The sequence below is a fragment of the Chromohalobacter sp. HP20-39 genome (assembly GCF_033052815.1).
GTDB lineage: Bacteria > Pseudomonadota > Gammaproteobacteria > Pseudomonadales > Halomonadaceae > Chromohalobacter.
This window is the reverse complement of record NZ_JAWHTP010000001.1, coordinates 455,119-567,864: the sequence shown is the minus strand read 5'-3', so window position 1 is coordinate 567,864 and position 112,746 is coordinate 455,119. Positions and strand designations below refer to the sequence as shown.

Annotated in this window: 108 protein-coding genes and 1 tRNA gene (2 of these 109 cut by a window edge); 39 read left to right on the top strand and 70 right to left on the bottom strand. The window is 60.9% G+C overall.

What is annotated here, in order from left to right:
• The 6 genes from trkA to def all read right to left on the bottom strand — a co-directional run.
• Positions 1-328 carry the 5' end (the start) of a Trk system potassium transporter TrkA gene (gene trkA / locus RVY79_RS02645; protein ID WP_317462462.1) on the bottom strand. It extends 1,046 nt beyond the left edge of the window, so only the first 328 of its 1,374 coding nucleotides appear in the window; its start codon is at positions 326-328; its stop codon lies beyond the left edge, outside the window.
• Between the two features lie 94 nt (positions 329-422).
• Positions 423-629, bottom strand: a complete 207-nt coding sequence (locus RVY79_RS02640; RefSeq protein WP_317462460.1) for a dodecin — start codon at positions 627-629, stop codon at positions 423-425.
• A gap of 36 nt (positions 630-665) precedes the next feature.
• Positions 666-1,328: a nicotinamidase gene (locus RVY79_RS02635; RefSeq protein WP_317462459.1), complete on the bottom strand. Its 663-nt coding sequence runs from the start codon at positions 1,326-1,328 to the stop codon at positions 666-668.
• Positions 1,329-1,396: 68 nt separating this feature from the next.
• A complete protein-coding gene (gene rsmB / locus RVY79_RS02630; protein ID WP_317462458.1) occupies positions 1,397-2,713 on the bottom strand; it encodes a 16S rRNA (cytosine(967)-C(5))-methyltransferase RsmB in 1,317 nt (438 codons plus the stop codon).
• Positions 2,710-3,684: a methionyl-tRNA formyltransferase gene (fmt, locus tag RVY79_RS02625; protein WP_317462457.1), complete on the bottom strand. Its 975-nt coding sequence runs from the start codon at positions 3,682-3,684 to the stop codon at positions 2,710-2,712. The genes rsmB and fmt overlap by 4 nt, the downstream gene beginning before the upstream one ends.
• A gap of 98 nt (positions 3,685-3,782) precedes the next feature.
• On the bottom strand, positions 3,783-4,295 hold the full coding sequence (gene def, locus RVY79_RS02620) for a peptide deformylase (RefSeq protein WP_317462456.1): 513 nt from the start codon (positions 4,293-4,295) through the stop codon (positions 3,783-3,785).
• A gap of 249 nt (positions 4,296-4,544) precedes the next feature.
• Here def and RVY79_RS02615 point away from each other — a divergent pair, with 249 nt between their 5' ends.
• The 5 genes from RVY79_RS02615 (at position 4,545) to aroE (ending at position 9,061) form a co-directional block, all read left to right on the top strand.
• The gene (locus RVY79_RS02615) at positions 4,545-5,429 is read left to right on the top strand and encodes a peptidoglycan-binding protein (protein WP_317462454.1); all 885 of its coding nucleotides are present in this window, start codon (positions 4,545-4,547) and stop codon (positions 5,427-5,429) included.
• Positions 5,430-5,440: 11 nt separating this feature from the next.
• The gene (gene dprA, locus RVY79_RS02610; protein WP_317462453.1) at positions 5,441-6,580 is read left to right on the top strand and encodes a DNA-processing protein DprA; all 1,140 of its coding nucleotides are present in this window, start codon (positions 5,441-5,443) and stop codon (positions 6,578-6,580) included.
• A 94-nt stretch (positions 6,581-6,674) separates the two neighbouring features.
• Positions 6,675-7,232, top strand: coding sequence for an L-threonylcarbamoyladenylate synthase (locus RVY79_RS02605; RefSeq protein WP_317462452.1), 558 nt, complete (start codon positions 6,675-6,677; stop codon positions 7,230-7,232).
• Between the two features lie 81 nt (positions 7,233-7,313).
• Entirely contained in the window at positions 7,314-8,234 is a 921-nt protein-coding gene (gene hemF, locus RVY79_RS02600) for an oxygen-dependent coproporphyrinogen oxidase (protein WP_317462451.1), read from the top strand.
• Entirely contained in the window at positions 8,231-9,061 is an 831-nt protein-coding gene (gene aroE / locus RVY79_RS02595; protein WP_317462450.1) for a shikimate dehydrogenase, read from the top strand. Before hemF ends, aroE begins: the two co-directional genes overlap by 4 nt.
• 70 nt (positions 9,062-9,131) lie before the next feature.
• Here aroE and RVY79_RS02590 read toward each other — a convergent pair whose 3' ends face one another.
• A complete protein-coding gene (locus RVY79_RS02590; protein ID WP_317462449.1) occupies positions 9,132-9,947 on the bottom strand; it encodes a M48 family metallopeptidase in 816 nt (271 codons plus the stop codon).
• A gap of 123 nt (positions 9,948-10,070) precedes the next feature.
• On the opposite strand from RVY79_RS02590, the gene RVY79_RS02585 reads away from it, so the two are divergent.
• Together RVY79_RS02585 and RVY79_RS02580 are read left to right on the top strand one after the other, a co-directional pair.
• Positions 10,071-10,940 (top strand): ATP-binding protein, encoded by an 870-nt coding sequence (locus RVY79_RS02585; RefSeq protein WP_317462448.1) that lies wholly within the window; start codon positions 10,071-10,073, stop codon positions 10,938-10,940.
• A gap of 44 nt (positions 10,941-10,984) precedes the next feature.
• Positions 10,985-12,601, top strand: a complete 1,617-nt coding sequence (locus tag RVY79_RS02580) for a diguanylate cyclase (RefSeq protein WP_317462447.1) — start codon at positions 10,985-10,987, stop codon at positions 12,599-12,601.
• Between the two features lie 6 nt (positions 12,602-12,607).
• Here RVY79_RS02580 and der read toward each other — a convergent pair whose 3' ends face one another.
• From der to RVY79_RS02515, 13 genes are all read right to left on the bottom strand, one after another.
• The gene (der, locus tag RVY79_RS02575; RefSeq protein WP_317462446.1) at positions 12,608-14,011 is read right to left on the bottom strand and encodes a ribosome biogenesis GTPase Der; all 1,404 of its coding nucleotides are present in this window, start codon (positions 14,009-14,011) and stop codon (positions 12,608-12,610) included.
• Between the two features lie 190 nt (positions 14,012-14,201).
• Positions 14,202-15,362: an outer membrane protein assembly factor BamB gene (bamB, locus tag RVY79_RS02570; RefSeq protein WP_317462445.1), complete on the bottom strand. Its 1,161-nt coding sequence runs from the start codon at positions 15,360-15,362 to the stop codon at positions 14,202-14,204.
• Positions 15,362-16,021 carry a tetratricopeptide repeat protein gene (locus RVY79_RS02565; protein WP_317462444.1) on the bottom strand — a complete coding sequence of 220 codons (660 nt, stop codon included), beginning with the start codon at positions 16,019-16,021 and terminating at the stop codon, positions 15,362-15,364. The genes bamB and RVY79_RS02565 overlap by 1 nt, the downstream gene beginning before the upstream one ends.
• Positions 16,022-16,068: 47 nt before the next feature.
• Entirely contained in the window at positions 16,069-17,355 is a 1,287-nt protein-coding gene (gene hisS, locus RVY79_RS02560; RefSeq protein ID WP_317462443.1) for a histidine--tRNA ligase, read from the bottom strand.
• A 40-nt stretch (positions 17,356-17,395) separates the two neighbouring features.
• Positions 17,396-18,511: a flavodoxin-dependent (E)-4-hydroxy-3-methylbut-2-enyl-diphosphate synthase gene (gene ispG / locus RVY79_RS02555; protein ID WP_317462442.1), complete on the bottom strand. Its 1,116-nt coding sequence runs from the start codon at positions 18,509-18,511 to the stop codon at positions 17,396-17,398.
• A gap of 7 nt (positions 18,512-18,518) precedes the next feature.
• Positions 18,519-19,628 carry a RodZ domain-containing protein gene (locus RVY79_RS02550; RefSeq protein WP_317462441.1) on the bottom strand — a complete coding sequence of 370 codons (1,110 nt, stop codon included), beginning with the start codon at positions 19,626-19,628 and terminating at the stop codon, positions 18,519-18,521.
• 41 nt (positions 19,629-19,669) lie between these two features.
• Positions 19,670-20,410, bottom strand: a complete 741-nt coding sequence (gene pilW / locus RVY79_RS02545) for a type IV pilus biogenesis/stability protein PilW (RefSeq protein ID WP_317462439.1) — start codon at positions 20,408-20,410, stop codon at positions 19,670-19,672.
• A gap of 104 nt (positions 20,411-20,514) precedes the next feature.
• On the bottom strand, positions 20,515-21,642 hold the full coding sequence (gene rlmN, locus RVY79_RS02540) for a 23S rRNA (adenine(2503)-C(2))-methyltransferase RlmN (RefSeq protein WP_317462438.1): 1,128 nt from the start codon (positions 21,640-21,642) through the stop codon (positions 20,515-20,517).
• A gap of 60 nt (positions 21,643-21,702) precedes the next feature.
• Positions 21,703-22,128, bottom strand: coding sequence for a nucleoside-diphosphate kinase (ndk, locus tag RVY79_RS02535; protein ID WP_246940037.1), 426 nt, complete (start codon positions 22,126-22,128; stop codon positions 21,703-21,705).
• Between the two features lie 155 nt (positions 22,129-22,283).
• Positions 22,284-22,610 carry a HesB/IscA family protein gene (locus tag RVY79_RS02530; protein ID WP_246900099.1) on the bottom strand — a complete coding sequence of 109 codons (327 nt, stop codon included), beginning with the start codon at positions 22,608-22,610 and terminating at the stop codon, positions 22,284-22,286.
• 49 nt (positions 22,611-22,659) lie between these two features.
• Positions 22,660-23,808 (bottom strand): aminotransferase class V-fold PLP-dependent enzyme, encoded by a 1,149-nt coding sequence (locus RVY79_RS02525; protein ID WP_317462436.1) that lies wholly within the window; start codon positions 23,806-23,808, stop codon positions 22,660-22,662.
• A 46-nt stretch (positions 23,809-23,854) separates the two neighbouring features.
• Positions 23,855-24,340 carry a Fe-S cluster assembly transcriptional regulator IscR gene (gene iscR, locus RVY79_RS02520; protein ID WP_317462435.1) on the bottom strand — a complete coding sequence of 162 codons (486 nt, stop codon included), beginning with the start codon at positions 24,338-24,340 and terminating at the stop codon, positions 23,855-23,857.
• Positions 24,341-24,454: 114 nt separating this feature from the next.
• A complete protein-coding gene (locus RVY79_RS02515; RefSeq protein ID WP_317462434.1) occupies positions 24,455-25,231 on the bottom strand; it encodes an RNA methyltransferase in 777 nt (258 codons plus the stop codon).
• Positions 25,232-25,365: 134 nt separating this feature from the next.
• On the opposite strand from RVY79_RS02515, the gene RVY79_RS02510 reads away from it, so the two are divergent.
• Positions 25,366-26,160, top strand: coding sequence for an inositol monophosphatase family protein (locus RVY79_RS02510; protein ID WP_317462433.1), 795 nt, complete (start codon positions 25,366-25,368; stop codon positions 26,158-26,160).
• Between the two features lie 80 nt (positions 26,161-26,240).
• Here RVY79_RS02510 and RVY79_RS02505 read toward each other — a convergent pair whose 3' ends face one another.
• The 4 genes from RVY79_RS02505 to speB all read right to left on the bottom strand — a co-directional run bounded on the left by RVY79_RS02505 (position 26,241) and on the right by speB (position 31,840).
• Positions 26,241-27,689, bottom strand: a complete 1,449-nt coding sequence (locus RVY79_RS02505) for an aldehyde dehydrogenase family protein (RefSeq protein WP_317462432.1) — start codon at positions 27,687-27,689, stop codon at positions 26,241-26,243.
• A 102-nt stretch (positions 27,690-27,791) separates the two neighbouring features.
• On the bottom strand, positions 27,792-29,429 hold the full coding sequence (locus RVY79_RS02500; protein WP_317462430.1) for a 5-guanidino-2-oxopentanoate decarboxylase: 1,638 nt from the start codon (positions 29,427-29,429) through the stop codon (positions 27,792-27,794).
• 10 nt (positions 29,430-29,439) lie between these two features.
• Positions 29,440-30,831, bottom strand: coding sequence for a YjiH family protein (locus RVY79_RS02495; protein WP_317462428.1), 1,392 nt, complete (start codon positions 30,829-30,831; stop codon positions 29,440-29,442).
• A gap of 46 nt (positions 30,832-30,877) precedes the next feature.
• Positions 30,878-31,840 carry an agmatinase gene (speB, locus tag RVY79_RS02490; RefSeq protein WP_317462427.1) on the bottom strand — a complete coding sequence of 321 codons (963 nt, stop codon included), beginning with the start codon at positions 31,838-31,840 and terminating at the stop codon, positions 30,878-30,880.
• A gap of 185 nt (positions 31,841-32,025) precedes the next feature.
• On the opposite strand from speB, the gene RVY79_RS02485 reads away from it, so the two are divergent.
• Positions 32,026-33,441, top strand: a complete 1,416-nt coding sequence (locus RVY79_RS02485; protein WP_317462426.1) for a sigma-54 interaction domain-containing protein — start codon at positions 32,026-32,028, stop codon at positions 33,439-33,441.
• A gap of 86 nt (positions 33,442-33,527) precedes the next feature.
• Here RVY79_RS02485 and secF read toward each other — a convergent pair whose 3' ends face one another.
• The 5 genes from secF to queA all read right to left on the bottom strand — a co-directional run bounded on the left by secF (position 33,528) and on the right by queA (position 39,033).
• Entirely contained in the window at positions 33,528-34,436 is a 909-nt protein-coding gene (secF, locus tag RVY79_RS02480) for a protein translocase subunit SecF (RefSeq protein ID WP_317462425.1), read from the bottom strand.
• A 12-nt stretch (positions 34,437-34,448) separates the two neighbouring features.
• Positions 34,449-36,299 (bottom strand): protein translocase subunit SecD, encoded by a 1,851-nt coding sequence (secD, locus tag RVY79_RS02475; protein ID WP_317462423.1) that lies wholly within the window; start codon positions 36,297-36,299, stop codon positions 34,449-34,451.
• 100 nt (positions 36,300-36,399) lie between these two features.
• Positions 36,400-36,729, bottom strand: a complete 330-nt coding sequence (gene yajC, locus RVY79_RS02470) for a preprotein translocase subunit YajC (protein ID WP_317462422.1) — start codon at positions 36,727-36,729, stop codon at positions 36,400-36,402.
• 67 nt (positions 36,730-36,796) lie between these two features.
• A complete protein-coding gene (gene tgt / locus RVY79_RS02465; RefSeq protein ID WP_317462655.1) occupies positions 36,797-37,915 on the bottom strand; it encodes a tRNA guanosine(34) transglycosylase Tgt in 1,119 nt (372 codons plus the stop codon).
• A 47-nt stretch (positions 37,916-37,962) separates the two neighbouring features.
• Entirely contained in the window at positions 37,963-39,033 is a 1,071-nt protein-coding gene (gene queA / locus RVY79_RS02460; RefSeq protein ID WP_317462420.1) for a tRNA preQ1(34) S-adenosylmethionine ribosyltransferase-isomerase QueA, read from the bottom strand.
• Positions 39,034-39,193: 160 nt separating this feature from the next.
• Here queA and RVY79_RS02455 point away from each other — a divergent pair.
• Positions 39,194-39,280 (top strand) — tRNA-Leu (locus RVY79_RS02455).
• 186 nt (positions 39,281-39,466) lie between these two features.
• Here RVY79_RS02455 and RVY79_RS02450 read toward each other — a convergent pair.
• Positions 39,467-40,246, bottom strand: coding sequence for an EAL domain-containing protein (locus RVY79_RS02450; protein ID WP_317462419.1), 780 nt, complete (start codon positions 40,244-40,246; stop codon positions 39,467-39,469).
• 197 nt (positions 40,247-40,443) lie between these two features.
• Between RVY79_RS02450 and RVY79_RS02445 the strand changes: the two genes are divergently transcribed.
• Positions 40,444-40,818 (top strand): MliC family protein, encoded by a 375-nt coding sequence (locus RVY79_RS02445; protein ID WP_317462418.1) that lies wholly within the window; start codon positions 40,444-40,446, stop codon positions 40,816-40,818.
• A 79-nt stretch (positions 40,819-40,897) separates the two neighbouring features.
• Positions 40,898-41,506, top strand: a complete 609-nt coding sequence (locus RVY79_RS02440) for a LysE family translocator (protein ID WP_317462417.1) — start codon at positions 40,898-40,900, stop codon at positions 41,504-41,506.
• A 23-nt stretch (positions 41,507-41,529) separates the two neighbouring features.
• On the opposite strand, the gene RVY79_RS02435 is transcribed toward RVY79_RS02440, so the two are convergent.
• Positions 41,530-43,182, bottom strand: coding sequence for an acyl-CoA dehydrogenase family protein (locus RVY79_RS02435; RefSeq protein WP_317462416.1), 1,653 nt, complete (start codon positions 43,180-43,182; stop codon positions 41,530-41,532).
• An 80-nt stretch (positions 43,183-43,262) separates the two neighbouring features.
• On the bottom strand, positions 43,263-43,832 hold the full coding sequence (locus tag RVY79_RS02430; RefSeq protein ID WP_317462414.1) for a TetR/AcrR family transcriptional regulator: 570 nt from the start codon (positions 43,830-43,832) through the stop codon (positions 43,263-43,265).
• 87 nt (positions 43,833-43,919) lie between these two features.
• Here RVY79_RS02430 and RVY79_RS02425 point away from each other — a divergent pair, with 87 nt between their 5' ends.
• The 3 genes from RVY79_RS02425 (at position 43,920) to RVY79_RS02415 (ending at position 46,390) form a co-directional block, all read left to right on the top strand.
• Positions 43,920-45,152, top strand: coding sequence for an MFS transporter (locus RVY79_RS02425; RefSeq protein ID WP_317462413.1), 1,233 nt, complete (start codon positions 43,920-43,922; stop codon positions 45,150-45,152).
• Between the two features lie 123 nt (positions 45,153-45,275).
• A complete protein-coding gene (locus tag RVY79_RS02420) occupies positions 45,276-45,833 on the top strand; it encodes an NUDIX hydrolase (RefSeq protein ID WP_317462412.1) in 558 nt (185 codons plus the stop codon).
• A gap of 62 nt (positions 45,834-45,895) precedes the next feature.
• Positions 45,896-46,390: a glutathione peroxidase gene (locus RVY79_RS02415; protein ID WP_317462411.1), complete on the top strand. Its 495-nt coding sequence runs from the start codon at positions 45,896-45,898 to the stop codon at positions 46,388-46,390.
• Positions 46,391-46,402: 12 nt separating this feature from the next.
• Here RVY79_RS02415 and RVY79_RS02410 read toward each other — a convergent pair whose 3' ends face one another.
• Entirely contained in the window at positions 46,403-46,792 is a 390-nt protein-coding gene (locus RVY79_RS02410; protein WP_317462410.1) for a hypothetical protein, read from the bottom strand.
• 187 nt (positions 46,793-46,979) lie between these two features.
• Between RVY79_RS02410 and fabV the strand changes: the two genes are divergently transcribed.
• Positions 46,980-48,185, top strand: coding sequence for an enoyl-ACP reductase FabV (fabV, locus tag RVY79_RS02405; RefSeq protein ID WP_317462409.1), 1,206 nt, complete (start codon positions 46,980-46,982; stop codon positions 48,183-48,185).
• Between the two features lie 60 nt (positions 48,186-48,245).
• Positions 48,246-49,220 carry a GlxA family transcriptional regulator gene (locus RVY79_RS02400; RefSeq protein ID WP_317462408.1) on the top strand — a complete coding sequence of 325 codons (975 nt, stop codon included), beginning with the start codon at positions 48,246-48,248 and terminating at the stop codon, positions 49,218-49,220.
• A gap of 20 nt (positions 49,221-49,240) precedes the next feature.
• Here the strand turns inward: RVY79_RS02400 and RVY79_RS02395 are convergent, their stop codons facing one another.
• Complete coding sequence (locus RVY79_RS02395) at positions 49,241-50,686, bottom strand: M48 family metalloprotease (protein WP_317462407.1); 1,446 nt, start codon at positions 50,684-50,686, stop codon at positions 49,241-49,243.
• Positions 50,687-50,830: 144 nt separating this feature from the next.
• Between RVY79_RS02395 and RVY79_RS02390 the strand changes: the two genes are divergently transcribed.
• Together RVY79_RS02390 and RVY79_RS02385 are read left to right on the top strand one after the other, a co-directional pair.
• The gene (locus RVY79_RS02390; protein WP_317462406.1) at positions 50,831-51,082 is read left to right on the top strand and encodes a sulfurtransferase TusA family protein; all 252 of its coding nucleotides are present in this window, start codon (positions 50,831-50,833) and stop codon (positions 51,080-51,082) included.
• A complete protein-coding gene (locus tag RVY79_RS02385) occupies positions 51,079-52,167 on the top strand; it encodes an AI-2E family transporter (RefSeq protein WP_317462405.1) in 1,089 nt (362 codons plus the stop codon). The genes RVY79_RS02390 and RVY79_RS02385 overlap by 4 nt, the downstream gene beginning before the upstream one ends.
• Positions 52,168-52,170: 3 nt before the next feature.
• On the opposite strand, the gene RVY79_RS02380 is transcribed toward RVY79_RS02385, so the two are convergent.
• Entirely contained in the window at positions 52,171-52,647 is a 477-nt protein-coding gene (locus RVY79_RS02380) for a peroxiredoxin (protein WP_317462404.1), read from the bottom strand.
• A 259-nt stretch (positions 52,648-52,906) separates the two neighbouring features.
• Here RVY79_RS02380 and dapA point away from each other — a divergent pair, with 259 nt between their 5' ends.
• The 4 genes from dapA (at position 52,907) to purC (ending at position 56,479) form a co-directional block, all read left to right on the top strand.
• The gene (dapA, locus tag RVY79_RS02375; protein WP_317462403.1) at positions 52,907-53,791 is read left to right on the top strand and encodes a 4-hydroxy-tetrahydrodipicolinate synthase; all 885 of its coding nucleotides are present in this window, start codon (positions 52,907-52,909) and stop codon (positions 53,789-53,791) included.
• 91 nt (positions 53,792-53,882) lie between these two features.
• Positions 53,883-54,842 (top strand): hypothetical protein, encoded by a 960-nt coding sequence (locus RVY79_RS02370; protein WP_317462402.1) that lies wholly within the window; start codon positions 53,883-53,885, stop codon positions 54,840-54,842.
• Between the two features lie 13 nt (positions 54,843-54,855).
• A complete protein-coding gene (locus tag RVY79_RS02365) occupies positions 54,856-55,644 on the top strand; it encodes an MBL fold metallo-hydrolase (RefSeq protein ID WP_317462400.1) in 789 nt (262 codons plus the stop codon).
• 124 nt (positions 55,645-55,768) lie between these two features.
• Positions 55,769-56,479 carry a phosphoribosylaminoimidazolesuccinocarboxamide synthase gene (gene purC / locus RVY79_RS02360; RefSeq protein ID WP_317462399.1) on the top strand — a complete coding sequence of 237 codons (711 nt, stop codon included), beginning with the start codon at positions 55,769-55,771 and terminating at the stop codon, positions 56,477-56,479.
• 57 nt (positions 56,480-56,536) lie between these two features.
• Here purC and tsaA read toward each other — a convergent pair whose 3' ends face one another.
• The gene (gene tsaA / locus RVY79_RS02355; RefSeq protein ID WP_317462398.1) at positions 56,537-57,295 is read right to left on the bottom strand and encodes a tRNA (N6-threonylcarbamoyladenosine(37)-N6)-methyltransferase TrmO; all 759 of its coding nucleotides are present in this window, start codon (positions 57,293-57,295) and stop codon (positions 56,537-56,539) included.
• A 152-nt stretch (positions 57,296-57,447) separates the two neighbouring features.
• On the opposite strand from tsaA, the gene RVY79_RS02350 reads away from it, so the two are divergent.
• Positions 57,448-57,927, top strand: coding sequence for a GNAT family N-acetyltransferase (locus tag RVY79_RS02350; RefSeq protein WP_317462397.1), 480 nt, complete (start codon positions 57,448-57,450; stop codon positions 57,925-57,927).
• A 51-nt stretch (positions 57,928-57,978) separates the two neighbouring features.
• On the opposite strand, the gene RVY79_RS02345 is transcribed toward RVY79_RS02350, so the two are convergent.
• Together RVY79_RS02345 and RVY79_RS02340 are read right to left on the bottom strand one after the other, a co-directional pair.
• Positions 57,979-58,596, bottom strand: a complete 618-nt coding sequence (locus RVY79_RS02345) for a class I SAM-dependent methyltransferase (protein ID WP_317462396.1) — start codon at positions 58,594-58,596, stop codon at positions 57,979-57,981.
• A 122-nt stretch (positions 58,597-58,718) separates the two neighbouring features.
• Positions 58,719-59,513: an SDR family oxidoreductase gene (locus RVY79_RS02340; RefSeq protein ID WP_317462395.1), complete on the bottom strand. Its 795-nt coding sequence runs from the start codon at positions 59,511-59,513 to the stop codon at positions 58,719-58,721.
• 219 nt (positions 59,514-59,732) lie between these two features.
• On the opposite strand from RVY79_RS02340, the gene RVY79_RS02335 reads away from it, so the two are divergent.
• From RVY79_RS02335 to astB, 5 genes are read left to right on the top strand one after another with little or no spacing between them, the layout of a single operon-like run.
• The gene (locus RVY79_RS02335) at positions 59,733-60,947 is read left to right on the top strand and encodes an aspartate aminotransferase family protein (protein WP_317462394.1); all 1,215 of its coding nucleotides are present in this window, start codon (positions 59,733-59,735) and stop codon (positions 60,945-60,947) included.
• Between the two features lie 23 nt (positions 60,948-60,970).
• Complete coding sequence (locus tag RVY79_RS02330) at positions 60,971-62,035, top strand: arginine N-succinyltransferase (RefSeq protein WP_317462393.1); 1,065 nt, start codon at positions 60,971-60,973, stop codon at positions 62,033-62,035.
• Positions 62,035-63,051: an arginine N-succinyltransferase gene (astA, locus tag RVY79_RS02325; RefSeq protein WP_317462392.1), complete on the top strand. Its 1,017-nt coding sequence runs from the start codon at positions 62,035-62,037 to the stop codon at positions 63,049-63,051. The genes RVY79_RS02330 and astA overlap by 1 nt, the downstream gene beginning before the upstream one ends.
• A 59-nt stretch (positions 63,052-63,110) precedes the next feature.
• A complete protein-coding gene (gene astD, locus RVY79_RS02320) occupies positions 63,111-64,580 on the top strand; it encodes a succinylglutamate-semialdehyde dehydrogenase (RefSeq protein WP_317462391.1) in 1,470 nt (489 codons plus the stop codon).
• A gap of 11 nt (positions 64,581-64,591) precedes the next feature.
• Positions 64,592-65,935, top strand: a complete 1,344-nt coding sequence (gene astB / locus RVY79_RS02315) for an N-succinylarginine dihydrolase (protein ID WP_317462654.1) — start codon at positions 64,592-64,594, stop codon at positions 65,933-65,935.
• 118 nt (positions 65,936-66,053) lie between these two features.
• On the opposite strand, the gene RVY79_RS02310 is transcribed toward astB, so the two are convergent.
• Positions 66,054-66,860 carry a helix-turn-helix transcriptional regulator gene (locus tag RVY79_RS02310; RefSeq protein WP_317462390.1) on the bottom strand — a complete coding sequence of 269 codons (807 nt, stop codon included), beginning with the start codon at positions 66,858-66,860 and terminating at the stop codon, positions 66,054-66,056.
• 114 nt (positions 66,861-66,974) lie between these two features.
• Here RVY79_RS02310 and RVY79_RS02305 point away from each other — a divergent pair, with 114 nt between their 5' ends.
• From RVY79_RS02305 to RVY79_RS02275, 7 genes are all read left to right on the top strand, one after another.
• On the top strand, positions 66,975-68,993 hold the full coding sequence (locus tag RVY79_RS02305) for a CocE/NonD family hydrolase (RefSeq protein ID WP_317462389.1): 2,019 nt from the start codon (positions 66,975-66,977) through the stop codon (positions 68,991-68,993).
• 128 nt (positions 68,994-69,121) lie between these two features.
• Positions 69,122-70,720, top strand: coding sequence for an ABC transporter substrate-binding protein (locus RVY79_RS02300; protein WP_317462388.1), 1,599 nt, complete (start codon positions 69,122-69,124; stop codon positions 70,718-70,720).
• A gap of 8 nt (positions 70,721-70,728) precedes the next feature.
• Positions 70,729-71,667 (top strand): ABC transporter permease, encoded by a 939-nt coding sequence (locus tag RVY79_RS02295; protein ID WP_317462387.1) that lies wholly within the window; start codon positions 70,729-70,731, stop codon positions 71,665-71,667.
• An 18-nt stretch (positions 71,668-71,685) separates the two neighbouring features.
• Positions 71,686-72,567: an ABC transporter permease gene (locus RVY79_RS02290; protein WP_317462386.1), complete on the top strand. Its 882-nt coding sequence runs from the start codon at positions 71,686-71,688 to the stop codon at positions 72,565-72,567.
• Positions 72,567-73,601 (top strand): ABC transporter ATP-binding protein, encoded by a 1,035-nt coding sequence (locus RVY79_RS02285; RefSeq protein ID WP_317462385.1) that lies wholly within the window; start codon positions 72,567-72,569, stop codon positions 73,599-73,601. The genes RVY79_RS02290 and RVY79_RS02285 overlap by 1 nt, the downstream gene beginning before the upstream one ends.
• Positions 73,598-74,554: an oligopeptide/dipeptide ABC transporter ATP-binding protein gene (locus RVY79_RS02280; protein WP_317462384.1), complete on the top strand. Its 957-nt coding sequence runs from the start codon at positions 73,598-73,600 to the stop codon at positions 74,552-74,554. Before RVY79_RS02285 ends, RVY79_RS02280 begins: the two co-directional genes overlap by 4 nt.
• A 157-nt stretch (positions 74,555-74,711) precedes the next feature.
• The gene (locus tag RVY79_RS02275) at positions 74,712-75,197 is read left to right on the top strand and encodes a GNAT family N-acetyltransferase (protein WP_317462383.1); all 486 of its coding nucleotides are present in this window, start codon (positions 74,712-74,714) and stop codon (positions 75,195-75,197) included.
• Position 75,198: 1 nt separating this feature from the next.
• On the opposite strand, the gene RVY79_RS02270 is transcribed toward RVY79_RS02275, so the two are convergent.
• The 12 genes from RVY79_RS02270 to RVY79_RS02215 form a co-directional block, all read right to left on the bottom strand.
• Entirely contained in the window at positions 75,199-76,248 is a 1,050-nt protein-coding gene (locus RVY79_RS02270) for an SPFH domain-containing protein (RefSeq protein WP_317462382.1), read from the bottom strand.
• 2 nt (positions 76,249-76,250) lie between these two features.
• Complete coding sequence (locus RVY79_RS02265) at positions 76,251-76,709, bottom strand: nodulation efficiency, NfeD-like protein (protein ID WP_317462381.1); 459 nt, start codon at positions 76,707-76,709, stop codon at positions 76,251-76,253.
• 148 nt (positions 76,710-76,857) lie between these two features.
• Entirely contained in the window at positions 76,858-77,148 is a 291-nt protein-coding gene (locus RVY79_RS02260; RefSeq protein WP_317462379.1) for a nucleotidyltransferase family protein, read from the bottom strand.
• 282 nt (positions 77,149-77,430) lie between these two features.
• Entirely contained in the window at positions 77,431-79,500 is a 2,070-nt protein-coding gene (locus RVY79_RS02255) for a 3'-5' exonuclease (RefSeq protein WP_317462378.1), read from the bottom strand.
• A complete protein-coding gene (locus tag RVY79_RS02250) occupies positions 79,500-82,007 on the bottom strand; it encodes a S8 family peptidase (RefSeq protein WP_317462377.1) in 2,508 nt (835 codons plus the stop codon). The genes RVY79_RS02255 and RVY79_RS02250 overlap by 1 nt, the downstream gene beginning before the upstream one ends.
• A gap of 27 nt (positions 82,008-82,034) precedes the next feature.
• Positions 82,035-83,024, bottom strand: a complete 990-nt coding sequence (locus RVY79_RS02245) for an ATP-binding protein (protein WP_317462376.1) — start codon at positions 83,022-83,024, stop codon at positions 82,035-82,037.
• Positions 83,025-83,054: 30 nt separating this feature from the next.
• Positions 83,055-85,916 (bottom strand): site-specific DNA-methyltransferase, encoded by a 2,862-nt coding sequence (locus RVY79_RS02240; RefSeq protein WP_317462375.1) that lies wholly within the window; start codon positions 85,914-85,916, stop codon positions 83,055-83,057.
• 1 nt (position 85,917) lies between these two features.
• The gene (locus tag RVY79_RS02235; RefSeq protein ID WP_317462374.1) at positions 85,918-88,995 is read right to left on the bottom strand and encodes a BPTD_3080 family restriction endonuclease; all 3,078 of its coding nucleotides are present in this window, start codon (positions 88,993-88,995) and stop codon (positions 85,918-85,920) included.
• A gap of 164 nt (positions 88,996-89,159) precedes the next feature.
• Positions 89,160-90,359, bottom strand: a complete 1,200-nt coding sequence (locus RVY79_RS02230) for an MFS transporter (protein ID WP_317462373.1) — start codon at positions 90,357-90,359, stop codon at positions 89,160-89,162.
• 158 nt (positions 90,360-90,517) lie between these two features.
• A complete protein-coding gene (locus tag RVY79_RS02225) occupies positions 90,518-91,102 on the bottom strand; it encodes an NAD(P)H-dependent oxidoreductase (RefSeq protein WP_317462372.1) in 585 nt (194 codons plus the stop codon).
• 144 nt (positions 91,103-91,246) lie between these two features.
• Positions 91,247-92,122, bottom strand: coding sequence for a LysR family transcriptional regulator (locus RVY79_RS02220; RefSeq protein ID WP_317462371.1), 876 nt, complete (start codon positions 92,120-92,122; stop codon positions 91,247-91,249).
• 57 nt (positions 92,123-92,179) lie between these two features.
• Complete coding sequence (locus tag RVY79_RS02215; protein ID WP_317462370.1) at positions 92,180-92,527, bottom strand: putative quinol monooxygenase; 348 nt, start codon at positions 92,525-92,527, stop codon at positions 92,180-92,182.
• Between the two features lie 357 nt (positions 92,528-92,884).
• On the opposite strand from RVY79_RS02215, the gene RVY79_RS02210 reads away from it, so the two are divergent.
• Entirely contained in the window at positions 92,885-93,745 is an 861-nt protein-coding gene (locus RVY79_RS02210; RefSeq protein ID WP_317462369.1) for a hypothetical protein, read from the top strand.
• Here RVY79_RS02210 and RVY79_RS02205 read toward each other — a convergent pair.
• Genes RVY79_RS02205 through RVY79_RS02195 form a run of 3 tightly spaced genes read right to left on the bottom strand, consistent with a single transcriptional unit; the run spans position 93,742 to position 96,157 of the window.
• The gene (locus RVY79_RS02205) at positions 93,742-94,296 is read right to left on the bottom strand and encodes a DUF924 family protein (RefSeq protein ID WP_317462368.1); all 555 of its coding nucleotides are present in this window, start codon (positions 94,294-94,296) and stop codon (positions 93,742-93,744) included. The genes RVY79_RS02210 and RVY79_RS02205 overlap by 4 nt on opposite strands.
• 3 nt (positions 94,297-94,299) lie before the next feature.
• Positions 94,300-94,794: a methylated-DNA--[protein]-cysteine S-methyltransferase gene (locus RVY79_RS02200; protein ID WP_317462366.1), complete on the bottom strand. Its 495-nt coding sequence runs from the start codon at positions 94,792-94,794 to the stop codon at positions 94,300-94,302.
• 1 nt (position 94,795) lies between these two features.
• Complete coding sequence (locus tag RVY79_RS02195; protein ID WP_317462365.1) at positions 94,796-96,157, bottom strand: DNA-3-methyladenine glycosylase 2 family protein; 1,362 nt, start codon at positions 96,155-96,157, stop codon at positions 94,796-94,798.
• Positions 96,158-96,301: 144 nt separating this feature from the next.
• Here RVY79_RS02195 and RVY79_RS02190 point away from each other — a divergent pair, with 144 nt between their 5' ends.
• Positions 96,302-97,408 (top strand): AbrB family transcriptional regulator, encoded by a 1,107-nt coding sequence (locus RVY79_RS02190; RefSeq protein WP_317462364.1) that lies wholly within the window; start codon positions 96,302-96,304, stop codon positions 97,406-97,408.
• Positions 97,409-97,480: 72 nt separating this feature from the next.
• On the opposite strand, the gene RVY79_RS02185 is transcribed toward RVY79_RS02190, so the two are convergent.
• From RVY79_RS02185 to RVY79_RS02150, 8 genes are all read right to left on the bottom strand, one after another.
• Positions 97,481-98,248 carry an ABC transporter substrate-binding protein gene (locus RVY79_RS02185; RefSeq protein ID WP_317462362.1) on the bottom strand — a complete coding sequence of 256 codons (768 nt, stop codon included), beginning with the start codon at positions 98,246-98,248 and terminating at the stop codon, positions 97,481-97,483.
• Between the two features lie 235 nt (positions 98,249-98,483).
• A complete protein-coding gene (locus RVY79_RS02180) occupies positions 98,484-98,987 on the bottom strand; it encodes an N-acetyltransferase family protein (protein WP_317462361.1) in 504 nt (167 codons plus the stop codon).
• Positions 98,988-99,090: 103 nt separating this feature from the next.
• A complete protein-coding gene (locus RVY79_RS02175) occupies positions 99,091-99,711 on the bottom strand; it encodes a LysE family translocator (RefSeq protein ID WP_317462360.1) in 621 nt (206 codons plus the stop codon).
• A gap of 85 nt (positions 99,712-99,796) precedes the next feature.
• Positions 99,797-100,612, bottom strand: a complete 816-nt coding sequence (locus tag RVY79_RS02170; protein ID WP_317462359.1) for a DUF2971 domain-containing protein — start codon at positions 100,610-100,612, stop codon at positions 99,797-99,799.
• 111 nt (positions 100,613-100,723) lie between these two features.
• Positions 100,724-102,838: an ATP-binding protein gene (locus RVY79_RS02165; protein WP_317462358.1), complete on the bottom strand. Its 2,115-nt coding sequence runs from the start codon at positions 102,836-102,838 to the stop codon at positions 100,724-100,726.
• A 139-nt stretch (positions 102,839-102,977) separates the two neighbouring features.
• The gene (locus RVY79_RS02160; protein WP_317462357.1) at positions 102,978-103,781 is read right to left on the bottom strand and encodes a hypothetical protein; all 804 of its coding nucleotides are present in this window, start codon (positions 103,779-103,781) and stop codon (positions 102,978-102,980) included.
• Positions 103,778-104,167: a hypothetical protein gene (locus RVY79_RS02155; protein WP_317462356.1), complete on the bottom strand. Its 390-nt coding sequence runs from the start codon at positions 104,165-104,167 to the stop codon at positions 103,778-103,780. The genes RVY79_RS02160 and RVY79_RS02155 overlap by 4 nt, the downstream gene beginning before the upstream one ends.
• Before the next feature lie 523 nt (positions 104,168-104,690).
• Positions 104,691-105,266 (bottom strand): polymer-forming cytoskeletal protein, encoded by a 576-nt coding sequence (locus RVY79_RS02150; RefSeq protein WP_317462355.1) that lies wholly within the window; start codon positions 105,264-105,266, stop codon positions 104,691-104,693.
• A gap of 169 nt (positions 105,267-105,435) precedes the next feature.
• Between RVY79_RS02150 and RVY79_RS02145 the strand changes: the two genes are divergently transcribed.
• Positions 105,436-105,984 (top strand): polymer-forming cytoskeletal protein, encoded by a 549-nt coding sequence (locus tag RVY79_RS02145; RefSeq protein WP_317462354.1) that lies wholly within the window; start codon positions 105,436-105,438, stop codon positions 105,982-105,984.
• Positions 105,985-106,061: 77 nt separating this feature from the next.
• Here the strand turns inward: RVY79_RS02145 and RVY79_RS02140 are convergent, their stop codons facing one another.
• From RVY79_RS02140 to RVY79_RS02105, 8 genes are all read right to left on the bottom strand, one after another.
• Positions 106,062-107,180 carry a M14 family metallopeptidase gene (locus RVY79_RS02140; RefSeq protein WP_317462353.1) on the bottom strand — a complete coding sequence of 373 codons (1,119 nt, stop codon included), beginning with the start codon at positions 107,178-107,180 and terminating at the stop codon, positions 106,062-106,064.
• Between the two features lie 48 nt (positions 107,181-107,228).
• Entirely contained in the window at positions 107,229-108,026 is a 798-nt protein-coding gene (locus tag RVY79_RS02135; RefSeq protein ID WP_317462352.1) for a transporter substrate-binding domain-containing protein, read from the bottom strand.
• Positions 108,027-108,104: 78 nt separating this feature from the next.
• Positions 108,105-108,836, bottom strand: coding sequence for an ABC transporter permease (locus tag RVY79_RS02130; protein WP_317462351.1), 732 nt, complete (start codon positions 108,834-108,836; stop codon positions 108,105-108,107).
• Positions 108,824-109,540, bottom strand: a complete 717-nt coding sequence (locus RVY79_RS02125) for an ABC transporter permease (protein ID WP_317462350.1) — start codon at positions 109,538-109,540, stop codon at positions 108,824-108,826. Before RVY79_RS02125 ends, RVY79_RS02130 begins: the two co-directional genes overlap by 13 nt.
• A 21-nt stretch (positions 109,541-109,561) precedes the next feature.
• Positions 109,562-110,332, bottom strand: a complete 771-nt coding sequence (locus tag RVY79_RS02120) for an ABC transporter ATP-binding protein (RefSeq protein ID WP_317462349.1) — start codon at positions 110,330-110,332, stop codon at positions 109,562-109,564.
• 248 nt (positions 110,333-110,580) lie between these two features.
• Positions 110,581-111,582: a succinylglutamate desuccinylase gene (locus RVY79_RS02115; protein ID WP_317462348.1), complete on the bottom strand. Its 1,002-nt coding sequence runs from the start codon at positions 111,580-111,582 to the stop codon at positions 110,581-110,583.
• A gap of 2 nt (positions 111,583-111,584) precedes the next feature.
• Positions 111,585-112,406, bottom strand: a complete 822-nt coding sequence (locus tag RVY79_RS02110; RefSeq protein ID WP_317462347.1) for a DUF1338 domain-containing protein — start codon at positions 112,404-112,406, stop codon at positions 111,585-111,587.
• 233 nt (positions 112,407-112,639) lie between these two features.
• On the bottom strand, positions 112,640-112,746 hold the 3' portion of the coding sequence (locus RVY79_RS02105) for an SMP-30/gluconolactonase/LRE family protein (RefSeq protein WP_317462346.1). The gene runs 925 nt beyond the window's last position; the window shows 107 of its 1,032 coding nt (coding positions 926-1,032); its start codon lies off the right edge, out of view — the gene reads right to left on this strand; it ends in the stop codon at positions 112,640-112,642.

Here is a 112,746-nt window from a genome sequence, read left to right as displayed (position 1 = left end):
ATCCCTTGCGCGTCAGATAAGCGGTAGCGCGGACGCGGGCGATCTTGGTCGGCGTGCGAAACAGCGTATGCGCGACCTGGCAGGCGACCATATTGACTTCGTCGGAGCTGGTCACCGCGATCAGCATGTCGGCATCCTCGCCGCCCGCTTGGCGCAGCACCATGGGATAGGAAGCCGTTCCCACCACCGTGCGGATATCCAGACGGTTGTGGAGTTCGCGCAGGCGCTTGGTGTCGACATCCACCACGGTGATGTCGTTTTCTTCGCTGGCCAGGTGTTCCGCCAGCGTACCGCCGACCTGGCCGGCGCCGAGGATAATGATCTTCATGCGAGGGGAATCCGCGCTCAGTGACTGGCGCGTAGCATAAACCAGTCAGCGCCCCCAATGACAGGGGCGCGATGGCGCTCGGGCGCAAGCCCGGTCAGTCGAGGGAGAGACCCACCTTGAGGGTGACCTGCCAGTGCCCCACACGGCCGTCCTCGAGATGGCCGCGCATGTCGATGACCTCGAACCAGCGCATGCCATGCAACGTCTCGCGTGCCTTTTCCAAGGCGTTGTTCACGGCATCTTCGACGCCGTGCGGCGAGGAACCGGTCAGCTCGATGTGCTTGTAGACGTGATCGCTCATGGCGTTCTCCTTGCGCTTGAAGTGCGATGGAATGGCTCAAGCGCCGATGATCTCGACGCCGAGCCGAGTGAGACGCTGCCGCGTGGCGGCGTCAGTGTCATGGGTGACCGGGCGTGTCAGCGGCCACAGAAAGCGTGTCTTGAAGCCTGCGGCGACGGCGTCCTCGGCACTCCATAACACGCACACATCACGCGCCAGGCCGCAAAGATAGACGCTGTCGACGCCGCGTTCGCGTAGCCAGCCGGCCAACCCCGTGGTGGGGCGTTCGCCCTTGGGATCGAGATTGTTGCGAAAGGCGCTGTAGGAATCGACGCGGGGGTCGCATCCCTTGCGCACGATCAGGTCCACCGGCGCCCAGTCGAGTTCGGGATGCAGCCGAGCGCCAGGCGTGTTCTGCACACAGTGGTCGGGCCATAGGGTCTGCGGCTCACCGTACAGATCGAGGGTGTCGAAGGGTTGATAGCCGGCGTGCTCGCTGGCGAAGGAAACGTGACGGGTGGGGTGCCAGTCCTGGGTCGCCACGACGTGCGCGAAACGCCGCTCGCAAAGCAATTGGCTCAGTCCTGGCAGGATAGCATCGCCATCGGCGCAGGCCAGTGGGCCGCCGGGCATGAAGTCGCCTTGCACGTCGACGACGAGCAGGGCGCAGTGCGTGTCGATGATCTCGAGGGCATCCTGCAACACGAGGGCTCCACTCATGGGGGCGATGCCCTCAGTATCGAAGCCGTGTACGCCGCTGGCAAGTCGAGAGCGACGTAGGCCGGCGGTTACGCTGTTGTCTTGCGCAGCCGGGCGTAGAAGAAGCCGTCGTGTCCCTCGAGACGCGGCAGCAGCTGGCGCCCGGCGCCGGCGGGGCGGCCCCAGTCGACGTCGAGTTCGTCGGCGCTGGCGTCCGGGGTACGTGCCAGGAAGGCCGCGATTTGATCCTGGTTCTCCTCGGGCATCACTGAACAGGTGGCATACAGAAGCGTGCCGCCGGGGGCGAGGGTCGTCCACAGCGTGTCGAGCAGCCGGGCCTGCAGCGCGGCGAGCTCGCGGATATCGCGGGGACGACGCAGGCGCTTGATGTCCGGGTGGCGGCGAATGACACCGGTGCCTGAGCAGGGCGCGTCGAGCAGCACGGCATCGAAGGGTTGCTCATCCCACCAGTCGAGGCGGCTAGCGTCGGCGGCCAACGTGGTGGCCTCGAGCCCGAGGCGTGTCAGGGTGGCGTCGACGCGGCCGAGTCGCTCGGCGTCGCTGTCCAGGGCGGTAAGCTCGAGATCGAAGGCTTCGAGCAGGTGCGCGGTCTTGCCGCCGGGGGCGCTGCACGCATCCAGCACGCGGGCCTTGGGTGTCGTGGACAGGGCTGGCTCGAGTAGCGGTGCGGTCAGTTGGGCGGCTTCGTCCTGCACGCTCACCGCGCCCTCTTCGAAACCGGGCAGGGCGCGCACGTCGCAGGCTTCATGCAGGGTCACGCCATCCGCCGCGTATGGCGTAGGGTCGGCGGCCAGGCCGGCGTCGCGCAGGCGGGCCAGGTACGCTTCGCGATCTGCGTGGCGGCGATTGACCCGCAGCGTCATGGGGCCGGCCTGGTTGTTGGCCTCGGCCAATTCGCGCCAATCGTCGGGCCAGGCCTCGCGCCAACGCGTGAGCATCCATTCGGGATGCAGCAGCGCGATGCTGGGGTCGCGGTCGACCTGGGCCTCAAGCGTCTGGCCATCGCGCTGAAAGCGGCGCAGGCAACCATTGAGCACGCGCGTGGCCCACGCCTTGTCCAGCGCGCGAGCGGCGCCGGCGGTTTCGCCCACGGCGGCGTGCGCAGGGACACGCATGTACAAGAGCTGATAGAGGCCGAGCAGCAACAGCGCCTGGACGTCCTGGTCGCGGCGCTTGAAGGACTGACGCAGCAGGAGCTTGGACAGCGCCTCGAGGCGCGGCAGCGTGCGGCAGACACCGAAGCACAGCGCCTTGGCGAGGCCACGGTCACGCCCCTCGACGCCGGCGGATTCCAGGGTGCTATCCAAGGCGTTCAGCGAGCCCTTGCCATCGAGCACGGGGGCCAGGGCGGAGGCGCAGACGGCGCGAATGTCCGGGGTACTCATGAATTGGTCTCCTGACCCAGTAATTGTCCCGCAGCGAAGCGCTCGCCCCGAGCGTTGAGCAGGTCGCGCACCGCGAGCGGTTTGCCGCCGGGCAGTTGAGCGCGGGTGATGCGCAGCACCTGGATGCCGTCGGGGCCGCAGGCGATGCGCAGGGCGTCCGGGGCGCTCTCCAGCAGCGTGCCGGGGGCTGCGGCGGTATCGGACTCAGTGTCAGGCTCGGCCAGCCACAGGCGTAGCGGCTCGTCGGCGAGGCGCGTCCAGGCCACCGGCCAGGGGTTGAAGGCACGCACGCGGGCGGCGAGTTCGGCGGCAGGGCGCGTGAAATCGAGCTCGGCCTCGGCTTTGCTGAGCTTGGTGGCGTAGGTGACGCCCTCCGCCGGTTGAGGTGTCGCGGTCAGGCCGGTGTCTGCCAGGGCGTCGAGTGCCTCGACGATGGCCTTTCCACCCAACGCGGCAAGACGGTCGTGTAGCTCGCCGCTGGTAGTCGTCGCAGTGATGGGCGTGTCGCGTACCAGCAGCATGTCGCCGGTATCGAGACCGGCGTCCATCTGCATGATGGTCACCCCGCTTCGCGTGTCGCCTGCTTCGATGGCGCGCTGAATGGGCGCCGCGCCGCGCCAACGGGGCAACAACGAAGCATGCACGTTGAGGCACCCCAGGCGCGGGATATCGAGCACCGCTTGCGGGAGTATCAATCCATAGGCGACGACGACCAATACGTCGGCGTCGCAGTCGACGAGTGCCTGCCGGGCGGCGTCATCCTTGAGCGTGGTGGGCTGGTGGACGGGTAGCGCGTGTTCGAGCGCCAGCGCCTTGACCGGACTGGGCGTGAGCTTGCGCCCGCGTCCCGCGCCACGGTCGGGCTGGGTATGCACCGAGACCACCTCATGGCAGCTTTCGAGCAGTGCCGCGAGGCTGGCGGCGGCGAAATCGGGCGTACCGGCGAATGCGACGCGCAGGGAGTGGGACATCGGGCGGACTTCCGTAACGGCTTGCGTGTTCGTTCAATGCCACGGGCCGGCAAGTGCCGGCCCGTTTGGCGAGTGCGAGGCGAGAGGGAAACGCGGTCTCAGGCGTCCTGCATGGCCTTGTGGCGTTTCTGCATCTTTTTCATGATTCGATCGCGCTTGAGCGGCGAGAGATAGTCGACGAACAGCGTACCTTCGAGGTGATCGCATTCATGCTGGATGCAGTGGGCGAGCAGGCCGTCGGCCTCCAGCTCGTAGGGCGTACCATCGCGATCCAGCGCCTTGAGCGAGACGCGCAACGCACGCGGTACCTCGGCGTAATGGTCGGGGATCGACAGGCAGCCTTCCTGCATGGGCTCGCGTTCTTCGCCCAGCGGGGTGTATTGGGGGTTGATCAGTACGCGGGGCTGTGAGCGATCGTCGCTGACATCCATGACGATGACGCGGCGATGCACGTCGACCTGGGTCGCGGCCAGGCCGATGCCTTGGGCGTCGTACATGGTGTCGAGCATGTCGTCGACCAGCGTACGGATCTCGTCGTCGACGGTCTCGACGGGCGCTGCCTTCTTGCGCAGGCGCCCATCGGGAAATTCGAGAATGGTCAGCTTGGCCATGGCGTTAAGAAAACCGTTATGCTGTCACGTGAAATTTGTCCGCTAGTGTAATGCGCCGCTGGCGGGAACGGAACCGAAAGGACGCCGATATCCCCGAGCGCGAACGGCTAGGCGGTGCGTCGCCAGCAGTGGTGGAGCGGGGCGACGAACATGTGAAAAGTATAGCAGTGCGTCCTGACGCATGCCGAGGGCCGAAAGCATCGGTGCGGAGGCAGGTTGACGTGCGAGCGATCAGAAGAAGAGACGATCATGTGGGCAGGATATGGCGGTAGGTTAGTGGGACTCGGGTTGGTGCTGGTTGGCGTAGTCGGTGTGGTGTCTGCCGCCGAGGGGCGTGAAAAGTCGCAGGACATCGTGCACCTCTCTCCGCGTGTACGGGAAGTGCCGCCGAGCGAGGCGGCCCCCACCATCGAACGCCAGACGCTAGCGCCCTTTCTGAACGAGTATCGCCTCATTGACTCGCGGGCCAGGCTCAAGGATATGCCTTACGTCGTCGCGGGCGAAGAGGGGCATCAACTGATCGGCAGTGGCGACCGGTTTTATGTCCGTGCAGTTAAGGAGGCCGCGCGCTCGCGTAACGCGCGGCGTGTCATCTATCGCCCCGGAACGGTTTACCACGACCCCGAAAGCGACGCGCTGCTGGGCATTGAGCTACGCGCCGTAGGCGAGGCCCGCTGGGTGAGGCGTGAAGGCGACCTGGATGTCTTCGAGGTGCTCAAGGCGCGTCAGGCAATAAACCCCGGCGACCGCTTGCTGCCGTATCGCGAAGAACGCCTCTCCCTGGCGTTTTCCCTTCACGTTCCAGATCATGCCGTCGATGGCGAGATTCTAGGTGTGCCCGAAGGCGTGCACTATATCGGTCGGCATACCATCGTGGCGCTCGATGTGGGACGTACGAATGGCATCACACCGGGGACTGTGCTGGCTCTGGATGCCGCACCGGCGCAGGTGACTGACCCGGTCGAGGGTGACACTGTCTCTCTGGCGGCCCAGCCCGGCGGCCTGGCGATGGTGTTCGAGAGCTTCGAGCGGGTCAGCTACGCGTTAGTCCTGGAGGCCTCGCGGCCACTGGAGGTAGGCGATGGCGTGAGCACACCCGAGCGCAGTGTGTTGACGTCGTTGGAGCCACGTTGAGGAAGGCGCGCATGATCACAACGAGAGAGTGGTGTGCCCTGGCACATCTACCCAAACTCGGCGCACGGCGTCTGGCGGTCATTCGCCGAGAATTGGCTGCGCAAGGTTTGGCCGATGACTGGCCCGAGGCCTGGTTGACGGCAATGCCCGCTGGACCACGCGATACGCTGCGGCACTGGCTCGATCACCCCACGAAGAGTCCCTTGGAGGCATCGGTCACGGCGGCCTTGGCGTGGGAATCGAGCCAACCATCACATCATCTCTTGCATCCCGGTCATCCGGCCTGGCCTGCCTTGCTCGATGAGATCGTCGATCCACCGGCGCTGCTATGGGCCAAGGGCGATTTGGCTGCCCTCGATCTGCCGGGCTTGGCCATGGTCGGCACGCGGCGCCCGACCCGTGAAGGCAGCGATAACGCGGCTTTCTTCGCCCGCGAACTCGTGGAGGCCGGATTCGGTATCGTCAGCGGCATGGCGCTGGGTGTCGACGGCGTGGCCCAGCGCACGGCGTTGGATGCCGGCGGTCGCAGCGTGGCGGTACTCGGCTGCGGCGTGGAGGTGATCTACCCGCCCCGCCATGCCGGCCTGTATCGTCGTCTGCTCGATGAAGGCGGCCTGCTGCTCTCCGAGCATCCCGCCGAGACGCGGGCCCACGCGCGCTACTTTCCGCGCCGCAATCGCATCATCACCGGGCTATCGTTGGGTGTGCTGGTCGTCGAGGCGGCCGAGAAGAGCGGCTCGCTGGTCAGCGCGCGGCTGGCGATGGAACAGAACCGCGAGGTCTTCGCGATCCCCGGCTCGCTGCATAATGTGCAGGCGCATGGCAACCTGGGGCTGATCCGCGACGGCGCCTGCCTGGTACGCGGACGCGACGATATTCTCGAGCAGCTCGGCCATTGGCAGGCGTTGAACGCGACGCCACCCGAGGCCGACACGGCGACGCCACCAGCGCGTGCAGAGGCTCCGGCGCCCTCCGATGTGCCCCAGGATCCGTTACTGGCGCTGTTGGACACGACCCCCACGCCGCTCGACGTACTGGTCGAGCGCAGTGAGCTGGACGTCGGCGGTTGTCAGATGCGCCTGCTGGAACTGGAGCTCGCCGGCCAGGCCGCGCAGGTGAGTGGGGGGTGGGTGCGTCGCGCCACGCGCTAGGTCCAGGCCATGCGACAGCATGGCACGGCGTTCCGCCCCGCGTGCGTGATAAGATGGCCGTATCTTGTGTTGCCGTGAAGCGAAACCTCTCGTCATGTCAGAGACTTCCGATACCCTCAGTCACGCCGTGGCGGTATTGCGCCGTGGCGCCATCGTGGCTTACCCCACCGAAGCGGTGTGGGGGCTGGGCTGCGACCCCGATGACGATGCCGCTCTGGCGCGCCTGATCGAACTCAAGCAACGTGATCCGGCCAAGGGTCTGATCCTGATCGCCGGGTCGGTGTCGCAACTGGCACCCTGGCTGGAAGGGCTCGACGAGGCGCAACGCGCGCGTCTGGCAGCCAGCCAAGCGACGCCCACCACCTGGCTGGTGCCCGACAACGGGCGGGCACGTCCGTTATTGCGTGGCGAGCACGCGACCCTGGCGGTGCGCGTCAGCGATCATCCCTTGGTACAGGCGCTGTGTAGTGCCTTCGGCGGCCCGCTGGTCTCGACCTCGGCCAATCGCGCCGGCGAGCCACCCGCGATGAGCGCCGGCGACATACGCACGGCCTTTGGCGAGGCGGTGACACTCGTCGAGGGGGTGCTGGGCGGATACGTGCGGCCGAGCACGATTCGTGATCTGGCAAGCGGCGAGGTCCTGCGCGATTAAAGCGTGCCGGTGAGTCGTATGCCTGGCGTCATGGCCGAGCGTTACATGAGTCAAACCAACCGATAACCCGAGGAGCGTGACGTGGCACACCCCCATCTTGACAAGGTGAAAGAGTATCTACTCGACTTGCAGGAACGTCTCTGCGAAGGCTTGGCCGCCGAGGATGGTGAGCGCTTTCGCGAAGATAGCTGGACACGCGAGTCGGGTGGCGGTGGTCGCTCCCGGGTGATCGAGAACGGTGGCGTGTTCGAGAAGGGTGGGGTCAATTTCTCGCATGTTTTCGGCGAACGCCTGCCGGCCTCGGCCTCGGCCGCGCGGCCCGAATTGGCCGGGCGCAGTTTCCATGCCGTGGGCGTGTCCTGGGTGCTGCATCCGCATAACCCGCATGTGCCCACCGCGCATGGCAATGTGCGCTTTTTCATCGCCGAGAAAGACGATGCCGACCCCGTCTGGTGGTTCGGCGGCGGTTTCGACCTGACGCCGTTCTATCCGGTGTTCGAGGACGTGGTCCACTGGCACCGCGTGGCCCGCGATGCCTGCACGCCGTTCGGCGATGATGTCTATCCGCGCTTCAAGCAGTGGTGCGACGATTATTTCACCCTTCATCATCGCGGCGAAACGCGCGGCGTTGGCGGCTTGTTCTTCGATGACCTCAACGAATGGGACTTCGAGCACTGCTTCGCGTTCCAGCAGGCGGTGGGTGATGCCTTCCTCGACGCCTATTTGCCCATCGTGCGGCGGCGGCGTGAGACGCCTTACGGCGAGCGCGAACGCGACTTCCAGGCGTTCCGGCGCGGGCGTTACGTCGAGTTCAATCTAGTCTGGGATCGCGGCACCCTGTTCGGGCTGCAAAGCGGTGGGCGCACTGAGTCGATCCTGATGTCGATGCCGCCGTTGGCGCAGTGGCAGTACTGCTGGGAGCCCGAGCCGGGTAGCGACGAGGCGCGCCTGGGTGATGAGTTCTTGCACTCACGCGAATGGCTCGAGGAGGCTGAAGTATGAGTGATCGTTACTGTGTCTTCGGGCATCCCGTCGGGCACTCGCGCTCGCCGCGCATTCATGCGCTATTCGCCGAGCAGTGTGGGCAGGCCATGGCTTATGAGGCTATCGAGGCGCCGCGCGAGGACTTTGCCGGCGCCTGGCAAGCCTTCGTGGCCGCCGGTGGTCTTGGCGCCAATGTCACCGTGCCGTTCAAGGAAGAGGCGTATCGTATGGCGGATGTGCTCAGCCAGCGTGCCCGCCGGGCCGGGGCCGTCAATACGCTGGTACACGGCCGGGACGGGCGCACCTATGCCGATACCACCGATGGCGTAGGACTGGTGCGTGACCTCGAAGCGCACGGCGTGACGCTCGACGATGCGCGCATTCTCGTGCTCGGCGCGGGCGGGGCCGTGCGCGGCGTGCTCGATCCGTTGCTGGCGGCGAGGCCGCAGTCCTTGCATATTGCCAACCGCACCGCCGAGAAGGCGATGGGGCTGGCGGCAGACTTTCACCCGCAAAAACGTGGGCAGCAACAGGCGGGTGTGACGGGCAGCGGCTATGACACCTTGGAAGGCTCTTATGATGTGGTCATCAATGGCACCAGCGCCTCGCTGGGCGGGGATTTGCCACCCTTGCCCGACACCTTGCTCACTGATACGGGCGTGGCCTATGACATGATGTACGCCGCCGACCCGACCGTTTTCCTGCAATGGGCGGGTAAGCGCGGCGCACGCATGATCGATGGCCTGGGCATGTTGATCGAGCAGGCTGCCGAGTCTTTCTTCCTGTGGCGGCACGTGCGCCCCGATACCGCGGCGGTACGCGAGGTGTTACGCCGCGAGCTTTGATGGCTTGTCGTGCGTCGACACATACGCAGACGCCGCCTCCACAGGCGGCGTCTCGCTTTTCAGGAGGCGATCAGCGCTGACAGTTGGGGCGCTCGCCGTTGGCTTGGGCCTGCTTGTAGAGCGGCATGGCTTGATCCAGACGTGCCTGCAAGCCCTGAATGCGTGACTGGTTGCTGGGGTGGGTGGAGAGCCACTCCGGAGGTGCGCCCTGGCTTTGCGCGGCCATGTTCTGCCACAGCTCGATACTGGCGCGGGGATCGAAGCCGGCTTGAGCCATCAAGTCCAGGCCGACCTTGTCGGCTTCCGACTCCTGCTTGCGCGAGAAGGGCAGGATCACACCGTACTGGGCGCCCGCGCCGAGGAGCCCCATGAGTTGCTCGCCGGCGGCACCTTCCAGTCCTGCGGCCGATTGCAGGATCGAGAGCCCGGTCTGGGTGGCGGCTTGCGTCGAGACGCGTTCGTTGGCGTGATGCGCGAGGACGTGACCTACCTCGTGACCGATGACGGCGGCCAGTTGGTCCTGGTTCTCGGTGACATCAAGCAGCCCGCTGTTGACCCCGATGTAACCACCCGGCAGCGCGAAGGCATTGACCGCATCGTCCTTGAAGACCTTGACCTCCCAGGTGGCAATACCTGCGTCGTCAGGCACTTCGTCAGTGATGGCATCGGCGACGCACTGCACATAGTCATACGTGGCGCCGCCAATCTCCGGCAGCTTTTCCTGATATTGTGCGAAACTCTGCTTGCCCATCTGCTCGAGCTGGTCATCTGGATAGAAGGCCAATTGGCTACGTCCTAGCGGCGAGGTGCTGCAAGCGGCCAGGGTGATACCTACGAGGCCGATGGCGAGTGGCATTCGTAGGCGAGACGGCAACATCCTTTGCATGAGAAACTCCTGATAGGCTCTGGACCCGACAACCAAACGGCTCCAAGATACCCCGATGCTGCGTTGGGTCAACCAGCGATCTATATGCGGGATTCTGGAATGAACAGTGACAGGAGGGGTAGGATGGATGCCGAGCTAGCGCAACGTCTGCACAGGGTGCTTGACCGGGTCGAGGCGTGGTTACCGCCAGAGCCTGCAGTCGTCGACTGGTCGCGTGACGTGGCGGCGATCTGGCAGCGTAATGCGCTGGGCGGCCAATTGATTCCGGTGGCCGCGCGCGATGGCGTCGGCATGGACGATCTGGTCGGCGTCGAGCGCCAGAAGACGGCGCTTTTGAGCAATACGCGCGCTTTTTTGCACGGGCGCCCGGCGAATCATGCGTTGCTCTGGGGCGCACGCGGCAGCGGCAAGTCGTCGATGGTCCGGGCCTTGCTCAACACCTTGGCGCCGGAAGGGCTGCGCTTGATTCAGGTCGACCGCCACGATCTGGTCGGCCTGCCAGGATTGGTGCAGCGGCTACGCGACTCGACGCATCGCTTCCTTGTGTACTGCGATGATCTCTCCTTCGAAGGCCACGACGACGCCTATAAAGCGCTCAAGAGCGTACTCGATGGTACCTTGACCGGCCCGCCCGAAAACGTGCTGTTGTATGCGACGTCCAACCGGCGCCACCTGTTGCCTGAGTCGCTCGCCGACAATCAGGATACCCGGCTGGTCGACGGCGAGCTCCACCATGGCGATGCGGTGGAAGAGCGTATCTCGCTTTCCGACCGCTTCGGGCTGTGGCTGGCCTTCCACCCTTTCAATCAGGATGCCTACCTGACCGCATGCCGTCATTGGGTCTACCACTTGGGCGGGGAAAATGCCTGGAGCGACGCGGCCCGCGAGGATGCGGTGCGCTTCGCCACCTTGCGTGGGGTGAGAAGCGGGCGCGCCGCCTGGCAGTTTGCCTGCCAGTGGGTAGGCGCTAGGTATGAGGTGCAAGAGTCGTAACGTTTAGGGATGCGAGGCGGCCTTATGGTCAGGGAGAAGACGGTATGCAAGAAAGCGAACGTAGTCGGCGCCTCGAGGCATTGCGCCGGCAAGGCGCCGAGAGGTTGCATGGCGATGTGCAGGCGGTAACCGCGCACGTCGAGGAGATGAGTACTCGTGATAATGCCGCATCGGCGATGGAGCTGGAGGCGGTCTGCGAGGATCTGCAACGTATCGCCGATTCCGCCGGTAGCTTCGGCTATGAGGCATTGAGTGAGACATGCAGCGAGGTAGGACGCCAGATTCGTCAGTGGCTCGATGGAGAAGTGTTGCCCGCCCCCTATACGCTGGCGGCGTTGCAATCACGGCTGCAGTACCAAGTGGAGCAACTGCCCAATCTCGATGACCTGCTCTCCGCAAAGGGAATGACGGCTCAGCGAGATGCCACGTCGGTGCGTGTCGCCTTGCTTGGTGATGAACCGTTACGGCGCCGCGCGCTGGGCGAGGCCTTGAGCGCGCTGGGGTATGAATGTCATGAATATGCCATGCGCGACGTCGATGCTCTCATGGCATGGCGACCCGAGGCCGTGCTGGTCGACGAGCGTAGCGTAGCGCGTTCGCGCTGGAGCATTTGGTGGAGCGGATGGCAGTCTCCGCCGCATCTTTTGATCATTGGTGATGATGACGATTTTGCGGCGCGACTCGCGGCGATTCGCCACGGCGCGGCCGGCTATTTCGTCCCTCCTTTGGATGCCTCGCTGATCGACCGGTGTCTGGATCGTCTGTCGCCGGGCCTCACCCCGGAACCACTGCGGGTTCTGATCGTCGACGACGATGTCGAGCTGACCAAGCACTACCATCGAGTGCTGGCCGGTGCTGGAATCGATTCATGGGTGGTCAACATGCCAGCCGAGACACTGGCTGCACTGCGCGATTACCGCCCTGATCTGGCCTTGGTGGACACGCGCTTACCGTCGTGTACGGGACGAGAACTGGCCCGCGTGATGCGCCTCGACGATGCCTGGCGGGACTTGCCCGTGGTGTATCTGGCGGCCGACGATGACGTGTGCGAGCAGGCCTGGGCGCGTAGTGGCGACGTTTTCCTCGGCAAGCCGGTCGATGACGATGCGCTGGTGACGACGGTATTGTCACACGCCCATCGCGCGCTTGGTTCGCGACGCTCGGGAGCGCGCGATGGCCTGACCGGCGTGTTGACTCATGCTGCCTTGCAGGAACTTCTGGAAATCGAGTTCGTCCGCGCGCAACGTAGCGGTACGCCCACCAGCCTGGCATTGATCGATATCGATCATGTCGGGGCGTTGAACGCCCATCATGGGCATGCCAGCGGTGATTATGTCATTCGTCTCCTGGCGGAACGACTGACGCAACAACTGCGTTTCATCGACCACGTGGCACGTTACGCCGGTGGAGCGTTCTGTGTCGTGTTACCACATTGCAGCCCCGAAGATGCGCAGCGCGCGATCGAACGTATACGCCTGCAGTTCCATTCACAGGCGCGAGCGATTCAGGAGTGTGGTGAGTTCGAGGTGACGTTTTCCGCCGGAGTGGCGGGCCTGCACGATGCGTCCAGCGTCGAGGCGGGACTCGACGCCGTCGAACAAAGGCTCTATCGCGCCAAGCTGGCGGGACGCAATCGTGTGCTTGGGAATGGCGACGAGTGACACGCTTTAGCGGCGATTCTTGCGCGCCTCGCGCGTGCGGTTCAGTTCACGCTTCTTGGCCTTTTCGCGGTCGCTGGCGCCGGCATTTTCGTCGTAGGGGTTGTTGCCCGAGCGGAACTCGAAGCGCATCGGTGTACCGCGCACCTTGAGTACCTTGCGGAAGGTGTTGATCAGATAGCGCTTGTACGCCTCTGGCAGTGAGCCGGTCTGATTGCCGTGGACCACGATGATCGGTGGGTTGCTGCCGCCCTGATGGGCCATGCGCAACTTGATGCGGCGGCCGTGGACCAGCGGCGGCTGATGCTCACTCACCGCATCCTGCAAGAGGGTGGTCAGGCGATTGGTCGACCAGTGACTGTTGGCCGAGTCGAAGGCCCGCGTGATGGAGGGGTAGAGATCGCCCACCGCGGTGCCGTGCAGCGCGGAGATGAAATGCATCTCGGCGTAATCGGCAAAGCCCAGGCGGCGCTTGATCTCCGTGCGCATCTTGTCCTTCGCCTCTTGCTCGAGGCCATCCCATTTGTTGACCGCCAATACCAGCGCGCGCCCGCTACTCAGGACATAATCGAGCAGGTGCAGATCCTGTTCGACCAGGCCGCTGCGCGCGTCGAGTACCATGACCGCCACATGGCAATCCTTGATGGCTTCGAGCGTCTTGATGATCGAGAATTTCTCGGCTGTTTCCTTGACGTTCTTGCGTCGCCGCACGCCGGCGGTGTCGACCAGCACATAGGGCTTGCCGCGGCGCTCGAAGGGGATCTCGATGGCATCGCGCGTGGTGCCGGCCTCATCGAAGACAACGACCCGCTCTTCGCCCAGCAGACGGTTGACCAGCGTCGACTTGCCGACATTGGGTCGGCCGATGACGCCGATACGAATGCCGTTGCTGAGATCGGGCGGTGCCGCGTTGGCCTCGCGCGGGGGGAAGGGCGCCAGCACCTCGTCGATCAAGGCGGTCACATTGCGTCCGTGCGCGGCGGCGATCGGGCGCGGGTCGCCCAGGCCGAGCTGCCAGAAGTCCGCTGCAGCCGAGTGTTCTTCGAGCCCATCGGTCTTGTTGACTACCAGCCAGGTCTTCTTCTGATTGACACGCAGGTGATTGGCGATGGCCTCGTCGGCGGCGCTGAGACCGCTCCGCCCGTCGACCAGGAACAGCACGATGTCGGCTTCGTCGATGGCCAGCAGTGACTGCTCGGCCATGGCGGCATCGATGCCTTCTTCATTGCCGCTGATGCCGCCGGTATCGATGACCGTATAGGTCTTGTCACCGAGCGCGCCGTTGCCGTACTTGCGGTCACGGGTGAGGCCGGCAAAGTCGGCGACCAGCGCGTCACGCGTGCGAGTCAGGCGATTGAAAAGGGTCGATTTGCCGACATTGGGTCGGCCTACCAGGGCGATGACGGGATTCATGTTGTCTCGTAAACCGGCGCACAAAAGCGTTGAGTGAGGCTGGACATGCGGCGTGGCGTTGAATGAGGAGACGCGACGCGGATGTCACGTAGTATGGCGTGATTCTAGCATTGCTGATCGGCAAGGGCCCACAAATGACGCGGGCACCTCAGCGCGAGGTGCCCGCTCACAGGCTACGAGGGCGAGCCGCTCAATCGCCTTTTTCGAGATCGTAGGCGGCCAGTTCACCGTCGTTGGTGAGAGTGTAAAGCCGTTTGCCATCGGCCAGCGGGGCCAGGCTGATGCCATCGCCGCCGATTTCCGTGCGGCCCACGATATCGCCGCTGCTCGCGTCGAGCAGGTGGACATAGCCTTGATAGTCACCCAGCGCCAGCTTGCCGTCGATGAAGGTGGGCGCGGTCAGGTCGCGGCCTTCGAGGGCGTCGGATTCCCACAGCACGCTGCCGCTATCGACATCGAGTGCCAGGACATGGCTGGCTTCATTGACGGTGAAGAGGTAATTGCCGACGCGTAGCGGCGTCAGGTAACTGGACTCGTCGCGTGACCAGATGACTTCGCCGCTGGTGGCTTCCAGCGCCATCACGCGACCGTTGTAGCTGGTCACGAATAGACGGCCGTCTCGCGTCAGCACCGGCTGACCGTCGAGGTCGACGAGTCGTTCCACCTCGGTGCGTCCCTGCGGGACGGAGACGCGCATGTCCCATAGCGGCTGGCCGCTACGGTTGTCGAGCGTCACCAGTCGGCCATTGGCGAAGCCGACGAACGAGACAGGCTCGATGACGCGCGGCGTTCCCGTGCCACGCAAGGTCAAGGCAGGCCGGTTGCTGCTGTAGGTCCATTCTTCTTCGCCAGAGATGCGATTGAGGGCGGTTACCGTACCGTCGACACTCTGCACCACGACCAGCTTGCTGTTGACCTGGGGGGTGGCCAATACTTCGCTGGAGACCTGAGTGCGCCAGGCTTCGCTACCGTCCTCGCGGTCGATGGCGATGACGGAGCCGTTGCGCGTGCCAGCGTATAGTCGGGCGCTATCGCTGGATATGCCGCTGGAAAGCGGCGTGTCGAAGCGTACTTCCCACTGAGTCGCGCCGCTGTCGGCATCGATTGCGCGCAATAGGCCGTTTTCATCGGCAGTATAGAGGGTGCCGTCGACGAGGAGAGGCTTCAAGGGGTAGCGTGCCCGTCCCAGGCCATCGCCGACCGAGGTGGACCAGCGCTCGTCGAGTGTCACCGACGTTGAGATGTCCTTGAGCTCCTTGGGGGGATACTGCGGCTCGACGTTGCCGGCACAACCCGCCAGCAAGGTGGACAAGGTGAGCGCGGCCGGTAACAGCAAGTGGTTGAATTTCATCAGCTGGCGTCCTTTACACCGAGATTGTCGAGCTTGAGCTGCACGCCGAAGAGCGGTAGACCCTGTTCTTCGGCACTGGCGAGGGCGTCCTGGTAAGCCTGACGCGCCTTGTCGGGCTGGCCGAGCGCGGCATACGCATCGCCGCGGGTGTTGGCGACTTGCGCTTCGAGCGAGGCAGGAATGTCGTTCCCCAGTGTCGCCAGCGCGCCCTCGGCGTTGTCCAGGCCGATTTGCACGCGCGCCAGGTTGAGACGTGCGAGTCCGTCGAGATAGGCATGCTCGCTGCCGTCGATGAACGCTGTCAGCGTGTCGCGCGCCCCCTCCAGATTATTGGCATCGACCGCTAAACGGGCGCGCATTAGTTCGGCGAGTTCGGCGTACAGGGTGCCACCGTGTTCGCTCTGCAGACCCTCGATCATGGTCGTGGCTTGCTGGCGTTGCTCGGCGCTCAACTGCGGTTGCTGCATTAGCATCGTGAGCTGTTGGTAGCGCTGCGACGCTGCCGCCGCTTGCGAGGCTTGGTAATCCTGCCAGGCATGCCAGGCGAAAACACCCGCACCGGCAAGCACGATGCCGGCAATGATCGCCTTGCCATATTCCTTCCACCAGCGCTTGAGCGTCTCAAGCTGTTCCTCTTCGCTAGTAATAAGCTCCGCCACGGGCGGTCTCCTTCAATGGCTGTTCGTACGAAACGGCGCTTGGTTCTTCAAGCCTCCGCGAGAAGCGTCTGGAGACGCGCCGCGAGCGCATCGAGGGTCACGCTTTCCTGATCGCGATTTTCACGCAGGAATTTGATCCCCACCCGGCCGCTGGCCAGTTCATCTTCGCCGAGCAGCAGCGCCATGCGTGCCCCACTCTTGTCGGCTTTCTTGATCTGGCTCTTGAAACTGCCGCCGCCGCAATGCAGTTGCAGGTGCATGCCGGGCAGAGCATCACGCAGACGCTCGCCCAGCAACATTGCTTGGCGGCTGGCGGCATCGCCCATGGCCGTCAGGTATACATCGGTGCGCGGTCGTGCGGCCTCGGGTACCAGGTCGAGCGTTTCGAGCAGCAGGATGAGGCGCTCGACGCCCATGGCGAACCCTACACCGGGCGAGGGTTTGCCGCCGAGCTGTTCGACCAGGCCGTCGTAGCGGCCACCGGCACAGACCGTGCCCTGGCTGCCCAGCGCTTGGGTGGTCCACTCGAACACGGTTCGACTGTAATAGTCCAGTCCTCGCACCAGGCGCGGATTGATGACGTAATCGATGCCGGCTGCTTCGAGCATGGCGGTTAGTTCGGCGAAGTGAGCCCGCGATTCTTCGTCGAGGTGATCCATCAAGCGCGGTGCATCGGCGAGCATTGCCGCCATGTCGGGGTTCTTGGAGTCCAGGATGCGCAGCGGGTTGGTGTCCAGACGGCGCCGAGAATCCTCGTCGAGGACATCGGCATGCGCTTTGAAGTGTGCGACCAGCGCGTCACGGTAGGCGGCACGGGCCTCGTTGGAGCCCAGCGAGTTGAGCTCCAGCTGCACGTGGGGCATCAGGCCGAGGGCTTCCCAAAGCCGTGCGCTGAGCAGGATCATCTCGACGTCGATATCCGGCCCGTACATGCCGTAAGCTTCCACGCCGACCTGATGAAACTGGCGATAGCGACCTTTTTGCGGACGTTCGTGGCGGAACATCGGGCCCTGATACCACAGGCGTTGCGTCTGGTTGTAAAGCAGGCCGTTCTCCAGCGCCGCGCGCACGCAACTGGCGGTGCCTTCGGGCCGCAGCGTGAGGCTGTCGCCGTTGCGATCCTCGAAGGTATACATCTCTTTCTCGACGATATCGGTCACTTCGCCGATCGAGCGCTTGAACAGCGCCGTCTGCTCGATGATGGGCGTGCGGATCTCGCTATACCCATAGCGCTGCATGAGATGCTGGATCTGACGCTCGAAGTATTGCCAAACAGGCGATTGCTCCGGTAGCAGATCGTTCATGCCACGGATGGCCTGGATCTTGTTGCTCAATGCTGACTCCTGAACCGGTACGGGGCGCGCGAGCGGCGCATTATACCTCGCGGGCGATGGTATCGCGTTCGCGAGCCTCTTTTTCGCGGACCTTATCGCGGATCAGCGCTTCCAGGTCGTCGACCAGGTGGTCGTTGCGAAGCTTGCTGGCCGGCTTGCCGTCGATATAGACGAGGTTCGCCGGGTCGCCGCCGGTGAGGCCGATATCGCTTTCCTTGGCCTCGCCGGGGCCATTGACCACGCAGCCGATGACCGAGACATCGAGTGGCGTCATGATGTCGTCGAGGCGTTCCTCGAGGGCGTTCATGGTGCCGATGACGTCGAAATTCTGGCGCGAGCAGCTCGGGCATGCGACGAAGTTGATGCCTTTGGAGCGCAGACGCAGGCTCTTGAGCATGTCATAGCCGACCTTGATTTCCTCGACGGGGTCGGCGGCCAGCGAGACACGGATGGTGTCGCCGATGCCTTCCATCAACAGCATGCCGAGTCCGATCGAGGACTTCACGGTCCCCGAACGCAAGCCGCCGGCTTCGGTAATGCCTAGGTGCAGGGGCTGGTCGATGCGCTGCGCGAGCTGGCGATAGGCGGCCACCGCCATGAACACGTCGGAGGCCTTGACGCTGACCTTGAAGTCCTGGAAATCGAGACGATCAAGATGCTCGATATGCCGCATGGCGGATTCGACCAGGGCTTCCGGCGTGGGCTCGCCGTATTTCTTCTGCAGATCCTTTTCCAGCGAGCCGGCGTTGACGCCGATGCGAATCGGAATGCCATGTTCGCGGGCAGCGTCGACTACTGCGCGTACGCGGTCTTCGCGGCCGATATTGCCGGGGTTGATGCGCAGGCAGTCGACGCCCAGTTCGGCCACGCGCAGGGCGATCTTGTAATCGAAGTGGATATCGGCGACCAGGGGAACCGCCACTTGGCGTTTGATCTGACCGAAGGTCTCGGCGGCCTCCATGGTGGGCACCGAGACGCGCACGATGTCGGCGCCTGCGGCCTCGAGCTGGCGGATCTGCGCCACGGTGGCAGCGACGTCCAGGGTGTCGGTGTTGGTCATGCTTTGCACGGCGATGGGGGCCCCGCCGCCGACGGGGACATTCCCGACATGAATCTGGCGGGACTGGCGCCGTTGAATCGGAGATTGCATATGCATCAGCGTATCACTCTCCCAAGGTGAAGCGGGCGACATTATTGCCGCCGGTATACTGGCTCAGGTCGATATTCTCGCCCTGATAGCGGAGCTCGACGCCTGTGGCGTTGCCAATGGTCAGGCGGAACGGCGGCGTGCCTTCTAGCTGGAGGCTGGTGCCGGGATCTTGCAGGCCCACCATCAGGCGTTGGTCGTCGGCATCATAGATCTCGGTCCATGACTGTTCGTTGAAGGTCAGTGTCAGTTGGTTGGCATTCGCGCTTGCCGCGTTGGCCTCATCGCCTGGCGCGGCGGATTCGTCATTTGCCGAGGTGCTGGTGTCGCTGGCGGTGTTGGTCCCATCGCCTTGCGCGGCGGGTTCGGCACTCGCCGAGGTGCTGCTTGCCTCGGTGCCCGCGCCCTGTGTGTCAGCAGCGTCGCGGGTGGCGGGGCCAGCGTTGGGTGCTTCGTCAACGTTTGCCGCGTCGTTATCGACGAGGCCCAGGTTGTCGTTCTCGTCGGGAACGGGCGGCAAGTCGTCTTGCGTGCCGGTGTTAGTCGGGGCGTCGGCACTGGACTGTGCGGACTCGCTGTCGCCAGAAGAGGCATTTTCTGCCATGTCGGCGGCTTGCGCGCTGCCTCCGGTGCCGCCGGCGTTATCCATGCTTTCCATGGAGGAGGCGGGCTTGTCGCCGAGTCCGAATAAGTCATTGCCTTCACGACTCTGCCACCACAGCAGTGTCAAACCGATCAGTCCCACGATGATGATCAGCGTGACCAACTTGAAGAGCCAGGCGCCGATCCGTGAGGGCGGTTGTGAGCGATACGCCGGAGGCGCGACCTTGCGGTCGAGGTCATCACGACCATGCAAGGCATCGTAGTCTTGCGCCACCAGTTTGTCGTCGATCCCCAAGAGCTTGGCATAGGCGCGCAAGTAGCCGCGTCGATAGGTGGCGATGGGCACTTGATCAAAGCGGTCTTCTTCCAGGCCGGTGACCACGGCGGGCCTGAGGTTGAGCTGCTCGGCAACTTCGTCAAGCGACAGTCCCTGCCGCTCTCGCTCGCGCTTCAGCCGAGTGCCCGGGGGTTCGTGGCCCTCGGTGGGAGCGGGGGAAATGTGTTGTTCGTGAGTGTCGCTCATACCAGAGCATCCTTCTCGAATTCGTGTGGTCGGATCATGCCTCAGGAAGCGTCATGCTGCCGATGATAAAAGGCCGCGGCTTCCTCGTCGCCCCGTGCGCGAGCGATCTCGCTCGCCAGTTCGAGACTTTCCGGAGTGGCCTCGGTCAAGGTGAAGAAACGCTGCAGACGTTCCCAGGCACGTTCATCATGACCCTGCGTATGGTCGATTCTCGCCAGCAGTAACAGGCTTTGCGTATCGCGTGAGTTGGACGCGACAGCCTGTTCCAACGGACGCCGCGCGGCATCGAGCTTGCCTTGCTCGAACCGGCATTGGCCCAGATTGGCAAGCAATTGGGCTCGATTGTTATACGTGGTGTCTTGTGCTGCTTGCTGCAGTTGCTTGCAGGCGGCATCAACCCTGCCCTGATCGTACAGAAATGCAGCATAGTTGTTGCGCGCGCGAGTATAATCGCCGTTGGCATCCAGTGCACGCTTGAAGAATTCCTCGGCGAGGGCCGGCTGCTTCTGACGTTGATAAAGGAGCGCCATGCCCTCTAGTGCCCTCGGGTCGCTGGGGCCCAATTCCATGGCATGTTCCAGCGCATTGCGGGCGCGTGAAAGATTGTCGCGTTTGAGATAGGCCAGCCCGAGATCGACGTAGGCCTCCACCGCTTCACCAGTGTCCGGTGGCGCGTAGGTCGACTCTCGCTCGACTTGAACGGCGCAGCCGCTCAGTAGTAGGACGAGCGACATCGCGGCACTCAACGAGCGGATCGAAGGTGGTCGATGGCGGCGCGTCATGGAACCCTCTCGAAACAATGGCGTCAATCGGTGCGATGAGACAGTGTTCGTCGTCTGAAAGTGTCCCATCAAAGCGCCGCACCTCAATGAAGTCAAGGCGACGCTCAATCGGCGTCGAGCTGAATGGACTGAATGTAGCGCTCGTGGCGCTTGGTACGGTCCTTGACGCGCCCCACTAGCTGCCCGCAGGCGGCATCGATATCATCGCCGCGTGTCATGCGGACGGGGGCAGTATGCCCCAGTTCTTCGAGCCATTGCTGAAAGCGCATGACCTGGTTGCGTGAAGGTTTCTCGTAGCCCGAGTGCGGGAACGGATTGAAGGGAATCAGGTTGATCTTGCACGGCAGGTCACCGAGTAGCGTCGCCAGCTCCTGGGCATGGCGCTGCTGATCGTTGACGTCCTTGATCAGCGTGTACTCGATGGTCAGCATGCGCGTATCGTCGCACTTGGCGAGATAACGACGGCAGGCGTCGAGCAGTGTGGCGATGTCGTACTTACGATTCAGCGGCACCAGCTCGTTGCGCAGTTCGTCGTTGGCGGCATGCAGCGAGACTGCCAGGCTCACGTCGAGCTCGTCGCCGAGCTTGTCGATCATCGGTACCACGCCGGAGGTGGAAAGCGTGACGCGGCGTTTGGAAAGGCCGTAACCATTGTCGTCGAGCATGAGCTTCATGGCCGGCACGACGGCATTGTAGTTCATCAGCGGCTCGCCCATGCCCATCATCACCACGTTGGTGACCGGGCGGTTGGTGCTGTCCCGGCGCGCGCCGAAGCTATTGCTGGCCACCCACACCTGACCGATGACCTCGGCGCTGGTGAGGTTGCGCTGAAAACCTTGCTTGCCGGTGGAGCAGAAGCTGCAATCCAACGAGCAGCCTACCTGCGACGACACGCAGAGTGTGCGGCGTTTGCCGCCCTCGGCGGGAATCAGCACGGTTTCCACATAGCTGCCGTCCTCTACCTCGAGGACCCATTTGCGCGTGCCATCCTGCGAGGCGCCTTCGTAGACCACGCGTGGACCACGCACTTCGGCGACTTCCTCGAGGCGCGTGCGCAGCGCCTTCGAGAGATTGGTCATCGACTCGAAGTCGTCGCAGCCTTCGTGGTGAATCCACTTCATCACCTGGGCGGCGCGAAATTTCTTCTCGCCCAATGAGACGAAGAAGGTTTCCATCTCCTCGCGCGTAAGGCCGAGAAGGTTGGTACGGGGCGTGGCGGTATCGAGGGTCATGGTGGGTCGTACGCTCGGTGGATGGCGGTGCGAGGGCCTTGCGGCCCCCGCGGGAAGCGATCAGCGTGCGCAGATCTCTTCGCTGCCGAAGAAGTAAGCGATCTCGCGCTCGGCGGACTCCGGCGAGTCGGAGCCGTGCACGGCATTGGCGTCGATGGACTGCGCGAAGTCGGCGCGGATGGTGCCGGCCTCGGCTTCCTTGGGATTGGTTGCGCCCATCAGGTCACGGTTGGCGGCGATGGCGTTGTCGCCTTCCAGTACCTGCACGACCACCGGGCCGGAGGTCATGAACCCCACCAGGTCGCCGAAGAAGGAACGTTCCTTGTGCTCGGCGTAGAAGCCTTCGGCTTGCGCCTGGGAAAGCTGGAGCATCTTGGCGGCGACGATCTTGAGGCCGGCCTTCTCGAAGCGGCTTTCGATCTCGCCGATGACGTTCTTGGCGACGGCGTCGGGCTTGATGATGGACAGGGTGCGTTCGTTGGCCATGAGGTCAATGTCTCCGTGACTGAAATCGAGGATCTTGATCGATACGCCAACGCGTCGCCCGAGGCGACGCGTTGCATGAAGCTCGACGGATGTCGAAAAAGCGCGCCATTGTAGCGTGTCGCCGGACGTGGCGCACGCCTGGCGGGTGGACGCCTTTAGACGCTGAAGCTTTCCCCGCAGCCGCATTCGTCGGTGGCATTGGGGTTGTTGAAGCGAAAGTAGCGATTGAGCCCTTCGTTGACGTAGTCCACCTCGGTGCCATCGAGCATGGTCAAGGCTTCCTTGTCGACGAGCACCTTGACGCCGTGATCCTCAAAGGGCACGTCGTTGGCGCCAACCTCATCGGCGATGTCGAGCACGTAACTGTAGCCGGAGCAGCCGCTGGGCTTGATCGCCACGCGCAGGCCTAGGCCATTACCACGCTCGGCGAGTACGTGCTGGATCTGTTCGGCGGCAGCGGAACTGATACTGATGTTAGCCATGTTGACCTCCTTGCATGAGCCGCAGCGCACTCAGCGCAGCGGCCTCGAATCATTGGCGCAGGGCGCCGAGTGCATGTCTGAGCTCGGCGCTTGCGGTGTCGATATCGGCCTCGGTAGTGAAGCGACCGAAGCTGAAGCGAATGGACGCCAGGGCGCGAATGCGATCGATGCCGATGGCCTTCAATACATAGGATGGCTCGACGCTCGCTGAGTTGCACGCCGAACCGGTCGACACCGCTAGTGCGCGCAGTGCCATCAAAAGCGACTCGCCGTCGACATCGTCGAAGGCCAGGTTGACGATCGTGGGCACCGAGACATCGAGCGACGTGTTGCAGTGCACGCCTTCGCACGCCTCGAGGCCGTCGAGAAAACGCTGGCGCATGGCCAGTCCGTGGGCGTGATCGGCTTCCTGCTGGTCGGCCGCCAGCGAGAACGCTTCGCCCATGCCCGCGATCTGATGCGTAGGCAGGGTGCCCGAGCGCATGCCGCGTTCGTGTCCGCCGCCATGGATCAGCGCGTCGAGGCGAATGTCGGGGCTGCGGCGCACATAGAGCGCACCGACGCCTTTGGGGCCGTAGGTCTTGTGCGCCGACATCGACATCAGGTCGATGCCCATGGCGTTGACATCGAGTGCGATCTTGCCGGTGGCCTGGGCGGCATCGACATGAAAGACCGCACCAGCGTCATGGACGACCTCGGCCAGTGCCGCCAGCTCGTGAATGCTGCCCAGCTCGTTGTTGACGGCCATCAACGAAACCAGGACGGTGTCCTCGCGCATGGCATCGTTGAGCTGCGTAGGCGTCACGCGGCCATCCATGCCGGGGGTCAGCCACGTCACGTCGAATCCCTCGGCCTCGAGCGCGAGGGCGGTATCGACGACGGCCTTGTGCTCGATGCGCGAGGTGACCAGGTGCCGGCCGCGCGCTCGGTTGGCGCGCATGAAACCAATCAACGCGAGGTTGTCGGCCTCGGTAGCGCCGCTGGTCCAGACGATCTCTCGCGGGTCGGCGGCGATCAAATCGGCGACCTGGCGGCGTGCGCTTTCCACCGCCTGTTCGGCCAGCCATCCCGGCATGTGGCTACGCGAAGCGGGGTTGGCGTAGATGCCATCGAGTGTCAGGTGACGCGCCATCACCTCCGCGACGCGTGGGTCGACGGGGGTGGTGGCGGCATAGTCGAGATACATGGGTGAGGTCATGACGGCTCGTATCGATGATGGCGCTGGCGCCTGCTGCTCCGCGCGGTCATTGCGGCGCGATGCTGATGGTATCGGTGCTGATCGTGTCCGGCGCGACGCGTTGTTGCTGACGGGCGGCGATATTGCGGACCTCTTCGCGCTCCACCAGCTCGGCGAGCGTGATGGCGTCAAGGAAGCCATGAATCTTTTCAGACAGATCGCACCACAAATGGTGCGTCAGACAGGTATCGCCCTGCTGGCAGTCCGAAAGCCCCTGGCAGCGTGTCGCGTCCACGGACTCGTCGACCGCGCCGATGATTGACGCCACCGAAATGGCGTTGGACGCATGCGCCAGTAAGTAACCGCCGCCTGGGCCACGTACGCTATTGACCAGTTCGGCACGCTTGAGCCGTGCGAACAACTGTTCCAGATAGGACAGCGAGATCGCCTGGCGTTTGGAAATGTCGGCGAGGCTGATGGGGCCGGCGTCGGCATGCAGCGCCAAATCCAGCATCGCGGTGACGGCGTAGCGTCCTTTGGTCGTCAAGCGCATAAGTCGAAGTGATCGGGCGTCGGTGATGAAGCGATTGACCAGGCAGGACATGCAATCCGTAGGGATTGTTTGCCTGAAACGTGTTCGTATTATGGGGAAGACCCAGTAACGCGGTCAACCATTCCCGTCGTGGCTCTCCTGGCGGACCAATGCCCGGCTTTGCTTATTCACGGCCCCGAGAATCCCGCGCAAGATGTTCATTTCCATGCTGTCGATGTGACTGCGCATGAAGAGCCGGCGTAGGCGCGCCATCAGCTGGCGCGGGTTGTCGGGGTCGTGAAAGTCGATGTCGATCAGCGTCTGCTCGAGATGATCGAAGAAGCGCTCCATGTCGTCATGACTGGTCGGCGGGTTGTCCCATTCGACCCCGAACGGTGTGTCCGGGGCGTCGTCCGTGGCCAGCGTCGCCAGCCGACATTCATAGGCCAGCACCTGGACCGCAGCGGCCAGGTTGAGCGAGCTGAAGTCGGGGTTGGTGGGGATGTGCACATGGGCATGGCAACGCTGCAGCTCGCCGTTGGTCATGCCGCTGTCCTCGCGCCCAAAAACCAGCGCGGCCTGGGCGGTCTCGGGCGCGCACTCGCCGGGGAGGCGTTCGCCCAGCGCGCGGGGGGTGAGCATGGGCCAAGGGAGATGGCGTACGCGAGCGCTGGCGCCGACTACGAAGGTGCAGTCACCGACAGCCTCCTCGAGCGTGGCATACACCTTGGCATTGCTCACCAGGGCATCGGCGCCGGACGCACGGGCGTGGGATTCGGCACCATACACCTCGCAGCGTGGCGCGACGAGGGCAAGATCGGCGAGCCCCATGTTGTGCATGGCGCGGGCGGTGCCGCCGATGTTGCCGGGGTGGCTGGTGCCAATGAGAACGATACGCAGTTTGTCGAGCATGATGATAGGGCGCGCGGCTGAGAAACGAACGGCGAGTCTATCATGGCTTGGAGGCCGCGAAACTTCCCGTCGTGGGCGCCTTCTGCTAGGATGCGCGACGTTCTTTAACAGTTTCCGAGATTCAGGCCCGTATCATGCATCCCATGGTTCAATTCGCACTGCGCGCCGCGCGTAGTGCCGCCGAGCAGTTCGTGCGTGCTCGTGACCGCATCGAAGTCGCGCGTGGTGACAAGCAGCTCGATAAGCTGCTGGAAGATACTGCGCGTAACGCAGAAACCCTCATCGACGCGCAGTTTCGTCGCAGTTATCCCCAGCATGGCCTTTCCGGCCGGTATACGGCGCACCGGGATGGCGAAGGCGAGGGCGCCGATTTTCACTGGCGCATCGAGCCGTTTCATGGCTATTCCAATCTGGCCGTGGCATCGCCCGACTTTGCTATCTCGATCGTGTGTTTGGTCAAGGGCAAGCCCGAGCATGCGGTGATTGTCTGCCCCTTCAGCGATGATGAGTATCTCGTCAGCCGTGGGCGTGGCGCGCAGCTCAATGGACGTCGCATTCGCGTGCCCGATCATATCACGGTCGAGGGTGCGCGCATTGCCATGGGCTTGCCGGAAACCTGGCTGCGCGAGCGTCATCTCCAGATGTATCTGACCCTGACACAGGCTCTCGGGTCGCAGGTCGAGAACTTCCTCAGCAGTGGTAGCGGCCTCCTGGATCTCGCGCAACTCGCCGTCGGACGTGCCGATGTCGCCTTCGTGCTGGGACTCGAAGAACAGGATCAACTGGTCGGCGGTCTTCTCCTCAAGGAGGCCGGTGCCTTGCTGGGCGGCCCGGACGGTAGCCCCACGGTCAGCATCGAACAGAATCTCATGGCCGCTACGCCGCGCCTTTACAAGACACTGGTAAAGCAGCTCAAGCCGCGGCTGTAAGTCCGTTTGACGTATCCGCACGCAATACCCCGCCGACATCGCGTTCGGCGGGGTATTTTTCGTTGTGCGGCTCGTGTCGGTCAGCCCGTCGGACCGATCAGATGCTTGACCTCGAGATAGGCAGCTAACCCCCAAGGGCCGAGCTCGCGGCCGATACCGCTATGCCCGAAGCCGCCCCAGCTGGCTTCCGGCATGACGACCTGCTCGCTGTTGTACCAGATGTTGCCGGCACGCAGGGTTCGTCCGACGCGTTTGGCGCGTTGAGGGTCGCCGCTGATCACCGTGGCGGCCAGGCCGAAGTCGTTAGCGTTGGCCAATGCGACGGCGTCTTCGTCGGAGGCGACGCTGCGTGCGCACAGCACCGGGCCGAAGATCTCCTCGCGCCACAGGCGGCTCTCGGTGGGCACATCACGATACAGTGTGGGGGCGAGGAAGTAGCCCTGTTCCGGCAGTTGCCGATGGCGGGCGTCGCGTACTGCTTCGAGGCCTTCGCGCTCGGCGATGGCGAGATAGTCGCGGACCCGGTCACGCTGACGCTGGCTGGTCATCGGCCCCATGTCGGTGTCCGCGCCCAGCGGATCGCCCAGGCGGATCGCGTCGATGCGTGTCGCCAGTGCCTCATAAAGCGCCTCGGCAAGCGATTCGTGCACGATCAAGCGTGAAGTCGCCGAGCAAATCTGCCCGCTATTGAAGTAGATGCCGGCCATGACCCAGTCGGCGGCCTGACCGATCTCGGCATCGTCGAGCACCAGGATCGGCGATTTGCCGCCCAGCTCCAGCGACACCCCGCGACTGCCCTCGGCGGCGGCCTGCATCACGCGTTCGCCCACGGCATTGCTGCCCGTGAAGGAAAGCTTGTCGATACCGGAATGGCGCGTCAGTGGCGCGCCGATGCCGTCGCCATCGCCGTGTAACAGGTTGAGAACGCCCGGTGGTAGCGCGATCTCCAGGGCAATCTCGGCGAGGACCTGTTCCGGCAGTGGTGTGACCTCGGAGGGTTTGAAGACCACCGTGCAGCCCGCCGCCAGGGCCGGCGCGATCTTCCAGGCGCTGGTCACCAGTGGGAAGTTCCACGGCGTGATCAGGCCCACCACGCCGGCGGGATCTTCATAGCAATAGGCGTCGACACCTTCGATGTCATGCGTGATACGGCGCCCTTGCCGGGTTTCCAGCTCGCGTGCCTGGCGTGCGTAGTAACGGTAGCAGGCGATGGCGTCGTCGAGATCGATGCCGGCCTCGGCGAGCGCCTTGCCGTTGTTGGTCGCGGAAAGCTCCATCAGCGCGTCGCGACGCGCCGTCAGGGCATCGGCCAGCGCCTCCAGATAGGCCCCGCGCGCCTCGCCGCCCAAGGCGTTCCAACCAGGCAGGGCGCGACGTGCGGCGTCCACTGCTGCGTCGACGTCTGCGGCATCGCCGGCCGTAACCTCGGCTATCCGGCGCTCATGATACGGGTCCATCACCGCCAGGCGCCGTGTGCCGTGGCTGGCCACCCAGCGATTGTCGATGAACTGATGGTCGAGCTGTTGCATTTAGACTCCTTTAAAGGGCGTGGTCACGGCGCCACTCATCGATCATGGCGTGCAAGCGTGCCCCGGAAAAGCTGGGAAAAGGTTCAGCGTGAACGATGCGCATCAGCCGAGTGCCGCCTGCCAGCGTTCGGCGTCGATCTCGATCAACGTCGGCGATGTGCGCGAGACCTTGCTGAGCGCGAGATCGAGGGCGGCGGGAGATTCGATGCGATGCGAGGTGAGGCCGAAGCCTTCGGCCAGGCGCTGGAAATCGGGCGGCGTGGGGTCGACGCCGATGCGGGCGACGCCATGCACGTCCATATAGCGTCGAATCTCTTCGTAGCCGGCGTTGTTCCAGAGTACCACGACCACTGGCAGCCCTACGTCGACGGCGGTGGCCAGCTCGCTCAGGGTGAACATCAATCCGCCATCGCCGACCAGGGCCACGACCGGCATGTCGGGCTTGGCCAGTTGGGCACCCAGCGCCGCCGGCAGGCCGTATCCCAAGGTCCCGTAGCCGGTCGAGGCATTGAAGTAGCGCCGTGGCGCCGCACGCTCGACGAGATGATTGCCGGCGTAGACCGGGGCGGTGGAGTCGCCGACGATGATGGCCTCGGGCAAGGCGTGATCGAGTGCGGCATAAAGCGGTACGAACGGTGCCATGTCCGGGCGCGCCGGCAGTGCCAGCGCCTCGTGGATGGCGCGGGTGCGCACCGCGCCCTGACGCACGAGCGGAGCGGGGAAGTGCGCCAGCAGGGCCGAGAGCGCGGTACCGGCGTCGCTGACAAGGCCCAGCGCCGTGGCCTGATTGCGCGCCAGTTGCTCCGCTTCCAGGTCGATGCGGATCAAGCGACCGGTCAGGGTGAAGCCCTCATCGAACACCACATCGTAATCCGTTTCGCCGAGTTCGGTTCCCACGGCGAGGATGACGTCGGCGTCGCGAGCCAGTGCGCGCACCTCGGGCCAGGTGGCGTTAGCGCCCAGGTCGAGTGGATGCCCGCGTCCGAGTACCCCCTTGGCGTTGATGGTGGTCACGGTCGGCGCGTCGAGGTGCTCGACCAGCGCCCGAGCCGCTTTTGATGCGTCCGTACAGCCGCCGCCCAATAACACCAGCGGAGCATGAGCCTCGCGTAGCCACTCGGCGGCTAGCTGTACGCCATCGGGGTGCGGCGCGGGGCGGTAGAGTCGTGCCGGCGAGTGGTCGTCGGGTAGCAGTATCGGCGCATCGAAAAGATCGATGGGAATCTCGATATGCACCGGTCCCGGCCGCGCGGAACGAAAGACCGCAAAAGCGCGCCCCAGCACTTCAGGTAAGGCGTCCGGATCGAGCAGGGTATGGCTGAAACGACTCACGCCCGCCAGCACGTTCTGTTGGCTGGGCAACTCGTGCAGGCGTCCTTGGCCGCGCCCCAAGGTGTCGCGGCGGTTGACGCTGGAGATTACCAGCATGGGTACGGAATCGGCCAGCGCCTGGCCCATGGCGGTGGCGATATTGGTCATTCCCGGCCCGGTGATGATAAAGCAGACCCCGGGCTTGCTGCTGGCACGGGCATAGCCGTCCGCCATGAACCCCGCGCCCTGTTCGTGGCGTGGCGTGACATGGCGCAGGCCGCCCGCTTCCAAGCCGCGATACAGCGGCACGGTATGGACGCCGGGAATGCCGAAGACGGTGTCCACGGCGTAACTGTCACGCAGCAGGCGAACCAGCGCCTCGGCGCAGCTAAGCGAGCGAGGAGAAGGCGAGTTCGTGTCGTTGGTCATGGGGAGCTCCTTAAGCCACCAGCCAGTGGCCCATCACAACGATGATCGGCAACGTGATGGCGGTACGCAGCAAGAAGATGACGGCCAGCTCCCAGAGCTTGAGTGGAATCTTGGACTTGAGCAGCAATGCGCCGATTTCCGACATGTAGATCAACTGCGTCAGCGACAGGCAGGCGATCACGAAGCGGGTCAGTTCGCTCTCGATATCGCTGGCCAGCACGGCGGGCAGGAACATGTCCGCGAAGCCGACCAGCGTGGCCGGTGCAGCCGCCGCCGCTTCGGGCACGTTCATCCACTCGAGGATTGGCACCATCGGGTATGAAAGCCAGGTGAACAGCGGGGTGAACTCGGCGAGGATCAGTGCCACGGTGCCGATGGCGATGACCAGCGGCAGCAGTCCGAAGAAGATATCGGCGACGTTAAGCAGCGCATGGCGCAACAATTGACGCGGCCCCGGCGCCTTGTCGGCACGCTCCACAGCCATGCCCAAGCTATAGCGAAACAGGCCCTTGGTGCCGGTGCGTTCTTCGGCGAGGCGGCAACCCACAGGTTCGTAGTAGGTGTTCGGCTTGCGCGAGAGTGGCGGCAGGCGCGGGACGATCACCGCAGCCACCAATCCCGCCACAACCACGGTGAGATAAAACGGCACGAAGAGGTGATTGATGCCGATGAAGTTGGTCACTAGAAGTGCAAAGGCAATCGAGACGATGGAGAAGTTGGTGGCAATGGCCGAGGCCTCGCGCCGATTGTAGTAGCCCTGCTCGTATTGCTGCGTGGTGATCAGCACCCCCACGGTGCCCGAGCCCATCCACGAAGCAGTAGCGTCGATGGCGCTGCGTCCTGGCAGGCCGAAAATCTTGCGGAATGGAGTGCGGACCAGGCTGCCGATGAATTCCATGAAACCGAAGTCGACCAGGAAAGGCAGCAGAATCGCGGCGAAGAAGAAAAAGGTCAGCAGTACTGGTGCCAGGTCGTTGAGCATTACCCCACCGGTGAAAGACGCGGTCACGAACTCGGGGCCGACCTGGAAATAGGTCATGACTGCGAAGGCGGCACCCAGCAGGCGCATCGACATCCATAGCGGCTCGACGTCGAAAAGCTCATCCAAGGCATTCCCGCGAGCCCAGCGGGGTTTGCCGAACTTGACGAGTAGGGTCAGCAGTGCCGAAGCGCATAGTACGGCGACGGCGATGGCGGGCAGTGCGTCGCCGAGAAACGCCTTGAGGCCGTCGGCGAGGAACCCCATGCCGATATTGATGGTGTCGCCCGTCGAGAAGGGCACCAGAAACATGCCGATGCCGATCAGCGAGGGGATAAGAAACTTGAGTAGCCCGCGCGGCGTCAGTCGAGTGTCGTCGGGGGCTCCACCGCTAGGTGCGGTGGAATCGAGGGATGCAGACATAGTTATCACCACTTGTTGTTGTAGGGCCCCGTTACGGGAGATGAGCTCAGCGGCGCGTAACGCCGGGCAGTACGCAGAGCATTTCATAGAGCAATGTGGCGCCCATCAGCGCGGTGTTGCCGCTGGGGTCGTAGGGTGGCGCGACTTCGACCAGATCGCCGCCGATGATATTCAAGCCCCAGGCACCACGGACGATCTCGAGGCCTTGCGACATGGTCAGGCCGGCCGCCTCGACGGTGCCCGTGCCGGGCGCTACCGAGGGGTCGAGGGCGTCGATGTCGAAGGTGATGTACACGGGGCGGTCACCCATCTGTTCGCGCACCTCGGCCATCAGCGGTTCCAGCGACTTGTACCAGCACTGCTCGGCGGTGACGACACGAAAGCCCTGGTCGCGACACCAGTCGAAATCGTCGGCGGCATAGCCGGTACCGCGCAGTCCGATCTGGACCACGCGCTGGCTGTCCAGCAGGCCTTCTTCCTGGGCACGGCGAATCGGGCAGCCGTGGGCGACCTCCTCACCGAACATGTGCGGATTGATATCGGCATGGGCGTCGATATGAATCAGCCCCACCGGACCGTGTTTCTCGGCAATCGCCTGCAGCACCGGCCATGTCAGGGTGTGATCCCCGCCGAGTGTCAGCGGCACGGCATCGTGGCTAAGCAGCTCACGATAATGTTGGCGAATGATCTCGACGCTTTTCTTCAGGTCGAAGGTGTTGATCGCCACATCGCCGGTATCCGCTACTTGCAGGCTGTCGAACGGCGCCGCGCGGGTGGCCATGTTATAGGGACGCAGCATGCGCGACTCGTCGCGGATCTGGCGTGGCCCCAGGCGGGTACCGGGGCGGTTCGAGGTGCCGATGTCCATGGGGATGCCGACGAAGGCAGCATCGAGCCCGTCGGCGCTCGCCTGGGTGGGCAGACGCATCATGCTGGCGAGGCCGCCGAAGCGGGGCATCTCGTTACCCCCCAGTGGTTGGTTGAGATGCGGGGCGTCGTGATCGCTCATGCTTGGCTCCTGGTGGGAAGCAGTGGGTTGTTGTTGGTGCTGCTTTATTGCACGCACGAACCATGCCAAGTTGAGGTGTCTCTATAATCAATGACTTAGCGCTATTACTGATGCAATTATGCATTGCTCGGCGGCGATTGATGATTCACTATTGTATCGTGATACAAAAATGAATCGAGGATGGCATGCGAGATCACGATATCGACGCACAAACGCTCGAAGCTCTGGTGCATACCGGGCATGACCATGTCTTCATCGTCGATGTCGAGGGTCAGGTGCTGGATGTGAGCCCGGGAAGTGCCGCCGTCTATGGCATGAGCCGCGAGGCGTTGTGCGCGACCACGGTTTACGAACTGGAGGCACGCGGCGTGCTCTCGCCCTCGGTCTCGCTGGAGGTCATCCGCACCGGTCAGCCGGCACAGGTCATGCAACGGACCGGGACGGGACGCCAAGTGATCGCCGAGGCATATCCGGTGTATGCATCCGGACGCTTGGTACGCGTGATCAGTCGTTCCATGGACATGACCGATCTGCGCCTGCTGCAAGACGAATATGCGCTTCTCCAGCGCCGCTTCAACGAGCACCTCAAGCGTGGCGGTAGTCCGACCACGGGGGATGCGTTGGAGCTGGAGTCGCTGGAGGTGCGCAGTCAGGTCATGCACGAGGTGGCACAGCTCATCAAGCGGGTGGCACCGACCGATGCCACGGTGCTGATGCTCGGCGAGTCGGGGGTCGGTAAGACGGCCTTCGCGCGCCAGCTACACCGCTGGAGCCAGCGGTGCGATGGCGCCTTCGTCGATGTCAACTGCGCGGCGATCCCCGAGTCGCTGTTTGAATCCGAGATGTTCGGCTATCAACCCGGTGCGTTCAGCGGTGCCGCGCGAATGGGCAAGGCCGGGCTCCTGGAGCAGGCCCATAAGGGGACGCTGTTTCTCGACGAGATCGGCGAGCTGCCCTTGGCCATGCAGAGCAAGTTGCTGAAGGTGATTCAGGACGGTTATCTGACGCGACTGGGCGATACGCGCTCGCGGCGGGTCGATTTCCGCCTGGTGGTCGCCACCAACCAGGACCTGGCGCAACGCGTGGAGGAAGGGCGTTTTCGCCTCGATCTTTACTATCGGCTCAACGTGATTCCCGTCACGCTACCGCCCCTGCGCGAGCGTCGCGAGGACATCCCCGGCCTCGCGGAACGCCAGCTCGCCAGGCTCAATGAGCGCTACGGTATGCACAAGGTGCTGCATCCTCGGGTGTGGCCGGAGTTGATGGGCGGCGACTGGCAGGGGAATGTCCGCGAGCTGGAAAACTGGCTCGAGCGCGCTTGGTTGTCCGCCGAGGGCGGTGTCATCGGCGCGCCGATGGAAGAGCATGACGTGGCGCTGGCGCGCGTGAGCACGGCGGCCAGTGGAAGCAGCCCGCTAGCGACGCTGGAAGAAGGGCGTTCCCTGCGTGAGACGCTGGAAGCCGTCGAGGCCGAGATCCTCGGCGAATTGGCGGCGCGGCTGTCGAGCACCTACGCCATGGCCGAACGTCTAGGTATCAGTCAGCCCAGCGTGGTGCGCAAGTTGCGCCGTCATGGGTTGAAGATCATGTCGCGCGACTAGTCCCCAAGCCATGCAAGCCCCCAACGCGATACGCCTCCCAGTGGGAGGCGTATCGGATGCTGAACAGCTGCTAGGCCGATGATGGCTCAGGGCAGTTCTTCTTCCTCGTCGTCTTCCTTCTTCGACGGGATCAGGTCTTGGCGCTCTAGCTTGATGGCCAACAGCAATGCGGCGGCGACGTAGACCGACGAGAAGGTCCCCGCGACGACGCCCAGTATCAAGGCAATCGAGAAGTTGTGGATCATGTCCCCGCCGAGGAAGAACAGCGCCAGCAGCACCAGCAGCGTGGTCCCCGACGTTGCCATGGTACGGGCGAGGGTCTGATTGATGGCTTCGTTGAATATCTGCGCCATGTCATCGATTTGTGATTTGCGGATATTCTCGCGTATTCGGTCGTATACGATGATGGTGTCGTTGAGCGAGTAACCGATCACCGCCAGGATGGCGGCCAGTACCGTCAAGTCGAAATCCAGCCCGAACAGCGCAAAGATGCCGAGTATGATCACCACGTCATGGCCGAGGGAGATCAGGGCGCCGAGTGCAAACTTGTACTGAAAGCGGAGCGCCACATACACCATGACGACTGCTAATGCCAGCAGCATGCCCATGCCACTCTGATCGCGTAACTGGTCGCCGACCTGCGCGCCGACGAACTCGGCGCGAACCAGGTTCACCTGATTCGCGTCGCTATTCAGGATGTCGACGATCTGCTGGCCCACATCATTGTCGAACGTTTTCTGCAGGCGCACGAGGATGTCGTTGGCGGTGCCGAAGGTTTGCACCTGGGCATTCTCGAAGCCTTGAGTCGCGAGTCTGCTGCGTAGCTCGTCGAGGGCCGGGGCTTGTTCATAGCGGACTTCCACCAGTGTGCCGCCGGTGAAGTCCAGGCCCAGATTGAGGCCTTTGAACGCCAGGGCGCCAATCGCAATCACCGCGAGCAGCACGGAAACGGCGAAGGCTATGCGGCGTTTGCCCATGAAGTCTATCTGTCGCATCGCTTGCTCTCCTCAGATCCAGATTTTCTTCAGCGGGCGTCCGCCGATGGTGAGGTTGATCAGGGCTCGCGAAACCAGGATGGCGGTAAACATCGAGGTCAGAATGCCCAGCGACAGCGTGATGGCGAAGCCTTTGACCGGCCCGGTGCCGATCGAGAACAGGATGACTGCCACCAGCAGGGTGGTGATGTTGGCGTCGACGATCGAGGTAAAGGCGCGCTCGAAGCCGGCGTGTATGGCCTGTTGTGGAGGCATCTTGGCTCTGATCTCTTCACGTATTCGTTCGAATATCAAAACGTTGGCATCCACCGCCATGCCCAAGGTCAGCACGATCCCGGCGATCCCGGGGAGTGTCAGGGTGGCGCCGAGCATTGACATCGCGGCAACCAGCAGCACCAGATTGAGCCCCAATGCAATGTTGGCGACTACACCGAAGGCCTTGTAGCGCACCAGCATGAACAGCACCACGAGCAACAAGCCGAGCTCCACTGACAGTATGCCCTGGTTGATGTTCTGGGCGCCCAAGCTGGGCCCGATGGTACGTTCCTGGGCGAAATAGATCGGCGCCGCCAGGGAGCCGGAGCGCAGCAGCAAGGCCAGGTCCGCCGCCTCGGCCGAGGAGTCGAGACCGGTAATACGGAAGCGATTGCTCAAGGTGCTTTGGATGGTGGCCAGGCTGATGATGCCGCGTTTGGTGTAGGTATCGCGCTTTTCGACCTTCTTGCCGTTTTCCATCACGGTATACGTGCGCGTCTTGTGCTCGATGAAGACGACCGCCATGTTGCGCCCGATATTGGAACGCGTGGCGCGGCTCATCATCGAGCCACCAGTGCCATCGAGGTTGATGTTGACCTGCGGACGATTGTTCTGGTCGAAGCTACGGCTGGCGCTGGAAACATGGTCACCGGTAACGATGACGTCACGCACCAGGTCTGCGGTGCGGTTCTCGTTGTTGCGGAAATGGAACGTTTCGACCTCGCGTTCGGGTGTGTCCGGACGCGCTTCCAGGCGAAATTCCAGATTGGCCGTAGACCCCACGATGCGTTTGGCGGCGGCGGTGTCCTGCACGCCGGGCAGTTCAACCACGATACGGCTGGGCCCTTGTCGCTGCACCAGCGGCTCCGAAACGCCGAGCTCGTTGACGCGGTTGCGGATGGTCGTCAGGTTTTGACTGACGGCGTAATCCTGCAATTCCTGCACGGCTTGCTCGGTGAAGGTCATCGCCAGAGCCGCGCCGTTCTGAGTCTCGGGCGTGCTGTACTCGAAATCCGGGAACTGGCTGCTGATGGCCTCACGAGCGGCATTGCGTTCCTGCTCGTTGGCGAACTGGAAAGTGATCGTGCGGCCATCGATCGTGGTGTCGCGATAGCGAATGCGTTCCTCGCGCAGCATGTCCCGAACAGCGCTGGCATTCGACTCCAGGCGTTGCTGGACAGCCGCCTCCATGTCGACCTGCAGCAGGAAGTGTATCCCGCCCTGGAGGTCGAGGCCGAGCTTCATGGGCGTGGCGGAAAGGGCGTCGAGCCAGTCGGGCGTCGCATCGGCCAGATTGAGTGCCACTGTATAGTCATCGCCGAGACGCTGATCGATGATGTCGCGCGCTGGGATTTGCTGACTGGCTTCTTCGAGGCGAATCAGCGCATTATTGCCATTCAGCTCGCTTTTCTTGATGTCGATGCCTTCGTCCTTGAGCGCTTGGGTCAAGCGATCGAGACGCTCTTGATCGAGTGCGGAGCCGCTGGCGGTACTGCTGATCTGAACGGCGGGGTCGGCGGGGTAAAGATTGGGTAATGCGTAGATGATGCCGACGATAAGTACGATGAGTATCAGCAGATACTTCCACAGGGGATAACGGTTGAGCATGGAAGCCCTGTCCTTGTTGCTGACGCAGAAGACAGCCACCGACCATGGAATATGGCCGGTGGCGTTGAGGAGGCGCCGTTTCGCGCCTCCTGATAAGAGATCAGATGGACTTCAGGGTGCCCTTGGGCAATACCGCGGCGACGGAGTTCTTCTGCACGTTCACCTCGGTGCCTTCGGCGATTTCCAGGCTGATGAAATCGTCGCCCACCTTGGTGACACGTCCCATCAGGCCGCCCCCGATGACAATCTCATCGCCCTTGGCAAGGTTGCCGATCAGTTGTTTGTGCTGCTTGGCACGCTTGGACTGCGGGCGCCAGAGCAGGAAGTAGAAGATCAGCACGAAGCCGACCAGCATGACGATTTGCGCAATGCCGCCGCCTGCAGAGGAAGCATCCTGCGCGTGGGCTGCGGGAATGAAAAACTCCAGCATGGATTGTTATCTCCGGATGGTAGTGGGGTGAATCTGTGTCCGAGAGCGCGTCTCGGATGGCATTCGATTACGCAGACAGCGGTGGCACCGGCATGCCGCGCCGAGCGTAGAAGTCCTCGACAAAGGCAGTCAATGTACCCGCTTCAATGGCAGTGCGCAAACCGGCCATGACACGCTGGTAATAGCGAAGATTGTGTATGGTGTTGAGCATTGCGCCGAGCATTTCCCCACAACGATCCAGATGATGCAGATAGCTGCGCGTGAAGTGACGGCACGTATGACAATCGCAATCTGCTTCGAGTGCCTGCGTGGAGTGGCGATGCTGGGCATTACGGATCTTGACGGTGCCTTCGGCAGTGAACAAATGGCCATTGCGCGCGTTACGCGTGGGCATCACGCAGTCGAACATGTCCACGCCGCGACGCACGCCTTCGACCAGGTCCTCCGGCTTGCCGACGCCCATCAGGTAGCGCGGTTTGTCGTCCGGCATCCAGCCTGGCAAATAGTCGAGTACCTTGAACATCTCTTCCTTGGGTTCGCCCACTGACAAACCGCCGATGGCGAGACCGTCGAAGCCGATGTCTAAAAGCCCCTTCAATGAGCGCTCGCGAAGCTCGGGGTACATGCCGCCCTGAATGATGCCGAACAGCGCCGAGGGTGAATCGCCATGCGCGGCGCGCGAACGCTGGGCCCAGCGTAGTGACATCTCCATCGAGTGCTTGGCTTCTTCCTCGGTGGCTGGGTAGGGCGTACATTCATCGAAGATCATCACGATGTCCGAGCCCAACGAGCGCTGTACAGCCATCGATTCTTCGGGCCCCATGAAGACCTTGGCACCATCCACGGGCGAGCGGAAGTGCACGCCTTCCTCGGTGATCTTGCGCATGTCGCCCAGCGAGAAGACCTGAAAACCGCCGGAGTCGGTGAGGATTGGCTTGTGCCACTGGGCGAAGTCGTGGAGGTCGCCGTGGGTTTCGATGACCTCGGTGCCCGGCCGTAACCAGAGGTGGAAAGTGTTTCCTAGGATGATCTCGGCGCCAATCTGCTCGACTGCCTCGGGCGTCATGCCCTTGACCGTACCGTAGGTGCCGACGGGCATGAAGGCGGGTGTTTCCACGCTGCCGCGCGGGAAACTCAAACGACCACGTCGCGCCATGCCGTCTTCGGCGAGGCGCTCGAAACGCATGAAACTCTCGTTACGCATGGGAAGTCTCGTTAGGCATGGGAATCTCGTTACGCATGAGAAGTCTCGGGAAAGGGGTGTGACGTCGAAGCCCGGTTGAGGAACATGGCATCGCCATAACTGAAGAAGGCGTAACGCTCGGCGACGGCTTCGCGATAGGCATGCATCACCTGGCGATAGCCGGCAAACGCCGAGACCAGCATCAACAGGGTCGACTCAGGCAAGTGGAAGTTGGTGATCAGCGCATCGACGCAGCGCCATGTGTAACCGGGATAGATGAAGATATCGGTGTCGCCACGGTAAGGCGCGATGCGGCCGTCGTCGCGGCCCTGGCTGGCGGTTTCCAGGCAACGCACGCTGGTGGTGCCCACGGCGATCACACGCTTGCCGCGTGCTCGGGTGGCCTCGACCTGACGACATAGGGTCTCGTCGACTTCCAGCCATTCGCTGTGCATGTGGTGCTCGCGAATATCGTCCACGCGAACTGGTTGGAAGGTGCCCGCGCCCACGTGCAGAGTCACATAGCCCATCTCCACGCCACGCTCACGCAGCGCCGCCATCAGTGCCTCGTCGAAATGCAGGCCGGCGGTGGGTGCTGCCACTGCACCCTCGCGCCGTGCGTAGACGGTCTGATAGCGCTCGCGGTCGTCGAGCTCGTCCTGGCGATCGATATACGGCGGCAAGGGCATGTGCCCGTGGCGTTCGAGCAGCTCGATCAGCGGTGTCTCGCCTAAAAAGCGCAGCTCGAACAAGGCCTCGTGGCGCTCCTCGACCACCGCGCGGATGTCGCCCTCGAAGATCAGCTCGGTGCCGGGCTTGGGCGCCTTGCTGGCGCGCAGGTGCGCCAGGCCGCGATGCGTGTCCAGCGGGCGTTCGAGGAGCATCTCTACGCGTCCGCCGCTGGTCTTTTGCCCGAACAGCCGGGCGGGAATCACGCGGGTGTCGTTGAACACCAGTAGATCACCGGGATCGAGCTGCGTCAGCAGATCGGTGAAGCGGCGATGCTGAACCTCGCCGCTGACGTCGTCCAAGCACAGTAGACGACAGTCGCTGCGGGTCTCGGACGGGTAACGAGCGATCAACTCATCGGGGAGATCGAAATGGAAATCGGCGCGCTGCATGGGGCTGGAGAGAACGACCTGGAATCAAAAAACTGAAATCGGAGGTGAGGCACGCGCGGCGTGCGCTCGACGAAAGCGGCCTATGATAATCGAGACAGGCGACGAAGTCAGGCCCGAATGATTGACGTCGCCAATCTGCTCCGTATAATACGTCTCCGCTGCCCGGGTGGCGAAATTGGTAGACGCAGCGGATTCAAAATCCGCCGGTGGAAACACTGTGTCGGTTCGAGTCCGACCCCGGGCACCAACAAAATCAAGCACTTAGCATTTCCCTTCCTCGCTTGGTTTTATCTGTTTTTCCTAACCTGTCAACGATGTGTCATCGCGTATCCGTTTTGATAGCGCATAGCGCTCTATTTGGCATGAAGCACTCATTGAAGTACTGCAAGGCTCAAAAGCCAGTGGCCAAAAAGCTTGACCACTACACTTCCGGCTAGCCGTTCAAGACGCCTGCGGTATCTGAAAAATCTGTGATCGGGGGCAGTGCCTCGAACGCGGGGCGCGCGTAATAGAAGCCCTGATGTTGCACGATGCCGGCTTCTTCATGCAGCCAGCGCGCTTCGTCCCGGCACTCGATGCCTTCGGCAACCGTTTCGATGTCGAGCTGGGTGGCGATGTCGGCCACCGCCTTGAGCAAAATCTGGCGGCGCGCATCGCGGTGGCAGTCCATCACCAGATCACGGTCGATCTTGAGCTTGTCCGGGCGCAACTCGGTGAGCAGGTCGAGGTTGGCGTGACCCTTGCCGAAATCATCCAGGGCAGTGGTAAAGCCCATTTGGCGGTAGGTGTCGATGATATTGCGCAGGTGGGCACGGTCGGTGACGCTTTCGGTTTCGGTGATTTCGAACACCAGGCGCTCGGTGGGCCACCCGACTTGTTCTGAGATCGCTAACGTCGCCTGTATGCAGGCCTCGGGTTCATAGACGGCGTTGGGCAAGAAGTTGATCGAGAGCGCGCTTGGCATCTCGAGCTGGGCGGCCAGCTCGATGGCCTTGACGCGACAGGCCTGATCGAAGCGGTATAGCAGCGTGTTCGAGACCTGGGACAGTATCTGATAGGCCGACTCGCCATTGACGCCGCGTACCAGGGCTTCGTGGGCGACGATGCGCTGCGTCGCCACATTGACGATGGGTTGAAACGCCATGCTGAAGGCGAACGGCAACGGGCCTTCGCAGCGCCGGCAGTGATGGTCGGTGCGCGCGCAATTCGTCATGCTTGACCTCCTTGTGATGGGGTAAAGGCGCCGTCGTGATGCCTGATAAATATCGCGGTACGTGCTGAGCGTGTCATGTGTCGTTTAAGATAAGGTATCTGTAACAGTATTATACGATCATAGGGCAGCACGATACGCCTTTGAAAATGTGACGGCGTATCGTGCTTCCACCATGCTGTGCCTGGAAAGGAGTTCCGATGAAAACTGCCAGTCTTACCCTGTTGGCGCTTGCCACTTTGATGAGCGGATGTGCCCTGCAAGGCGGCGACAAGGATCGTGCCGATCAGTATACCCAGATCTACCAGTGCGAGGGCGAGACCTCGCTGTCGGTGACCTATTTCCGATACGGTGCTGATATCGACCGTGCTATGCTGGGTTATGAACACGATTCCATCCCTATGCATCAGGTGGCCTCTGACGTCGGCGCACGCTATGCAAGCGACGACGAACAGCTCGCCTACGTCTGGTACACCCAGGAGAACGAGGGCATGCTCTACCGTGAGGACGCCGAGGGCGAACGCAACGTTCTCGCGCGTGATTGCCAGGCCGGCACGCGCGACGCAGATCAGTAAGCGGCGCCTTCTCTCTTTATAGTTGCGCCTGCCAAGCTTGTGGTGGGTGCGGCGCTCATTTCATGACAGGATCTGTGCGATGTCACTTAGCTTGTGGCTGTCGCTGGCGGCGGTCTGTGCCATGGGGGCAATGTCGCCGGGGCCGAGCCTGGCGATGGTGCTGCGCCATACGCTAGGCGGCGGGCGCATGCCGGGCGTCATTGCGGGCGTTTGCCATGCGGCGGGCGTGGGAGTCTACGCGGCGTTGACCGTGTGGGGCCTGGGCGCGGTCATCGTGCATCAGCCGGTGTTGTTCAAGGCGATCACCTGGGGCGGGGCAGCGTACTTAGCCTGGCTCGGCGTGAAGGCATTGCGCGCGGGCCGGGGTGGCGCTCTGGAAACAGGCGGCGTGGTGAGCCGCCCCGGTTTGGCTGCGCGGGACGGCGTGCTGGTGGCGTTGGCCAATCCCAAGTTGATTCTCTTCTTCGTGGCCTTGTTGAGCCAGTTCGTAAGCGCCGACATGGGCGCGGGGGCCAAGACCGCGATCGTGGCGACTGCGTCACTGATCGACGCCGGCTGGTACGTGCTGGTGGCGCTGGCGCTCTCGCATTCGGCGGTTTTGCCCTGGCTTCAGGCGCGTGCGCACTGGATCAACCGAATGACGGGCGTCTTGCTGCTGGGCTTGGCGCTGCGCATCGTCATCGGTTGATGGGGACGTAGTATAACCACTGATCAGGGCATGATTCGCTCAAGGATAGCGTCCAGCGGTGCATGTGATGGCAAGACGCCGAACAGCGGTGAGGTCTCCTCGCCGAGACGGGCCGCACAGAAGGTCTCGCCGATGGCGGCGGGCGCATGACGCAACAGCAGCGCGGCCTGCAGGCATTGCGCGAGGCGCTGGGTCAGCCAGCGCGCCTGCGCTTCGAGCACGTCCGGCGTGGCCTTGAGGCGTCGCTCGAGGGCTTCAAACGCCCGGTCAAAATCGGGGTGAGCGCCGCGCGCCAAGGCGAGCTCCTGGCGCAGGGCGGCGATGCTTTCCGGGTGGCGGGTCATGACGCGCATCACGTCCAGGCACATGACATTGCCTGAGCCTTCCCAGATCGAATTCACTGGCGCCTCGCGGTAAAGCCGCGCCAGCGGTGCCTCCTCGACGTAGCCGATGCCGCCGAGACATTCCATGGCCTCGGCCATGAACGTGGGCCCTCGCTTGTTGTGCCAGAACTTGGCCAGCGCGGGAAGCAGGCGCGCCAGGGCATGCTCATGTGGATCGCGGGCGGCACCATCGAAGGCGCGGGCGGTGCGTAGGCAGAGTGCCAGGCTGGCCTCGGTCTCCAGCGCCAGGTCGGCGATCACGCGGCGCATCAAGGGTTGGTCGGCGAGGCGTTTGCCGAACGCTTTGCGGCCTTGCACGTGGCGCCAGGCCTCGAGCGTCGCCTGGCGCATCATGCCGGCGGGCGCAGTGGCGGCATCGAGCCGGGTCTGCTGAACCATCTCGAGAATGGTGGCGACGCCGCGCCCCGGCTCGCCGATCGGGTGTGCCCAGGCGTCGGCATACTCGATTTCCGCTGAGGCGTTGGCGCGGTTGCCGCACTTGTCCTTGAGGCGCTGCAGCTGAATGCCATTGCGTTCGCCATCGGGGCGAAAGCGTGGCACCAGGAAACAGCCGATGCCGGCGTCGTCTTGTGCGAGGGTCAGAAAAGCATCCGACATCGGCGCGCTGCAGAACCACTTGTGGCCGGTGAGACGCGCGCTGCCATCCGGCTGGCGTGTCGCCTGGGTGGTGTTGCGGCGCACGTCGCTGCCGCCTTGTTTCTCGGTCATCGCCATGCCGAAAGTCGCCGCGCGCTTGTTGTTGGCGGGCAGGGCGCGAGGGTCGTAGTCGTGTGCCAGCAGGCGCGGCCCCCATGTCTCGAGCACGGCGCTGTCGTGGCGTAGCACGGGGTAGGCGGCGTGGGTCATGGTGATCGGGCAGCAGAACCCCGGCTCGACCTGGGTCAAGAGATAAAGCGCGGCGACATGCGCCTGGTGGCCGCCTTCGCCTTCCTGCTCCCAGGCTACGGCCTGCCAGCCGCCGTCGCAGGCGAGATGCATCAAGCGGTGATAGGCCTCGGTGTAGTGCACTTCGTCGAGCCGGCGCCCGTGGCGATCGAATAAGTGCAACTCGGGAGGATGCCGGTTGGCCTCGTCGGCGATGGTTTGCCAGGTGTCGCGCCCGGCCTCGCGGGCGAGTGGGGCAAGACGTGTCGCGACCCAATCCGGGGCCTCGCGGGCCAGCGCCTCGCGCAGGGCCGTGTCCTCTTCCAGGAGGTCACGGTCACCACCAAGCGCGGGCTGGTTGGTGACGTCGTGTGTGGCGAGATGTGTGCGAGCGGCATGATCGGCCATGGAAGCGACTCCTGAAGACGACAAGGGCATGCTCGAGCATGGTCAGACGTCGTGTCGCGGTCAATGCGACCCTGGTGGGGTCAATCAGGCACGTCGGCAATCGACAGCGTCTGTGCGATCCAGTGACTGAGCCGCGCGGGCGTCGCCGTGTCAGGCTCATAAAGCAGCCGATAGGTCATCGGCGCGATCACACCATCCATCAAGTCCTCCACCGATGGCGTGGTTTCGCCGCGCGTCACCGCACGTTCCTGCAGGCATGCCATGATCTGTTCGCCGTAACGGCGGCAGCGTTCGCGTCGTTCTCGCTCGGCGCTGGCCATGATGTCGCTGAGCATGCACTGTCCGGTTGGCGAGGTCATCTCGTCGAGATATTGCTCACCCCAGGCCTGTAGGTCACCCGCCAAGGAACCGGTATGCGGCGGTTCGTCATCGGGGCGCAGGCGATCGAGCGACACGTCCGCCAGCAATTCGGCGAGATTCCCCCAGCGCCGATAGATCGTCGATGGCGTCACGCCGGCCTTGTGCGCGATCTGCGGCACGCTGAGTTGCTCGCGGGATTTGGCGGTCTGCAGCTCGCGGACCGCTTGATGCACGGCTTCTTGCACCCGTGCGCTGCGCCCCCCGGGACGAGCGGCTTCTTTGATGGCCATAGCTACCTAACGCAAAATATTTGCTTTATGAGCCTGCTAAGTTCAGACTGCTGCTAACGCACAATCTTAGCATTAATGGACTTCACCATGTCACCGCCTTCATCCTCGGGTACGACGAACGTCTACCCGACGCCGCGCCTTGGGCAGCTGGCTTATTATGCCATCCTGATGATCACCTTTCTGGCGGCATCCAGTGCCCCGACACCGTTGTACCGGCTCTATCAGCAGACGTGGGGGTTCTCCGCCACGATGCTGACGCTGGTGTTTGCCAGCTACGTGTTCGCCTTGCTGGTGGCGCTACTGGTGTCAGGATCACTGTCGGACCATATCGGCCGGCGGCCGGTAGTGGCCGGCGCCATCGTGGGTGAGATCCTCTCGTTGGGGGTGTTCTTCTGGGCCGATAGCCTAGCGTGGCTCATGGTGGCACGTATTCTTCAGGGCATCGCCACCGGTGTTGTGACCAGCGCGCTGGCGGCGGCCATGCTCGATAGCGACCATCAGCGTGGGCCCGTCATGGCGAGTATCGCGCCGCTCTTTGGCATGGGCATCGGTGCCCTGATTGCGGGCATCTTGGTGACGTATGCGCCCGCGCCGCTGCATCTGGTGTACGCGCTCCTGGCCGTGGTTCTGGTAGTTCAAGGCCTGCTGCTGGGACGCATCCGTGAGAGCGTGACGCCGCGCCCGGGCGCTTGGGCCTCGTTGCGGCCACGTGCTTATGTACCGTCGCCTGTCCGGGGGCCGCTGATGCGCGTGGTGCCGGCGGTGATTTCGTCCTGGGCGCTGGGCGGTTTCTCGCTGTCGCTGGGCCCCACGCTGGTGGAGACCGTCAGCGGTATCCACAACCCGCTGGTCGATTGCCTGATCACATTCCTGCTGCCCTGTGTGGGGGCCATCAGTGTATTGACGCTGCGGGGCAAACCGCCCCATGTGCCCGTGCTCATCGGTACGGGCTGCCTGATCGTCGGCATGAGCGTGCTGCTGTTGGGTGTGTATTGGCGTAGTGTGGCGGTCCTGCTGGGCGGCACCGCCTTTGCCGGAATCGGTTTCGGTGCGGCCTTCATGGGCGCCATGCGTACGGTGATGCCATTGGCACCGCCCACCCAGCGCTCGGCATTGATGGCGGCGTTCTACGTTATCTGCTATTTGTCTGCCAGTCTCTTGGCCATGGTCGGCGGTGTGGCGACGCAGCATATGGGCCTGCTGCCGACGACGTACGTGTATGGCAGTGTCGTGGCGGCGTTGTCGCTCGCTGCCTTTATCGGGGCGCTGACGCAGCGCCCGACTCGGGGCCGCTGCCGTGCCTGCGATAGTCCAGCCTGACATGCGACGCCCACGTTGCTGAGGAGAGGTCTGCTGCATGTCCATTAGTGTATTCGACATGACGCGATGCCCGGGCTCTGGCATGCTGAAGCCTTTCCGCATCGACACGTCACAGGACACGCCATGCTCACGCCGTCGTCTTCTGCAACGCTTTGGGCGCTGCCCGAGCCGGTCATCAAGGATGAACGCATCCAACTGGTGGATGCTCGCAATCGTCCTTGCGGCAGCGCCTCGCGTCGGCTGATGCGGCGCTTTCGCTTCTGGCACCGCGCGACGTACGTGTTCGTGCGCAATGGCCGGGGCGAGCTATGCGTGCAGCGCCGCACGCTGACCAAGGAAGTCTTTCCCGGCTATCATGATCTGGCCACCGGTGGCGTAGTCGGCGCGGGGGAAGCGGAGCATGTCGCCGCGCGTCGCGAGCTGGCGGAGGAGCTCGGCATCGAGGGCGTGTCGTTGACGCCATGCTTCACGTTCCGTTATGCCGATGGCGGCAACTTCATTCATGGCAGTGCCTTCGTGGTCGATTACGATGGGCCGCTGGTCCTGCAGGCGGACGAAGTCGCGGATGCCACCTGGTTGACGGTGGAGGCCGCGCTGGCACTTGAAGACGCCACGCCGGATAGCCGTGTCGCGCTGGAGCAGATGCTCACCCAAGGCTGGTTGACGGCGCGGAACGATTGAAGCCTTGTGTCTGGCGGGCGACAATAATGAGGTGTTTACGACGATGACGATGCGTGATGGCCATGACGCTATATAGCCAGGATTGCCACACCAATCGGATGGAGCCTTTCAACCTGCGCGCCTTGCGCGGGCAAGTGTTGTTGATCGTCAATGTCGCCAGCCGTTGCGGTTACACACCGCAGCTCAAGGAGCTCGAGTGGCTGTATCGCCGTTACCACGATCAGGGCTTCACCGTGCTGGCATTTCCCTGCAATCAGTTCGGTCGCCAGACACCGGAGTCAGCCGAGGGGTTTGGTGCCTTTTGTGCGCGTGAATACCGGGTCAGCTTTCCGGTGATGGAGAAGGTGCACGTTAACGGGCGTGATGCTCATCCGCTGTTCGTGCTGCTGCGTCGCCAAGCGCCAGGCGTACTGGGCAGCACTCCCATCAAGTGGAATTTCACCAAGTTCCTGGTGGGGCGCGATGGCCATGTGATTCGGCGCTTCGCGCCACGCGTCTCGCCGCGTCGTTTGACGGCGGACATCGAGCGGGCACTGGACATTCCCTTTTCGGCATGAAACCCGCGTGCCTCATGACGCGGTCGTATGCAGACGCTCGATCAAGATGTCGAAGCGCGGCCGACTCATCATTGTGGTCAGCCCGGAAAACAGCAACCAGAAGCCCTTGCGCCAGCCTTTCAGGCGGCGCGTGTGGCGTGCCAGGTCGAGCAGCAGGCGGTCCTCGTCGAAGGCACGCCATTCGCCTGCCACCGACATCTGGCGACGCGACATGACCGGCGCCATCTCCAGCCGATAGATCATCTCCAGTTCCTGCGGCGTATGTCCTTGCGTCTCGATTACCTCGAGCATGCGGGCATATTCATGTTCGCGAGGTTCGCGCTCGAGCCACAGTGGCGAGAGTGCCAACCACAGGGCGCCACGGCGCCCCAGCAGAGTTTCAAGGTCGTTGGGGTCGTGCATGTCTCAAGCCTTCGTTGTGAAGGGGCATCTTCGGCCACTCGTCCAAGGTGGGCAAGGGGGTGCGGACATGGGCGCCATCTCCCGCTAGAATGCCCCACAATAGAGAAACCGTGCATTGGCGCGTGTTTCCCCGTGGCGGTTTCGACCGCGATCAACGAATGACGTTAGCAAAAAAGAGGTTTCCTCTGTGATCATCAAACCCAAGGTTCGTGGTTTCATCTGTACGACGACGCACCCCAAGGGCTGCGAGCGCAATGTCGCCGAGCAGATTGCCACCACGCGTGCGAATATTCCGCAAAGCGAACAGGAAAAAGGCCCCAAGAAGGTGTTGGTGATCGGCGCCTCCAGCGGCTATGGCCTGGCTGCTCGTGTGACGGCGGCCTTCGGTTACGGAGCCTCGACCCTTGGGGTTTTCTTCGAGAAACCGGGCACCGAGAAGAAGCCGGGAACGGCGGGCTGGTATAACTCGGCGGCGTTCGACAAGTTCGCCAAGGAAGAAGGTCTGTATAGCAAGGCGATCAATGGCGATGCTTTCTCGCACGAAGCGCGCACCAAGGCCATCGAGTTGATCAAGCAGGACTTGGGCCAGGTCGATCTTGTGGTGTACTCGCTGGCCTCGCCAGTGCGCAAGATGCCTGACAGTGGCGAACTCAAGCGCTCCGCCCTCAAGCCCATCGGCGAGACCTATACCGCCACGGCCATCGACACCAACAAGGATGCCATCACCGAGGCGTCCGTGGAGCCGGCCACCGAGCAGGAAATCGCCGATACCATCACCGTCATGGGTGGCGAGGACTGGGAGTTGTGGATCGACGCACTGGATGAGGCGGGTGTATTGGCGCCGGGCGCACGCAGCGTGGCGTTCAGCTACATCGGTACCGAGATTACCTGGCCGATCTACTGGCATGGCGCGCTGGGCAAGGCCAAGGAAGACTTGGACCGCGCTGCCAGTGAGATCGACGCGCGCCTGTCCGAGGAGGGCGGCAGCGCCAATGTGGCGGTGCTCAAGTCAGTGGTGACCCAGGCCAGCGCGGCGATTCCGGTGATGCCGCTTTATATCTCGATGGTCTACAAGATCATGAAGGAGAAGGGCTTGCACGAGGGCACCATCGATCAGCTCAACCGCCTGTATGCCGAGCGTCTGTATTCATCACAAGAGCAGGATACCGACGAAGCGGGGCGCCTGCGTCTCGACGACTGGGAGCTACGCGACGACGTACAGCAACCGTGCAAGGAGCTCTGGTCGCAGGTAACCACCGACAATCTCTTCACGCTGACCGATTACGCCGGTTACAAGCACGACTTTCTCAAACTGTTCGGCTTCGAGCGCGAGGATGTCGATTACGAGGCGGACGTCGATCCCGTGGTGGAGTTCGACGTCGTGCAGCTTTGAGCGCCACGCGCGCCGCGCACATCGACCGCGAGACGGACGCGATGGTGGAGGCGCTGCTCGATGCCAGGGAGTGAAGAGCGCCGCGATGCACCCCGCCAGGTGGGGTTCCTGCTATTGCCGGGCTTTTCGCTGTTGGCGCAGGCCTGCGCCATGGAGCCGTTGCACGTCGCCAACCTGTTGGCCGAGCGTCGGCTCTATGTGCCTCGCACTTTCGGGCTCGATGGGCGCGCGGTGAAAAGCGCTGCGGAGCTGGCGTTGACGCCGGAAAGCGTGGCGGGGAGCGATGTCCAGCCTCTGGACATGCTCATGGTGTGCGGCGTGAGTCCGTCACCAGCAAGCGAATCCCCGACCTTGCATGGGTGGCTGCAACGGCTGGCTTCACGTGGGGTCATGCTGGGCGGCATTGCCGGCGGCACCCAGGTGCTGGCACGCGCCGGTGTGCTGGAAGGTTATCGCGTCACGCTGCACGTCGCCGGGGCCGATGCGTTCACGCGGGATTTTCCCGGTGTGCATGTCTCGCATCAGTTGTTCGAAATCGACCGTGACCGCCTGACCTGTGGGGGCGGTACGGCGGCGATGGACATGATGATGACGTTGATCGCGCAGCAGCACGGCGCGCGGCTGGCCGAGCGTGTCTCCGAGCACTTCGTCTGCGAGCGCATCCGCATGGCGGACGAGCCTCAGCATGTACCGCTGCGCGCGCGTCTCTCGCATGCACCGCAGAGCCTGGTCGACGCCGTGACGCTGATGGAGTCGAACATCGAGGAGCCGTTGACCACCCACGAGCTGGCGGAACATCTGGGAATTTCCCGGCGGCAATTGGAGCGGCTGTTCAAGAAGTATCTGCAGGCGGTGCCGAGCCGTTACTACTTGGAGTTGCGTCTTCAGAAGGCCCGCCAGTTGCTGCGTGACAGCGAGCAGCCGGTCGGCGACATCGCCCTGTCCACGGGGTTTTCCTCAGGGGCGCACTTCTCCACGGCATACCGTAACCATTTCGGTATCAGTCCGCGCGACGAGCGCATTCCGCGTCATTGAAGATAGCTTTCGTACACGCGCTAGAAGTCCTGGAGTGCCTGCCGATACCCCAGATACGCCTTGCGGCGTTCAGCCAAGCGGCTGGCCATGACGAAGTCGCCTTGGTCGCGTGCCGTCTCTTCGGCGATGTCGAGCTGTTTGATGGCACGGTCGATATGACCGGTCAGCTGTAATTGCTCGGCGCGGGCGAGCATGCCCCACAGATTGTGGTCGCTGCGACCGGCGGCTTCCGCGAGCAGGGTGAAGACTTGCGGATCCTCGGGATATTGATCGCTCATGCGGCGCAAGATATCGAAGGCCTGGCGCGGCGCTTGCTGCAGCAGGACCTCGGCCTCGATGAGCTGCGCTGGGCGGTAGTCCGGTTGCAGACGCAGAATCCGCCGTGCGCGGGTCAGGGCTGCATCGCGTTGGCCGGCGTCGAACGCTATCTGGGCCGCGCTGGCCGGCAGCATTGACAGGTTCGGGTGTGCCGCGCTCAGTTGGTCGATCGCATCGAGTGCCTGATCGGTATGGCCGTTATGGGCATCGATCAGCGCTTGCAGATAGCGTATCGCGGCGTCGGGAGGGTCGTCCTGACGAAGCTGGGTCATGGCCTGGTCAGGGTTGTCGCGATGGAGCGCAAGCAGGGCGCGTGCGCGAATCAGGGAGAAGGCCGTGCTGGGGTGCGACTCGGGCGAAGGCAGTTGGTTGGCACGTGCCTGGGTGTCGCTGATGCGCGATTCGGTGACCGGGTGCGTGAGCAGGAACTCCGGCGGGTTGCCGCCTTGGAGGCTGGCCAGACGCTGCATGGCGCGGAAGAGCTCGGGCATGGCCTGCGGGTCGAAACCGGCATCGGCCAGGGCCTCTAGTCCTATGCGGTCAGCCTCCTGCTCGAAGCGCCGTGAGTAGGCGAGCTGATCCTGGATGAACGCTGCTTGCGTGCCGACCATAGTCGCAAGCCCCGCATCGCCTGCGCCACCTGCAGCGAGGACCATGCCGATCAGCATGGCGCCCATGGTGGGGAGTTGGGTTTCTTCCACACGCTGCATGCGGCGGGCGAAATGATGTTGGGACAGATGGCCGAGTTCGTGCGCAATCACCGAGGCCAAGGCATCTTCACTCTCGGTGAAGCTGAACAGGCCACTGTTGACACCGACGACGCCGCCCGGCACGGCGAAAGCATTGAGCAGTCGGCTGTCGACCAAGGTAATGACGATATCGTCGTGAACCCCAGTATAAGGCAGCAGACGCGCCACCAGGCCGTGCATGTAATCCTTGGCGATGGGGTCTTGCCACTCGTCAGTCTGGGCGCGGAACTGGCGCAACCAAGCGCGTCCCAGGCGGTGTTCTTCGCCGCTGGAAACGGTGGCGCTGGCGCCCCCCAACTCGGGCAGGTCGTAATCGTCTTGTGCCAGAACATTCGACGCAGGAGCGCCGAATGTCAGAGCCAGGCATAGAGCAGGGAGCAGCGTCCAGCGGCGTGGCATGGGCATCCTCTTGAATGGCGCGACGGAGCGGGTAGGCCGACGGCGTGATGCACGCCATGCTACCGTAGTCTTCGACATTGAACTGACTGGCAAAGTGCCTTTAAATCGTGGCGTTTTCAACTATCGAACCACTGGGAGACGCAGATGGCGTTGCAACCCGATCACGTGCTCGACGCCTGTGGCCTGCATTGTCCGTTGCCGCTACTCAAGGCCAAGCAAGCTCTGTCGACGCTCGAAGTGGGCGCTTTGCTCGAGGTGAAGGCGACCGATGCGGGCTCGTGGCAGGACTTCGAGAGCTTTGCCGCCCAGGGCGTGCACCACTTAGAGGCGCGCGAAGAAAAAGACGGCATCTACCATTATTGGTTACGCAAGGGTGAACGGGGAAGCGCCGAATGACGATGAAAGGCCTCTTCAAGGGGTGGATGGAGCGCTATTTCTCGGACGAGGAAGCGGTTGTCTTGCTCATCGTTCTGGTGCTGGGCTTCGCTGCCGTCATCTGCCTGGGCCAGATGCTGGCACCGTTCTTCACCGCGCTGGTGTTGGCCTTTCTCTTGGAAGGCGTGGTCTCGTGGCTGGAACGGCGCGGTTTACCACGCCTGCTGTCGGTGCTGGTCGTGTTTTTGATCTTCCTGGGCGCGTTATTGGCCCTGGCGCTGATCATCATGCCGCTGGTCTGGAACCAGATGGTGGAGCTGGTGCAAGAGGCGCCGCGAATGTTCGCCAGTGGCCAGGTGTGGCTGGATGGCTTGCAGTCGCGCTACCCGACCCTGATCACGCCGAATCAGATCGAGGATTGGGTCGCCACCGCCGGGCGCGAGGCGACCCAGCTCGGGCAACGGGCCTTGACACTGTCGCTGGCGTCGTTGGGCAATTTATTGGGTATGATCGTCTATCTGGTGCTGGTGCCGATTCTGGTGTTCTTCCTGCTCAAGGACCGTGAGCGCCTGACGCTGTTCCTGCTGTCCCTGCTTCCCAAGAAGCGCGTCCTGATGACGCGCATCTGGCATGAAATGGACGACCAGATCGCCAACTACATTCGCGGCAAGGCGATCGAGATCTTGATCGTGGGCGTGGCGGCGTTCATTACCTTCTGGGCGTTCGGGTTGCCCTATTCCACCTTGCTGGCCCTGGTCGTCGGTTTGTCGGTGCTGGTGCCGTACATCGGCGCGGCGGTGGCGACGCTGCCGGTGGCGGCGGTGGCGGGTTTCCACTTCGGTATCAGTGAGCAGTTGGCCTATGTCCTGGTCGCGTACGCGATCCTGCAGGCATTGGATGGCAATGTGCTGGTGCCGATTCTATTCTCCGAAGCGGTTAACCTGCATCCGGTGTCGATCATCCTCGCGGTGCTGTTCTTCGGCGGTATCTGGGGGTTCTGGGGCGTGTTCTTCGCGATTCCGTTGGCGACTTTGCTCAAGGCGTTGGTGTATGCCTGGCCGCGCGGTGTGCGCGACCCAGACCTGCGCTCTCCCCCTGCGGAATAGTGATCAGGAGGCCGCATTGAGTTCGCGGGCGGCGTCGAGTACCTCCTCGACGTGGCCCTTGACCTTCACCTTGCGCCATTCACGCGCCAGCTTGCCGTCAGTGTCGATCAGGAAGGTGCTGCGTTCTATGCCCAGGTGTTCCTTGCCATAGAGCTTCTTGAGTTTGATGACATCGAAGAGTTGGCATAGTGCTTCGTCCTTGTCGGAAATCAATTCGAAATTGAACCCTTGCTTGGTCTTGAAGTTCTCATGGGCACGCAGCCCATCTCGCGAGACACCGAGAATGACGGTATTGGCGGCATCGAAGTCGGCCTTGTGGTCACGAAAATCGCCGCCTTCGGTGGTACAGCCCGGCGTACTATCCTTGGGGTAGAAATAGATCACCACCTGGCGACCTCGGAGTTCGGAAAGCGTGATCTGCGTATCGCCCGTTGCCGGGGCGCTGAAGTCGGGTACGTGTTGGCCGATGCTGACGCTCATTACGGTCTCCTCGAGTGATGATATGAAAGCTGTCGTTGTCTGAACCTAGGCGATCAAGATTACATGTCAGGCATGCGCGCGTGTCAAAGCACGCCGCTTCTGTACAGGATGAAGCTGGCTGAGTACCATTTGATGCTGATCGACAGCATGACGAAAAAGGCCGGTCCGGCGTATGAAACGCCCGGTTAGCGGTACGCCCATTTTATCGCCCGCGCATGCCGGCGGCACGCTGGCCCGATTCACAGGAGAGCACTGCAGCATGATCACAGGCAGCATCGTCGCCTTGGCGACACCGATGAAGGTCAGTGGCGATATCGACTGGGAGGCGCTGCGTCGCCTGGTGGGATTTCATCTCGACAACGGCACCGATGCCATCGTCGCGGCGGGAACCACCGGTGAGCCGACCACCATGTCGTTCGCCGAACATTTCGACGTCATTCGCTGTGTCGTCGAGGAAGTCGACGGCCGTGTCCCGGTCATCGCCGGCACTGGCGCCAATGCCACCTCGGAGGCGGTCGAACTGGCACGTTACGCACGCGAAGTCGGCGCGGACCTCTGCTTGTCGGTGGCCCCTTACTACAACAAGCCTACGCAGGAAGGGCTTTACCAGCACTTCAAAGCCGTCGCCGAAGGTGGCGGCTTGCCGGTCATTCTCTACAACGTGCCCGGTCGCACTTGCTCGGATATCTACAACGAGACCGTGTTCCGTCTCGCCGAGATCGAGAACATCGTAGGGCTCAAGGATGCCACCGGCAACCTGGAGCGCGCCGAGGAACTGGTCGAGCGTCTCAAGGATACCGGCTTCGCCTTGTATTCCGGTGACGACCCCACGGCGTGCGATTTCATGCTGATGGGCGGCCATGGCGACATTTCGGTATGTGCCAACGTCGCACCGCGTGCCATGCACGAGCTGTGCGAGGCCGCCGTGGCCGGGGACGACGAGCGCGCGCATCAGATCAACACGCGCCTGATGCCGTTGCATACCGCGCTTGGCGTCGAGGCCAATCCGATTCCCGTGAAATGGGCACTCCATCGCATGGGCCTGGCGGAGCAGGGCATTCGCCTACCGATGACTTGGCTATCCGACAAGTATCACTCCACCGTGAGCGAAGCATTGCAGCTCGCGGGTGTGACCGAAAGCTGACAAACCGTCGCGAGGCGTCAAGGGAGCCTGAACGCTTATCGGCGTTAGCGGCATTCTGCGACGCCAACCAACGCATAAAGAAGGTGGATGCATGAAACCCGTCCTTAAATGGATGCCGCTGATCATTGGCGCCACTCTGGTCGTAAGTGGCTGTAGTCGTTCCGGTTTTTATTACGACCGTAACACTGAGTATGTCGATGCCGAGATGGTCGAACCAGTGACGCTGCCGGACTCGCGCGCCCCGTCTCGTTACCAGAACGCCATGCCGGTGCCCGACGCCGAGAGTGATTTCGCGTCTACGGACGAGGAATTCGACGTGCCGCGTCCACGTCCCTTGGCGTCCGGCCAGGCAGCCGATGCGGCGTTCGTTGAGTCCCGCGAGGCCGGCGATGAGCGTTGGTTGGTCGTCAATGCCGCGCCGGGTGGTGTCTGGCCGATGTTGCAGGGCTTCGTCTCTGCGCAGGGAGCGAATATCGAGAGTGCTGATGCCGATAGCGGGCGTCTCGAGACAGGCCTGGGAACGTTGCGTGTTCTCCAGGGGCTTCGCAGCGGCACCAGTGAAGTGCGCTGTGAAGACAGCGCCAACGAAGTCCGGTGCCTCGATGCGTTGCAGCGCTATCTGAGCGCTAACGCTGGCGATCAGGCCGGTGTCTCATTAGCAGCGCAACCGCTTGCCAGTGATGACCGTGTACGGTTGGTGAATCAGGATGGTGAGTGGCAGCTCGAGCTGGCGCTGAATCTTGAACGTGCCTGGCCGGAACTGCGTTATCAGTTGGAGAACAACTTCGAGGACGAGCGCGGCACACTGGTCGACCAGAATCGTAGCGCCGGTCAGTTCGTGATCGAGTATACCCCCCGCGAGGACGACGCCGGCTGGTTCGACTGGCTCGATTGGTTCGGTGGCGATAAAACGACACAGCGCTATCGCCTCGATGTCAATGCGACGGATCAGAAGACGACACGAGTCATCGTCAGCGGTGAAGACGGCGGCGAGGTGGCCCCTGGCACTGCCCGTGAAGTGCTCGGTGCCGTGGCGGCGACCTTGCGCTGAGATGCCGGATGGCATGACGGATTGGTCCGCGTCGCCGGCGCTGCGTTTTGCGTCGCTGGGCAGCGGCAGCAAGGGCAACGCTACGTTGGTCAGCGACGGTGAAACGCATGTGCTGGTGGATTGCGGCTTCGGTATGCGCGAGGCGGAGCGTCGTCTTGCACAGTTCGGTCTGCATCCCCGCCAGCTCGATGCCGTTTTGCTCACTCATGAGCATGGCGATCACATTCGTGGTGTGGGGCCCCTGGCGCGACGCTATGCACTGCCGGTCTACCTGACCGTCGGGACCTGGCTCTCGGGACGCCTGGGAGAGGTGCCGCGTCATGAGTGGGTGGTACCTCAGTCACGCTTCGCGATCAAGGGGCTGGAGATCGAGGCGGTGACGGTGCCGCACGATGCGCGCGAGCCGGTGCAATTTCGGTTTCGAGCGCATGGCCGTCATCTGGGCGTGCTCACCGACCTCGGCCATCCCAGTGAACACGTCATCGATGCGTTCCGAGGCTGTGATGCATTGATTCTGGAGTGCAATCACGATCGTCACATGCTCGATGTCGGCCCTTATCCACACAACCTCAAGCGGCGGGTAGGCGGTCACTGGGGGCACTTGGCCAATGTCCAGGCCGCCGAGCTTCTGACGCGGCTGGGGCTGGATCGTCTGCAGCGTATCGTGTGTTCGCATATCTCGGAGGAGAACAACCACCCCGAATTGGCGCTGGAGGCACTAACGCCGTTGTTGTCCGGCGATGAGTCGCGGTTGCTGGTCTCGGCGCAGGAACACGGCTTCGCCTGGCAGAGCATCGCTTGAGTTGAGGCCTTGCGTCGTTAGCATCGTAGAGACACCTTGAATAGCCTTTGAATACGTCGCGGGTCGTGCGATCCGCGCTCAGACAAGAGCCAGCCGGCCCCTCGGGGGCCATTGTGGAGACCCCATGGAAAAACGTGACGAGCTGTACGCGGGCAAGGCCAAGTCCGTCTACCGCACCGATGACCCGCAGCGTTTGATCCTGCACTTCCGCGACGATACCAGCGCCTTCGATGGCAAGAAGAAGGAGTCGCTGGCGCGCAAGGGCATGGTCAACAACAAGTTCAATGCCTTCATCATGGAAAAGCTCCAGGCCGCGGGTATTCCGACGCATTTCGAGACGCTGCTCTCCGACGACGAGTGCGTGGTCAAGAACCTCGAGATGATTCCCGTCGAGTGCGTGGTGCGCAATGTGGCCGCGGGTGGGCTGGTACGCCGGCTCGGCGTCGAGGAAGGCCAGACGCTGACGCCACCGACCTTCGAGTTGTTCCTCAAGGACGACGCCAACGGCGACCCGATGATCAACGAGTCGCTGGCCGAGACGTTCGGCTGGGCAACGCCCGAGCAACTGGCGACCATGAAAACGCTGACGTTCCAGGTCAACGAGGTCCTCAAGCAGCTGTTTCTCGACGGTGACATGCTGCTGGTCGATTACAAGCTCGAGTTCGGTATGTTCGACGGCCAGGTGACCCTGGGCGACGAGTTCTCGCCGGACGGCTGCCGCCTGTGGGATGCCAACACCCGTGAGAAGATGGACAAGGACCGCTTCCGCCAGGGATTGGGCGGTGTCATCGAAGCCTATGAAGAAGTCGGACGGCGGATCGGCATCACGTTCTAATCGCCGCGCATCGCCGGCCTATCCCCATCGGGGCGCCCAAAGGCGCCCCGATGTCGTTCACGCGGGAGAAGGCGCCACGACGATGTCTGCCACATGCATCGCGTCGATGTCGCTGGGCGTGCTGGGGTGGAAGTGCACGTCCACGTCGCGCAGGCGCACGCCGTAGTGGCGCTCGGACGCATGCTGCGCGTTCTTGTGGTATGCGGGGCGCGGATCCTGAGCCAACACCTGGCGAATCAATTCACGCAATGAGTCGCCGTCACGACGCATCAGCAGGGCCGCTTCGGCAGCGGCCGAGAACGTCACCGGCAGCGATGGTGGTGGCGCGGGAGCGAAGCCGCTGCGTGCCTCGGGAAGTGCTTCGGCCCAGGCCAGGTACGGCTTGATATCGAGCACGGGCGTGCCGTCGACGAGATCGTGTCCGCGCAGATGCAGTGTCACGCCGTGGCGGGTGTCGACCTTTACCAGTTCGACCAACGACAGCCCCAGACGGTTAGGGCGATGCGTGCTGCGCGTGGCGAAGACGCCTTGCTTGGCATTGCCGCCCAGGCGCGGTGGGCGTACCAGCGGCGTCCAGCGCGCGGGGCTTTGATGGAAGACGAAAGTCAGCCAGAGATGGCTGAAGGTATCCAGGCCGCGCACAGTGAGCGGATCGTCGAACGGCGGTGTAAGCGTTAGCGTCGCCCGCGCGGCACTGGCCAGCCCCGGTTGGCGCGGAATGCCGAACTTGTCCGGATAGTCGCTGGCGATACGTCCGATGGGCGTGAGCGTGAACGTGTCCGATATCTCGGAAGAGGGGAAGTCGCGATCGGTCATCGTGGCATTATGCCCAATGCCGGCCCATGCGGCGAGACATGCGAGCGTAGCGCTTGGGCCGGGCCTTGTGTAGGCTGCGTGGTGCCCCTCACCATGGCGGTTTGGGCGCTTGCGGAGTGACCCGCCAGGCATGCCATTTTCAGGAGGCAACGGTGATCGAACGAATCGTCTATCGAGCGGCCACGCCGCGCGATGCCGCCGACCAGGCGGAAGTGTTTCACCATGCCGTGATGCAGGGTGCCGCCGGTTATTACACGCTGGCGCAACGCGAGGCATGGGTCATGGCGCTGCCACGCGATGCTGAGGCTTGGGCGGCACGCCAGGTGCTTTACCCCACGCTGGTGGCGGTCTGTGACGGGCGTTGCGTCGGGTTTTGCGAGCTCGATCCCGGTGCCGGGCGTATTGAGACGCTTTACGTGTGGCCCTCGCTGGCCGGACGGGGCGTGGGCAGCCGCTTGCTGGAGCTCGCCGAGGGCGAGCTCCAGCAACGCGGTGTGAGGTGCATGCGAATCGAGGCCAGCCTGGTGCTGGCGGATGCCTTGGTGCGTCGCGATTGGGCGCATCAGGGCGAGGATTGGGTGGCACGAGGTGGCGAACGCTTGCCACGCGTCAGGCTCAGCAAGTCGCTTTAGGCTTTTGTTAAAAGCCGGCGTGTCTTATGAAAAGTCGGCGTATCGCTCCGGTTACGCCTTGCGGGCCAGCAACGCGCGAAACAGCGAACCCATCATCACCGGTGTGTCGTGCTCGATGACGAACCCGTTGCCTTCCAGAAGCGGCCGTGCCTGACGTGTGATGTCGGTGGCCAGAAATGAGGTCACCACGTTCACCAGGCGTCTACACCACCCGGCGGGGCGGGCATCGCTCTGGAACTTGTCCATCACGCATAACTGACCGTCTTCCACCAGCACGCGGTGCGCCTCGCGCAGCCCGGCTTCAGGATCAGGCATGACGGCGACGACCAAGTGCATCACCACCACGTCGAAATGCGCATCGGGATAAGCCAGCCGTGCAGCATCCATCGCCGCGGCGATGACGTCCAGCCCGTGACGCTCGGCACGCGCCTCGAGACGCGTAATCATCATCGGCGAGATATCGATGGCGTGCACTTCGATATCGCGTGGCAGGCATGGCAGGTCGAGCCCCGTGCCAGCGCCGATCAGCAGTACGCGCTGACCCTGGCGCCAATGCACGCCGCCCAACGCCAGGCGTCGCGCGCGCTGGGACGCACGCGCGACCACCAAGTCGTAGAGCGGCGCATAAAGTGAATAGCGCAGACGGTTCCAGGCGGTCGTGTTGAGCATGACGTGGCGCTCCGACAAGGGCATAACGCCGTCTTAGCACGTTGCCGGCAGGGCGTCCATACGAGGATGGGCTCGCAGCGAGGTGCAGGCACGGCCCGGGATGTCGGGCCGTGCGAGTTCCATTACGCCATGCTATCGACGATTCCACCTTCTACGCGCAGGGGCGCGCCGGTCGTCGCGCTGGCCTGGGGGGAGGCCGCGTAGACGCTCATGTTGGCGACTTCCTCGGGAGTGGCGAGACGGCCGATGATCGAACTGGGCCGGTTCTCCTTGACGAAACGCGCTTCCATTTCTTCCTGGGATACGCCTTCCTGCTCGGCCATTTGGGCGATCATGTTGACCACACCTTCGGAGCGCGTCGGCCCGGGCAGCACCGCGTTGACGGTGACGCCGTTACCGGCCAGCACCTTGGCCAGCCCGCGCGAGATCGACTGCACGGCGGACTTGGTCATGCCGTAGTGGACCATTTCGGCGGGAATATTCAGTGCCGACTCGCTGGACAGGAACTGGATGCGTCCCCAGCCGCGCGCCTTCATGCCTTGGGCATAGTGACGCGACAGCCGCACGCCGCTCATCACGTTGACCTGGAAGAATTGCTCCCAAGTGTCATCGTCGATCTCGAAGAAATCCTGCGGCCCGAAAATCCCCACATTGTTGATCAGAATATCGGTATCCGCGCGCGCGTCGATCAGCGCCTGGCAGCCTTCGGCACTGCCCAGATCGGCGGCGACGCCGGACACCTTTGCACCCGAGACATCGGCTTTCAACGTTTGTACCGCGCTGTCGACTCGCTCCTGGGTGCGGCCGGTGAGCGTGACCTCGGCGCCGGCCTCGGCCAGCCCCTGGGCGATGGCGAAGCCGATGCCGGCGGTGGAACCGGTGACGATGGCGGATTTTCCGCTGAGATCGATCTGCATGGTGCGTCTCCTTGTAGCGCCTCGTATGTCCGATGTGGCTCTTCACGTCGCGATGACGTGACCATGAGCCTGCAAATAAATGAGTCGGGGCGTGGACGACAAAACTCAACCTCTTTTCATAATTCGTCGTCACATCGCTGAAAGACCCGAGACCGCCCCTCCTCGTATACTCAATGCCAGCCTACCGTATTCGTTGACCCACCCAGGAGGACCAACACGATGTCCCAGTCACCGACCCGCGACGATTTCGACCGCTATATGGTGCCCAACTATTCTCCGCAGCGGACGATTCCGGTGCGCGGCGAAGGCAGCCGTCTGTGGGACCAGGACGGGCGCGAATACATCGATTTCGCCGGCGGCATCGCGGTCAACGCGCTGGGGCATTGTCATCCCGCGCTGGTCTCGGCGCTCAAGGAACAGGCCGACAAGGTCTGGCATCTGTCCAACGTCTATACCAACGAGCCGGCGCTGGCCCTGGCCAAGTCGTTGGTCGAGCGTACTTTTGCCGACAAGGCGTACTTCTGTTCCTCCGGCGGTGAAGCCAACGAAGCAGCCTTCAAGCTGGCCCGGCGCTGGGCGTACGACAACGTCGGCGCGCACAAGGACAAGATCATCTCCTTCCGCCAGTCGTTCCACGGCCGCACCCTGTTTACGGTCAGCGTCGGTGGTCAGCCCAAGTATTCCGAAGGCTTCGGACCGATTCCCGGGCGTATCGAACATGCCGTGTACAACGACCTCGACAGCGTCCGCGCGCTGATCGACGACGAGACCTGTGCCGTGGTGGTCGAGCCGATGCAGGGCGAGGGCGGCGTGGTGCCGGCCGACCCCGACTTCCTGAACGGCTTGCGCACATTGTGCGACGAGCATCAGGCGCTGTTGGTGTTCGATGAAGTGCAATCGGGCGTGGGCCGCAGCGGGCATCTCTATGCGTACATGCATTACGGCGTAACCCCCGACATCCTGACCACGGCCAAGGCACTGGGCGGCGGCTTCCCGGTCGGCGCGATGCTGACCACCGATCGTGTGGCACCGTCGTTGGCGGTGGGCACCCACGGTTCTACCTACGGCGGCAATCCGCTGGCCTGCGCGGTGGCCCTGGCGGCGGTGGAAACCATCGATACCCCGGAAGTCCTGGAAGGTGTGATGCATCGTCATGCGCTGTTCAAGGAGCACCTCGAAGCGATCAATCGCGAGTACGGCATCTTCAAGGAAGTGCGTGGCCTGGGCCTGTTGCTCGGGGCCGAGATGGCACCGGCCTACGCAGGGCGTGCCAAGGAAATCCTGCCGCTGGCCATGGACGAAGGCCTGATGGCGCTGGTCGCCGGCCCCAACGTGCTGCGCATGGCGCCGTCGCTAGTGATCTCCGAGACGGAAGTGCGTGAAGGGATGGCCCGTCTGGAACGCGCCGTGGCGCGCTTCGTGCAGGACGCATGAACCCGCAACCGAGAGACATTGCCATGCTTGTCGTTCGCCCCGTTCAACCCCGCGACTTGCCGGCACTGGAGCGCCTGGCGGGCAGTGCCACGCCGCGTTTGACTAATCTGCCGGCGCATCGCGACCGCCTCGAGGAGCGTATTGCACGCTCGACGCGGGCCCTGGCGCGCGAGGTCGATTTTCCCGATGACGAGGCCTATACCTTCGTGCTCGAGGATCTCGAGCTTGGCGAAGTAGTGGGGACCGCCAGCATTCGCGCCCAGGCGGGCGCCATGGATGCCTACTACACCTACCGTCAGGAAACGCTGATTCACGCCTCGCAGCAGCTCAACGTGCGCCGCGAGGTGCAGACGCTGTCGTTGTCGCACGAGACCTCCGAGACCACGTTGTTATGCGCGCTGTCGTTGGACGCCCGTTACAAGGGCACCAGCGCGGAGAGTCTGTTGCGGCGCGCGAGGTTGATGTTCATCGCGCAGTATCCCGAGCGCTTTGCGTCGATTCTGGCCGTGGCCTTCCCGGGCTATCTCGACGCCCACGGCGAGTCGCCGTTCTGGAACAGCGTCGGGCGGCACTTCTTCGCGCGTGGCTTTCAGGAGATCAACCTGTTGGCCGGGGTACGCTCGAAGAGCTTCATCGCCGAGGTGATGCCGCAATTCCCGCTCTACCTGCCCTTGCTCACGCCCCAGGCGCGCGCCGCCATCGGCCGCGAGCATCCTGATCACGAGGGTGCGCTCGAGGAAATGCTTGGTGAAGGCTTCGTACGCTCGCGGCACGTGGATATCTTCGATGGTGGGCCGGTGGTGCGCGGCGAGCGCGACCGTCTGCAGAGCGTGCGTCAGGCCAGCTGGCATCCGGTGCGCTTGCGCCCGGGCAACGTGCTCCCGGATGCCGAACCGGCGTTGATCGCCAATCAGCAACTGGGTGGCTTTCGTTGTCTGGTGGCGCGCTATGCGCTGTCGCCCACCGGGCAGTTGATGCTCACGCCCGAGCATGCCGAATTGCTGGGCGTCGAGGAAGGCCGCGCGGTCCTGGCCGCGCCCTTGGCATTGCCCACCGTTCTGGATGAGTTCGACGAGGGAGAAACCTGATGCGCATTCGACCCATCGAACGCCGCGATATCGACGAGCTGCAAGCCCTGGCTTGGCAGACCGGCGTGGGGTTCACCTCGTTGCCCGACAATCGCGACTTCCTCGCTGCCAAGATCGAGCACGCGGTCAGCGCCTTCGAGGAGCGCAGCGCCATCGACGACCGACTGTATTTCTTCGTACTCGAAGACGATATCAACGGCGAGTTGGCCGGATGTTGCGCCATCGAGGCGCAGGTCGGCCGCGAAGTGCCGTTCTACAACTATCGCCTGGGCACTCTGGCGCATTCATCGGTGCAGCTCGACTTGCATCGCACCATCGATACGCTGTTTCTCAGCTCCGATCATACCGGCGACGCCGAAGTCTGCTCGCTGTATCTGCGCCCCGAATACCGGCGCGATCGCAACGGCGCCTTGCTGTCCAAGGCGCGCTGGTTGTTTATCGCCGAGTTCCGCGATCGCTTCCCCGACAAGGTGCTCGCCGAGATGCGCGGGCGTTTCGACGAGAACGGCACCAGTGCGTTCTGGGAGTGCCTGGGCAGCCACTTCTTCCCCATGAATTTCAATGAAGCCGACCGTTTGACCGGCCTCGGACAGAAGAGCTTCATCGGCGAGCTGATGCCCAAGTTCCCGATCTACACGCCGTTTCTTTCCGAAGAAGCGCGGGCCTGCATCGGTGCGGTTCACGAGCACACCCGTCCGGCGCTGGAAATGCTCAAGAAGGAAGGGCTGCGCTGGGAAGGCTACATCGACATCTTCGATGGTGGTCCCACGGTGGAGGCCTATATCGATGATGTACGCGCGGTGCGCGACTCGGCGTCCTATCCCGTGGAAATCGTGGACGAGGCCGCCAGTGTCGAACGCCCGACCTGGCTGGTAGCGACATCGAACATTAGCGAATTTCGGGCCGCCTGGATCGGGCGCGGGCCCAGCGCGGATGGCGTGCTTACGTTGAGCGTGGATGAGGCTCGGCGTCTCGACGTCGGTGCGGGCGACCGCTTGCGCCTGCTCGAGACCTGAGTCGGCGCCTTCATATGAGTTGCATCGCGGGCGTGGCGCGCGGTGCCAAGGAGAGCATTATGCAAGCCAAACAGCAGTTGCTGATCGACGGCGCCTGGGTCGAGGGTGATGCCGCGCGTTTCGACAAGACCGATCCCGTCTCCGGCGAGACGCTATGGAGTGCCAGCGCGGCCAGCGCGGCCCAGGTCGAGGCGGCGGTCGCCGGCGCACGGAAGGCGTTTCCCGCCTGGGCGCGTCACAGTTTCGAAGAACGTCAGGCCGTGGTCGAGCGCTTCCGCGAGCGTCTGGAAGCCAATCGCGAGGCGCTGGCGACGAGCATCGCGCATGAAACCGGCAAGCCACTGTGGGAAGCGCGTACCGAGATCGGCGCGATGATCGGCAAGGTGGCAATTTCGATCACCGCCTATCACGAGCGCACCGGCGAACGCGCGCGGGATGTCGGCGGCAGCCGTGCGGTGCTGCGCCACCGCCCGCATGGTGTGCTGGCGGTATACGGTCCATACAACTTCCCCGGGCATCTGCCCAACGGGCATATCGTCCCGGCGCTTTTGGCCGGCAACGCGGTGGTCTTCAAGCCCAGCGAGCAGACGCCGATGACCGCCGATCTGACGTTGCAGTGTTGGCTCGAGGCGGGCCTGCCCGACGGCGTGATCAACCTGGTGCAGGGCGCGGCCGAGGTCGGCCAGGCGCTGGCCGGCAGCGCCGATATCGACGGTCTGCTGTTCACCGGCAGCGCCAAGATCGGCGGGCTGCTGCATCGCCAGTTCGGCGGCCAGGTCGACAAGATCCTGGCGCTGGAGCTGGGCGGCAACAACCCACTGGTGGTCAAGGACGTGCCGGACCAGGACGCGGCGGTATTGTCGATCCTGCAGTCGGCGTTCGCCTCCGGCGGACAGCGTTGCACTTGCGCGCGACGCTTGATCGTGCCCCACGGCGCGGCGGGTGATGCGTTGCTCGAAGCGCTGGTACGTGCCATTGGCGCGCTGCGCGTGGCGGGGCCATTCAGCGAGCCGGCGCCGTTCTATGCGGGATTGGCCAGTGTCGAGGCGGCGGATGGCCTGCTGGCAGCCCAAGACGATTTCGTCGCACGCGGCGGCCGAGTACTGGCGCCACTGCGCCGTCTGGAAGAGGGCACCAGCCTGTTGTCGCCGGGACTGATCGATGTCACCGGTTGCGAGGTGCCTGACGAAGAGCACTTCGGGCCGCTGCTCAAGGTGCATCGTTACCACGACTGGGACGAGGCCATTGCTCTGGCCAACGATACCCGTTATGGCCTGTCGGCAGGCCTGATTGGCGGTGAGCAAGCCGACTGGGATGACTTCCTGCTGCGCATTCGCGCCGGCATCGTCAACTGGAACCGCCAGACCACCGGCGCCTCCAGCGATGCGCCGTTCGGCGGTATCGGCGATAGCGGCAACCACCGCCCGAGTGCCTATTACGCCGCCGATTACTGCGCCTATCCGGTCGCTTCGATGGAAACCGAGACGCTTAGCCTGCCCGATACCCTGCCGCCGGGGGTGGTGCTATGAGCGAAGGTTCTATGAGTGAAGAGGTACGCGAGGTCAATTTCGACGGGCTTGTGGGGCCGACCCACAACTACGCCGGATTGGCGCATGGCAACGTGGCCTCGATGCGCCATGGCGGGCTCACGGCCAACCCGCGTGAGGCGGCGTTGCAGGGGCTCGACAAGATGAAGTCGCTGATGGAGGCCGGCTACGCGCAGGGCGTGTTGCCGCCCCAGCAACGCCCCGACCTGGGCGCGCTGCGCGATCTCGGGTTCACCGGTGACGACGCGAGCGTGCTGGCGCGAGCGGCCCAGGAAGCCCCACAATTGCTGCGCGCGGTGTGCTCGGCCTCGTCGATGTGGACGGCCAACGCGGCGACCGTCACGCCCAGCGCGGATGTCTCGGATGGCCGCGTTCATTTCACCGCCGCGAACCTGCAATCGAGCTTTCACCGCTATCTCGAACCGCGCACCACCGCGCGCGTGCTGGCGGCGATGTTTCGCGACGAGACGCACTTCGCGCATCACCCGGTGCTGCCGGCGACGCCGGCCTTCTCCGACGAAGGCGCGGCCAATCATACCCGGTTGAGCGGCGCGCATGGCGAGCCCGGCGTGCATCTTTTCGTCTACGGCCGCCAGGCATTCGGCGGGCAACACGGCCCCACGCGTTATCCCGCGCGCCAGACCCTGGAGGCCAGTCAGGCGATCGCGCGGCAGCATGGCTTGAGCGACGCGCAGACGGTGTTCGCCCAGCAAAACCCCGAGGCCATCGACGCCGGTGTCTTCCATAACGACGTCATCGCCGTCGGCAATGGTCCGGTGCTGCTCTATCACGACATGGCGTTTCGGGATGAAGACGCCACGCTGGACGCGCTGCGCGCGCGGATGGCATCGCCGTTGATTCCGGTGCGAGTGCCGAGCGAGGCGGTCAGCCTCGAGGATGCGGTGTCGACGTACCTGTTCAACTCGCAGCTGCTCTCCAACCCCGACGGCAGCATGACGCTGGTCGTGCCCGGCGAGTGTCAGGAGAACGAAACTGTGTGGCGGACGATTCAGGACCTGCTGCTGGCGGGGTACAACCCGATCAGCGAGGTGCTGGTCAAGGACGTCAAGCAGAGCATGCGCAACGGTGGCGGCCCGGCGTGCCTGCGCCTGCGCGTCGCGCTCTCGTCGGCCGAACGCCAGGCGCTGGGTGGCCGGGTGTTGCTCGACGAGGCCCTGCATGGCGACCTCACGGCCTGGGTCGAGCGGCATTATCGTGACCGGCTGGCGCCCGAGGACCTCGCCGACCCGCAACTCGTCCAAGAATCGCTGACCGCCCTGGACGAGCTGACGCAGCTACTGGGCATCGGCAACGTTTATTCGTTTCAGCTGGAATAACTGCCCTCGTGGCCGCATATGAATCGATAGCGCGGCCACGGAACTCCACTGAATCGGCGATGCGGTATTTTCATTGCGATCGAATCAAACGTGACTCTAAGCCAATGGCAGTTGCGGTTCACTGCTGTTCCACTTCAAAGACCCAGCTATCCGCGGATACGCGATTGTCGAGCAGGCCTGCAATCCTTGGCGCGACGGCTTCTGGGCACATCAGACCACATTCCCTAAGCGCGCGTCGCGTGTCGACATTCTCGCCAAGATATTGCAGTACAACCCTGGATGCTGCCGGCATTCTGCCACGCTTGATTGGCCCGCCGGTCTGAAGCCCAAGCAGGTAGTCAATCCCGGCTTGATACGAAGGGTAGAGGATCATCTGGGTGATGGAACTGGCCAGCAGGGTTTCGTATTCCATGATATTGATCCGCTCGCCGAGAAAAAGGGCGACTCCCTCGTATTTTGCTATCTCAGCCGTACCTGTATCGGGATTGAGCTCCCGTTCGATGTTTTTCCACAGATAGGCCTCATCTTTACGCTCAAGGCGTGCAAAAGAGCGCATGACGTAACCTGGATTGCTGAACGAATAGAAGTAGCGGAAATAGCTACCGCAGTAGCGATCTAGCGGTGCGGAAAGTCGTGATAGTCGTTGGTAACTCGGTACGACGATATCGTCTTGGTGGGCAGGCTTCGGTATGCGGCGTAGAGAGAACAGTTCGGTGAAGCCTGTGGGTTCGCTCAATAGCTCGGCTTCGGTGACGCCGAAGAAGTCACTGATGCGTCGCATGTTGTAGCGCGATGGGCGAACCGTGCCGGCCAGATATTTGTTGAATTGCTGCCTGTTGATGCCAATTCGGCGGCAAACGTAAGCGATCGATGGGTAGAAACCGCAAGCGTAGCCAAGATTAGCTGAAAAAGTATTATTAGTCATGGTTATAAGCTAAACGAAGCGGGGAGAGTGTCAAGTAGCGAAGGGGGCGAAATTGAAGCGAAAGTCCTGACAGTGACACTCTGCATTGGAACCCGTAGTCAGGACTGGCAAGTCATGGATCCAAGTTCTTCATCTCTTTTCGAGGTCGCAGAAACCCTCCATCTGGAAATTCCTATGCCGGATGGTTGTAGGCTTGCCGCACGCATGTGGCGACCGCTGCATGGAAAGTCTGTTCCTGCAATTCTGGAATATCTGCCCTATCGCAAGGGTGACAACACGCTGTCCCGGGACGCCGTTCGGGCACCCTTCATCGCTGCTCGCGGTTATGCCTACGTACGTGTGGACATCCGCGGCTCCGGCGAATCCGAAGGTGTGATGGAAGACGAGTACACCGCACAGGAGATTCAGGATGGCTGTGATGTCATCGCCTGGCTGGCCGCGCAGCCGTGGTGCGACGGTAACGTTGGCATGGTGGGCATCTCATGGGGCGGCTTCAATGGTCTCCAGATTGCTGCTGAACGCCCTCCGGCGTTGAAAGCCGTGGTATCGCTGTCGTCCACGGATGATCGCTACGCTGATGATGTCCACTACATGGGGGGGACCCTGCTGATCGATCAGATTTCGTGGGCATCTCACATGTTCGCGATCAATACCTTGCCTCCCGACCCTGAGCTCGTGGGCGATAAATGGCGTCGGCTATGGATGGATCGACTCACGGGCTCCGGAATGTGGCTTCAGAACTGGACCGAGCACCAACGGCGCGATGCTTTCTGGAAACATGGTTCGGTCTGTGAGGATATCAGTCGTATCGATGTGCCGGTCTACGCGGTCAGCGGCTGGGCTGACGGCTATTGTCGGACAGTCTTCCGGCTCATGGAAACACTGCAAGGACCCAAAAAAGGGCTCATTGGACCCTGGGCGCACAAATATCCTCACCTAGGGAGCCCCGGGCCGGCGATCGACTGGAACAACGAAGAGCTGCGCTGGTGGGATCATTGGCTCAAGGGGCGTGAGACCGGCATCATGGACGAGCCTGCCTTGCGATTCTATCTGCAGGACCATGCGGAGCCCGCCAGCCACTACGAGACGCGTGCCGGACGTTGGATAGAAGAGCCCGCTTGGCCGTCGGCTAACATCGTGTCGAAAGTTTTCGCGCTAAGCGCCAATGGTGACTTGGTGGCCGACGGCGCGCCACGTCAGTCGGAGACGGTCACCCATTCATCGCCGCCTTGGGTTGGGCTCATGGGGGGAAAGTGGTGCTCCTATGCCAATCCCGGTGATCAGCCGGTCGATCAGCGTCGTGATGATGCGGGCAGCCTCACGTTCGAGACCGCGCCGCTCGAGACGTCACTCGACATCGTTGGCGATGCCGCGCTGGAACTCACGTTCTCGGTGGACAAGCCGGTGGCGCAGGTCGCTGTCAGGCTGAGTGATGTAGCACCCTCTGGTAGTGCTACTCGAGTCAGCTACGGACTGCTTAACCTGACGCATCGTAACAGCCACGAGTATCCCGAAGCGTTGGTGCCGGGAGAAAGCTACCGCGTCAGCGTGCCTTTCAAACACGTCGCCCAATCGTTTCGCACTGGACATCGACTGCGTCTGGCGATCTCCACCAGCTATTTCCCCATGGCGTGGCCATCTCCCGAGCCGGTCACATTGGCGCTGAATCTGCAGACGACAAGATTGGTATTGCCGGTTCGCCGCGATAATCCCACAGAGCCGACACCCCGTGATCTGGGCGACCCTATAGGCGCGCCGCCGATGGCGGCGGATACGTTGTCGGGGCCACACTGCGATTGGCGGATAATCGATGATCTTGCTAATGGAAGCGTGCGCGTGGAAATTACCGATGACGCTGGCGTCATACGAATCGAGGACAATGATTTGACGATCGCTTCGAGTACGCGGGAAACCTACGCCTTCGAAGAAAAAGATTGGTCATCCTTTCGCGCCTGTATCGTCTCCGATCAGCTAATGTCGCGCGACGCTTGGTGTGTCGAAAGCAGAACCGAAACCGAATTTACTGCAACGCCGAGTCATTTCTACATCCGCGCCAGACTGGTCGCTCGAGAGCGTGGCGAGATAGCTCACGAACAGACTTGGGACTGTGAAATCCCGCGAGACTTTGCATGATTTCGGCAGTTTGAAGTGAAACCTCGCCCAGCCACGAGTCGTGCGTATAAAGTCGCCGTCTCTCATTGGGCGCAGATGATAAAGCCACTCGCCGTTCGTGTGGCATGGTGGGACAGGGAGAATCGATCATGACAAAGACAAAGACCGTATCAATGGCTTCAGCCGCTTTGGGGAGGCGCACCTTTCTGAAGGGCGCCGCTTCGACCTGCCTGTTTGCGGCGACGATGCCGCTGGGCTCCCGAATCTGGGCACAAAGCGGGCAGACACTCCGCCTCAGCGCCTACGCCGATATCGATGCGCTGGACCCGGCTTTCTATCAGAATGGCTACAACGTGGATGTCATGAACTGCATCTACACCAAGCTCATCCGCTACAAGGAGGGGCGGGAATGGGACTGGGAGCTGGAATCGGCGGAGGAAATCGAGCAGGTCGACGATACCCATATCCGCTTCAAGTTGAAGCAGGGGCTGCAGTTCTCGGGAGGTTACGGCGAGATCACTGCCGAGGACGTGAAATTCTCTTTCGAACGCGCGATATTGCATGACAGCCCGGTCAAGAGCGATTGGGGACCACTCGATCATGTCGAGGTGACCGGTCGCTACGAGGGGGTCATTGTGCTCAAGGAGCCTTTTCAACCCATCTGGACCATCGCGCTACCCTATGGGACCGGGCATATCGTCTCCAAGAAAGCGGTGCTGGATGCCACCGACGATGGGGGCAACTTCGGCATGACGCCGCCGGTATTCTCCGGCGCCTACGTGCTGGCGGAATGGAAGCCCAATCAGTACGTCCGTTTGACGCGCAATCCGGCATGGACCGGCCCGGCTCCGGGGTTCGATGAGATTCGTATCTTGCCGATGGATGATACCAAGACCGCCGAGCGTGCCTACGAAGCGGGGGGGTTGGACTTTACTCAGATTACACTTTCTTCTCTTGCTCAGTATCGGCAGGATCCGCCCGCAAATACAACGATCAAAGAGTATCCGTCCCTTTCCTACGTGTGGCTGGGTATGAACCTCGATAATCCCGCGCTTCAGGACAAAAATCTGCGCCAGGCGATCCAGTATGCGATCAACGTCAAGCAGATAGTCGACGCTGCCTACTTCGGTGAAGCAGAGCCTGCCACCGGGTTGATCGCCCCGGGGCTACCCGGTCATCGCGATCACTCGGCCATTCCGGTCGAGGGAGATCTGGACAAGGCCCGGGCGTTTCTGGAAGCCGCTGGCGGGCCGCCGAGTCAGCCATTGACCATCGATGCGCTCAACGCAACCGTATGGACCACCATGGCGCAGATCATTCAGGCCCAATTGGGCCAAGTCGGGATTCCCACGCAGATCAACGTGCAGGATTCGGGGTCGTTCTGGACCTTGGGGATGGAAAGCGAGGGTGATCGCTGGAAAAACATGCAACTGGTGCTCAACCGTTTCTCGATGCTGCCCGACCCGTATTACGCCACCAGTTGGTTCGTCTCGGATCAGGTCGGCGTGTGGAACTGGGAACGCTTCTCGAACCCGGAATTCGACAAACTGCACGAGCAGGCGCTCCGCGAGACCGATCCCGACAAGCGAGCGGCCCTTTACCGTCAGATGCAGGGCATCATGGAGCAATCCGGTGCTTATCGCTTCCTCACCCATGAAGGCAATCCGGTGATGTATCGCGACTCGCTCGAGCCAGCGCTTCGGCCGGACGGCCTTCCGCTGCTGCCGCGCTTTTCCGGTTCGGTCTGAGCTGCCCTATGATCTATTACGCGATGCAGCGGTTTCTGCTGTCTGTGTTGATCGTCATCGTGGCGATTTCAGCGCTGACGCTCATGCTTCACGTCGTGCCGGGCGATCCGGCGACGATGATGCTGGGGGCGCGTGCCACTCCCGAATTGATCGAGCAGACACGGGTGGCGATGGGGTTAGATCAGCCGTTGCCTGTGCAGATCGTGACGTTCTTCGGCCGTATACTGCAGGGGAATTTAGGCACCGATGTTTTCACCGGTCGTGACGTCAGCGATATCGTTTTCGAGCAACTGCCTTACACGCTGGTGCTGATCGCGGTATCGATTCTGTGGTCCGCGACATTGGGCATCGTGCTCGGCTGTTATTCGGCGCTACGGGCGGGTACCTGGCTTGACACGCTGCTGGGCATTCTGTCGGTGGGAACGATTTCGATCCCTGCCTTCGTGATGGCGCTCTATGCCGTGCTCATCTTCGCTGTCTCTCTGGACTGGCTGCCGGCGATCGGCGCGGGGCAGGGTTTTTTCGGCGGGGCCGTGCATCTGATCCTGCCGGCATTCGCTATTGGCATCTCTTGGGTGGGCTACGTCGCGCGAATGGTGCGTGCCTCGATGCTCGAGGTCATGGGGGCACCGCACGTGCGTATGGCGCGCTCTTTCGGTCTTACCGAGGCGCGCATCGTGCGTGTCTATATCCTGAAAATTGCCGTGCAACCGGCGGTGACGCTGCTAGGAACCGGCGTTGCCCATCTCTTTTCCGCCGCCGTGTTTGTCGAGGTGATCTTCGCGCGTCCGGGCATCGGCGCACTGATCGTCTCCTCGGTCAACGAACGCAACTATCCGGTCGTGCTGGGGGCGGTACTGGTCACCACGGCGATCATCGTGCTCGCCACGCTGGTGTCGGATCTGGTCGTGGCGTTGCTCGATCCGCGTCAGCGGGAGGCGTTATAAGATGCAGGGGCGCTATTCATGAGTCAGGTTCAGACTGCTGTTTCGTTACCGCAGCCGACGCTACTCGCTCGGACCTTGCAAGGGCTGGCGGGCAATCGCACAGGCACCATTGGGTTTTTTCTGGTCGCGTTGATCCTCGCCGCCGCGATCTTCGCACCCTGGATATCTCCCTACGATCCTGCCGCCATCATGACCGGGCCGCGCATGGCCCCGCCGTCTTTCGACCACTGGCTGGGTACCGACCATATCGGCCGCGATCTCTTCAGCCGCGTACTTGCTGGTGGGCAAGTGGCGATGCTGGTGGCCGCCGCTGCGCTCGGCGCGGCGCTGAGCCTGGGTCTCGCGTTGGGGCTGATGGCTGGCCTGGGGCCTCGCTGGCTCGACAACCTGCTGCTGCTTCTCTTCGATGCCCTGCGCTCGTTCCCTACTATCGTATTCGGTCTGGCGGTAGTGGCCTTAGTCGGGCCTAGCCTGTTGACGGTCATCATGGTTGTCGCAATCACTTCTGTGCCCATCTACGCCCGGATCATTCGTACTCAGGCGCAGGCGCTGCGCAACGCCGAGTTCGTCATGGCCGAACGGGCGATGGGTGCAAGTCTGCCGCGGGTTCTGTTCGTTCACGTGTTGCCCAACGTGCTGGGGCCGCTGTTGATTCTGGCGAGCATGGACGTGCCGCTGGTGATCGCCACCGAAGCGGGACTGAGCTTTCTCGGGATGGGGGTACGCCCACCCACGCCCTCTTGGGGCGTGATACTCAATGACGGCTACAACTTCATCCGCAATTCCCCTTGGCCGGTGATCGCGGGTTCGGTTCCGATCGTGCTGGTCACGCTGGGTTTCACCTTCATGGGTGAAGCGCTGCGCGATATCTTCGATCCCAGACTGCAAAAGGCCAACTGATGTCCGAGCAGAAGCTGATGCACTCATCCGATGCCATGCGTGGCGATGGCCACGTGCCGCTGATGCGTATCGAGGAGCTTTCGGTGGATTTTTCCACCGCACGCGGTCCGATTCATGCGCTGCGCCATATCTCGCTCGATGTGGCGGCGGGGCGAATCTTGGGGCTGGTTGGAGAGTCGGGATGCGGCAAATCCTCCTTGGCCTACAGCTTGATCGGCCTGTTGGCAGGCAATGCGCGCATCACGCACGGCGTGATTCGGCTGGGTGACGACGACCTGGCGCATCTTTCTGCAGGACGCTGGCGGGCGCTGCGTGGCAAGCGAATCGCGATGATCTTCCAGGATCCTATGACCTCGCTCAATCCGGTGCGCACCATCGGCCAGCAGATGATGGACATCCAATACCGTGAGCGAATCACTCGCGCCGAGAAACGCAAGCTTGCCGTGGACTTTCTCGCCCAGGTTCGCATTCCGGATCCTGAGGCGCGGTTGGATAGCTATCCTCACGAACTTTCCGGTGGGATGCGTCAGCGGGTATGTATCGCCATGGCGCTGCTGACTCGGCCTGACCTGTTGATTGCCGATGAGCCGACGACCGCGTTGGACGCGACGCTGGAAGTACAGATCATTCATCTGCTGCGCGATCTTCAGCAGCAGTTCGGCTGCTCGGTTATCTTCGTTTCACATCATCTGGGAACGGTGGCGGAACTCTGCGATGACGTGGCGGTGATGTATGCCGGCGAGGTAGTCGAGCAGGGTAGTGTCGATGAGATCTTTCGCCAGCCCGCGCATCCGTATACCCAGGCACTGCTCGAGTGCGATCCCGGCAGCATTCGCGAGGCGACGCGCATTCTGCCGACGATCCCCGGTAGCTTGCCGGACCTGCGCCAGGTTCCCTCGGGCTGCATCTTCCAGGATCGGTGCCCGCATGTATTCGAGCGTTGCCGCCGGGAGCACCCCGGCTTTTATTCCGGCGAACGCACGCAACTGACGCGCTGTTACCGGGTCGCGGGAGAAGGGGAAATGACGTCATGAGCCTGCTCGAAGTCAATCATCTCGAAGTGCGCTATCGACGACTGGGTCGCGTGAAGGCAGCACTGCGACGCGAGGAAGCAACGTTTCCGGCGGTCGTCGACGTCTCCTTTACGCTGGAGGCCGGGCGAACGCTGGGGATCGTTGGCGAAAGCGGCTCCGGCAAGTCTACCGTGGCAAAGAGTCTGATTGGATTGCAGCCCGCCAGAGGCAGTATTCGCTATGGTGGTCGCGAAATCGGCTCTGCCAGCCACTCCGAATGGCAGCGGTTGCGGCGAGAAATTTCGATGATGTGGCAGGACCCGGTCGGTTCGCTCTCACCCCGGCTAAGCATCGCCAGCCTGGTTACCGAGCCACTGAAGATTCAAGGAGGTAAACGTTCGCCTGATGACGCGGATCGGTTGTTGTCCATGGTGGGGTTGTCGACCGATCTCGGGAGTCGTTACCCGCATCAGCTTTCGGGAGGACAGGCACGTCGGGTCGGGGTGGCTCGCGCATTGGCGCTGGATCCGAAATTACTGATTGCCGATGAGCCGACGGCAGGACTGGATATGTCTGTTCAGGGCGAAATTCTCAATCTACTCAACGAGATTCAGTCTCGTACCGGCGTTGCCATCCTGGTCATTACCCACAACCTGAATCTGGTTCGCCACGTTACCGATGAGGTGGCTGTCATGTATCTCGGGCGTTTCGTGGAACAAGGGCCGACGGACGCCATTTTTCGGCATCCTCGCCATCCCTATACCGAGGCACTGCTTTCCGCCAATCCCTCCCCCAATCCGGATGAGCGACATGGGCGCATCGAACTATCGGGCGAGATGCCAAGCCCTTTTTGGAGACCGGCTGGCTGTGAGTTTCACGGTCGCTGCCCCCATGCACGCCCCGACTGTGCTGACATCGTTCCCGATTGGGCCGGCGAGGGCGAACGCGGGTATGCCTGCCGCTATCCGTTATGAACGAGCCGCGAGCGTAAATCCCAGCTTGACCGCCCTGGACGAGCTGACGCAGCTACTGGGCATCGGCAACGTTTATTCGTTTCAGCTAGAGAGCTGAAGCAACGCGGGCGACGCCAAGCAGGGCTGAGTCTCGCTGACAGCGACCAGGAGCATGTGCGTGATCGAGAGTATCGCTATCGTCAGGCTGCAGGCCGACTCACCCCATGTCGGCACCGTGGCGGGCTGGGTCCATGATGCCTGGGGTCACCTGCACCCCGAGACCCCGGCCGTGGCGTATCGCCGTGAGTTCTATGCGCAGTGCGGCGAGGGCGGCGTGCCCTCGGTGTTCGTGGCGATGCACGAGGCGTCGCCGGTGGGCACGGCGAGCCTGGTGGCTGACGACATGAGCATTCGCCGCGAACTGACGCCTTGGCTGGCGTCGGTATTCGTGCCGCCTGAATGGCGCGGTTACGGTATCGCTTCGCGTCTGGTGCAACGGGTCGAGGCGGAAGCGCTGGCCCACGGCATCCGCCACTTCCATCTCTACACGCCCGATCAGCAGGCGCTGTATCGCCGCCTGGGATGGGAAGACCGTGAGGCGCTGACCTACCGTGGCGAGTCCGTGACGATCATGAGTCGGCGGCTGGATGCCTCCACGGCCTGAGTCAGCTACTGCTGCCGGCACCGCCGACCATTCCGCTACGCAGGTCGGTGCCATCCTGGCGATTCTTGACGTGCTGGCTCACGACATCTTCCGGTGAGCCGGCCATTTCCCGGAACATGCCCATGCTGCCGAGCAAGGCGGAAGATTCGTAAGGCACGAACACGCGCTCGCCATCCTTGGCCATGTTCGGCAGCACCTTGATATAGCTTTGGCCGAGCAGGTAGCCCACGACGGTACGCTTGTCGTCCTCACTGTCGCCGATGGCGTTAAGGACCAGCTTGATCGACTCCTGTTCGCCCTCGGCACGTAGAATGGCGGATTGCTTGTCGCCTTCGGCATTGAGAATCGATGACTCACGCTGGCCCTGGGCCATGGCGATGGCGGCGGATTTTTCGCCCTCGGCTTCGGTTACCGTTGCGCGGCGTTTACGCTCGGCCGCCATCTGCAGACGCATGGCACCTTCGACTTCCTCGGGCATGGCGATGTCCTGCACTTCGACGCGGGAGATCTTGACGCCCCACTTGGACGCGGGCTCCTCCATGGCGGATTGGATCGCGTTGTTGACCTCGGCGCGGGATTCGAACAGCTTGTCCAGCTCCATCTTGCCCACCACCGAGCGCAGCGTGGTCTTGGCGAGCACCTCGACGGCCTGACTCATGTTGGCGACTTCGTAGACGGCGCGCTTGGGGTCGATGATCTGGTAGTAAAGGGCGCCGTTGATGGTCACCGTGACGTTATCGGTTGTCACCACCGGCTGGCCGGGAAAATCCATCACCGTCTCGCGGCGGTCGATACGGGTCTCGTCGGTGGCGATCGGGTAGTACTCCTCGCCCTGCTTGCGATAACGGATCATGCTGATGGCGCGAGGCTGCTCGATGAACGGGATGATGATGTTGATGCCGCTCTCCAGCAGTCGGTTGAACGAGCCAAGTCGCTCGATCACCATCACCTCGGACTGTCGAACGATCACCAGCCCCTTGACGATGATCACAATGCCGATCACAACGACGATCAGACTGAGAATTAGCCCCGGTGTTAGAAATGAATCCATATTTACTGCTCCTGTGGCGATGCTGGCGTGACGATGGCGATGGTGCCGTCGAAGCGCTGAAAAACGACCCGGCTGTCTAAAGGCAGTTCGGTCGTGTGGGTATCGGCGACTCTCAATCGATAAAAATCGCCGTTGATCTTGATACCGGTCGCGCCATCGAAATCGCGCTTGAGGGTACGATATTCATTGCCTTTCTCGACGCCCGTGCCGGTCGTTCCGTAGGCGACGCCGCGGGGCGAGAACCAGGGGCGGATCACTTTGATGGTTATTGGCAACAGCAGCCCGGCGAGGACGCCGAACCCCAGTAGTTGCCAGGCGAGGCTGACGCCTAGCCAAGCCAGGAGCGCCGTCAGCGCGGCGGCGACGGCCAGAGCGAGCAGCACCAACGCGCCTGAGGTGAGTTCCGCAAGGCCCAATAGCAGGGCAATGGCCAGCCAGGTGTAGGCGATATTCCAGTCCAAGGGCATTCCTCAAGAGCGGTAGTGAAATGAAGCCTTTAATGGGTAGAGTCGTTCAGGAAGTTCGATGCCATATCGCCGCGTGATTGGATACGCCGCAGCTTGGCAATGTTATCGAGGATATGCTGAGCATAGGATTGCCAAGGCTTGTTCATAGTTCTACCGCCTCGTTCAGTATCTGCTGGCGGAAATGACGGTTCAGTTCATGCTCGGGTACAAGATCGACCCGGCGCCCGACCAAGGTCGCCAAGCGTTCCGCCAAAGGCAAACGCTGGGTGAACAGATCGTATCCCGGCGGAAAGTCGACGAGGAAGTCGACATCACTTTCCGGTTTTTCCTGCTTGCGGGCGACCGATCCGAATACCCGAATACGGCGAGCTCCGTACTGACGGGCCATGTTATCGATGGCTGCCTTCTGATGATGTAGGTCCTCAAGTAACATGGCGCCTCCCAAGGGCTAACTACCGGGTCCCGTATAATCGATGCCTTTCTTCTTGAAGAGCAAGTATAGGCTGCTATAGACGCGGATTAGTCACAAGCCTAGCGGCTCAACCTTCGCGCACCGTGACGAGCTTGGGCCGGCCGATCATCACTCCGGCGACGGTTTGCACGCTGAGCAGGGCCATCAGTAGCCACAGCGAGAATCGCTAGGCCCAGGAGAGCCAGGTGTAGGCGATGTTCCAGTCCAAGAGCATTCCTCAAGAGCGGTAGTGAAATGAAGCCTTTAATGGGTAAGATCGTCCAGAAATTCCGATGCCATATCGCCGCTTGTGACAAGAAGGTAATCCCTGGCACGGGTGCAAGCGACATATAAAAGATGTCTCTCAGTGTTATAAATCTCTTCCAGATCGGCAGCATCGGCAACCGCTTCGATGCGATTCTGGGACGGGATCACTTCATCATCGCAGGCCATAACCGCAACAGCTCGAAACTCAAGGCCCTTGGCTAGATGCATGGTGCTAAGCGTGACTTTATTTTCCACCGATAGCATACGCTCATCCAGCTTCTGGTAGGGTAGTTTGGTTAATTCTAGTACTGTACGAGCACGTTCAAGCTCTGCAGGAGAACGTACAAAAACTGCCATTTCTCCGACCTCAACGCCTTGTGTTTGGCAATGCAATAGCCAGTCGGCCACCGTCTTGGCTTCTTCATCCTTACTATTCAGAGCTCGAATAGTCGGGGGCGCGCCGTTAAATACGGAGATTGTGCCGTGCCTTTCCTCGGTATTGCCGTCTACGTCCGTGAGTTCTGGATCCAATAGTAGATCAGCCTGCCGACGAATCTGGTGAGAGGTCCGGTAATTGATATACAGGACACGTGAGCGCCCTTGGATATTGACACCCAATGCTTTCCAGGAAAACGGTTGCTGAAAAATACGCTGACCGAGGTCGCCGGCAAAGAACAGGCTATTCGGTCGATTGCCCCCAAGTGCAGCAAGGAATCGTAACTGAGGGACACGGATATCCTGGGCTTCATCGATGATGGCAAAGTCATAAAGCAGTGAGGAGCGCTGCGCGATAGCCCCTGCCAACATATTGAACATTCCCGCATGAGTAGCAAGTCCGCGTTGTTCTAAGTCTGAACGAACCTGGTCGAAAATTGCCCACAAGACGGAGCGCTGAGACTCGGGAAGACGCGTCTTCCTGCCTAGTCTGCGCACATCGCGATAGGCTTCCCAAGTGTCGAGTTGCCAGGCATCAACAACATCCTCCCACTCAGTAAGCAGAAATTGTCGACTGAATCTACAACTCTCATTATTGCTTGATGCTTCCAGCAGTAAAGTCTCAATCACATCGCGACTTGCCAGCCGAACCGGTCCGTATTGCAACTCATATAGCCGCTGTCCCAGAGCATTCATTGAATACACATCAATCCGCTCACCTAGGCTGGGCTGCTTACCGATCAAACGCACTAGCTTGACTCTCAGCATGTTAGCTAAGGTGTCGGAAAAGGTGGCAAGCAAAACGCGTGCTTCGGGGTTGGTCTTAGCTAAGTGGACGGCACGATGCAGAGCAACGACCGTCTTACCGGTACCGGCCGAGCCTGAGACACGTGCCGGGCCGCTATAATCATGCTCGACCAATTGGCGCTGGGCTGGGTGGAGAAAAATACTCCACTTCTCCCAAGGATATTCTAGTGCCCGCTCCAGCTCGTCAACATCCGCCATTACTCTAAATCGGCGCTGGGCATCGGGGTGGTTAAAGGGATCCGCGCCGCGATATTGCTGGGCCATCTGTGGCGTACCACCTGTCGCCAACTCAAGCAGGGCTTCTGCTGCTTCGTCTGGCAAATGTTCTGACAATTCTAACAGGCTATCCTCGTCCGCTTGACGTACCTCCTCTAGCCATTCGGTCGGCACTCCGTAGCTCAGCAGAGCCTCCTCAGCAACGCCATCGAAGAGCGGGGGCTTGGCAGATGAGGAAAGTTCAGTTTCCACATAGGTGGGAACCATGATTTCTTGAATTGTCTCCCGGACTTGAACTAACTGTGCCGCGCCAGTTGTAGGGTGAATCTCCAGCTTGCGGCGCTCGGCCCACTGGTATGCCTTGTCGTGATGGTCTACGTAGCACAACAATAGGCTGTTATCGCTGCGATGGACTATAAGGCGAATATCGTTACTTACGCGTACCGACCAGAAACGCTTATCCTTAACCTTGTCCAGCTTATGGAAATTCATGCCCGGATTGGCTGGGTTCATCTGCAGGTCGAAGGCTGTGGTTTTCACTGATTTTTGTTCATCACCGGTGAGTCTGGCGAGGCTGGCAGTGAAAGTATCAGCGATGCGGAAGTTCATCAGGTGTTCACCATGGTTGGGGTGGCAACTTTATTGGCAACCGCCGTGTAGAGGTCGACATCCACATCCGGGGCCTTGATCGAGACGATAAGAGCATAGCGAGCCTGGCTGTCATATCGCTCCAGCTTTGGTCGAGTTCTCCACCAGCCCATGGCAGGATAGATACCAATGATGCCGCGGCTGGCGAGATCAGCGGCGCTTCCCCGCCAGATATCCGAGTGTAGAGAGCCCTTATGGCGATTCTGCTTACCGATTAGCCAATTGTTATCTTGTCCTCCGGTGGGGATGCTTTCTTCTTCGTCACGCGCGGCCGCGTTGATACGTGCTCGAAAGTCATCTACTGATTCGTGTGGGCGCCTCACATCGAAACGCAGGCCATGGGACTGGTAGCGATAACGTGATGAGAATCCGCGGGCTGAGGGGTTCGGCTCGATGAAGTAAGAGAGCGTGACGCGCATTTCCACTTCCGCTTCGCCAAGGGCTTCCAGCTCATCCAAGGGCCAGGGAAGTTCATGCAGGTGCATCTCACGCATCCCAGTATCTTTGCCCTTATCCTTCTTGAAAGGACGTAGCATCTCCTGGCACACCAGAGTCAAAGAGTTATTGAAGCTCCACATCGCCTGCTCAAGATTCGGGATACCGAAACCACAATGGCGAATGAGCCCTGCAATATCTTTCTTGCTTGGACGGCCGGTAGCGGGAAGAAACATATCACGCATTGCATTGCTCCATTCGGCGGAATGCACGATCAGAGCACGGACCGACTCTGGCCACAGGTGTGGATATTCCGCCATCAACTGAGCAGCCATGCGAGCAGCAAGCGACGTCGCGGCACTGGTCGCGTTGGCGGTCGTGAATAGCCGTTCAGTAGGCGAGGCATTTGCCGTCAGCAGACTCAGGCTAGTCATCCATGCCGCGCCGAACGAATCCATTGCAGCGTTGCCACCCTCGAAGACGATATCCGGCTTAAGCGGCCAGTGGGCCTGCCAAGTGAGCGAGGTCGTACTGAATGGGCTGAGCCCACCAAGCGGTGCGATTGGTTGATAGTCATTGGTATCTGGCTCGGTGATGTGGACCAGCTCCGTGGCTGCTCCCACGGTCAACGCATTCCAAGCTTGTCCCGGATCATGGATGCTGTCGCTGGCGTTGCTGCTTGGATATTCGCTCCAAGCGTTAGGATCGGAAACATTTCCCGCAGACAAGATAAATAGTCTGGGCGTTTCCGCCTGACTATCGGCATCGGCGGCTAGTCGGTCTATGGTGGCGGACCAAGCGGAGGGCCGCCCTCGATCACGATTATCGCGTGCCGTTACTGTCATGCTGAAGACCCGCGCTCGCTCTGGCGCCAATATCTCGGGTCGAAAGACGGCTTCAGACGTCAGATAGCCGTGGTGTCTGGCATCTTGCCCATTCGAGCTGCCGTGGGGTAATAGCTTGACCGATTCTAGGCGGTGACCAATGTTCAGTGGCTCTTGTGAAGCCAGCCATGGCGTCCAGTCACCGGCCAGTGCCAGCCCGGCCATGGAGGTGCCATGACCATCATTGTCGTCGACCCCCCAACCAGGTTCTACCGTGTGCAGGTCGGTGGGGGAGAGCGCAGGAGCGAGAAAAGGGTGGCCACGAGTGACGCCGGTATCGAACAAGCAGACATGCGGAACGTGCTCATCCGTTTCAGGAAAATGCGTGCGGGCTAGCAGTTCCTCCAGCCAATCTGGTTGCTCTTGTGGTGCCATAGCATCGAAGAACTCCGCCGTCTCCTTGGCACGGCGGAGTTCGGCGATCGTATTGAGGGTTAGAAGCGATCGCTTCATTTGCTCTGCCGACCCGTGAACCATCAGCACGCTGCGTTCGGGAAAGATGACTTCGCCCTGGGCAATGATGAAACCTAATTCTTTGGCCAGTTCCTTGAACTGACGAATCACACCAGCACGGTCCTTCTTGGTGGGTAGCCAAACTTCCCACCAGAGTGTTTCTTCATCCGATTTGGGCAATGCCTCGGGAGTGTCGGTCCAGAGGGCTTCAAGGGTGGCACTGCGAATCTGCGCGATGGCATTAAGCAGTCGGCTGTGTTTTGGAACTCTATTTTTATCCTTGGATTCATCGAGGTAGGTGTGAACCAACTTTTCCAAGATATCCAGCTTGCCATCCGGTATGAAAATGGTCGCTAAGGTTTGATGTTCATCATGTCGGACATTGAGGAGTTCGATGCCTGAGCGTTCACGCGCTAAGGATTCGAAGGCCAGCTCGATATCCGGAAAGCTCTCGAATTCTACCTGTAGCCCGAATCCCTCCTCGATCCCTGCCTCTTCCTGCTCTTTCCTGGCTTCGGACAAGGTGGGTTGTAATGTCTGAAGTTGATTCAGCAGAGCATTACCATGCTGTTTTCGGTCGCGATCCGGAATTTTATTGTCATCTCCACCGCCTGCTGGTGGTGAACGATATGGGTCGCTAAAGGCATTGTCGGTCAGAAGGAAATGCGGCTTGCGCGAATTGTCTTGCCCTGCCATGAAACATCCCTGCGTCTCTGGGTTATGTTACTCGTTCTTGTTGGCCAATCGATGCGAGATCTGTCGCCGCTCTTCCAGCATGCGCCTAATATCCGCCTCAGATACGCTATCCGCCTCTTCGATCAAGGCTTCCTTGAGCGTTTCTTCGGCAGCACGCACGATTTCCGCATAGCTCAGTCCCTCTGTGGCCTCTGCCAGTCGTTCCCATGACACACCCTTCACTGCTAAGCGACCCAGCCGTGATTTGAGGACCATCGCGACGTGACTTATGTCCGGCAGATCGTAGTGGAGCAGGTCATCGAAGCGCCGAAACAGAGCGCGGTCGAGAATCTCTGGATGATTGGTGGCGGCAACGATCAGGCTATGGGACTGATCCTGTTCAATCATCTGCAGGAAGCTGTTCAATATGCGGCGAATTTCACCGACATCATTGGCCAAGCCACGCTGGGAACCGATGGCGTCGAACTCATCGAAGAAGTAGACGCCACGGGTCTGGCTGGTGGCATCGAAGATCTGCCTGAGTTTCGCGGCCGTTTCACCCATGTATTTGGTAATCAGGCCATCCAAGCGTACCTGGAATAAGGGCAGGCCCAACTCGCCGGCGAGCACAGAGCCGGTCATGGTCTTGCCGTTACCTGGCGGCCCCATCAGCAGCAGTTTGCGGCGCGGGGATAGGTCATGTTCAAGAATGCGAGCCGCATGGCGCTGTTCGCGAATGATGCGCTGGAGCTGCTTCCTGAGAGCGTCATCCAGCACCATATCGCCAAGACGTGCCTCGGGGAAAGAAACGCTCAGCAGATCGGCGAGTTCGCCCCTGGGTTTGCCGATGGGCACCGGCTGACTGGTGCCTCGACGCTGTTTGGCCTTATCGACGAGCATGCGAAGCTCCTCGGCCAGCTTGCCATGGCCGAGTTTTGCCTCATGGGCAGCCAGTTGCATGGCCACCGAGTAGAAACGCTGGTCGTCACCCTCAAGATGAGAGTTCAACAGGGCCTTGATGTGGTCAGCACTGGCCATGGGGATACCTCCACGACATGGGAACCTTAATCATACCCTGAACACCTTCATCACTTCATCGCCGAGGTGGTTGATCACCTTCACTGCAATTCGCCCCGATGTGGGCTTATCGAACGCTCGCGAGGTATCGCTGTTGAGTGTTTCCCAAGCTTCAGCGCTGATCTCAGCCTTGAGGGTGTTCTTGAGTGCCTTGTACGGTTCATTGGCGCCGAGGAAGTAGGCCTGACGGACGAAGAAACTCTCTTCGTTATAGTCGGTGTCAATAAACCAGCAGGCGATACCGTCGGGGCCGTCCGAGCGGACTTCGCCGGTGTTGGGATGGAACACGTCGATACCGTTGACCTTGACCTGGATCTGGTCGCCATCGGTTTCCAGAATATCGATGTCGGGTTCGCCGAAGATAACGAACAGGTTGCCTTTGCCGGTGTTCTTGAGATCGGCGGCCATGTGCAGATCGGCATTCATGCGTGCCTTGAGCACGGGAATGCGGCCGAGCTTGTCGAACTCCGACGAGCGGGCATCAAAATTGAAGGCGCAGGTAATTAGTACGTCGAAGTCCGCATCGCCGGCTTCGCGGGCGGCGGCGACTAGGTCGGGGCGGGAGACGGTTCCGAACTCGGGGCCAATAAAGATGGCGGCGCGTTTCTCCATGCCTGCCTGCTCATCGCTTCCAGGCTCTCCACCTTCAACATAACGGCCCTCGGCGCAGACCAGGTCACCGGGCCAGGGGGTAAGTGAGGTGAATGTGATCTTGTCATCCTTATGCGCTTGCTGAATGCCAGAGGTCTTGAGATTTTCCAGGATCATCTGCACGAAGTCGCGTTCTTCGTTGTACTCGCCCTGGCCTTCGCCAACAGCATCGATTAGCTCATCGTTTTCATCCACGCCCAGCACACGATGAGGGGATAGGCTCTCGACGGTGAAAGGGCCGGCGACACGAACTTTCTTGTTGTCTTGATAGGGCTTGTCATACAGGAATTCACTATCGGCCTTGGCGGCAATCGAAGCGTCGATTTCCTGCTGGCGAGCGATGCGCTGTTCCCACCATTTGGCGTGAAGTGCCTTGGCCTCTTCGGGCCACTCTTCGCCGGTCTCGCGGGGAATCTGCCACTCCTCCCAGCTTGCCGCGACAGCCTCGTTAAGCGCTTTGCGCAGCGGCTCCAGCGTTTGCTGGAACCTGTCCCAGATAACGTCTATCTCGGCGTTATTGGCAATAGATTTAAGCGTGATATGCGGTACCCGCTCATAAACAAAGCCGTGCGTGATATTGCCACGCGTGGGTGTACTGGAAGGCGCGCTGCGCGTTAGCTCGGCTTCCTTCAACTGGCCGTCGCGGGAATCGGCCAGCAGATAGAAAGGATAGCGTGCGCCCATGACGCGGGCGCGAGCCAAGGCCAATGCTACGCGCGAAGTATCGATCGTGATCCAGCGACGGCCCCATTGTTCGGCGACGGTGGCGGTGGTGCCGGAGCCGCAGGTAGGGTCGAGGACGAGATCGCCGGGGTCGGTGGCCATAAGAACACATCGCTCAATAACCCTTGTGGCCGTTTGGACAACATATAATCTTCCTGAAACTCCAGTATCGTCCCAAAAGTTAGCGATATGGGCCCCGGGGAAGTCATCTAAATACCTACGATAACGAAGTGTTTTGTCTCCTTGCCTTAAACGTCTTGCTTTGCTAAGGCGGCTCAAGCCTGTTGCGTTCGTTTTCCAGTTTGTACGTCTGAAAGACTTTCCTTGGAATCCAAATTCTATTGTTGTGGCATTGCTTGAACTTTCAGAGTTGAGAGAAGTTAATTGAAAGAATTTAGCGCCTGACTCCTCAAGTTCTTTTAAAATGTTTTTGCTTTCTTTTTCTGATTTTTTAAGAGGTCTTTCTTGTAAGTCATGAAATATGACTTGGTCATATCTCATTCCTGTTCCTTGGCCTTCACCAATAATTTTTCTTGTTATCAATCCTCTATATTTAGATTTTTCCGCAGACTTTCCAAACCATACAATGTAGTCAAATACAGAATCTAAGTATTTTGAACCCATTCCTCCTGTTTTTTTTACGCATATAAGAGAGATAAAGTTATCTTCGCCAAAAACTTCCTCCATCAAAGACCTAACTCGGTGTACATTCTCATCGCCAATTTGCACAAATATCGAGCCGGAGTCATTGAGTAAATCCCGTGCTACGGTCAGCCGATCACGCAGATAAGTCAGATAGGAATGAATACCATCGCGCCAAGTATCACGAAAGGCCTTGACCTGTTCCGGTTCGCGGGTGATGTGATCAGTATTTCCGTCTTTTACCTGAGTGCTGGTAGTCGACCACTGGAAGTTGGAGTTGAATTTGATCCCGTAGGGCGGATCGAAATAGATGCACTGTACCTTGCCACGCAGGCCTTCGCGCTCGGACAGCGAGGCCATCACCTGCAGGCTGTCGCCGAGAATCATGCGATTGGCCCAGTGGGCGTCGTGCTGGTAGAACTCGGTTTTGGCATCCTCGCTGGGCAAGCCATTGAAGTCGTCAAACAGGTCGGCCATGTCTCCCGCATGCTCACGTGCATCGGCAGCCTGCTTGCGCTCGGATTCGCGCTTCAGGTCATCGATCAGTACCTTGGGTTTGATTTTCTCCTGGATATACAGCGGCGGGGCGTTGACGACCAGATCGCTCCAGTCCTGCTGATCCTTGCCGCGCCAGACCAACTGCGGGTCAAGATCGCGGTTGCGCTCACGCTTTTCATCATCTAATCCATTGTCGCCACGTGCATAGGTAACGCGCACCGAGGCGCTGTCCTCCTTCTGCATCAGCGACTGATGTTCGGCGGTGGGGATGTTCTTGCGCGTGGCGTCTTCGTGCTTGAGCGCTTCGACGCTGAGCGGGGTCTTGGGTGTTCTGGCCATATCAGTTGCCTTTCGCCTTGGGCTCGACAGTCGCGGCGTCGATCATCTTGTTGAATTCGGCTTCGACCTTTTTGGCGAAGTCGTCCTGCATCTGGAATACATCGGTGAACTCGGCAAAGGCCCAGCGGCCATAGCTGCCCAGATTGTTCACCCCCGGCACCCAGTAGGTGTCCATGGTGGATTTCTTTTCCTTGGCATCTTCGCCACGGTAGCCCTTGATCTCGACGATCAGGTTGAGCGGATCGTCATGGCCGTCATACACCTGAACGATAAAGTCGGGACGGTACGTACGAGTTTCCGAAGCGTAGCGGTAAGGCACATCCAGCCCCAGGTTATGGTTCTTGACGTAGACCAGCACCTTGGGGTGGGCCTCGGCTACGCGGCAGAACTCCGCCTCCCAATCACTATCGAGGATTACCCAGTTGAGTTGGCAGCGCTGGGCATCGGTTTCCCACCGGTCGGTCTTGGACGTATTGAAGTTGACATGGGCCGTGCTGCCTGTGGGGTTGTAGGGATCGAGTACAGCCTTGATGGGGCGTTTGCCCTGTTCTGCACGGGTAATCGCCGCGGTAATGCGGTCGCAGGCAACATCGGCAAGCGACTGATACATCAGCAGGCCCGGATAGGTATCGCCCTTGCAGACCAGGCAGGTATCTAGCCATTGCTTGGTGATGCGCTTGAGCTGACCGAACAGATGCAACTTGGGCTGTTCGCCAGGATCGCGCCACTTGGTGGTGAGCAGGCGCTGGGTAATGTTGAACAGCAGGGTAGAGTGACGCATGTCGCGGATGTGCGCCAGGCTGAGGTCAGCAGTCTCGCCGATGATGCCCGAATTCTTGGTGATGGACGGCCCGACAATGGCGGGAGTTAGCTCATATATGGAGTCTTCATTGAACTGGGCATTGAGGCGTTCTTCGGGTAGCTCGACACGGTAGCCTTCTACACGCGGGAACCTGATCTCCAGTGAGTCGCGTTCCGGCCTCATGGCCTTGACCTGGATGGTTTCGCGCGGCGGCTGCGGCGGCGCGATTACCGGCTTGGCGGTGAAATCAAATGGGATACCCAGTACATCGGCATACTCGACGTTGAACAGGCCATCTTCGTTGAGATCGTAGGATTGACGGCGCAAGGCGCGGCCAATTACCTGTTCGCACAATAGCTGGGTGCCGAAGGCACGTACGCCCAGCACATGCGTCACAGTGCTGGCATCCCAACCCTCGGTGAGCATCGATACTGAAACCACGCAGCGGATCGACTCACCCAGAGTGCCGGCCTTGCCGACCGTATTCATTACCTCGCGCAGCAGGGTGGCATCGTCGATCTCCTTGCCGGCGCGCAGGTCATTGGCCAGGTCGTCACCGCGTTCGAGCGCCTCACGCTTGAATCGCTCGATCTCGTCGCTGGCCATGGAGCGGAAGTTCTTGTCCAGTGCTTCGCCGGATTCGAGCTGTTCGCTATCGACTAACAGAGTATTGGGGCGCGGTAGTGGATTATCGTGCTCGTCGTAATTACGAAACAACTCCAGGCGCCCATTAACGACATTGGACGAACCGTCTTCATTTTCGCGGATAAAGCCGGAGATATAGTCGTAGACCAGCTTGGAAGTGGCCGTGTTGTTACACACCACGATGAAGCAGGGCGGCACTTTTTTACCGGCCTGCTGCCAGAGTGCATAAGTTTTTTCATAATGGCCGTATAGCGCCTGCAGGGCCGTCTGCAACTCCACGGGAATACTGAGTGGATCGAGTGTCTTGCTGTTGCCTCGGCCTTTCTTGGGCATTTTTTTGCCGATGTGCTTCCACAACTCGCGAAACATCGGCATTTCTTCACCGGGGATGTTCTCGGCTACCGGTACGCGCGGCAGCTTGACAATGCCGCATTCGATGGCATCCATCAGTGAGAAGTCGCTCATGGTCCACGGAAACAGGGTACCTTCGACGTAGCCCGAGCCGCTGAGGAAGAACGGCGTCGCAGACAGATCGAATACGCGCGCCACGCCGAGCTTGCGATTGATGGCTTCGAGGCCGGAAATCCACAGGCGGGCCGCTTCCTTGTTCTTCTCGGCCTCTTTTTTTTCGTCGCCCTTCAATGCTTCTTCTTCGCCAGTCGCGGGCTTTTCACGGTAGCAGTGATGGGCTTCGTCATTGATGACTACGATATTCTTCAGCCCCATCAACTCCGGCATGACCCGCTGTAACATCTGGCCTTCTGTCTCCAGGGTTTCTAGCGGTGAACCGTCGCGACCCTGCAGTAATAGACGCCCGCCCTTGGAAAGCTCCATGCGTTCACGCCGTTTGAAGGCGTGGTAGTTGGTGATGACGACCTTGGCTTTATTTAGATCTTCCAGCATTTCGCTGGGCACTAGCTCACGGCTGGCGTAATAGCTGTTCGGATCGTTGGGCCGCAATACGCGTAGACGATCCCTGATAGTGATACCTGGCGCGACCAATACAAAACCACGGGTAAACTTCCTGCTGTTGGGGTGGCGCACGGCATTGACGGTTTGCCAGGCGATTAGCATCGCCATGACAGTCGTCTTGCCGGCACCGGTGGCCAGCTTGAGCGCCAAGCGCATGAGTTCGGGGTTGGCATCGTTATTCGCGTTGTCGAGGTGTTCCAGAAAACTCTCGCCAGCTTTGCCCATCTTCGGGGCGACTTCAGTCAGCCAGATAGCGGTTTCAGCAGCTTCTATCTGGCAGAAAAATGGCCGGATGCCGCTAAAATCATGGTGTCGCCAGTGCTGAAGCAAGCGAGCAGTCTCTGGGGTAACGCGCCAATCGTTGGGATTGGGCAGTTGTCGCCACTTGTCGACCGCATGGCGCACGGCATTGATAACGGCGGTGTGATCGTATTGCTGATCGGCGGTCGAGAGGCCTATGCCTTCATCGAATAGCAGATCCGTCTGTTCCTTGACCCCTTTGCGTTTCTTGGGCTTGGGGATCGGAGTGACGAATTCGGCGCGACGGCGCTTTTCAACAATCTGTTGAGTGGGCTGTCCCTGATCGTCAAGCTCCCAATGACGGGAGGGGTATTCATAGGGCGAATTGAGGATCGGCCGCTCAAAGAATTGGTTTTCCATGCTCGTTTTCCCTGGCAGCAGACAGACAGCAGCAAAGTCCAGGGCTTATGCCTGTGAGCGTCACGATTCTGCCTGCGTTGTATTCTGAGTAATGCGCTGCTGGATTCTAAGATTTATCGGTCATTCTAAAGAACAGCAATTTTTTATCGAGCGTATCAGATGCATCAACCTTCGCGCACCGTGACGAGCTTGGGCCGGCCGATCATCACTCCGGCGACGGTTTGTACGCTGAGCAGGGCCATCAGTAGCCACAGCGAGAGTCGCCAGTCGCCGGTGACGCCGTGCAGGGCGCCGAATAACAGTGGGCCGCCGGCGGCCATGAGGTAGCCGAGGCTCTGGGCCATGCCGGAGAGCATGGCGGCGTGGTTGGCACGCCGGGTGCGCATTACGATCATGGTCAGGGCGAAGCTGAAGCAGCCGCCCTGGCCGGCGCCGAGCAGGATCGCCCATAGCGTGGGCGACGCCGTGGGTGCCAGCCACAATCCTACCAGCCCCAGCGCGATCAACATGCAAAGCCCCAGTACCAGCAGGCTATGGTGGTGCAGGCGAGCGGCGAGGCGCGCGATCACGTAACTCGCGGGGATGGTGGTCAGGTTGATGATCGACAGCATGCCACCCGCCGTTGCACTGGGCACGCCCGCGGCCGAGGCCACGGCGGGCACCCAGGTCTGCAGGGTGTAGAAGCCCAGCGACTGCATACCCATGAACAGCGTCAACGTCCAGGCGGTGCGGCTCTGGAACAGCCGCGTGATATTGGTCGATTGGCCGTCGTCGCTTGCCTTGGGTCGCCGCCAAGCCATCCAGATCCAGAGTGCCGTGGTGGCTGCGCCGATGCCCGCCCACATCAGGATGGGCACCGACCAGGCACCGCTTAGATTCATCAACGGCACTGCGGTCCCCGCGCCGAGGGTCGCGCCGATCCCCATCACCACCGTGTAGAGCCCCATGGTCTGGCCGATGCGCTCGGGGCGGTCGCGTTTGACCAGACTGGGCATGAAGACGTTGCCGAAGGCGATGCCCAGGCCGGCGAAGAATGTCCCGACGAGCATCACCGGTAGGCTCTCGATGCCACGCAGCAGTCCGCCCAGCGCGATGGCGCCGAGTGCCAGGGCGAGCGCGCGATCCAGTCCCAGACGCGCGGCGACACCGGGCGCCAGCGGCGAGAGCACGCCGAAGCACAGGATCATGCCGGTGGTGAACAAACTGGCGACGCCGGCGCCGATGGCCAGTGTCTGCATGATCGATTCCAGTACCGGCCCCACCACTACGATGGGGGCACGCAAATTGATGGCCGCCAGCGCGAAGGCGACGAGCCATAGCGCAGCGGGCAGGGGAACGGCTGGAGAATCGGAACGCGCGGACATGGACAAAGCCTTCCTCTCGAACGGGCGCGCTATCTTAGCATTTCGTTGAAACGCTTGCCGTGGGCCGAAAGGTGAAAGCGCAGGAGGAGGAGGGAGGCAAGAGAAGTGCGGGCCGACGCCGTGAGGCGACGGCCCGGAGGCCGATTCAGGCTTAGCGTTCAGGCGTTGGCAAAGTGTGCGCGCAGATGCGCGCGATAGGCGTCGACATGGCCTTCTACATCGGGCGCCTTGATGACATCGTTGGCGATGAAGGTCGGCATGGCGTCCAAGCCAATGAACGCCTGCGACTTGTGGAACGGGAAGTAGACGCCGTCGACGCCGCGGCCCTCGAAGAAGTTGTCGGCTTCATCGAAGGCTTCGGCGGGCGCGTTCCAGGTCAGCGAGAGCATGTAGCGCCGTCCTTGGAGCAAGCCGCCGCTGCCGTACTGAAGGCTGGGGTCCTTGCGTGAGCGGCCGTCGCTGGCGTAGAGCGATCCGTGGCCGGCGGTGAAGACCTCGTCGATATAGCGCTTGACCGTCCATGGCGTACCCATCCACCAGCCGGGCATCTGATAGACGATGACATTGGCCCACAGGAATTTCTCGACTTCGGCGTCGGTATCGTAGCCGTCGTCGATGCGGGTCTCGCGGATCTCGTGGCCCATTTCGGCGAGTTCGCCGCGTGCCACGTCGTGCAGGGTGTCGTTGTAACGGCCACCGGAATGCGCGAAGGCCTTGGCGCCGTTGATCAGCAGAATCTTCATGGTGTCGTTCCCACTTGGTAGGCATGTGAATGCAAAAGGTGGGGCAGTCTGCCGAGTCGCGGTCTTGCAATAAAGGCGCCTAATTGCAAAACATTCTTGCGGTAATCGCAAAGATAGCTGCGCACATGGTGTGGCATGACGGGATCAGAGTGTCAGGCGGTCGGCGAAGAAATCCAGGAAGGCATTGATGCGGCCGTGAAGCGCCGTATTGCGGTAGTAGACCGCTTGAATGGGTTCGTGGCGCACGTGGGTGGCGGCGTCGAGTACCACTGTCAGGCGTCCTGCTTGGCGGGCGCCGCGCGTCAGGAAATCCGCCAGGCAGGCGATGCCCACGTCGGCTTCGGCCATTTGCAGCAACGCTTCGCCGCTGCTCGAGGCGAGGGTGGGCTGGATGGTACGGCCGTCGCCGATTGGCCAGCGGTTGAGCTGGGTCAGATGCGTGAAGCCCAGCAGCACATGATGCGCCAGATCCTCGACATGGCGCGGCGTGCCATAGCGTGCCAGGTAAGCAGGGCTCGCCACCAGGCGGCGCCGGCTATGGCCGAGCGGGCGAGCATGCAGGGTGGAGTCTTCCAGGCGGCCGATGCGGATGGCGACATCGGTGCGTTGCTCGATCAGGTCGATGTTGGTCTCGTGGGTGGTCAACTCCAGGCGCACCTTGGGGTAGGCGGCATGGAATTCGGCGAGGTGAGGCACGATCTGATGCAGTAGAAACGGCGTAGCGGCGTCGACGCGCAGGCGCCCTGCGGGCTCGCGACGGCGCACCGTAAGCGCTTCCTCGGCGGTCTCCAGGGTACCCAGCGCCTGGCGGGCCTGGGCGATGAACGCCTCGCCTTCCTCGGTGATATCCAGGCGCCGTGTGGTGCGGTGCACGAGGGTCGTCTCGAGCCGCTTCTCCAGGCGAGAAACGGCCCGCGAGAGCCGCGCGGTGCTGGTGCTCAGGCGCTCGGCGGCGGCAGTGAAGCCACCGGCGTCGACCACGGCAAGCAGCGCTTCCAGATCGTCCCAGCGGCTTTTCATGCTATCTCGCGATGTGCAGGGGCAACGACCGGGACGATCATCCGTCGGCGCGGCGCGTTACAGTTTGGGGGCGTCGAAATCGGCCGGCTCATCGGTATACACGCAGACGTTGGCGTCTTCGACATCGCCGTCCTCGGCTTCGACGTAGTTGGCGAAGAAGGCTTGCACTTCGCGACGCTGGCAATGCGCTTCGAAGGAGGCGCGGTCGGCCCAGATCTCGTGGAAGACGATGGGGTAGCTGGTGCCATCGGCGAACGGGTTGTCGATCTTCCGGGTCACGGTGTACTGGATGCAGGCGTCTTCGCGGTGCGCATTGGGCTCGAGCGCCTGGAGTGCCTGAAAGACGCTCTCTTCCTTGCCGGGCTTGGGCTTGAACTGGGCGGTGCAATAGACCTTGCTGGACATGATGACCTCTTGAATGGATGCGAATGAACGCGTAGACGATATCATCTTGGTATCTGGTGTCGGTAGCGTAGGGCCGCGTCGCGGGCATCGAGCCCGCGACGCTTGCCATCTTAATCCAAAGGCGTATTGAGTGACCCGGCGCAATTGCTTATTAAGGAGGCACAAGTCACTGTCACGCGAGGTTGCCCCCATGCGCATCTTGAAGCTGGATACCCTGCGCCATGCCCTCATCGTCTCCGCGATGGGCTCCGCCACCTTGCTGGTATCGGCGTTGAGCTACCAACTGCTGATCTGATGACGATGGCGCTCCGGTCGCCGAGCGGTTAGGGTCTGGGCATTGTCCCGGGAGCTTTCGTCATGTCGCTGTCTTCTCGCATGCCCCACCGCCGTTGGGCGGTGGCGGCGTTACTGATCTTGGCGCTGGTGTCGTGGCTCGGCGTCATGCACGACGTGGCGATGGCCACGCTGGATGACGCTCTATCCACGGCGTTCAAGAGCTTTGCCCTGGCCAAGGCGCTCAACGCGGCCATTTCGGTGATGCAGAGCATCACGGCCGACGCCATGGTCTTTCAGGTGCAGTTCGGCCAGGCGCTGGACCCCGCCAACGATCTCGTCGAGCGTTTCTCGTGGATCATGTTCGCCTCCACGGCCTCGCTGGCGATGCAGAAGGTCTTGATCCAGATGGCCGGCCACGCGGTCATCAAGACGCTTTTCTCGTTGAGTTGCCTGTTGCTGGCGGTGTCGCTCGTCTGGGGGCGTGGCGTCTGGCAAGAATGGGCCCGTCGGGCATTCTTGCTGATGGCGTTTTTACGTTTCGCGGTACTCATCGCGGCGCTGGCCAGTACCTGGATGGGCGATGCGCTGATCGGTGACCAACGCGAGGGGCTTTACACGGCGCTGGACCAAGATCGCGCGGTGTTCCAGGACGTCGCCGAGACGCAGGCCGGCATTCGTGAGGAAGACGACGGCGTGTGGCAACAGCTCAAGGATAAATGGGAAAGCGCCGTGGGCCATCCGGTGCGCGATCTGCTGACACGTCTGGATAGCATGACCGAGAACGTGGTGGCCTTGGCGGCGGTGTTCATCGTCCAGACGATTCTCTTCCCCCTCGGCTTTCTCTATTTGAGCTGGCGCTTGCTCGGCACGCTGACGGCCCCGTTGGCGGCGTTACCCCGTTCCTCGCGGCGCCTGATGGCCAGTCAGATTACCCAATCTTAGAAAGATGAGCCTGGCTGGCGTAAGAAGTCGTGTTCTTCCGGCGTCGATTCCCGACCCAGAATCGCATTGCGATGCGGATAACGGCCGAATCGCTCGATAATCGCCCAATGGCGCTGTTCGAAGTCCAGATTGCGCTCCAGCCCCGGCTGATCGAAAAGCCGCAGGGCCTCTTGGTGGATCAAGGGCGACTCGCTGTGCATGTACGGCATATAGACAAACGCCTGCTGTTCGGGCGGTAGTTCCTGATCGCCGCCTTGAGCAACCATGTGCTGGGCGAGGCTCAGCGCTAACGGGTCCTGAGCGAAGGCGAGGGCCTGATCGCGGTAGATGTTGCGCGAGAACTGATCCAGCAGCAGTATTTCCGCCAAGGCGCCGCGGCTACTTTGCCGCCAGGCGTAAAGCTCGCAGCGACACGCCGCGTCGTGGAGTGCCCCGAAGCGTTCGGCGAGCGCCTGGTCGAACGCTGCGTCCTTGCTGAACCACTGCTTGGGGCCCGCCTCAACGAACCAGAAATCTAGCACTTGCCGCGCTTGTTCAAGATCTTGCGTCATGGCTCACCTCCGCTGATTGATGTGCGTGCGCTCGAACTCCAGCAACCAAGCCTTGCGCTCGAGCCCGCCAGCGTACCCGGTGAGCGTACCATTACGCCCGATCACACGGTGACAAGGCACGACGATGGGCAACGGATTGCGCCCGTTGGCGGCGCCGACCGCGCGCATTGCCTTGAGGTTGTCGATATCCCGGGCGATTTCCGCGTAGCTGCGCGTCTCCCCGAAAGGAATGCGAGCCAATGCCGCCCATACGCGTTGCTGAAAGGGCGTACCTTGAGGGTCGAGCGGCACGTCGAAGTCACGCAATGCTCCCTCGAGGTAGGCACTTAGCTGCTCGCGGCAGGTCTCGGTGAGCGGCGAGGGCGACGCCGGTGTCTCGGCGCTGTCGACGAAGGCGATCTCGCGAATCCCGTGCTCGCTGGCGAGGATGCGTAGCATGCCCAGCGGCGAGGTCGGTTCAGGCGTGAAGTAATCGATAGCGTAAGCGGGGGATGCCATATCAGCGACTCCAGAGTTGCAGGGTGAGATAACTGCGCCACGGCGCGGCAAGATCCGGCTCGAGTGTGTCCAGCGCCGCCAGGGCCCGTTTGACGCCCAGGTCGCCGCCCAGCCAGATATCGGGATGACTGGTACCGCGCAGGGCGGCGTAATCGGCACTCCAGGGGCCGATGCCCTTTAGCGTGGTCCAGTAGCGGGGGTCGTCATCGAGGCGCTGCTCGCATTCGGTTTGCGCCAGGCCGCGCAGACAGTCACGGCGCGCCTGAGGCATGCGCAGAAACGCCAGGTCGCTGGCGGCGATGCGTGCGGGCGTAGGAAAGTGCCGACCGCCCTCGGCGGTGGATTCGCCAAGCGCTTCGACCAGGCGGGCCGTATGCCCGCGCGCCGCCGAGACCGAGACCTGCTGGCCTAGAATCGCGCGTACGCCGGCCTCAAAAGGGCTCCACAGGCCGGGCAGGCGCAGGCCCTCGACGAGGGGAAACGCTTCCGGAAGCATCTTCTGAAGCTGGGCCTCGATGAGCGCCGTGTCGGCGTCCAGGTCGAGCACGCGGCGGATATTGCGCACCACCGGCGAGAGCGCCCCGAGGTCATCGAGTGTCAGCGTGACGCGAAAACAAGACCGCTCGGGTAGGTGCTCGGCGGTGAAATGGCCACGCGCCGGTCCCCACTGAATGTAGCGTCCGTAGTGACGCTCGTCCCCCCATTCCAGTTTGTCGATGCGGCGCTCGGCGAGGAAGTCGCGCAGCCATTCCCAGGCGTAAGGCGGGCGATAGGCCAGCGTCAGCGTGAGGTCTTGGCTGGGTGGCCCAGGCGTACGTCGCAACTCACGTGGTGCGTGCCCCACTTGGCGACGGAACGCATCGTTGAAGCGCCGCAGGCTGGTGAAGCCGCTGGCATAGGCGATATCGGCCACCGGCAGCGCGCTTTGGTGCAGCAACTGCTTGGCGAACAGGCACTGGCGATGCAGGGCGTAGGCCTTGGGTGAGACGCCCAGATGGTGCTGGAACAGCAGGCGCAGGTAGCGCTCGCCGATGCCGAGGCGCTCGCAGAGCGCGCCCAGGGAGGCTTGGCTCAAGGCACCTTCATCGATCAGCCGCAAGGCGCGGCGTAGCGTGGTGTGGTTGCCATGCCAGGCGGGCGATTCGGGGGCGCTATCCGGGCGGCAGCGCAGGCAAGGACGAAAACCCGCCTGGGCGGCGGCCACAGCGCTGGGGAAATAGCGCACATTGTCGTCACGCGGCGGCCGGGCAGGGCAGATCGGCCGGCAGTAGATCCCGGTCGTGGTCACGCCGACGAAGAAGCGCCCATCGAAGCGAGCATCCCGCGATAGACGGGCCACGCGGCAGCGGTCGGGATCGAGCATGGTGGGGCTCCTCGTGGGCATGACGATCCTAGTGTAACGTGTCGCCGGCGCCGGACTCGCCGGATTCGGCAGTGATATGCGCGGCGGCGCTCTCGCGGAAAGTGCTTAGCTTGCTATAATGCGTCTCTTTTGTGGAGCATCCCCTTGGCCCCTTCCCCGCGCCCTGCGTCTTCTCGACCGTCATCTTCCCGCATACACCGTGCCGGGCTGTGGCTGGCCTTGTTCGTGGCGTGCTGCGCGGCGAGTGGCGTGCTCAATTACTGGCGCATGCCGGCGGGTGGCTTCATCGGCCCGATGCTGGTGGGCATCGCTTTCGGCATCGGCGGTAGCGGTCTGCGTCTGCCGAGACGTTGCTTCAAGCTCGGCCAGGGCACGGTCGGCGTGCTGATCGCGCACACTATGACGATGGGCGTGCTGATGACGATCCTCGATGGCTGGCTGGTGATGCTGCTGGCCACGGCCATTACGTTACTGCTCAGCCTGCTGGTGGGTATCGTTCTGGTACGTTATGGCGGTCTTCCCGGGAGCACGGCGGCCTGGGGCACCACGCCGGGTGCAGCGGCGGCGATGGTGGCGATGGCCGAGGAGCGCGAAGATACCGACCCGCGCATCGTGGCGGCGATGCAATACGTGCGAGTGGTGTGCGTGGTGCTCGTGGGAGCCCTGGTGAGCCATTGGCTGGGGGTGAGCGGTGCGCCATCGCGCGGTGGGGGCGGCTTTCCCGAGGATCTAGCGGGGACGGTCGATCTGGCGATCACCTTGGCGGTCGTCGGCGGCGGGGTATGGCTGTGTGATCGCCGCCTGCCTGCAGGTGCCTTGCTGGGGCCGATGCTCATCGGCACAGTGCTGCATCTCGGCGGCTGGGCGACGCTGTCCATGCCTGCGCCCTTGCTGATGCTGGCTTACGGCTTCATCGGTGTCTATGTGGGGCTGCGCTTCGACCGCGCCGCCTTGGCGACCGTGGCTCGCTCGCTGGGCAAGATGGTCATGGCCTCGCTAGTGCTGATCGCCCTGTGCGCGCTCTCGGCGCTGCTGATGGTGGGGCTCATGGATACAAGCTTCATCACTGCTTATCTGGCGACCAGCCCCGGCGGATTGGATTCGATGACCATTATCGCCATCGATACCCATGCCGATGTGGGGCTAGTGGTGGCGCTGCAGACGTTGCGGCTTTTCACGGTGGTGCTGCTGGGACCGGCGATGGCGCGCTTTATCGCGCGTTTCGCCCCGCCCGTGAAAGAGACGTTCTGAACACTTGCCATAACGCAAAGGGGCGACCCGAAGGCCGCCCCCAAGGCATCTAGCGTTGGTTATCCCAACGTTTTACTTGGAGCCCTCAGCGAAATACTTGTTGTAGATTTCCTGATAGGTACCGTTTTCCTTCAGCGTTGCCAGGGCTTCGTTGAACTGCTTCGCGAGCTCTTTATCGCGCTGGCGGAAGGCAATACCGAAGCCTTCACCAAAGTACTTTTCAGGCTTGGTGATCATGCTGCCGACCACCTTGTAGTTCCCTTCTTCGCTGTCCAGCAGGGTGGACTTGCCCACCGGGAAGTCGAGGAAAGCGATATCGACGCGCCCGGCATCCATGTCGAGAACGAGATCATCCGCGGTGGTATAGCGGTTGATGTCGGCCACATCGCCGAACATGTCGGTGACGTAGTTGTCCTGCAAGGTGCCGCGTTGTACGCCGATGGTCTTGCCTTCGAGCGTCTGCTTGGCCGGGAAGTCGATCTTGCTGCCGCTCGGCGCGAACCACGCGGAGGGCGGCTTGAAGTACGGGTTGGAGAAGAGCACGGTCTTCTTGCGCGCCTCGTTGATGGTCATCGACGACATGATCGCATCGTACTTGCGCGCCATCAGGCCCGGAATGATGCCATCCCACGCTTGCACGACCCACTCGCACTTCCTGTCGATCTCGGCACACAGCGCATTGCCCAGCTCGATGTCGAAGCCGGTGAGTTCACCGTCGGCGGTACGGTATTCCATCGGCTCGTAGGGAACGTCGACGCCGATACGCAAGGTATCCTGAGCGAAGGCGCTCCCTGCCAGCAGGGCGCTACCGAGAAGGGTGATGGTCAGCAATTTTTTCATGGAAAGCTCTCTACGGAATTTGCAGTGTGTTGTTATGGAGCCGCCTCGTGAGCAGCCCTGAGTTTCACGCCTTGCAGCATAGCGAAGCGCCGCCTTGATGCCTAGCATCGCGTGGCCTGGCAAAGGGGCGGGTACCAGCAGGTAGCCGCGTTGGACTCACATCAACTGAACCCCATGGCGCTTAACGTGCTGCATTAGACGCGTGAAGTACCGGTGTAGGCTAGATGGTTTCGTGCTATGGCGTAGAGTTACCGAGTCGCTTTCCCATGATACATAGGCTGAACTCTCTGCCGTCCATTTCCGCCACGTTAGGCAATCGCCCCCACTCCTGAAAACCGAATCCACGCAATAACCGTATGCTAGGTTCATTATGTGCGAAGACATAGCCAATCAGCGTCTTTAAATCGAGCCTCGGTGCGAGTCCCAATGCCTCACTGAGTAATGTTTGACCGAGATGTTGGCCTTGATGCTCTGGCGCAATATATATGCTAAGTTCGGCGGTGTGATGGTAGGCAGGACGCCCATAGAAGTCCTCGAAGCTTACCCATGCAGCCACTTCATCGTTTATTTCATATACGAGAAGTGGGCGTCGCTGAGGATTGTGCTTACGAAACCATTCAGACTTGGATTCTATGCTGACGGGGTCAGTGTCAGCAGTGGATCGCTTGGAAGGGACAGCAGCATTGTAGATGTCCACAATTCTTGCTAAATCCTGTTCCACCGCATTTCGAATCGTCATCAGAAAAACCTCGAAGTTGATCAGGGGAGTGCGGGCTCTGAATGCAATACGCTAGAGACGAATGTCCGGCGACTGCAGGGACGAATTTAATGGCATTGTCAGTTCATTCACGGCGAGCCAATAGAAGCCCAATGCCAGCACTACCAAGTAGCCCCGAGCAAATCTGGTTGAACAGGCGACGCATTGGAGGTTGAGAGAACCAATGACGCAATGCTTTCCCAAAAAACGCATAAGCGGCTATCGAAATCCACTCAAGCATCAAAAATAGAGCGCCTAAAACTAAGAATTGGAAACCAACAGAGCCTGCAGGATCAACAAACTGAGGAAAGAACGCTGTAAAAATAAGAATAGCCTTGGGGTTGCCAGCCGCCAGAAAGAATTCTTGCCTCGTGAGTTGGAATAGGCTTTTTCCTCCCAGCGCCTCGTTCCCACCCTCATTAGGATCTTCGGTCCATAGCTGATATGCCAGCCAGAGCAGATAGAGCCCTCCAGCTACCTTTATAGCGAAAAATAATTTCTCGGACGTATACAGCACTGTCGCCAGCCCTGTAGCAGCGAGAGTGATCATGCCCACAAAGGCAACAAGACGGCCAATGCCAGCGCAGCAGGCAGCCTTGATGCCATAACGTTTGGCGTTCGCCATCGAAAGAAGATTATTAGGGCCAGGAGCCATGTTTAAAGCAAAGCTCGCTGGTATGAACAAGAAGATGGTCATTAGAGTCACAGCTGATCCTCCTTCAGGAACTGAACGTCCTGGCTTTGCGGCGTGCCGGAGCGCCAGCGTAGGTGTGTCCGCCAACAGACACTGGCTAGCTTTTGTTGATAGATGGTCTTGCAACGAGGCTCCACGAGTGAACATCGGGCTCACATTGCATCATCTTGATATCTTTTCTCCCCCATGACTGAAGCACACCTTTCAAGTTTTCATCGGTAATAGAATTACTCTTTGTAACATTTCTATATAAATGTCGCCCTAGGTAAATTTCTTTAAGCGCGCTCTCTGGCACATCAAAGCAGTATAGAGGCCGACCAGATACAGTCATCTTGTTCCATTCACCATAGCGCCCAACACCAGTGTGATAACTGAAAGGAATGTTTTCTATGTTCTTGACAATACGGACTTCTTCTTCATATGCCCACTCAAGTGACTTATATAGAAAAGCTCTCTTCATTAGATTGAAGGTGTTCGAGTCAAAGCGAAGGCTACCACCAATATCCATTAGCTCATGATCGTTAATTACCGGCAGGTCCTTGTGCGGCTTCGTAGCCGAATAGATCATCTCTCCATATTGGCTTGGAATTACGTTGCTTTGCGGGTCTGAAAATCCAGCCAAATCACAATCAAATCCAAGAACTACCCCTTGGTGGGAGTCTCCATAATGCGACCACATAAGCGCATTCAACGGTTGGCGAGTCAAAGATAAAACACCGTACTTTCTGGAGAAACGGTTTCTACAAGCATTCGTGGCAATGCTCGCGCTTATTGTAGACTTACCGCTGTCTTTAAATCCAAAGGCTGTACCTTCAAAAGGGTCGTTCAAGTCTTCAAGGCATGAAAAACCTAATGACAGGGTATCGATCACCTTGCGCGCGGCTCCCAAGGACATGTACTTGTATAGGATCATGAACTCCCTCAAAAGAGCTAACGCCTTGCTCACCGGAAAATTAGGAGCGCAGCGAGTAATTTTTCCGAGTGCAGCAACTTGTTATAAGAAGTTTTATACTTACGGACATGCTCAAGTATCTGCCTTGTCTTTACTAAAGGGTATATCTACAACAATTGGGCGTTCTGATTTAACAATCTTTCCAAATACAACGGCCTGCAAACTCTTTAAATCAGGAACCATTTCAGCATAGCTAGAACCAAAAACATTTCTAAGAAATCCAACACTTGTATCGTCGTAACAGGCGAAGCTAATGATTGAGTTGCATTGAGTCAGAACGGTCTTGCTAACATTAGCCGTCCTTTGACCAAGAACAAGGAGCCCAACATTGTATTTCCTCCCCTGTAAGGCAATCTGCGATATTTTTGCAACTAAACCTTTTGATGCAAAATCCGATACACCCATAGTTGCGGTTTCTGGCATTACTGTGTGCGCTTCTTCAACAGCGACTAGAACCTTGCTGTTATTTTCACCAAATCTTTCTTTGGCAAGATTCAGAAGACAGGACATATAGATCTCTGTGATAAAAATCGACGCTTGCGAGTTAGAAATTTCAGGAAGTTGGATAAGGCCTAAGCTAGCTTGGCCATCTTCCATAAAAGTTCTAAGATTGTTATCAATATCTTCTCTAAGCCTATCGCTGAAAGCCTTCAACGCCTTTTTTTCGTTGCCTGCACCATACGGCCCGGTCTCTGCCTCAAAAAGCTTTTGGCTAAGATCAATTGACGTACTTTCTTGTATCGATAAATCTGTAGGATTAAGATCTGCTAATCTATCTTGGTATTGAGATGTCAAATCAATGCAAATAACTTTAATGTCTTTGGCGATAGAGTGCCTTATTAGATCAAACGCAAATTCAGTCTTCCCAGATCCGGTTACACCCAGAACCGCTGTATGAAAGTTAAAGTTATCAACAAAATCACCGGTTACGGGGATTTTGGTTTTTGGTAGATATCCGTATGTGAAATAATGAGCATTATCGTGCACTCCATCGATGACAGCATTTTCGTCGGAGAACGCAAAAACTGGTGTGTTCATATTTGGGAGCCAGTCAAACTTTTTAAACTCGCCATTCTCCATGGTTCCAAGCTGTGAAGCATAGGCGATCTGATAGCCATGTTTATCACTATCCAAATTTTCTTCAATGGTCGATCCGGCTGAAATCTGATAATAAACCTTATCGACGCCTACTCTGCACCAGATTAACATGCCATCAGCGCAAGGTGCATTGACATTAACTTCTAAACGTATGCGGCCAATTGACGAGTCTTCTGCGACAAACCCGAGCAACCTAGCATCTGGACGTTCGCCCATGAGCGTCATTACAGACTCACTATCCAAACTCTCGGCGCTTTCGTATATACGCCCGTTAGCCAATCCTTTCACTGGATTATCAACATTACCCAGAGAAATTGCAGTACCAACCCTGCGCTCATCATTTAAGTGTGAATATAAAGGAAGCACCCACTGTTGGGTATCATCAATCCGTTGATATATCAACGGACTTCCACTTTCCCATCCCGTATTATGGGTAATAGCGAATCGTAATATCCCAGGGCTATCTATTCTCATAAGCTTGCCGATAGCTAAGTTATTTTTTTTCGCCCGAAAACTAAGTGATGATAAAAATTGCGGTATTTTAAGGGGCCATATCGCCATAAAAATACCCCAAAAGACAATAAGTGCCACAGTAATCTCTGACTGTATAGAGTAGAAAGAATATAAACCGAATAAAAATACAACCGAGAAGATTATCCTAGCTCTGCCAAGCACAACTGCTGGTCTATATAAATAGCTATTCACAGATTCAAATACACTACTCCCGAATCTATCCCCTGATGTAGCAACGCAGATTGTTGAAATAGTGAAAACAAATACGCAGTATAAAAAAACGGACCACCAAGCTAGTGGCGGAGACGTATTAAAGACCCCAAACATCGTAATGCCCGCCATCAATGAGTTTACCATTGAATCTGCCGGCTTAGTAAAGAAATGCTCTAATACAGCTGAACCGAGAACTATCAACAGAAGCGCATTTTGAAATATCAAAGAGTATTCTGAATCCTGCGGGAGAGGGGAGCCAGTAAACTTCCAAGAAATCAGCAGTGCCGCTAGCAATGCTGTCAGCATCACGAACACCCGCACCATGGGTTTCGTGTAGTCATCAATGACTTTTAACTGCGTCATATTTGATCCTCTTTTTTATATTTAAACACTGACTCAACCATCGCTCATCGACTTATAACGGCGTCAACACGCAAAGCATTGTAGTGAAGGCGAAGCCGGAACGAAAATGCTGTCGCCGTGCTTGGCATTGTTATGCAATTCATACAAGTAGCCCTACCCACTCATTGCTGGCCGAGTACCTCAACCATACTTGTTCATTTGCCCTGACAAGATACCCCGCGAACTTGTTATTTAGATCAAATTCAATCTTAACGTTTTCATTTGCTTTTACCAAAAAACCTAGCAACTCTATGTTAGTAGAATAGATCAGATCTACATCATTATTAGCCTTAACTAGATACGAATCTTGATTGAGGCTCGTATCGTAAAGATACGGACCACCGTAGCTGCGATTCATTTTGGGGTTAAGGGCCCTATTCATTCTCGGATTAATTGAAGAATTGAATTTTGGATTGATAGATGAATTAAACTTTAGATTGATTGACGAGTTGAACTTTGGATTAATTGCAGAGTTAAGCTTCGGGTTTATCGATGAGTTGAGCTTCGGATTTATTGACGAATTGAACTTTGGATTGATTGCGGAGTTAAGCTTCGGGTTAATTGTCGAGTTTGTTTTCGGGTTAAGCGATTCATTAGTTTTTGGGTTGCTAGAGGTAAAAAACTCTCTTTTGCCACCTCTATCGTTGCTCTCAATTGCAGTTACATCCATTAGCAGCAAATAGTCGTCTTCATCCTCTCCGATGGTAAAGAAAAGTCTACCTGAGGGCAGCTTGGCAATGTATATATCATCCGACAAGAGCGAGATACCAAGACTAGACTCAATAAGAAGATTGTTCCTATCTAGACTTTCAGCTGACTTGATAAACTTTGATAAGCTTTGAATATTATCAGAGTTTAAGGCTGATAATTTTTCGTTAAACTCTGGGCTGACCAATACCTTCATTTCAGCACCTTGTTGATTTCATCCATTGCCTGCTTCAACTCACCGCCATTCCCAGAGCGAATTATCTGTTTATATCTTTCCGCTGCTTCAGGCAAGCACTTGCTTCTCATGTATGCCGTACAGTATTCTGTGTCAGCAAATTTAGAAACTTGTTTTTCAAAAAGATATACTTCTTTATTATAAATATAAATGCAAAAGGACGTGACCAGCAGTCCATAAAAGCTATTAGCTTTGTAAAACAAAGACCAAGTAACGACTCCATTTATAGTGATTTCTGTTACAAATGCGCCCGATAAAATCCCTGTCAAGACAGGAATCAGAAAAGAGAAGACCGTCCGCCACGAGGGGGACTCTATCATCTTTTCTTTAAGGCCCTTAAATCTCATTCAACTCCACCCTAATGGGTTCAATTAGTTCTGCATAACAGCGTATTAGACAGTGCGCTCGTTTTGCTACTTGAACGAGCGCGCGCGTTCAATAAATCTTATCTAGCTTGTCCTTACGCACCTAACCCATTGATTTTAATGCATACTAAGAATAATTCGGCGCGTTATGCAGAATTCGCGTGCCTGCTGCTTTTGCCAATTTCCGTTACGCTTTCGGTGTTACGAGGAGGTTGGGGAAATCGTCAGGCACGCTACCGCCACGGCCACTGCATATCGTGTTGATGCGGTAGTCCCATGCGTATCGGTTATTTTTCGAGCCGTCCATGCGGCCTTAGAGATTAATACTAGGCGGGATGAGGTCTGTCAGCAAAGCGGATAAGGTGCTGCTTATCGATGCAGTTCGTGGCTTGGTGAGGGCGTGTTGTTATCGATGGGCGAGGGGGTAAGTGCTGGCTTACTTGCAATACAACGGGCAGCTTGGGCTACCCGTTGTCGGTGGCGGTTGCTGCGCGGAGGCAAGAGTTCAAGGTTTATCCTCGTGATATATATCTTCCTCAGCAGGCGGCGTTGTCGCGTCGGTGTCATCAAAATCATCCACCGCGTCTTCCTGGTCCTGGGCGTGATGAGGCGTCGACTTGCCAACTTCTCCTTCAAATGCAGAGAGCAGGACTGCGTTTTCGGCGTCCATATCGATGCTGCCTTGGAAGACGGCGCCGTCTTCCAGCATCAGGGAAGGGGTGATGATGGTGCCAACGATATATGCCGTATGATGGATGGAAATTTTTTGAGAGGCGATCAGTCGCCCTTCGACATGCCCTGCTACGTGTAGCGTTTGGGCATAGATATCCCCTTCCACGCGGCCGGCATTGCCAATGCTGACCGTATTGCGCTTGAACTCTACGGTGCCCACTACTTGGCCATCGATAACCAGTTCTTCCTCACCGATGACGTTACCTTTAATGCTGGTTTGGGCGCCGATGATAGCGGATCGCCTGGTCTTGTCTCGTGGCACGTCCGCTTGGGTGGTGCTTTTGGGTGAGGCGGGAGGCGGCACCGTATGGTCGGCAGGAACACTGTCGGGTTTGTGCTTGCTGAACATAGGGGAAGGTCCAAGTCGCGTGAGAAAAAACAACGGTACCAGGAAATATTGCCTTGTCGGCTCGAGATCAAAAGGATGAGTAGCTGACGATAAGACCTGTTAGTCGTGTTTTCTCAGTGTGTAGAGACCTGCCTATACTCGTACATTCGATACTGACCAAGGGGCAATTATGGGGGGCGGGGATGTATTTTTCGTCTTGAGCTTGATAGCGCTCATCATCATTGTGCTGGACGGCAAGAGGCGTATCAAAAAGCGTACCTCCGCAGCCCGGCCGTCTTCCTGGCGTCTGCAGCAGCGTCAATCAGCCCCCTCCAAAGAAGCCTCCAATCTGCCGAGTCAGCCGCAAAATCCAGTCAAGGTTGATTTACCGACGTCTCCATCGACAGAGACCCCCCAATGCTTGCCCGTGTCCGGCGGAAGTCTGATTGGTTCGACACTGCGTATTGACGGTGATGTGAGTGCTCATGAAGCGCTGGTCATTAGTGGCGCCATCGTAGGCAACGTCACGGCCTGGGAACATTCTGTCATGGTTAACGAAGCGGGCAGCGTATCTCCGCGTATCGAGGCGCGTACGGTTTGCGTTGCAGGCAGTGTCACCGGCCAGCTCGTGGCCACGGATCAAGCCATCGTGCTCTCCAGTGCACGCGTAAGCGGCAGCATTGACGCAAAACGCCTGAAATGTGAAAGCGGGGCCTGGCTACAATCGACTGTCACATGATGCTCTATCTGTGACCGCACAATCTGCCGTCGCTCAACGTTGCCGTCTTGTCGATACATTCGTGGAGTAGCCCCATTTTACGGCGCGAGCAGGTAGCCGCTGCGGTGGGCGTGGTGGCCGGCGACGTCGGCGACGATCATGCCGGCGGTGGCCATTCTGCGCTGGGTGCGGGCGTAGAACATGCCGTCCTGCTCGGCACGCACGGGGTGTACGGCGTCGCTGATGGGGTCGATGATCTCGGCGATCAAGTCGCCGCTTTTGACTTCTTCCCCCGGCGTGCGATGGAAGACCACGACGCCGCCTGCCGGCGCGCGCAGGAAGTCCATGGCGGCGAGCTCGGTGGCGGGATACGCCAGCGCCGGCAGGGGCGGTGCTTCGCCGTCGATCAGGACGTGGTAGCGCATCCAGTCGAGAATCGCGTCGGCATCGCGTTCGGCGATGTCGCGGGCGACGTCCTGCTGGCCGCGTAGTTCGAGGGTGATCGATTGGCTGCCGTAGGGAATGGGGTAGCGGTCGCCGAAGCGTTCGCGTAATTGCTCCCATACCAGGGTGAAACATTCGTCGAACGAGCCGCCGCCGGAGTCGGTGGCGAGCATGCTGGCCTTGGCGCCGAAATAACGCGCCAGGGGCTCGAAGTCGGGCCATGCCGCCGGGGTGGTGTAGAGGTGTTCGACGGCGTGGAAATCGCAGTGCAGGTCGAGAATGAAGTCCGCGTTGCAGGCCAGGCGTTGCTGGGTCAGGTGCAGGGACTCGTAGGCCGTGGTGGCCGGCTGGGCGTCGAGGGCGGCGATGAAACGCCGACGAATCTCGGCCCGGTTGTGCTCGGCGTCCTGCGTCAGCGCGCCTTCCAGCCCTTCGGCGACAGTGTCGGTGACGTCGCGATAGCCCCGGTTGAAGTTGCTGACGCTTTCGAAATCGTAGCGCCCCAGCGGAATATCCATCAGTTGCTGGTCGAGCCCGATGGGGTTGGCGACCGGCACTACGATGACGTGCGCCTTGAGCTGTCCGGCCTCTTCCAGCGCTTTCAGGCGCTGCTTGAGTGTCCAGGCGACCAGCATGCCGGGGAGCTCATCGGCATGCAGCGATCCTTGAATGTAGACACGCTTTGCCGCCTCGACGGGGCCGAAGTGGAAACTCTCCAGCGCGCGTTGCGTGCCGGGAACCGGGCTCAATAAGGGGTGCGTGCGATGCTGCATGAAGTGTCCTCGTAAAGGCCGGCGGTATGTTTTACCGCCGGCAATCGGTCATTGTTTACCGACGGGCAGGGAGATGTCGTAGTCGAAGTACTGCTTCATCAGCTTGTCGTAGGTACCGTCGGCATAGACGTCGCGAATGGCCTGATTGAATTTCTCGGCCAGTGCCTTGTCGCGTTTGCGAAACGCCATGGCAGCGCCCTTGCCGAAGATCGAGGTGGGCGTCTTGATGCTCTCGCCGACCTGTTTGAAGTCGCTGTCGTCTTCCTTGAAGTGGAAGGTCTCAACGGCGACGGGGTAGTCCTCGAAGGATAGATCGAGGCGTCCGGCGATCAGATCGTTGGCGACGTCCTGCGATGACGAATAGCGGCGTATATCCAGCACGTCGCCGTACATCTGAGTGACGTAGCTGTCGCGGATGGTGCCGCGCTGAACGCCGACGCTCAGCCCCTCGAGGGAGGACTTGTCGCTGATGTCGATATCACGCCCACGCTGCGTGATCCAGACGCTGGGGGTGTTGTAGTAGGGGATCGAAAACAGCACCTGGTTTTCACGCGCTGGCGTGATGGCCATCGAGGACAGGATGGCATCGTATTTACGCGCGAGCAGGCCAGGGATGATGCCGTCCCAGGATTGTTCGACCCAGGTGCAGTCGAGGTTGGCACGTTCGCACAACTCGTTGCCGAGGTCGATCTCGAAGCCTTCCAGCTCGCCGCTCGGGGTGCGGTAGACGAAGGGCTCGTAGGGCACGTCGATGGCCAGACGTACTTCATCATCGGCATTGCGCGCCTGCGCGGTGGTGGTCGTCATGACCATGCCCATCAGGGCCAGTGCAAGGAGCTTTTTCATGAGAAACCTCATTGGAATGTCATTCACAGGATGAGGCCTGCCGCGTGCCATGCTGCGGGCCGAGGCAGGCAGAAAAGCTCATCCATTGATTGGTTTGAGATGCGCCAGGAGTTTCTTTTCCAGGTAGCGGAAGAGATACAAAATGGCGAAGGTCAGGCACAGGTAAATCGCGGCCACGAAGAGAAAGGCGTCGAAGGGCGCGTAGAAGCGGGCATAGACGAAACGCGCCGCCCCGGTGAGGTCCATGATGGTGACCACGCTGGCGATGGCGCTGGCGTGGAGCATGAAGATCACCTCGTTGCCGTAGGCTGGCAGGGCACGCCGGAAGGCGCTGGGCATGATGATTCGCCGCATCATCAGCGCGCGCGACATGCCGTAGGCCCGTGCCGCCTCGATCTCGCCACGCGGCGTGGCCTTGATGGCACCATGAAAGATTTCGGTGGTATAGGCGGCGGTGTTGAGCGTGAAGGCGATCAGCGCGGGATAGAAGGCCTCCTTGAGAATCGCCCACAGGAAGGTGTCTTGAATGCCCTCGATGAACACCACGCCGTAATAGATCATGTACAGCTGGATCAGCAGCGGTGTGCCACGAAACACGTAGGTGTAGAAGAAGATGGGCCACTTGATCCACTTGCGGCGCGAGCCACGCGCGATGGCGAGCGGTACGGCCAGCAGCAACCCTATGATCAGGGACAGGAACACCAGGCTCACGGTGTTGCCCAGCCCGTCGAGGTAATACCCCAGGGTATTGGCCGTGAAGATGTCATTGTTCGAGAGCAGCTCGACGAACCAGGCGTTTAGTTGTTCCATTCGTCTGCCTCCCCGAAACCGACGTTATAGCGTTTTTGCAACCGCGCCACGCCCCACTCCGATACGCTGGCGATCAGCAGGTAAATGAGCGCGACCGGAATCATGAACAGGAACGGCTCGTGTGTGGCCTTGGTCGCCTCGGCGGCGATACGCACCATATCGGAAAGACCGATGACCGAGACCAGCGCGGTGGTCTTGAGCAGCACCATCCAGTTATTGCCCAGCCCCGGCAGGGCGTGGCGCATCATTTGCGGAAATTGAATGCGCCGGAAAATGAGCCGGTTGGACATGCCGTAGGCGCGCCCGGCTTCGAGCTGGCCACTGTCGACGGCCATGAAGGCGCCACGGAAGGTTTCGCCCATGTAGGCGCCGAAGATGAAGCCGATGGTCACCACGCCGGCGACGAATTCATTGATGCTGATAAAGATATCCACACCGAACTGATAGTACAGCCAGTCGGTGATCATATTGACGCCGATCTGGCCACCGAAGAACAACAGCAGCATCAATACCAGATCGGGCACCCCGCGAATGAGGGTGGTATAGAGTGTGGCGAGACGGTGCAAGAGCACATTGCGCGAAAGCTTGGCGCTGGCGGTGAGCAGGCCCAGGATCAAGGCCAGCAACAACGACAGCACGGCCACTTCTACCGTGACCAAAGCACCTTCGAGAAGCCGGGGGCCGTAGCCCTGCAAGTCGATCATACGGTGTTCTCCCGTCGGGCGTCAGTGCTTCGGTGCCAGGAACTGCTTGAGGCGATCCGACTGCGGATTGTCGAGGACTTCCTTCGGCGGACCGACTTCCTCGACCATGCCCTGGTGCAGATAGATCACCTGCGAGGACACGTCACGCGCAAAGCTCATCTCGTGGGTGACCACGATCATGGTGCGGCCTTCCTCGGCGAGATCGCGCATGACCTTGAGCACGTCGCCGACCAGCTCGGGGTCGAGCGCCGAGGTCGGTTCGTCGAACAGCATCACTTCCGGGTCCATGGCCAAGGCACGGGCGATGGCGCCGCGTTGCTGCTGACCGCCGGACATCTGCGCCGGATAGTAGTCGGCGTGATCGAGCAGCCCTACCCGCTCGAGCAGATCGCGGGCGTGGGCGACGGCTTCGCGTTTCGGCTTGCCGAGCACATGGATGGGCGCCTCGGTAACGTTTTCCAGCAGCGTCATGTGGGCCCAGAGATTGAAATTCTGGAACACCATCGAGAGCCTGGCGCGGATGCGTTCGACCTGTTTCCAGTCGGCCGGCTCGCGGCCACGACGGGTGGTCTTGAAGGTGATGTTCTCGCCATGCACGATCAACTCGCCTTCATTGGGTTGTTCGAGAAGGTTCATGCAGCGCAGAAAGGTGCTCTTGCCGGAGCCGGAGGCACCGATCAGCGTGATCACGTCACCCTTGTGGGCCTTGAGCGAGAGCCCTTTGAGAACTTCGGTGTCACCGAAGCGCTTCGTGATATCACGCACTTCGAGGGGAATGGGCGTATCAGCCATGAAAAGCTCCAAACGTGGCGGTAAGTCACGGTCGGCACACCCTGTAGCGACGAACGAGCAGGTGAGCGAGGTGTGGCGACCTAGGGCGGCTAGCGCGAAAAGGGAGCGATTCTAGCAGGCCGCGGGCGACCGAGTAGACTCGATTTGGCGGCCGATGATACGACGTTTGTCGTATGAGTGCGTTGTCTTGTGCATGAAAATCGTCCTGTCGTTGTTGTCATTGAGTGTTGTGCGGAAGCGCAAGATCGTCATCTTGGCGGTGGGCACGCACGTACCAGCAGTGCCGCGCGTGCGCCGAGTTCCACCTGGGCATTGGGGAACACCACTGCCACCGGCGCCTCTTCGACGCGGGTGTCGCCGGCCTGGCCATCATGCGCGAGCCGGGTACCTACTGCGAATTCGGTGAAGTTGGGCGTTTCTTCGGAGAAGCACAGCGCGAAGTCCTGCGACTGACGCATCAGTTCGCTGACGACGCGGAAGAAACGCACCTCCTCGAGATTCCCCGCAGGTATCTGACGGCCCTCGAGTAATGCCTCGAGCAGCGTGAGCATCCCGGACAATGCGTCGAGGTCGTTCTCCCCGAAGGGGCGTACCTTGCCGAGCTCCAGCGTGAACGCCTGCGCGGCGTGATAATGCTTGGAGTAATGCGAGAAGGTCCAGCTATGGCGATGCTGATGCAAGGCCGCCTGCATGCCGGCGGCGGCCAGCCCCTGCCATTGTGCGGGATCGGTCGCGGATTCGGCGAAGGGCTCGACGGCGAAACGCGGGTAGCGGCTGTCGCGAATCGCGGTGTGCATGTCGTAGTGCACGCGCGGTAGGGCATGGCGTGCGAAGAAGGCGTCGACAACGGCCATCAGTTCGCGGGCGCGCTCGGGCTCGTCGCCTTCCAGATCCAGGCCGCGTTGGAACAGACGGTTGAGGTTGGTGGTGCAAAAGCGCACGCCTTGTCGAATCGCCTCGAGGTTGCCGAGGATCACCAGTACCGGCGCGCCGAGTCTGAGCTGGCCGGCCTCGAGACGCGAAAGCCATGCGCCGACGAGTTCGATGGGCGCGGTCTCGTTGCCGTGGATGCCCGCCGAAACGACGCATGCCTGGGCCTCTGGGGCGCGCTCATCGGGCAGCAGTTCGAGCACGCCGGGCGCGTGCAGGCGGTAACGCCCGCCGGGGACTTTTCCTGCAGGCCCTTCGCATCCTTCGTGCGGCTCGACGGGGTCTGCGTCGAGACTCGAAACGAGCCACTCGTCGAGCATGTTCAACGCCCCGCGGAGCGCTCGCCGCGCACATCGGTGGATTCGAAGATCTTGTCCGCGCTTGCCGCGACGAAGCCTTGATAAAGCTTGCCGTCATCATCGTGATAGCGTTTGGCGAACTCGTAGTAGCAGGTCGGAATCTCTTCCGCCTGGCCACCGGCGAAGGTGAACGGCTGGCGATCTGCCAGCGTCGAGCCTTGTTCGAGCAACACCTCGGGCGAGCCTTTGATACGACCGCCGGATTCATTGATCCCGATTCCCAGCGCTTCGACCTTCGCGAGGACCTTTTCCAGCGTGTCGTACTGCGTGAAGCGATTGACGCTGATCGTGAAATGATTGGCACGTAGGCCAATGATCGATAGCCAGGCGGCGTATTCGCTTTCCGCCATCAATTGCTGGTAGGTCTCGAAGCTCGGCGCTGCCCATAGCCGACCTGCCCAGAGTACCTCGGGCGAGGCGACGTGGCGGGAATCGATCTGCTCGATCAGTGCGTCGATGCTGGCCTGTGCCTGGGCAGAAAGCTCGTCGCACTTGAGCTCGGAGAGGAATACGCGTGGCTGGTCGTCGCTGGGAGGTAGATAGCCGAAGGCGCGTAGCTTCTTGGCCTCGAACTCGTAGGGGGCGAAGCGGGTGTAGCCCATCGCCAGTAGATGCGGTTCGAGCGCTTCCAGGCGAATGGGGCCCCGGTCGAAGGTACGAAACGCGACGTGGTCGTTGATGATCGTTTCGCCGTCGGCCAGAAAGGCGTCGTGAATGCGCTGCGCCTGGGGCGTCATGGCGACGTAGTCATCCCATAACTGGGCGAAGAATTCTTGGTTGGTCATGTCGTGCGCCTACTATGTTGTTGTCCGGTACGCGTCACTGCGAGGCCTGCGGTGTTGCAAGCTTCGTGAGCGAACGAGTCGTGGCTGCAAGCATCGCTAATACGGCATTAGTGCCATCGATAGCTCTACATTACGAGCCGGGCGCGCGACCACAAGAGGGGAGGTCGGAGTAATGAAAATGCCCGGTCTCACGATGAAAACCGGGCGAATGTCGGATGCGTGTGGGACGCGGATCAGGCGCCGCGAGCACCGGTGTAGAGGGTGTAGATCGACTGGCTGGCCGTCATCAACAAGCGGTTGCGGTCCTCGCCCACGAAGCACACATTGGCGCACACTTCCG

Bases quoted from the DNA above. Each gene is read 5' to 3' on its own strand.
- RVY79_RS02280 (WP_317462384.1), top strand. From the start codon at position 73,598: ATGAGCCTGCTCGAAGTCAATCATCTCGAAGTGCGCTATCGACGACTG.
- RVY79_RS02305 (WP_317462389.1), top strand. From the start codon at position 66,975: ATGGATCCAAGTTCTTCATCTCTTTTCGAGGTCGCAGAAACCCTCCAT.
- RVY79_RS02125 (WP_317462350.1), bottom strand. From the start codon at position 109,540: ATGATCGACTTGCAGGGCTACGGCCCCCGGCTTCTCGAAGGTGCTTTG.
- RVY79_RS02500 (WP_317462430.1), bottom strand. From the start codon at position 29,429: ATGACCAACGACACGAACTCGCCTTCTCCTCGCTCGCTTAGCTGCGCC.
- RVY79_RS02435 (WP_317462416.1), bottom strand. From the start codon at position 43,182: ATGGCCGATCATGCCGCTCGCACACATCTCGCCACACACGACGTCACC.
- RVY79_RS02220 (WP_317462371.1), bottom strand. From the start codon at position 92,122: ATGAAAAGCCGCTGGGACGATCTGGAAGCGCTGCTTGCCGTGGTCGAC.
- RVY79_RS02250 (WP_317462377.1), bottom strand. From the start codon at position 82,007: ATGGCAGGGCAAGACAATTCGCGCAAGCCGCATTTCCTTCTGACCGAC.
- dapA (WP_317462403.1), top strand. From the start codon at position 52,907: ATGATCACAGGCAGCATCGTCGCCTTGGCGACACCGATGAAGGTCAGT.
- RVY79_RS02340 (WP_317462395.1), bottom strand. From the start codon at position 59,513: ATGCAGATCGATCTCAGCGGAAAATCCGCCATCGTCACCGGTTCCACC.
- RVY79_RS02140 (WP_317462353.1), bottom strand. From the start codon at position 107,180: ATGCAGCATCGCACGCACCCCTTATTGAGCCCGGTTCCCGGCACGCAA.
- RVY79_RS02295 (WP_317462387.1), top strand. From the start codon at position 70,729: ATGATCTATTACGCGATGCAGCGGTTTCTGCTGTCTGTGTTGATCGTC.
- RVY79_RS02285 (WP_317462385.1), top strand. From the start codon at position 72,567: ATGTCCGAGCAGAAGCTGATGCACTCATCCGATGCCATGCGTGGCGAT.
- rsmB (WP_317462458.1), bottom strand. From the start codon at position 2,713: ATGAGTACCCCGGACATTCGCGCCGTCTGCGCCTCCGCCCTGGCCCCC.
- secD (WP_317462423.1), bottom strand. From the start codon at position 36,299: ATGCTCAACCGTTATCCCCTGTGGAAGTATCTGCTGATACTCATCGTA.
- bamB (WP_317462445.1), bottom strand. From the start codon at position 15,362: ATGAAATTCAACCACTTGCTGTTACCGGCCGCGCTCACCTTGTCCACC.
- RVY79_RS02115 (WP_317462348.1), bottom strand. From the start codon at position 111,582: ATGCTCGACGAGTGGCTCGTTTCGAGTCTCGACGCAGACCCCGTCGAG.
- astD (WP_317462391.1), top strand. From the start codon at position 63,111: ATGCAAGCCAAACAGCAGTTGCTGATCGACGGCGCCTGGGTCGAGGGT.
- RVY79_RS02200 (WP_317462366.1), bottom strand. From the start codon at position 94,794: ATGGCATCCCCCGCTTACGCTATCGATTACTTCACGCCTGAACCGACC.
- RVY79_RS02205 (WP_317462368.1), bottom strand. From the start codon at position 94,296: ATGACGCAAGATCTTGAACAAGCGCGGCAAGTGCTAGATTTCTGGTTC.
- secF (WP_317462425.1), bottom strand. From the start codon at position 34,436: ATGCGACAGATAGACTTCATGGGCAAACGCCGCATAGCCTTCGCCGTT.
- RVY79_RS02145 (WP_317462354.1), top strand. From the start codon at position 105,436: ATGGGGGGCGGGGATGTATTTTTCGTCTTGAGCTTGATAGCGCTCATC.
- RVY79_RS02615 (WP_317462454.1), top strand. From the start codon at position 4,545: ATGTGGGCAGGATATGGCGGTAGGTTAGTGGGACTCGGGTTGGTGCTG.
- RVY79_RS02550 (WP_317462441.1), bottom strand. From the start codon at position 19,628: ATGAGCGACACTCACGAACAACACATTTCCCCCGCTCCCACCGAGGGC.
- iscR (WP_317462435.1), bottom strand. From the start codon at position 24,340: ATGCGCTTGACGACCAAAGGACGCTACGCCGTCACCGCGATGCTGGAT.
- RVY79_RS02425 (WP_317462413.1), top strand. From the start codon at position 43,920: ATGTCACCGCCTTCATCCTCGGGTACGACGAACGTCTACCCGACGCCG.
- RVY79_RS02400 (WP_317462408.1), top strand. From the start codon at position 48,246: ATGCCAGGGAGTGAAGAGCGCCGCGATGCACCCCGCCAGGTGGGGTTC.
- RVY79_RS02345 (WP_317462396.1), bottom strand. From the start codon at position 58,596: ATGCTCAACACGACCGCCTGGAACCGTCTGCGCTATTCACTTTATGCG.
- RVY79_RS02270 (WP_317462382.1), bottom strand. From the start codon at position 76,248: ATGGATTCATTTCTAACACCGGGGCTAATTCTCAGTCTGATCGTCGTT.
- pilW (WP_317462439.1), bottom strand. From the start codon at position 20,410: ATGACGCGCCGCCATCGACCACCTTCGATCCGCTCGTTGAGTGCCGCG.
- RVY79_RS02385 (WP_317462405.1), top strand. From the start codon at position 51,079: ATGACGATGAAAGGCCTCTTCAAGGGGTGGATGGAGCGCTATTTCTCG.
- RVY79_RS02195 (WP_317462365.1), bottom strand. From the start codon at position 96,157: ATGCTCGATCCCGACCGCTGCCGCGTGGCCCGTCTATCGCGGGATGCT.
- ispG (WP_317462442.1), bottom strand. From the start codon at position 18,511: ATGCATATGCAATCTCCGATTCAACGGCGCCAGTCCCGCCAGATTCAT.
- RVY79_RS02380 (WP_317462404.1), bottom strand. From the start codon at position 52,647: ATGAGCGTCAGCATCGGCCAACACGTACCCGACTTCAGCGCCCCGGCA.
- RVY79_RS02430 (WP_317462414.1), bottom strand. From the start codon at position 43,832: ATGGCCATCAAAGAAGCCGCTCGTCCCGGGGGGCGCAGCGCACGGGTG.
- RVY79_RS02410 (WP_317462410.1), bottom strand. From the start codon at position 46,792: ATGCACGACCCCAACGACCTTGAAACTCTGCTGGGGCGCCGTGGCGCC.
- tgt (WP_317462655.1), bottom strand. From the start codon at position 37,915: ATGCGTTTCGAGCGCCTCGCCGAAGACGGCATGGCGCGACGTGGTCGT.
- RVY79_RS02525 (WP_317462436.1), bottom strand. From the start codon at position 23,808: ATGACCTCACCCATGTATCTCGACTATGCCGCCACCACCCCCGTCGAC.
- RVY79_RS02580 (WP_317462447.1), top strand. From the start codon at position 10,985: ATGCAAGAAAGCGAACGTAGTCGGCGCCTCGAGGCATTGCGCCGGCAA.
- RVY79_RS02260 (WP_317462379.1), bottom strand. From the start codon at position 77,148: ATGTTACTTGAGGACCTACATCATCAGAAGGCAGCCATCGATAACATG.
- speB (WP_317462427.1), bottom strand. From the start codon at position 31,840: ATGAGCGATCACGACGCCCCGCATCTCAACCAACCACTGGGGGGTAAC.
- RVY79_RS02485 (WP_317462426.1), top strand. From the start codon at position 32,026: ATGCGAGATCACGATATCGACGCACAAACGCTCGAAGCTCTGGTGCAT.
- RVY79_RS02165 (WP_317462358.1), bottom strand. From the start codon at position 102,838: ATGACGCAGTTAAAAGTCATTGATGACTACACGAAACCCATGGTGCGG.
- RVY79_RS02255 (WP_317462378.1), bottom strand. From the start codon at position 79,500: ATGAACTTCCGCATCGCTGATACTTTCACTGCCAGCCTCGCCAGACTC.
- RVY79_RS02585 (WP_317462448.1), top strand. From the start codon at position 10,071: ATGGATGCCGAGCTAGCGCAACGTCTGCACAGGGTGCTTGACCGGGTC.
- yajC (WP_317462422.1), bottom strand. From the start codon at position 36,729: ATGCTGGAGTTTTTCATTCCCGCAGCCCACGCGCAGGATGCTTCCTCT.
- astA (WP_317462392.1), top strand. From the start codon at position 62,035: ATGCGCATTCGACCCATCGAACGCCGCGATATCGACGAGCTGCAAGCC.
- purC (WP_317462399.1), top strand. From the start codon at position 55,769: ATGGAAAAACGTGACGAGCTGTACGCGGGCAAGGCCAAGTCCGTCTAC.
- dprA (WP_317462453.1), top strand. From the start codon at position 5,441: ATGATCACAACGAGAGAGTGGTGTGCCCTGGCACATCTACCCAAACTC.
- RVY79_RS02150 (WP_317462355.1), bottom strand. From the start codon at position 105,266: ATGTTCAGCAAGCACAAACCCGACAGTGTTCCTGCCGACCATACGGTG.
- RVY79_RS02335 (WP_317462394.1), top strand. From the start codon at position 59,733: ATGTCCCAGTCACCGACCCGCGACGATTTCGACCGCTATATGGTGCCC.
- der (WP_317462446.1), bottom strand. From the start codon at position 14,011: ATGAATCCCGTCATCGCCCTGGTAGGCCGACCCAATGTCGGCAAATCG.
- RVY79_RS02365 (WP_317462400.1), top strand. From the start codon at position 54,856: ATGACGGATTGGTCCGCGTCGCCGGCGCTGCGTTTTGCGTCGCTGGGC.
- RVY79_RS02420 (WP_317462412.1), top strand. From the start codon at position 45,276: ATGCTCACGCCGTCGTCTTCTGCAACGCTTTGGGCGCTGCCCGAGCCG.
- tsaA (WP_317462398.1), bottom strand. From the start codon at position 57,295: ATGACCGATCGCGACTTCCCCTCTTCCGAGATATCGGACACGTTCACG.
- RVY79_RS02590 (WP_317462449.1), bottom strand. From the start codon at position 9,947: ATGCAAAGGATGTTGCCGTCTCGCCTACGAATGCCACTCGCCATCGGC.
- queA (WP_317462420.1), bottom strand. From the start codon at position 39,033: ATGCAGCGCGCCGATTTCCATTTCGATCTCCCCGATGAGTTGATCGCT.
- RVY79_RS02510 (WP_317462433.1), top strand. From the start codon at position 25,366: ATGCATCCCATGGTTCAATTCGCACTGCGCGCCGCGCGTAGTGCCGCC.
- RVY79_RS02160 (WP_317462357.1), bottom strand. From the start codon at position 103,781: ATGAAGGTATTGGTCAGCCCAGAGTTTAACGAAAAATTATCAGCCTTA.
- RVY79_RS02515 (WP_317462434.1), bottom strand. From the start codon at position 25,231: ATGCTCGACAAACTGCGTATCGTTCTCATTGGCACCAGCCACCCCGGC.
- RVY79_RS02210 (WP_317462369.1), top strand. From the start codon at position 92,885: ATGTCGCTGTCTTCTCGCATGCCCCACCGCCGTTGGGCGGTGGCGGCG.
- RVY79_RS02440 (WP_317462417.1), top strand. From the start codon at position 40,898: ATGTCACTTAGCTTGTGGCTGTCGCTGGCGGCGGTCTGTGCCATGGGG.
- def (WP_317462456.1), bottom strand. From the start codon at position 4,295: ATGGCCAAGCTGACCATTCTCGAATTTCCCGATGGGCGCCTGCGCAAG.
- RVY79_RS02215 (WP_317462370.1), bottom strand. From the start codon at position 92,527: ATGTCCAGCAAGGTCTATTGCACCGCCCAGTTCAAGCCCAAGCCCGGC.
- fmt (WP_317462457.1), bottom strand. From the start codon at position 3,684: ATGTCCCACTCCCTGCGCGTCGCATTCGCCGGTACGCCCGATTTCGCC.
- RVY79_RS02395 (WP_317462407.1), bottom strand. From the start codon at position 50,686: ATGCCACGCCGCTGGACGCTGCTCCCTGCTCTATGCCTGGCTCTGACA.
- RVY79_RS02120 (WP_317462349.1), bottom strand. From the start codon at position 110,332: ATGGCTGATACGCCCATTCCCCTCGAAGTGCGTGATATCACGAAGCGC.
- RVY79_RS02310 (WP_317462390.1), bottom strand. From the start codon at position 66,860: ATGACTAATAATACTTTTTCAGCTAATCTTGGCTACGCTTGCGGTTTC.
- RVY79_RS02300 (WP_317462388.1), top strand. From the start codon at position 69,122: ATGACAAAGACAAAGACCGTATCAATGGCTTCAGCCGCTTTGGGGAGG.
- RVY79_RS02530 (WP_246900099.1), bottom strand. From the start codon at position 22,610: ATGGCTAACATCAGTATCAGTTCCGCTGCCGCCGAACAGATCCAGCAC.
- ndk (WP_246940037.1), bottom strand. From the start codon at position 22,128: ATGGCCAACGAACGCACCCTGTCCATCATCAAGCCCGACGCCGTCGCC.
- RVY79_RS02110 (WP_317462347.1), bottom strand. From the start codon at position 112,406: ATGACCAACCAAGAATTCTTCGCCCAGTTATGGGATGACTACGTCGCC.
- RVY79_RS02155 (WP_317462356.1), bottom strand. From the start codon at position 104,167: ATGAGATTTAAGGGCCTTAAAGAAAAGATGATAGAGTCCCCCTCGTGG.
- RVY79_RS02290 (WP_317462386.1), top strand. From the start codon at position 71,686: ATGAGTCAGGTTCAGACTGCTGTTTCGTTACCGCAGCCGACGCTACTC.
- RVY79_RS02240 (WP_317462375.1), bottom strand. From the start codon at position 85,916: ATGGCCAGAACACCCAAGACCCCGCTCAGCGTCGAAGCGCTCAAGCAC.
- RVY79_RS02495 (WP_317462428.1), bottom strand. From the start codon at position 30,831: ATGTCTGCATCCCTCGATTCCACCGCACCTAGCGGTGGAGCCCCCGAC.
- aroE (WP_317462450.1), top strand. From the start codon at position 8,231: ATGAGTGATCGTTACTGTGTCTTCGGGCATCCCGTCGGGCACTCGCGC.
- astB (WP_317462654.1), top strand. From the start codon at position 64,592: ATGAGTGAAGAGGTACGCGAGGTCAATTTCGACGGGCTTGTGGGGCCG.
- RVY79_RS02135 (WP_317462352.1), bottom strand. From the start codon at position 108,026: ATGAAAAAGCTCCTTGCACTGGCCCTGATGGGCATGGTCATGACGACC.
- RVY79_RS02635 (WP_317462459.1), bottom strand. From the start codon at position 1,328: ATGAGTGGAGCCCTCGTGTTGCAGGATGCCCTCGAGATCATCGACACG.
- RVY79_RS02185 (WP_317462362.1), bottom strand. From the start codon at position 98,248: ATGAAAAAATTGCTGACCATCACCCTTCTCGGTAGCGCCCTGCTGGCA.
- RVY79_RS02180 (WP_317462361.1), bottom strand. From the start codon at position 98,987: ATGACGATTCGAAATGCGGTGGAACAGGATTTAGCAAGAATTGTGGAC.
- RVY79_RS02415 (WP_317462411.1), top strand. From the start codon at position 45,896: ATGACGCTATATAGCCAGGATTGCCACACCAATCGGATGGAGCCTTTC.
- RVY79_RS02450 (WP_317462419.1), bottom strand. From the start codon at position 40,246: ATGACGAATTGCGCGCGCACCGACCATCACTGCCGGCGCTGCGAAGGC.
- RVY79_RS02330 (WP_317462393.1), top strand. From the start codon at position 60,971: ATGCTTGTCGTTCGCCCCGTTCAACCCCGCGACTTGCCGGCACTGGAG.
- RVY79_RS02130 (WP_317462351.1), bottom strand. From the start codon at position 108,836: ATGGAACAACTAAACGCCTGGTTCGTCGAGCTGCTCTCGAACAATGAC.
- RVY79_RS02445 (WP_317462418.1), top strand. From the start codon at position 40,444: ATGAAAACTGCCAGTCTTACCCTGTTGGCGCTTGCCACTTTGATGAGC.
- RVY79_RS02640 (WP_317462460.1), bottom strand. From the start codon at position 629: ATGAGCGATCACGTCTACAAGCACATCGAGCTGACCGGTTCCTCGCCG.
- RVY79_RS02370 (WP_317462402.1), top strand. From the start codon at position 53,883: ATGAAACCCGTCCTTAAATGGATGCCGCTGATCATTGGCGCCACTCTG.
- RVY79_RS02225 (WP_317462372.1), bottom strand. From the start codon at position 91,102: ATGAAGATTCTGCTGATCAACGGCGCCAAGGCCTTCGCGCATTCCGGT.
- RVY79_RS02230 (WP_317462373.1), bottom strand. From the start codon at position 90,359: ATGTCCGCGCGTTCCGATTCTCCAGCCGTTCCCCTGCCCGCTGCGCTA.
- RVY79_RS02245 (WP_317462376.1), bottom strand. From the start codon at position 83,024: ATGGCCAGTGCTGACCACATCAAGGCCCTGTTGAACTCTCATCTTGAG.
- RVY79_RS02170 (WP_317462359.1), bottom strand. From the start codon at position 100,612: ATGATCCTATACAAGTACATGTCCTTGGGAGCCGCGCGCAAGGTGATC.
- RVY79_RS02505 (WP_317462432.1), bottom strand. From the start codon at position 27,689: ATGCAACAGCTCGACCATCAGTTCATCGACAATCGCTGGGTGGCCAGC.
- RVY79_RS02235 (WP_317462374.1), bottom strand. From the start codon at position 88,995: ATGGAAAACCAATTCTTTGAGCGGCCGATCCTCAATTCGCCCTATGAA.
- RVY79_RS02390 (WP_317462406.1), top strand. From the start codon at position 50,831: ATGGCGTTGCAACCCGATCACGTGCTCGACGCCTGTGGCCTGCATTGT.
- rlmN (WP_317462438.1), bottom strand. From the start codon at position 21,642: ATGACCCTCGATACCGCCACGCCCCGTACCAACCTTCTCGGCCTTACG.
- RVY79_RS02605 (WP_317462452.1), top strand. From the start codon at position 6,675: ATGTCAGAGACTTCCGATACCCTCAGTCACGCCGTGGCGGTATTGCGC.